Here is a 115,343-nt window from a genome sequence, read left to right on the forward strand (position 1 = left end):
CGCCACGGCAGCAGGAGAAAAGTCGTCCATGCTCTCGAAAGTGATATCCACGCTCAAATTGCCTTCTCCGGTCAAAGTATTGGCGACTTGGAACGCGACGCGCGGCTTCATCGATTTCAAACGGTCGTTGAAATTATCGACGTCGATTTCCAGCAATTTACGGTCGGCCACCGGCGCCAGCGGCTCGGACGGTTTACCGGACAGGTCCGACATCACGCCCATCACGAACGGCAACTGCACTTTCTTCTCCGAGCCGTACAATTCGACATCGTATTCAATCTGTACCCGGGGCGCCCGGTTTCTCTGTATAAATTTCTGACTACTCTCAGCCATGTTTTTCTCCAGTTGAAATAGTTAATAACAGTAAAACTTTAGTTCAGATCGGGACCTTTGATTAAATCTATTTGCGACAGTGCATCCGGCATCAGGTTGTTGACTATGCTCAGGAAATCCGCGGTAGCAAGGTATTTGGCGCGTTGCAACAAAATCGGTACCGGGCTGGACGGTTCGTTTTCGGCATAATATTTACAGAGCAAATCCAAAGTTCTAACGACATCGGCTCGGGTCTCAATCGCCCCCGCCGCCTGTTTTACCTTGGCCGGCGCTTTGGCTCCGGCTTCGTCTTCGGCATCTGCGCCGGCGTCTTCCCCGGCTACTTCGGCTTCGCCAACCAGCCGGCTACCGGCCAGTTGGTCGAATTGGTAACTGATTTCTTTCAACAAGGAGCGGAGCGCGGACAAATTCGCCCCTTGCCCAACCCCGACTTTTTCGCTGACGAAATTCTCGAGCTGAGCCACACTGGCACTGCTCTCGCCTATTGCCCGGAATGTTGCCGCCAGTTCTTCGCCGTCCACATCCAAAAACGCAGCCTTGATGGCGTTGATATCCGGTTTGGCGACGCCTTCCGGCGGCTCCAACTTATCGGTTGCATATTGGATGTCGCGCAAACAGAACCGGCCTACGGCTTTGGATTCGACCAGCGGCGTCAAACTCAACGGCCGAATGATCCAGTCGAAATTTACCAACTCTTCGATAATGTTGATCCGCAAGGTCGGATCGAGGCCGTCGTCGGGATCGAGTTGCGGGTGTATGCTATCCCAATACCGATTCACCGACTCCTGCAACAAACCCAGCCCGTCGCGGAAACCGGCCAAACCTTCCAGCGGAATTAAAGCCCTGATCAAATACAAAATAACTTGCAAATCCCTGGATCTTTCCAACAGTGCTATGGTTTGCTTTTGGATATCGCGCCAGTTGGGCGGCATCGCCTTTTCGCCGGTAAATTGGTTTTCCGGCGTACCTTGAATGTCCGTGTCCAACGCGATGCGGGCGGCGTCATACTCCAAATTGTCTCCGCACGGGTTATCCGGGCTTATTTCGTTTAACAAGCCTGATAAATCTGCCATGTTTTATTCTCCGATCTATAAAGTCCCGCCAGCAGCGGCGGCAAGCTAGCAAATTGCCATGCCAGCGACGCGCGGTCGCGATAGGTTTGCAGCTCGATGGCAAATCGCAGCCTCTTCGCTGCTTCAACTTGCGTTTACCAATACCCCACCAAGGTTACAAATTTGTGTCGCCGAACCGAATCTCGCCGCTGGTTCCGCCCAGTATGGGCGCTTCCAGTGTAGCCGCTTTTGCGCCGCGTGCCGAAAATTGGAATGAGTCGCCGCACTGCGCTCGGCCCCGCCTAACATCAGGCCCTTCGGCTAACTATGCTAAGCATTACACAAGATATGTGCCAGCCGTCGCGGCCTAACGCCTGCGGAAGATCAAACCATTGATAGATATGAAAATATTTGAACAGAGTCACGAAGCGGTACTATTCAGCCGTTCGCGTCAAACCGGAATGTCGGCACGATATGTCGTCACCGATACGGGATTTAGTAAGCCTTTTGCCGCGCTATCCCGGCAAAAGGCACGAATGCAAACGACGAGGAGTCCCGGCAACGAGCGCCCGGAAAATCGAAAGCCGATTGCGGAGCAACGGGATCAGGCCGGCTCGCGGCGGTCAGCCGAATTGGGTAACGACGACAGTAATGTTGTCTCGGCCGCTACGCGCCAACGCCTGATTCACCAGGCTATCCGTCGCTTCCCGGCAATCGCCGACAGCCATCAAACCGGCAATTTCAGCCTCGCTCAGCTCCTTGTCCAGACCGTCGCTGCACAGCAAAAAGCGGTCGCCCGCCTCGGCCCGAAAGCGGACCACATCCAACACCAAATCTTGCTGGCCGCCAACGGCCCGGGTAATAACGTTGGCCCCGACCTGCTGTTCGGCCACTTCCCGGGTCATAAACCCGGAATCCATCAATTCGTCTATCAGCGTGTGGTCGCGCGTCAGTTGCCGAAATTGAGCTCCGCGCAGTTGGTAAAGCCGGCTATCGCCGGCCCAAATCGCCGCACATTCTGCCGCTCGGGCCAGCAGCACGACCACCGTGCTACCGATAATCCCGCCCTGCTGCAAACCCGAGGCGAAGCGGCGCAAATCGTCGTTAATTTTTTGCAGCCGCGCCAGCACCACTTCGATTTGCCCATCCAGGCTCTCGGCCGGCGCCATCGCCGATAAGCTATCCACAACCAGGCGGCTGGCCAGGTCGCCGGACTGGTGTCCGCCCATACCGTCTGCAACCACCCACAACCCTTGCGCCGGACAATCCAGCATCGCATCCTCGTTATGTTTGCGCTTGTTTCCGACCACACTAACGCCGTAAGAATGCCAATTCAGCGCAGACGAAGCCGACTCGGCGACTATTTCAGCCCCGTTTACCGCGGCTGGGCCGGACTGGCGGCATTCCAAGATTTGTTTGTAGTTCTGCAACTGCCAGGAGCGCGCGGTTTGCGGTGCGCCCTGTAAAAAATCGGCATAAGTATCGATGGGCGGTAAGCCCTCGCAACATAACAGGGTTGCCGGCCCCGATTGCGTTCCTGCCGATGACCATATGCTGTAACACGTTAAAAATCGGGCCATCAATGCTTGGCTCAAGTACGGATACGCCAGATTGCTCTGCGCTAAATCCCGCATCTCGAACCCTGACGCAAATTTATTGGGCTGCTGCCGAAAATCCGCAACTGGCTCGGCTTGAAAATAATTGGCCGGGCCGTAACGGTTCCAGGAAATCCCGGATACCGCTGCATCGAAGCCCTCCAAATCGAAAGACTCTCTCAGCACCGATAACGCGACCTCTTCGAGTTGCGAGAACCACGCGTTCTCCGGCAAAAACAAACCCATTAACGCTTCGCTAGGCACCGGCTGGGCCAAGGTCAACGGGTAATAGCGCCCCACCCGATCGACACTCGGCATCATCACCCCGGCCCAGGCCGTGTTACCGCATATTCCGGGTCCGAGAGCAAAACGCCAGAGCGGACTGACCAAAAACGAGGATAGCCATTGGTCTCCTAGCGCGTCCTGGCTGGCGCGTAACGAAGATTGCAGCCATTGGTCCCAGGGTTCGATGAATTGGCGGGGCAAACGCCGGCTGACGAAATCGCCTAAGCTAGGGACCTTGCCGAAAAAACCAACGGCCGCCGGCTCGACGTTGGTCACAACGCCTCCGGACAACGAAAGCTTTGGTATTCGCTAATGCCGAACGGATTGTTTACGCTGGCGGCGTGCAATTCGAAACGGGCGCTGAAACCTTCCACTTGCACCGTCAGATTGAAGCGGTCCGGCAAGCCGGTCGGCTCGATGTTGAATTCGTCGAACATACGAAACAACGCCCAGGCGCCATCTTTGGCACGGCTGACTTGCTTGCCGTCCAAGGTCTCGAATACCACGCGCACCCCGGCGCTGTTATTGCTTCCCGGCCATTGAAATTTGGTCAACTGTTCCGGCCCGTGGCGATAGACCAATTCTTGGCCTTCGACATTGAGCCGAAAGGTCCCGACCCTGTCGTCCAGCGCCAAGGGTTTCAATTCGAACTGCACCTGAGGTACGGCGCCCCCACCCGGAAAAAACGCATCGCGGATTTTGGCGGCGATCTGGAATTGGCGGATGCTGGCCGGCGCCAAGCCCAACGCATTGTCGGATTTAAGCTCTTGCCACTGTACCGCGGCAATATCGACGAACGGTTTTAAATTGGCATTGAAGAACTGGTCGACGATACCGTTCGCGGCGAATACCTTGGCAAAATCGGCCAGCAACACGTCTTGCTGGGTGTTTTTCGCAAACGGGTACCGGCCGGCCAATGCCGCTTTGCATGGTATGGCCACCGCGGTTTTCAACATTTCGTTAAGCTGGTTTTTTGCTCCACTCTTGATTTGTTGACCGCCGGTAGCGGTCAAAGCATTTAAAGAAGCCGCAATAGGTCCCGGCAAACGGGCAAATTCCATTTTCGCCGCCTGCAGCGGATCGATGCCGCCGCCCGCGGCTTTGGCCGCTTCGGTGGATAACGCCTGGCCGCCGGCGTTGCTGGCGGAACCGATTTGCATCAAGTAGTCGTGCAAATTCTTAATACTGGCCAGCGCCGAAGCGATTGGCGCCGGCCGATCCGCCGCTCCGCGCACTTGCGCGTTAAACGGCTCGAAATACGCCTCCAAGGCTTTTACCGGATCGATGCCTTGTTCGCTTTGTTTAGCGACCGCCAGCAATTTTTGGGTGGCCGCTTCCGGCACGGCGATGCCGCCGGCCGCTTTGCTAAGGCTGTCCGCCAATTCGGCCGAGAGTTTGCTCAACGAAGTATTTTTTTCCACTAACTCGAGCAACAGTTTCAGCGGCGAATCCGGTCTGGACAATAGATCCAAGGTATCGACCAGTTGGCTGGTGCCTGCCTGCGGCCGGAATTTAAAGGCGGACAATACGCCGTCCCAGGTTTTTTGGTAGTCGGCCAAGTACAACCGCTTGAAATCGCCGTATAAGCGGTCGATTTCGGTCAACGTGTTGCCGTTTTCTGTGCCCAATACCCAATTCTGCTCGCTGGCTTCCTTGACGTAAGACATACCCTTCTTCAAAAACAGCTCGGTATAGCCATAGGCGGTGAACACGCCAGGCACTAAGATCGAGTCCAGTTCTTTGCCGTTGGCCGCGACGAAAACCCTGCCGCCATTGGGCGCCAGTTGAGCGGCAACGATCAGGTCGCGGCTATGGTCGAACAACGCTTCGCTTTTAAAGCGGCTGTAAACTTGGTTGACCAATGGTATCTGGCTGAGCTTGTTACGAACCGCGCCGACAAAGTTGTTATCGATCGCGACCGGGTCGAGCGGCAAAGCCAGCAAATTGTCCAAATGGGTTTGCAGTTTCGCCTGTGTCTCCGGGTCGGTCGCGAACATTTGTTCCCAATCCAGTTTGACCCAGGGCTGAGCCACCTTAGCGTCCATCCGCTGCGGTTCGCCGAACATCAGATAGACGCGCAGCAATTGGTACAGTACGTCCAGATTGGCGCCTTCTTCACTCTGCATGCGCTGTTGCAAGCGCTGCACGATTTGTACGGCAAAGCCTTCCCGTAACAAGCGCTGGTAAGCCATGTCCACGCCGGAACCGATCTTATCGCCCTGATCCAAACCAAAGCCTGTGGTCCAGCCGGCTTGCCGGTAAACGTCCGCCGCAGCTTGTAACGCGTTCAGCTTCGGCAGCAATGCCAAAAATCCGGTGCGTGCATCCCGAGCCACGATATTGCTGGCACGGTAAGCTTCTATCTGTTTATCGACCTCGGCTATCGCCATTTTGTTGGCGGTAAAACTGACCGACCAGACCAACGCGGCAATCGCGACAAACACAAAGGTTGCGCCATAAGCGGCGAGCGTCATCAGCCGGTATCGCCGCTCGATCCGCGGGTCGGTGCCGACCAGGTCCGCTTCCGGAAACACCACCTGTTTCAATAATTTGGTCAGAAAATAACTTTTGCCGCGGCCGCTCAACAGCGGTACCGCTTGGCGGTCCAGTCTGAAACTAGCCGCCAGGGCCGACATGATGCGGTCGATCGGAGTACCTTCCTGCGTACCGCTGCTGAAGTACACGCCGCGTAATAAAAACGGCTCTTCATAACGATTGGTCGAAAACGTGGCTTGCAAGAAATCGCTAGCCACTGTTTTGAACAGCCGCATTTGCTGCGGGAAGTCGAATATGGCAGCGCGCCGCTGAACATCGCGCTCTTCCTGCATCCGTTTCAAGCGCCGTTGTGCCAGACGTTCGACCAGTTCGTCGTAACCGCGGTCGAATTGTTGGATGTGTTGGGCCGGATTATCGCTGGCGGAATCGGTACGCAGAAAGGTTTCACCCCAAACTTGGCTGCGCTCGTCTTCGGTCAAGTTTGCGAAAAAGTCATTAAATCCGGCAATCAAATCGGTTTTGGTAAACAGCACGTAAACCGGCAACTGCACGCCCAAGCGGTCGTTCAGCTCCATGATTCGACGCCTGACCGCGGCCGCGTGCTGCCGCAACTCTTCTTCCGTTTGTTGCATCAAGTCGCTGACGCTGACCGCAACGAATACGCCATTTAAAGGCCGGCGCGGCCGGTATTTCTTCAGTAATTGCAAAAAACCTTGCCAAGCCGAGGCATCGACTTCCTTGTGGCTGTCCTGCGTGGTATAGCGGCCGGCGGTATCCAGCAACACCGCTTCGTCTGAAAACCACCAATCGCAGTCGCGGGTACCGCTGACACCCTTGACGGAGTGTTTACCCAAGCGCTCCGCCAACGGGAAATGCAATCCGGAGTTGATCAATGCCGTGGTTTTTCCTGAGCCCGGCGCGCCGATAATCGCGTACCACGGCATTTCATAGAGAAACTGCGAGCCGCGTTGTTGCTTACGTCCGCTGGTTTTCAACAAAGCCAACGCTTCGTCGAAGCCGCGGCTCAACACATCCAACTCGGCTTCCGCTGCCGCTTCGGTGCCGCTGACGTTATCGGCGGGTTCTTTTCCCGTCAAATCGGCCATCAAATTTTGGTCGCGCTGCCGCGAGAAACGGTAGGCCAATATTCGATAAATCAGCCATACCGTTACCAATAAGCCGATCGATATGCCTCTGGCCAATTCCGCTTCCAGTGGCGCAACCCCGGCAATTGCAACCAATGGCCCGATAAACCAGATCAACAGCGCCAGAAACAGCACTCCGATCAGTTCCAACACCCATTTACGTTTGAAAAAATTGATTATCGGTTCCACGCGCAATACTCACTTAATCAGGATGTCGACACGGCGGTTTAACGCTCGATGTTCCGGGCTGTCGTTAGGCTCCAACGGCTCGCCGTCTGCCCGGCCTTCGGCGCGGACGCTTCCTCGCAATTGGGCGGAAGCGGTCAGAATTGCCAAAACATTTTTCGCGCGGGCGGTCGACAAATGCCAGTTGGACGGAAAGCGGGCAGACACAATAGGCCTATCGTCGGTATGGCCGGTAACCAAAATCGAGTCTTGCTGGTTCTCGAGTTCTTTGGCGATCTTTTTCAACATCGGGATGAATTCGGGTTTCACTTGGTCGCTACCCGAGGGGAACGAATTACGAACCCGGATAATGCTGTCGTCTACCACTTCCACCATATTCTTGGCTATTTCGTCGCGCAATAAAGGAATGAAGCGTTGTGCGCGATTAGGGCTTGGCTGGGGAATAACCGGCGAAACCGGAGTGGCAGTTTCAACCGCTGCCAACAAAATTGGCTCTTTGCTCAGCTTGAGCAACTCCTTGTAGGTAGGGTCGGAAGCGGTATTGATAAAAAATGCGAAGCCCAAATAACACAGCAGGGCCAAACCTCCGGCAATGGTCGCAAATACCCATAGCGGTACTCGAGATATTAGAGGATGGACTGCGGTTTTCTGACCTTGCCAACGCGGCGACAACTCCGCCGGATAGTCGCCACGGACGCGTTGGATTAATTGGTAAAGTTCAAGCCTTTGCTTTTCCAGCTCGTTCATGCCATTCGCCATGATCCGAAATTTGCCTTCGAAACCGAAGCTCAATAGTGCATAGCCGAGTTCAATCAGAGCTAGATTCTGAGCGGGTTGCTTTACCAATTGGTCGAGAATTTGAAAAAACCGTTCGCCGCCCCATGCTTCCTTGTGAAAAACGATCAATAAGCTCTGATGCCCCCAGTTGCTTTGCGATCCCCAAGGCGTGTTCTGAATGATCTCGTCGAGAAAAGTACACAAGCCGTAACTGGCGATGCGAACGTGTTCTTGCTGTAGGCCCGCGGCTAGCGCCCGATTCTCGAACTCGCTGATCTCTTTAGCCAGTTTTTGTTTTAATTCGTCCACCGCCGCATAAGCGACCGTCACCCTTAATCTGGCGGCCAAAGAAAGCAAGCCGGCGGCCAAATCCAACAACGAAGCGGACGTGGACGGCGCCAAAGCACTTATCGGCGGAATATTTTGGTAGCTGGCGGGCGGTGGCGTTGTCGGCTTTTGCCCGGCTCTGCTGATCGTGGCCGAGTCGGGTGAGCGCCCGCCCGGAGAAGGCCGTAACACGGTTTTATCGTCGTCACCGAATGGACCATTTTGTGTCATCGCCGCCTACCCTTTTTTTATTGCCCAAAACTCCAGTTCCAAACCGGGAAAATTGCCACCGATATGGAACGCAAAACCGCCTGATTCAGCCATTTTCTTCCAATAAGGGCTCTGCTTATCGAGTTCGAAATACGAACAGCCCGCGTGGTATGGCAATTGCCTGGGCGCGACCGGCAAAGGGTGTATCGCAATTCCGGGCAAAGCCGCCGTGACTAATTGCGTTATCTCTTCAACCGGGCCGATTTTAACTTGGGGCGGGAAGTGCATGCGCAACATTTCCGAAGACACTTGCGCACTGGCGGCGAGTATATAGATCGCATTCTCCAACAGTTTTACGTCGGGACGCCCGGAGTAATAAACCGATTGGCTATGCTTGGTAAGCGGTATTTGAATTGCATTTTGTTCCAATACCATACTTAACAAACGCCGTAACTCGTCGATTAACGGGATAAAACAACGACGCAAATCATCGTGCTGGTAGGGTGGAATATTGGCCGGACGCTTGTTCTGTCGGTAAAAAGTTGAGAGGTCGCCCATTATCTGAAGACATAAAGAAAACAGGCTTTCAGGATGCAATGAACTATCGGCCGCCAGATGTTCGAGCAGGGGTTCGTAGCGATTGATGGTTTGCAGCAACAAAAAATCGGCAACTTCGGCGACAGCGGCGCCATGCGACGCTCCTGCAACGCGTGCCGCCAGTGCTTCGCCCCGGGTGTGCAGCAAGCCTTGCAATTCACGGACAAACCCCGCCAGGATGCGGCTAGCTGTGGATTGCAATGATGCGGGAATGTACTTTTCGTCCAGTACGACTGTTTTATCCGCTCGAACTTCGACGATATTGGCGACACCGAGGCACAAATAGCCGGAACGCTCCTGCGAAGCCAGAAGTAAACGAGGCCGCATACTCGCAATTTGCACCGGATACCGGCCATCATATCCGGCATTATTGTCTCTGACTTCCCGATGGTTTATTCGATAACGAGCGAGTCCGTCTGGATTGTGTTCGCTATCGACCTCAATGCCATCCGGCCGCACCAGCGGCAACGCTAAGTAAACTATTTCATTACTGGTTCCCGGTGGGACATCCAAGGGCAACGGCAATTCGTCTTCATGCGGCATATAAAACGGCGTACCGTCTTGGAAAATCCCTCTGGCTTCATTCAGACAAATTTTGCCTATTGCCAATTGGCTAATGTCGATTGCAAGGGTAGATAGCCCCCAGTCGTGAGACCGAATTCCGCGGCAGCGCCCGTCAACCAGCGTCTGCAGATAGCGGTCATGCTGTTGAAAGTGCTGCGGCCGCAGAAACATGCCTTCAGTCCAAACAATCCTATTATTTATAGACATACTCTGTTGATCTCTGATTTGTTGGCTTGCATTCGAACCTTGGGCTCTTTAGCTCTCAGCGTCGGCTGAATAAATGCATTTGTTTCTCGTACGCGTCGGCAAATTCGTCCCCAAAAAACTCTTCTACGGCTAACGTCTTTAGTTCCGGATATTTTTCACAATAAAGCTCCCAACATCTCGCTTTCTTCTGAAATAACAATCCTTCTCCCAATGTTTTTTCGAAGGCTTCCGGTTCAAATCTCCGCAATATCTCCGCCAATGACGCTTGAATACCCGCTGTGACAGCCATCTGATGGTACTTGATATCCCTGAAGGCTTCACTCACTGCGGCATCCGGGGCGATGAATGCTGGATTGTTTGGCGCCAACATAAGTTTAAGCACACTTTCCACATCGGGATTGAATTTTAGCGGGTTATTTTCCGTTGACCGGATTGTTGTCACCGAAACGCGGAATTCGCTTTTCATCTCCGCACGTACGCGCAAGACATCCATCAAACCCTCAATTAGATTTCGGAATAATTTCCCTGCGGCGATCATCGCGGCGGTTTGCTGGGATTCTGGCAGAAAATCCGAATCGCTAATTCCAGCACCTCGCAAAAAACAACTAAACAACTCAGCGCTATCGGCCGTTGATTCAGGTTGGGGCCTCGGAGCTACTGGGCTCGAGCTTTCGCTTAACTCCGCGAGCGGCGTAAGGTTCTGTGGCTGAGCATTGAATTGCGGATCCGTGCCGGCATTTATGTCTTGAACTGGTTGATCCGAATAAGACGTATCGTCCACTTCGAATGGGGCTGGCGTCGTGGCACCTGGATTATCCCCTCTAACTAACGGGTCAATTATCGACGCTGCCGATAACGAATCCAACCCTTTTAAAAATTCAGCGATGTCTTTTTCCTGGGATTCAATTACGTGTACGTTCGCCGATGCGACATCTGGTGGCGAAAAACTATCTTGGAATGGTTGGCTAGGCGCTAATTCTTGGAACGGGAACGGCTTTTCTACCTGTTGTTCGAATACTGAAGGGCTTGACGAGTAAGCAAACGGCGAATCAGGCTCGGTGGCAAACGACTGCGAAAAAGGCCCACGATCGATTGCCGCCAGATCTAATGCTGGAATATCTCCAGAATCAATTTCAACCTCTACCAGAACCTCGTATTCCCCTATACGCAATATCTCCTTGTCTTGCAGCGTAATTTGCTGGCCTGTTACGTTAATATCGGCATTGACCAGATATGTGCCATTTTTGCTAGTATCTTTTAACTGATATTGACCATTTTGGTACAAAACCTCTGCATGATGGCCTGAAACAAAATTTTCCGGGTCGATCAGTACTAGCGTATTCCCATTTTTCCTTCCTATTGAACCTCCGCACTGATTGAACGTAGCGGATAAATTAGTACTTGAAGGAGCACCCTTATATGAGATAACTCTTAGTCTTAGAGGCACGGCGTCTTTCCTATATCAGTAGAACTATTAATATAGTATGTTATTGCAAGCAAACCCAAAATAACAAAATCACAAGTTATTAGCTTCCTCATACCGAACCAGAACAATCAAGCCCGCAACTTCATCAAACCCAAAGCCAGCCCAACTCTTCGCCTACAAATCTGTAGTTATTCGGAATTCGTAGAGGCGTATTTATTCGCAACTTTGCATTTTACCAGTAGCATTTCCTCTCCGGGACGAATTAAGTTCCCATAATCTGATCTGGCGATGCCTTATAGCGGCGTACTCGACATTAGCCTAATAACTTAAATTGCTATTTTTGTTTGTTTTGAGCTTCTTCGGTAGAAGATACCAAATTTGACATACAATCGACTACACTCTCAACGTAGTTAGAATGCGCATCTGCAAGCGTCTTTGCATCTCCAAAGTCTTGTCGTAATTCCTCTAAGGTTTTTTTCGGATCACCCGACTTATTGAGCTTCAACATTTTTGTATAGTTTTTATAAGCCTGCCTGCGCTGAGGGTCTATTAAAAACAAACCTGGCATATTTGATGACGACGTGTCCACGACGCATTTAGTCATTTCTTCCGGAGCTATTTTATAGTCTTTAATATCCTTTTCCGTTTTCATCTGCTCCAAAATCTCATTCTGATACTCGTCCTTTTCTGCACACCCCATTAATAACAATAGTGAACAAACCAATATAACTTTCTTCATTTCGCCACTCTTAAATTCGAAATATTAATTCTGATTAAAATTATTTCTAATCCGTATTTTTTATCAGAAGTTTACACCAAAAAAAACCCCCGCTATTTTTCAATAGCGGGGGTTTGTCGTTAACCTCTAAGCTTTTGGTTGCTTAGAGTACTTTCAAGTTTTAGATGAAAGTCGGGATCAGCGGAGCGTCAACAGTTACCAATTGACGGTTGCCGTTTGCATCCCAGAAGAACAACAAGCCAGCGAAACGGCTGTCTGGGTCATAGATCAAGTCAGCCAGACGGTAAACTTCCCAAGCAGCATCAGAAGCGGTAACTTCGATAGTGCGGGTTTCACCTGGAGCCAGCGGGCTGTTATCGCTAACAGTCAGACCTTCTTCAGCCAACAAGTCGTCAGGATAGTTGGTGTCATCTTCGTGAACAGCAGGATCCAAGAAGCGAACGCCAGCTGTGTTGAATTCACCCAAACGGACAGCAGAATCGCCGTTGTTTGTTACTGTCAAGGTCATTTGCATTGCACGACCTGGTACACGGTATGTAGCGTCATCAACTTTAACTGAAACAGTAGCTTCAGGCATTTGATAAGTTTTCATACCACGCAACAAACCAGCTTGCAGCGGAGTAGTAACAGGGTATTTTTCGTTAGTAGACGCCATAGAAGCCGCTACGATAACCATGGTACCAACGCCGAACAACATACCGACTTTTTTGTCACCAGCTGAGATCAAAGAGTCTGCTTTACCTGTGCTAACAGCGATGTGACGTGGAACGAAAATCGGACGTTTGACCCAAAAGATCAACCAAGCAAACGCGATTGCGAACCATACAGCGTGCCAGAAGTAAACGTTATCCAGAGCGTAGTTTTCCAAGTTGATGGTTTGACCAGTCAAAGTGGTAACAGGGTTTACGAACTCGCTCATAGAACCAGTTACAGTTACCCATTTACCAGGACCGATGATTGGACCACCGCCTTGTACGTTCATCATAGAGTGAACGTGCCAGTCGCCAGGACGACGAGCTTTCAACAGTACTTTAAACTCGTAAACTTCGCCCAGTTCCAAAGAAACAGAACGTGGAACCAGTTGACCGCCGATCCAAGAACCAGCACGAATGAATACTGGACCAGGGATACCAACGTTCAAAAATGAAACTTCTGGTTTATCAACAGTTTCTGGCCAACCTGCGAATACCAGGAATTTACCGGAAATTGTCATAGTATCGTTGACAGCTACTTCTTCTTTTGACCAGTTCAAGTCAAACCAGTGAATAGTACGCATACGCATGAACGCAGCCTGTGACTTTTCACCATGAGCAGATGCTGCTGGAGCGTAGAACATCGCTGTTGCCATTGCAACCAACAGTGCGACAAAGGACAGTTTTGCAACTTTGTCTTTTATTATTTTCATATTTCCTCCTCTATTACTAGAGAATCTTGTAATTAAGACCTGCTGGCACTTTTAAGGTGCGCCAGCTTTCATTTTCAATCAAAACTTCAGATTAGGATGCGTCGTCGGCGATGAATCCGGTTTGAGCGAACCATCTGCCAAAGAAGTGCCACAAGAAGTAGATGATGATAGAAACGAATCCAGAGAAGAACGCTGATACAGGAGCAACGTCTTTACCGAAAGTTCTTAATGTACCTTTCTCAACCATACGGATGTACTCAGGTGTACCGGTACGAACATAGTGGTAACCTTGCAAGTCAGCCAGGGTCATCATCATGCCGTTGTACTCTACAGGAACGTGAAGAGGAGCAATTACCGGCCAGTTGCCTGGGTAGAACAACAAACCGTAAGCCAAACCACCCAAAACAGCAGTCAAGGTCATGCTGTTACCCAACATCAGGATCACATCAAGAACGATAGCGCCTGGCAGAAGGTTAGATGGGAAGCAAATGTTTACTGGGAAGTAAGTCCAACCCCAGAAGTTCATGTAACGGTTGATCCACTCACCAATCATCAGAGCAACAACAGAAATGGTTGCGCCGATTGGCAAACGGTATCTCCACCACAAGCAAGCTTGAACAGCCGCAGGGAAAGTAATAGAAACGATAGGAGCTACGGTTACCCACAGACGTCTATCTTTCCAGTCGGTCCAGAAGTCCCAGTCACCACCAGTCAACATATAGTGAATGTGATAACCGCCCAGAACCGCTGTGAACAGTGTAAAAAGAATCATCCAGTCAAACGTACGGGAAACTTGTACCGCTTCCGCACGAGAACGTACAGCTGATTGAGATGCGCTCATTAGCTTACCTCCTAAAGAATTAAAATTATATTTTTTGTTACTTTCCCTTTATCTTGCCCCGCCTAGACGGGGCAAGAAAGGAGATAGTATTTTACTTTTAGACTTAAGCGATTAAGCCAGGTCTTTTTTCAGCAATTTGGCAATTGCCATAACTTCGGTATTCAACACACCCAGAATACCCAGAGCAGCCCAACCAAAGAATACGAAACCGTAGTGCAATGGAGCAACGAACAACTCTTCCATAAACCAGAATGTGTGACCCCATTCGTTCAAACCAACGTTTGGCAGAATCATGAACGGACCAATAACAACAACCAAATACATCAAATGCAGACCTTCTTGATAGGTAGGCAGTCTGGTTTTAGCGTACATGAAAGAAGCTGTGCCAGTGATGATGTAAATTGGGTATGACAGGTAAAATTCGATGATGTGACTTGGAGTAAAGTCAGTATCACGAACGATGGTTTGATGCCAAGTACCGTCTTGCTCTGTGAAGTAAGAAGCACCCCAGTAGATTGCCCAACCGTAGCAAACCAACCATGTCCAGTGTGTGAAATGACGACGCAGTTCTTCACGTGGAGTGATTGACATTACTTTGCGATCACGAGTTTTCCAGATGTAACCGTTGATACCTGCGAACAGGACAACTTCGGCTACGATCTCGATGTACAGCATGTTCATCCAGTATGTTTCAAACTCTGGAGCAAATGAGTCCAGACCAGCTGACCAGCCGTAGACGCCTTCGTACCAACGAATGAAAGAATAGAAAACCAAGTACAGAGCAACGCCCGCCCATAGGTTTCTTTGATTTAAAAGCGGTGCTTCCGCAGCATCAGCCTTAACTGATTCAGTTGTAGCAGCCATTTCTACCTCCTAAAAGATTATCTAAATCCCCGATCGTATCGGGAGTTCTTTGTTTTTCCTTATTACCAGACTTCTTACGAAGACACCCGCGTCCCTTAAGGTGCGAGGCAGTCTACCACCTAACAAATTGTTGTCAAGCCAAATTCAACTTTTTCCATTCCGTTCTCATCACCCGAACTTCGTATGATCGGATAATGGATAGATTCATTTGCATTAGCCGCTAGAACTCAAGCTTTTCGTCTCCTCAAGCCAAATTAACACATGTACCGAGCAGTTTTTTGCTTAGTCGGGAAGGAAGAGTAGTTTCTCGGGTCGTAGGTCGATTTGATTTCGCAGACTGGCGAGCGCAAATAGACGCGTTGTAGCTGACGCGGCCGTAGTGAACTGACCGCCGTGGCTGCAACAGGCGCTTGAGCATGAAGAAGTTGGAGGAGATTCTTCGCGCCTGCTTTGAATCTGCAAGCTCGGCAGGAGACGCTTAAGGCCGGCACGAGATAGCAGCCGCTGCTAAAGGCCGCTATTGCGATGATTCGCTCCTCCGTGCTGGTAAGTGAAGTGTTTGGTGATGTTGGCGTGGTTTGCCGGCGGGAGGCGTGTGGTTGGGGCGTTATGAAGGAGGCAAAGCGAGGGGCAAAAAAAAAGCCCGTGCTTAGCCGGGCTTGATATTTAAGAGCTTGGCGATGACCTACTTTCACATGGCAACCTGCCACACTATCATCGGCGCTAAGCGGTTTCACTTCCGAGTTCGGGATGGGATCGGGTGGTTCACGCTTGCTATGTTCACCAAGCAAACTGGTTTGGTTGGATTAAGCCAACCGTCATGCACAGGGATTAATCTAGTCTCTGCTAGACATTTCAAGTAGTTTGACACGTTGTGCCTTGTACTTTTCACCTGCTTTCATGGAAATCTGTATGAATTTGTATCGTTCTCAGGTTTGGCTCAGCGATTGTCATGTGACAACCCAAACGCATTGGGTGTTATATGGTCAAGCCTCACGGGCAATTAGTACACGTTAGCTACGCCCATTACTGGACTTCCACACCGTGCCTATCAACGTCGTCGTCTCCAACGGCCCTTCAGGGGACTTATAGTCCCAGTGAGATCTCATCTTGGGAGGGGCTTCCCGCTTAGATGCTTTCAGCGGTTATCCTGTCCGAACGTGGCTACCCGGCAATGCCATTGGCATGACAACCGGAACACCAGAGGTTCGTCCACTTCGGTCCTCTCGTACTAGAAGCAGCTTCCCTCAAATCTCAAACGCCCACGGCAGATAGGGACCGAACTGTCTCACGACGTTCTGAACCCAGCTCGCGTACCACTTTAAATGGCGAACAGCCATACCCTTGGGACCTGCTTCAGCCCCAGGATGTGATGAGCCGACATCGAGGTGCCAAACACCGCCGTCGATATGAACTCTTGGGCGGTATCAGCCTGTTATCCCCGGCGTACCTTTTATCCGTTGAGCGATGGCCCTTCCATACAGAACCACCGGATCACTAAGACCTACTTTCGTACCTGCTCGACTTGTCCGTCTCGCAGTCAAGCACCCTTATGCCTTTGCACTCATTGCCTGATTTCCGACCAGGCTGAGGGTACCTTCGTGCTCCTCCGTTACTCTTTGGGAGGAGACCGCCCCAGTCAAACTACCCACCAGACACTGTCCCTAATCCAGATAATGGATCGAGGTTAGAACTCCAAACATACCAGGGTGGTATTTCAAGGATGGCTCCACAAGAACTGGCGTTCCTGCTTCACAGCCTCCCACCTATCCTACACAAGTAGGTTCAAAGTCCAGTGTCAAGCTATAGTAAAGGTGCACGGGGTCTTTCCGTCTAGCCGCGGGTACACTGCATCTTCACAGCGATTTCAATTTCACTGAGTCCCAGGTGGAGACAGTGTGGCCATCGTTACGCCATTCGTGCAGGTCGGAACTTACCCGACAAGGAATTTCGCTACCTTAGGACCGTTATAGTTACGGCCGCCGTTTACTGGGGCTTCGATCAAGAGCTTCTCCGAAGATAACCCCATCAATTAACCTTCCAGCACCGGGCAGGCGTCACACCCTATACGTCCACTTTCGTGTTTGCAGAGTGCTATGTTTTTGCTAAACAGTCGCAGCCACCGATTTTTTGCAACCCCCTTCCGCTTCAGCCGCGAGGGCTTACACGTACCAAGGGCATACCTTCTCCCGAAGTTACGGTATCATTTTGCCTAGTTCCTTCACCTGGGTTCTCTCAAGCGCCTTAGAATTTTCATCCCACCCACCTGTGTCGGTTTAGGGTACGGCCACTATTAACCTGAAGCTTAGAGGTTTTTCTTGGAAGCAGGGCATCTATCACTTCGCGTTTCTTTCGAGACACTCGTCATCACATCTCAGCATAAAGCACCCCGGATTTGCCTAAGATGCCTGCCTACTTGCTTAAACGGCCACTTCCAACCGACCGCTGATATAGCCTTCTCCGTCACCCCATCGCAGTTAATACTGGTACAGGAATATTAACCTGTTTTCCATCGACTACGCTTTTCAGCCTCGCCTTAGGTGCCGACTAACCCTGCGTCGATTAACGTTGCGCAGGAAACCTTGGGTTTACGGCGAGGGGGTTTTTCACCCCCTTTATCGTTACTTATGTCAGCATTCGCACTTCCGATACCTCCAGCCGACTTCTCAATCGACCTTCGCAGGCGTACGGAACGCTCCTCTACCACTCACGCAAAGCGTGAATCCGTAGCTTCGGTACTATGCTTAGCCCCGGTGAATCTTCCGCGCAGACCGACTCGACCAGTGAGCTATTACGCTTTCTTTAAAGGGTGGCTGCTTCTAAGCCAACCTCCTGGCTGTCTGTGCCTTTCCACATCGTTTCCCACTGAGCATAGATTTGGGGACCTTAGCTGACGGTCTGGGCTGTTTCCCTTTTCACGACGGACCTTATCACCCGCCGTGTGTCTCCCGTGCTGACACTTGCTGGTATTCGGAGTTTGCATCGGGTTGGTAAGTCGGGATGACCCCCTAGCCGAAACAGTGCTCTACCCCCAGCAGTGATACACGAGGCGCTACCTAAATAGCTTTCGAGGAGAACCAGCTATCTCCGAGCTTGATTAGCCTTTCACTCCGATCCACAACTCATCCCCTACCTTTTCAACGGGAGTGGGTTCGGTCCTCCAGTCAGTATTACCTGACCTTCAACCTGGTCATGGATAGATCGCCCGGTTTCGGGTCTACACCTTGCGACTAAACGCCCTATTAAGACTCGGTTTCCCTACGCCTCCCCTATTCGGTTAAGCTTGCCACAAAATGTAAGTCGCTGACCCATTATACAAAAGGTACGCAGTCACCCCACGAAGGGGCTCCTACTGCTTGTACGCATACGGTTTCAGGTTCTATTTCACTCCGCTCTCCGCGGTTCTTTTCGCCTTTCCCTCACGGTACTGGTTCACTATCGGTCAGTAAGGAGTATTTAGCCTTGGAGGATGGTCCCCCCATATTCAGTCAACGTTTCACGTGCGCCGACCTACTCGATTTCATGCTGAAGACGTTTTCGTGTACGGGGCTATCACCCTGTATCGCCGGACTTTCCAGACCGTTCCACTAACGTCATCAACACTTAAGGGCTAGTCCCCGTTCGCTCGCCACTACTAAGGGAATCTCGGTTGATTTCTTTTCCTCCGGGTACTTAGATGTTTCAGTTCTCCGGGTTCGCTTCAGTGAGCTATGTATTCACTCAAAGATGACGAGGTTATCCTCGCCGGGTTTCCCCATTCAGACATCTCCGGATCACAGGCTGTTTGCCGCCTCCCCGAAGCTTTTCGCAGGCTACCACGTCTTTCATCGCCTCTTACTGCCTAGGCATCCACCGTATGCGCTTATTCACTTGACCATATAACCCGAATACGTCTGCTTTTACTCAGCTTTCGATTTTCATCTTAGGCTTTGTTAGGCTTACTATTTAAGTTATTTGTCAGCTGACATGTTCGCTGATGTTGCTTGAGAACGATTCGCGGTTTACTTTCGGCGCTTATCTTTCGATAATTGCCTTTCATAAACTGCAACTCGTTTCAGTTTTGATCGTTTCCGATCAAGACTTGGTTACAGATTTCCATATTGTTAAAGAGCGTATTGATCCGAGGACCAATTCTATAAAGTCTGTTGTCAAACGTTATAGAGCTGATCGCCTTCACGGCTACGGCAGACGCGGGCGCTTGGTTTGCTTATGGCTAGTGGTGGAGCCAGGGAGGATCGAACTCCCGACCTCCTGCGTGCAAGGCAGGCGCTCTCCCAGCTGAGCTATGGCCCCGAAACAGTCAAAAGACTAAAGCCGAAACCGTCAAGATCAACACAGGAGCAATCCGACGGCTGTCTTTTGCTTGTTCAGTTGCCTTGCTGCTTTCGTCTTGCTTTTCGCGTTGGTGGGTCTGGGAGGATTTGAACCTCCGACCTCACCCTTATCAGGGGTGCGCTCTAACCAACTGAGCTACAGACCCAGGTGCGTCTTTCAATCGAAATAATTTGTTGTGGATACGTGTAACGGCGTTCTGTCTTTGTAAGGAGGTGATCCAGCCCCAGGTTCCCCTAGGGCTACCTTGTTACGACTTCACCCCAGTCATGAATCACAAAGTGGTAAGCGCCCTCCCGAAGGTTAAACTACCTACTTCTTTTGCAACCCACTCCCATGGTGTGACGGGCGGTGTGTACAAGGCCCGGGAACGTATTCACCGCGGCATTCTGATCCGCGATTACTAGCGATTCCGACTTCATGCAGTCGAGTTGCAGACTGCAATCCGGACTGGGACCGGCTTTGTGGGATTTGCTTGACCTCACGGTTTCGCTGCCCTCTGTACCGGCCATTGTAGCACGTGTGTAGCCCTACCCATAAGGGCCATGATGACTTGACGTCGTCCCCACCTTCCTCCGGTTTATCACCGGCAGTCTCCCTAGAGTTCCCGACATTACTCGCTGGCAACTAAGGATAAGGGTTGCGCTCGTTACGGGACTTAACCCAACATTTCACAACACGAGCTGACGACAGCCATGCAGCACCTGTCTCTCGGTTCCCGAAGGCACCAAGTCATCTCTGACAAGTTCCGAGGATGTCAAGGGTAGGTAAGGTTCTTCGCGTTGCATCGAATTAAACCACATGCTCCACCGCTTGTGCGGGCCCCCGTCAATTCATTTGAGTTTTAGCCTTGCGGCCGTACTCCCCAGGCGGTCAACTTAATACGTTAGCTCCACTACTAAGTTCTTAAAGAACCCAACAGTTAGTTGACATCGTTTACGGCGTGGACTACCAGGGTATCTAATCCTGTTTGCTACCCACGCTTTCGTACCTCAGCGTCAGTTTGAGTCCAGGGAGCCGCCTTCGCCACTGGTGTTCCTTCAGATCTCTACGCATTTCACCGCTACACCTGAAATTCCACTCCCCTCTACTCAACTCTAGTTGCCCAGTATCAAATGCAGTTCCCAGGTTAAGCCCGGGGCTTTCACATCTGACTTAAACAACCGCCTACGCACGCTTTACGCCCAGTAATTCCGATTAACGCTTGCACCCTCCGTATTACCGCGGCTGCTGGCACGGAGTTAGCCGGTGCTTCTTGTATGGGTAATGTCAGTCTACCGGGTATTAACCGATAGGTGTTCCTTCCCATTGAAAGTGCTTTACAACCCTCAGGCCTTCTTCACACACGCGGTATTGCTGGATCAGGCTTTCGCCCATTGTCCAATATTCCCCACTGCTGCCTCCCGTAGGAGTCTGGGCCGTGTCTCAGTCCCAGTGTGGCTGATCATCCTCTCAGACCAGCTACGGATCGTCGCCTTGGTAGGCCTTTACCCCACCAACTAGCTAATCCGACATAGGCTCATCTATTAGCGCAAGGCCCGAAGGTCCCCTGCTTTCATCCGTAGATCGTATGCGGTATTAGCGTGAGTTTCCCCACGTTGTCCCCCACTAATAGGCAGATTCCTATGCATTACTCACCCGTCCGCCACTCATCAAAGGTGCAAGCACCTTATCAGCGTTCGACTTGCATGTGTTAAGCATACCGCCAGCGTTCAATCTGAGCCATGATCAAACTCTTCAGTTTAATTTTGGTTTGCCGCTAAGAAAGATTAGCGACCAATCTTGACTCGATTACAGAACGTAATTTATAAGCTTAAATTGACGTGGTCTGTATCGATAGTTTCTAACAGAAACGTATCGCTACACATACCCACACAAATTATTTCGATTCAGTTTGTTAAAGAGCCAGAGCATTTCGCCCTGTTGAGCCGACATATTCTACAGCAATCAGAAATCATGTCAACCACTTTTTTTCAACCGACTTTCAACTCTCAAAATCCAACACAAGAACCGAAGCCAATCAAAACAAGCAGGCAACTTGCCGCTACCAAAAGCAACCAGCAAACCACCCGCCTTCACCACTCAAAGGATTTAAACTTCAAATCCCTAAACAGCTCAGCAGTGAACAGCCGCTCATTGTATTCACTTCAAACCACACTGTCAACTACTAATCGTCACTCGCGCGACTTTTCTTCACTTTCTCGGGCTTTCCGAGACCGAGGGTGAGCTTTATCGTACACACTGGCCAAGTGCTGAAAATCCAAATGCGTGTAAATTTGCGTTGTAGCAACGCTGCTATGCCCCAGTAATTCCTGCACGGCTCGAATATCCTGGCTAGATTCCAACAAATGACTAGCAAAAGAATGTCTTAACATGTGCGGATGGACATGCTCATCGAAACCGAGCTTCCCAACCCACCGATTCAACCGCAACTGAACAGTTCGTCGAGACAACCTTTTCCCCGCAGACGATATAAACAGCGCCGGAGTGGAAAAATCCGGTCGCACTTTCAGCCAAGTCTTGATCGCGATAGCAGCTTTAGACCCCAATGGCACCTGCCTTTGTTTACCGCCCTTGCCGAAACGCACCCTCAGAAAACCCTCTGCGAAATCAAGATCGACGTCATCCAGCATTACCAACTCGCTCAATCTGAGCCCGGACGAGTAAAATAGCTCGAACATAGCAACGTCTCTGATTTCAAGCACGGAACTGGCTTCAGCATCCAATATCCCAGCCATCTGGTCAACATCCAACACCTTCGGTAATCGTTTAGGTGCCTTGGGCGCTTTGATGTGCAAAGCTGGATTGACAACAACCCGATTACTTTTCAACAAAAATCGGTAAAAACTGCGCAACGCCGCCAGATCGCGGCGAATGGTTTTACTACTGATTCGGTCCTTATGCCTCATGGCTATATACTGGCGAACATCGCTAGCCTGCACGTCAGTCCACTGCAAAATATCCTTCGCCTTGCAGTAATCGGCAAACCGCCTCAAATCTGATTGGTAGTTGATCGCCGTATGCTCTGCAACCCTTTTTTCTTCGCGCAAATAGCGCAGAAATAAATTGACTGCTTCTTCTTCAGCGACATACACAACGCTAATCCAATTGCTGCAACAACGAAATCAATCGTGTCCCGATAATCTCGCTCATCTGCGTCAGAAACACGCTCCCCATGCTGTAATGAAACCGGCCCTCGTCTCGACTACCGATGGCCAATATGCCTTCCAGCTGAGTAAACACCATCGGAATAATCGCGCATGACTTGACTTCCATAGCTGCATCGCCGAACAAGAAAGTCGCTTGCACCAAAGTCGGCCGCCCGCATTTCGGCTGATTGGTCGCCAATTCGTTTGCAAAATGCTTCAGATTCGGCTCGTCCGCTGTGACGAACAAATTACTGATTGGCGAGCACCCGCTGTCCCTAACGATTTTGATACCGACAAAATCGGTCAAAAAGCATTCCGACAACACCTCACTCAAATTAGCCACCGCATCCTCCAGAGAATTCGCTTCCAACATCGCCAGCGTCAGTTCGTGCATCCGATTAAACGAAGCATCGTTTTCCCTGGCAATATCGATCAACGCATTCAATTGGTTCTCTTGCTCTTGATGCTTGGCTCGGAAAATCTCCAGTTGCTTGGATATCAACGAAATTGCGTTGCCGCTGGGGTGCGGAATATGCATTTGTTCCAGCAAATCCAGATGCTGATGAAAAAAATCCGGATGAAGGCGTAAATAGTCGACCACCGCTGCATCCGTGATCTCTGTTTGCTGCTCTTCGATCATATGCTTATTCGCCCTTCAAATACCTTAACCGCCGGCCCGGTCATCAACACCGGACACCCTCTGCCCTGCCAGGCGATCTGTAACTCGCCGCCCGGCAAACATACATTAACCTGGCTATCCAACAATCCCTGCTCGATACCCGCGACCGCCGCCGCACAGGCACCGCTGCCGCAGGCCAGAGTTTCCTCCGCCCCCCTTTCGTAGACCCGCAATTTAACGCGCGAACGATCGATGACTTGCATAAAACCGATATTCGCTCGCTGCGGAAAAACCTCATGGCACTCCAAACGCTTTCCCAAACTCGCCACCGGCGCTTGCTCGACGTCGTCGACAATCAACACCGCGTGCGGATTACCCATGGAAACCGCCGCAAACGCAATCGATTCGCCATCGATTTCCACGTGGTAAACCGGCAACTGCGTTGGCGCATTTAGCGGAATTTGAGCAGGGTCGTGCCGGGGCAACCCCATATTAACCGTCACCAAACCGTCCCGACCAATGCCGAGCACCAACTGACCCGCATCGGTATCGACGACTATTTCATCCTTATCGCACAAGCCTTTATCCCACACGAAGCGGGCAAAACACCTGGCACCGTTGCCGCATTGCGACACTTCTCCGCCATCAGCATTAAAAATGCGATATTTAAAATCGGCATTTGCGCTAACCGGTTTCTCCACCAACAACAATTGGTCGCAACCGACGCCGAAATGGCGATCGGCCAAAAAGCGAACTTGCTCGGCGTTCAAATCAATCTGCTGCGAAACGGCATCGATAACGATGAAATCGTTACCCAAGCCATGCATTTTGGTAAAAAGAATCTCCATAACTTTCTCTATGGCAACAACCGTTCCCCGGCCCACAGTTGTTGAACGGTCTCCCGCTCCCGGACCAGATGGCAACTGTTGCCGTCCACGATCACCTCAGCAGCCCGCGGCCTGGAATTGTAATTCGAGCTCATCGAGAACCCATAGGCGCCGGCAGAGCGCACTGCCAATAAGTCGCCTGGAGCCAGTTTCAATAAGCGGCCTTTACCCAAAAAGTCGCCGGTTTCGCAAACTGGACCGACAATGTCCCACTCCAACTCCTGTCCTGAATCTGCCAACTCGGCCGGCACGATATCCTGCCAAGCACTATACAGTGCCGGCCTGAGCAGGTCATTCATCGCCGCATCGACTATCGCAAAATTTTTATTGGCAGTTGGCTTTAGATACTCCACTTTGGTCAGCAAAATACCGGCGTTGCCGACAATCGCCCTGCCGGGCTCCAACAAAATCTCGAAATCACGACCACCCAGGCGCTGTAGCAACGCTGCGACGTACTCCGCCGGCGAAGGCGGAAATTCGTCGCGATATCTAATTCCCAAGCCGCCGCCCAAATCCAAATGCTGCAGCTTGATCCCTTCCGCCGCCAGCAAATCCACCACAGCCAGCACCCGATCCAGCGCATCCAAAAACGGATTTAGCCCGGTCAACTGCGAACCGATGTGGCAATCGATGCCAACCACTTTAATATTCGGCATAGCGGCAGCGCGCCGATACTCGTGAATAGCGCTATCGATGTCGATACCGAATTTATTCTCTTTCAAACCGGTAGAGATGTAAGGATGGGTTTTGGCGTCGACATCGGGATTAACTCGAAATGATACCGGTGCCAATACGCCCACTTGTCCGGCCAATTCGTTGATACGATCGAGCTCGCCGCTGACTTCGACGTTAAAGCAGCGAATGCCGGCTTTCAGCGCCGCCAGAATTTCATCCGCTCGCTTACCTACGCCGGAAAATACGATATCCCCAGGACGCCCCCCTGCGGCCAATACCCGCTGCATCTCGCCGAGCGAGACGATATCGAACCCGGAACCCAAGCGGGCTAACAGATTGAGCAGCGCAATATTCGAATTGGCCTTCACGGCGTAACAAATCAAATGCGGATGCGCACCGAAAGCCCGGTCGAAGGCCTGCCAATGCTGCTCCAATGCAGCGCGGGAATAGACATAACAGGGCGTGCCGTAATCGGCGGCAATAGAGGAAGCCGCAACGTCTTCGGCAAACAAGGCCTGTTGCCGGTAGCTAAAAAAATCCATGTTTATTTTTCTTGTTTGGGAACGTAAATCGGTGGCGGACTATCCGGCATATATAAAGGTCCAGTTTGGCCGCAGGCCTGCAATAGCAGACACCATAGAATCACAGTAAGCAGTCGTTCGGTTGGCATGAGTAAAGAATACAGGTTACGTTGGTCGGCGGAATATACCATAGCCCGCAAACCGAAAGAACGCGGCACCGCCCGGCAAGCGGCGAGATCACGAAAAAAGGGGCTAACGCCCCTTTTGCCCGACCGCGCCTTGACCAGGAAGGCAACTATTTGGCGCTCAAAGATTCCTTGACAATTTTAGGCGTTATGAACACCAACAATTCTTTCTTGTTGTCGGTTTTTATGCTCTTTTTGAACATCCAGCCAATGACCGGCAAATCGGATACCCAGGGCACGGTGTTATACGAATCCTGCACCGTGGACTCGTAGATCCCGCCCAGGACCACGGTCTCGCCGTCCTCGACCTGCACCTTGGTTTTCAACTGCCGGGTATCGATCGGTACGGTGGCATTGCCGCCTGTCGCCAGCGGCGTACCCGGCGAATCCTTTTTGATATCTAGTTGCATAATCACACTGCCGCTCGGCGTAATTTGCGGAGTGACGTTCAGTTCCAACACTGCGTCGACCAACTGCGTGACCGGGCCGGTTGCCTGGCTTTGGGTTTGATAAGGAATCTGCACACCCTGTTTGATCGAAGCCTGCACCCGGTCACTGGTCATGACGCGCGGGTTGGATACCAATTCACCCTTGCCGTCGTCTTGCAAAGCATTGATTTCCAGATTCAATAAGTAGTCTGCGCCCCTCGCCAGAGTCAACGCCAACGCCCCCCCGCTGGAAGCGGCCAATGCCGATCCCAGATCCGCCAAAATTTGCGAGTTTTCACTCGTATCGACACCGGCGCCGGTCATACCGTATTGCGTCCCGCCGTTGACGTCGGTCTTATGGGCGACGCCAAATTTGGTTCCCAAATTCTGGGCAAAAGAGGTATCGGCAATCACAATGCGCGACTCGATCAACACCTGCCGAACCGGAACGTCCAGCAATTTGATCATCTTGCGCACATCCTCCATCGCTTTCGCAGTGTCTTTAACGATCAAGGTATTGGTCCGCGCATCGACTATCGCGGTACCGCGCGGCGACAACAACCGCATACTCGCCGCCCCGCCCAATGCACCGGCTTGGCCGCCGACGCCCAAGCCGGAGGGGCTGGAAGCAGCTCCACCGCCGCATCCGCCAGCACCGCCGGCACCGCCGCTAGAACCGCCTGCTCCCGACTGTCCGCCTTGGGAATTGTTGCCAATACCCATTAGTACGCCGCAGATTTCTGAAGCTTTGGCGTAATTTATCTGGATATTTTCGGTTTTTAACGGCTCCAGCTCTTCGAAAATTTTCTTCGAGTCCAGTTCTTCCTGCTCGATTTTCATAATCTCGGCCACCGGCGCCACCATTACCACGTTACCGTTTTGCCGTTTCGCTAATCCTTTGGCTTTTAGTATCAATTCTAAAGCCTGGTCCCAAGGCACATCGTTCAAGCGCAACGTGACGTTACCGGCCACCGAATCGGCGGCGATAATGTTCAACTCGGTAAAATCGGCGAGAATCTGCAACACCGAGCGAACCTCGATATCTTGAAAATTCAAAGACAGCTTGTTGCCGACATAGGGAAACTTTTCCTTTTGTTGAGCTTCCTTTTCCGCCGGAGTCAGCGGCCGAAACTCGACCGTTAACAAGTTATCCGCTTGATAAGACGAATAATCGTAATTGCCGTTGCTCGGCGTTATGGTGATGTTGACGCTATCGCCCTTCGGCACCGCCTCGATTCTTTGCACGGGCGTGGCGAAGTCCGACACGTCGAAGTTCTTGACCAAGGATTCCGGCAAACGGGTATTCAGAAAATTCAATACCACTTTGCCGCCGCTCTGCTTAGTATCCACCACGGTATTGGCGGCCGACAAGCCCAGCAATAGGCGCCCTTCGCCGTTCGGCCCGCGCCTGAAATCGATACTCTTAATATTTTGCTCAGGCAAAAACTTGCTGATGGCGGAATTCTTAACCGCAGACGGTGCTTGTTGGACTGTGCTATTGACGGCGGAAACCGTACCGGCCGATTTTAAAATCACGTAATACTTGTCGCCTTCTACCCGGGTTTCGTAGGGAACCTTCTCGACCAAGTTGATAATGACCCGGGTGCGGCCCGACGCCTCCACCACGTATACGGTACCGGCAGCACCTTGATTGATCGGAAAACTTTTTTTCGCCAGATTACTTTTGACTCCGGCAAAATCCAACGCAATTCTGGACGGATTATCGGTTTGAAAAATTTTCGGTTCAACCAAGCCGCCGCTGGTTTCCAACTGGATTTGGACTTGGTTACCGGCCAAAGAAGAAAACTCCAGATTATTGATTGCCGCATCTTCGGCACGCACCGATAACCCTGCCAACCACAACACCAGAAACAAAAGGCATTGTTGGCTCGCCAACCGTCCCAATCCAATCCGTACGTTACTATTTAGTTCAATGCTCATTATTTATAACCCTTTGTCATCGGCCATCGCCAACGCGGACTGTTGTTCGCGCCAGGTGCCCGGTTTGTCCGGAACGATTTCCATCAGCTCTATCCTGTCGTCGAGAATGCGCAAAATTTTGCCGTAGTTTTGCCCCATGTGGTTCCCTACTTGCACCCGGTGTATGGTCCCGTCATTCGCCCTGACCAACCCCCAAAGCCCGCTCTCGTTGCGCAGAGTACCCACCATGCGCAAGGTATCCAGCGGATAAGCCTCCAGCTCTTCCTTTCGCCGTTCGATGTCGGGATGAATGCCGCTGACCCCGGATACGTCGACGTTACTGTCTTCGTTGGCTCTCTCGCTCGGTCGAAACGGGTCGCGCAAACCGTCCGGCTTGAAAATAAACGACTCTACCACTTTGATTTCCGGCAAAGGCTCGATCGGCGCCTTGGGACGCGCCTTGACTTCCTGAGTATACTTATTCAGATCGCTGACATCGTCGCCGCCGCAGCCACCCAACAGCAACAGCGCCAAACACGCCGGAGCGATTCTGCATTCAACGCCCATCACTGACCTCTCCGTTTTTTCGCTGCCGCAGCACCGGCTTGCGCGGACTCGCCCTCGTTATAGGTTTTGATCGTCGCCGACATGCTCATCCCGTCTTTGCCGTCTTTACCCAACGGCGTAATTTGCACGTCGTGTACCGTAACAATACGAGGCAAGGAAGCCAAGCCGCTGACAAACAAACCCAGTTCCTCGTATTTACCGAGTACCTGGATGCTGATCGGCAATTCGGAATAAAACTCGCGATTGATCTCGCCGCCGGGCTGGAACAATTTAAACTCCAAGCCGCTAGCCAGACCGGTCTGAGAAATATCCACCAACAAACTGGCAACCTCGGCTTTGGTCGGCATCTGTTTCAACATATCGCCCAACGAGGCCTCGATCTGCTCCAACTGGTCGCGGTAGTCCTGCAAATTGATCGCTTTCTTCTGCTTAACTTCGAACGCACTCTTCAAACTGGCCTCTTGTTTTTCCAAAGCATCCAGTTCATCCAGTTGCGGAATCGTTACAAAATACACGCCGGCAGCACCGGTCAACAGTGCAAATATGACGATGACGATAATTTTCAGCGGCGTCGGCCAGCTACCGGCGGCGTTTATGTCCCAATTGACTTCCGACAAATTCATTTAGCCGCCCCTCCCTGAGCCTTATCGGCTTTCTTGCCCTGTTTAGCCGTCAAGGTAAAGTCATTCATCGTGCCGCTTTTTTTACCTTCGCCGCGAATCACTGTAAGCACCGAACTGTTCAACCATTGCGAACTGTCTATCGCCCGCATATAAGCCGACACGCGGGCGTTGGATTCGGCCTTGCCGTCTAACGTCAACAGCGAACCCGCTTGGACAAACTTGGTCAGATAGACCCCTTCGGGCGTAGTTTTGGCCAACTCTTCGAACAGATGCACAATTTCCGGTCGGCTTTCCTGCAACTTTTGAATGACTTCGATCTTGGTCAACAGCTTATTTTTCTTGTCTTCGATTTCTTTGATTTCCTGAATACGCTTGTCCAGAACGGCAATTTCGTTTTGCAGCATCGTGTTGCGTAAGGTTTGGTATTCCTTCAAGCCCTCTATGTATAAATAGACCGCTACCAAAACGCAGGCCGTCGCGAATATCCCGGCACCGATACCGGCAACGAATTCCTGTTGCCGCCGTTTCCTGAGCTCCTCTCGCCAAGGCAGTAAGTTAATTCTGGCCATTAGTCGAAACTCCTTAACGCCAAGCCGCAAGCGATCATCATCGCCGGCGTATCGTTACTGAGACTTTGCGGCTTAACCCGATTGGACAGCGCCATATTGATAAACGGATTGGCGATATAAGACGGTATGCCCAAATCGCGTTCGACCAATTTGTCCAAACCCGCGATAGATGCGCAGCCGCCGGCGAGAATTAACGCATCCACGCCGCGGTTGGCACTGGACGAAACGAAAAACTGCAATGACCGGGCAATTTGCTGCAACATGGCTTTTTTAAACGGCTCCAACACATCGGCCGCATAGTTGTCGGGCAAGCCGCCATGTTTCTTGGCTAATCCCGCCTCTTCATAGGAAAGTCCGTAGCGGCGCTGGATTTCCTCGGTTAATTGTTTGCCGCCGAACCCCTGCTCGCGAGTGTAAACCGTCTTTCCGGCATGCAATATATTCAATGAGGTCATCGTGGCGCCGATATCGGCAATCGCCACGGTCATGTCGCCGGTCCCCTCCGGCAGCTGGTCCACCAGCAACGAAAATGCGTTTTCCATGGCGAATGCCTCGACGTCGACCACAACAGTCTTCAGTCCGGCATAGGCCAACGCGGCAACGCGGTCTTCGATATTTTCCCGCCGGGAAGCGGCGAGCAATACGTCGACCATGTCCGGATTGCTTTTGGTAACGCCTTGGACTTCGAAATCCAAATTCACCTCGTCCAGCGAATACGGAATATATTGGTCCGCTTCGACCATAATCTGTTCTTCCATCTCGGCATCGGACAACGACGCCGGCATCGATATGATCTTCGTCATCACCGAAGAGCCGGCGACGGCGACGCTGGCGTGCTTGGCTTTAGTGCCGGACTGTTTGACTGCGGCCTTGATCGCTCCGCCAATTTGCTCGACATTAGTGATATTCTTGTCGACGATGGCATCCTGGGGTAGCGGCACGACGGCGTAACTCTCGACTTTGTATCGCGCCCCGGCTCTACTTAGCTCCAACAACTTTACCGCCGCAGTACTGATGTCCACACCCAACACGGCCGACGGATTCCTGCTGAACCAGCTCATGAACAAACCCTTTTTGAATCATAAAAGACTAAACTTAGCTCGCACAGCACAACCTCGGCTCGCAGAAGCTCTACGGGCCAAGTATAGATGGTTTTTTTATTTTCATCCTGTTAGATGAACCACTTTATAAGTAACTTTAGCTTATCGGACACATGTGCAGGAATTTCCTGAACCGATATCTGGAAATTCCCTAGCGCATTTTTACTGCTGTGCCGATTAAAAAAGCTCCGAAATCAGGCTCTTTGCTAAAGTCGCTGATCAAGTGGCTAGTCTTTTTCGTTTTTGCGTTTTTTGCCACGTTCGCCGTGGCGAGTTATTTTTTCTTTGTCGAGCTCGACAAAGAACTGCCGGACATCGAGCAGTTGCAAAACGTGCAATACCAGATGCCTTTCAGCATCTACAGCCAGGACAACTTGTTGATAGGCCAATTCGGCGAAAAACGCCGAATCCCGCTAACCATCGGCAAAGTACCGCCGCAACAAATCAAGGCTTTTATCGCCGCGGAAGACGACCGGTTTTTCACCCACATCGGCATCGACCCGACCGGTTTGGCTCGGGCAGCCACCCAACTTGTAATGACCGGCAAAAAACGCCAAGGCGGCAGCACCATTACCATGCAAGTTGCGCGTAATTTTTTGCTGAGTAACGAGAAAACCTATTTGCGCAAACTCAAGGAAATCCTGCTGGCCTTGAAAATCGAACGCCGCTATTCCAAGGACCAGATACTGGAACTTTATCTGAACAAGATCTATATGGGCCAACGCGCATACGGTCTGGCCGCGGCCGCTCAAACTTACTACGGCAAGGACCTTGCCGAATTGAGCCTTGCCCAACAAGCCATGATCGCCGGCCTGCCCAAGGCCCCATCCATATACAATCCGATCACCAATCCCGAACGCGCGCTGCAACGACGCAATTACGTGTTACGGCGCATGCTGGAATTAAAACACATCGACGAAAACAGTTACCGCTCGGCGCTCGGCACGGCCGACGACGCTGCTTTGCAACCGGTTAACGTCGAATTTCAAGCGCCTTACGTCGCCGAAATGGCCAGGCAGGAAATCATGGCGCAATTCGGCGACTCGGCCTATACCCAGGGCCTGAAAGTGTATACCACCGTACCCAGCGAATTTCAGCGCGCTGCCGACCACGCATTGCAGGAAGCCGTGCACGAATACGACGAACGCCACGGGTACCGCGGCCCATCGTTCAAAAACGCACGCAAGGAGGGCGCCACGTTGACGGATAGCATTATCGGCGACTGCCGCCAGGCGCAAATCGTCGAAATCGCCGAATCCGGCATTACCGCAAAAATTCACAACGGCAACCAGATTCAGGTAGGCCGCCATAATCTCGAATGGGCAATGCGCACCAATTCCCGTCGGCTACCGCTGCAAGCCGGTGACATCATTTGGGTCAGACAACTCGAGGATGGCGAATGGGCGCTGACCCAAGTACCGGAAGTGGAAGGCGCATTTGCAGCATTGAATCCAAACAACGGCGCGATTCTAGCGCTCTCCGGCGGCTTCGATTTCTACCACAGCAAATACAATCGCGCCACGCAGTCCAAACGCCAACCCGGCTCCGGATTCAAACCAATCATTTACACCGCGGCTTTAGAGAAAGGATTTACGCCGGCCAGCATCATAAACGACGCACCGATCGTGATCGAAGACCCTTCGCAGGAAAACGACTGGCGACCGGAAAACTACAACCGCCGTTACCTCGGCCCGACACCGTTGCGGGTTGCGCTACGCGAATCTATAAACCTGGTGTCGATCCGACTATTGCAGGAAATCGGCATTCCCCAAGCCATCGACACCGCAAAACGTTTCGGATTCGACAAAGACCAGCTACCCGGCACCTTATCGCTGGCCCTGGGCAGCGGTTACGCCTCACCGCTAAGAATGGCAACCGCATACGCGGTTTTCGCCAACGGCGGCTTTCTGGTAACGCCCTACCTGATCGAACGCATCGAAGACAATGAAGGCAATGTTCTGTTTCAAGCCCAACCGGCGACAGCCTGTGCCGATTGCAGCGAAGCCCCAAACTTGCAAGGCACCGCGGCACCGCGGGCGATCTCGGCGAAAACCAACTTCCTGATAAACAGCTTACTGCGCGATGTCGTCCAACGCGGTACTGCGACGCAAGCCAAACAATTGGGCCGCAACGATCTGGCCGGAAAAACCGGCACCACCAACGAACAGCGGGATGCTTGGTTCAACGGCTTTACCACCGGCATCGTCGCCTCGGCCTGGATTGGTTACGACAACTCGCTACCGCTTGGCCACGGGGAAACCGGAGGCAAAGTTGCATTACCGATGTGGATTAAATTCATTCGCGCGGTGCAACACCATTTTCCAGAAAAACCGGAATCCGTACCCGACGGCATCGTGCAAGCCTATATCAATCCCCGCGACGGCTTATTACTAGATCCGAACGAAAAAGGCGGGATATGGGAATATTTTACTGCGGAAACCGTACCGACGACGTTGTCGACACCGGCTCAACCGGAAGAAGACTTGGAAGAGGAATTTAACGAGGAAGGATTGTTCTGACAGTGGCCGACACTCAAAGCCGCCAAAAGCTTGGCGGCCGAGCGCAAGCCGGAAACGATATTATTTTCCGAATTTTTTGCGGAATTTATCCACGCGGCCGGAAGTATCGACTACGCGTTGCTTACCGGTATAAAACGGATGGCACGAAGAGCATACTTCGATATGCAAATCGGAACCCAATACGGAACCGGTTTGGAAAGTATTGCCGCAACCGCATGTCACGGTGATTTGTTTATATTGTGGATGAATTTCTGGTTTCATAGCGCTCACATACCCTTTTCGGGACACATACTTGATAGAGAACTGCTTATGATACGATTTAGCTAACGGTTCCGCAAGCCGAAGGCAAGCGCGGCGGTTAATTTCGATTTTATAGGGCGGCAGGCCGGGACCGCATCAACAATATCGCCAAGACAATTGCCGGCACACCGATAACAGCGGAGTACACGAAAAAAGCGGCGTAACCAAACTCGGCGACCAAATCCCCGGAAATACTTCCAATCAACTTAGCCGGCAAAGTCATCAAAGAGCTGAACAGCGCGTACTGAGTTGCAGTGTAAGCGGAATGCGTCAAACTCGACAAATAGGCAATGAACGCAGCTGAGGCTATGCCGCCGCTTAAGTTGTCCGCGCTAATCACTCCGGCCAACAGCACGATATCCGGCTTCGCCAGCGCCAAAGCGGCAAACAGCAAGTTGGTTGCAGCGACGATCACCGCACCGAACAGCAGCGGACGCATAATGCCGAAGCGCGCCACCAGCACGCCACCGACCGAGGTACCGACGATAGTCATCAGAAAACCGAACACCTTGGTGACGTCGGCGATATCCTTTTTGCTGAATCCCAGCTCCAAATAAAACGGATTCGCCATGACCCCCATCGCAATATCGCTCATCTTATAGACCGCGATCAGCAGCAAAATCCGCGCACCGCTCCTGCCGTTGCGTTGGAAAAACTCGACAAACGGACCGACAACGGCGTCCGAGAACCAACGTAACAATCTGGCAGGCAAGGCGCCCGACCCGGACAAACCAAGCGCTACCTCCACACTTCGCTCGATCCGCCCGACCCGCTCATCCTCCAGCCGAATCGGCTCCGGCGCCAACAACGTCGCCACCATACCGATGGACATCGCCAGCGCCATAACCTGATAAGCCACGGCCCAGTTCTGGTATTCCGCGATGTAAAACACTCCAGCCCCGGCAAGCAACAGCGAAAGGCGGTAGCCGAATACGTACGTCGCCGCCATCGCGCCTTGCAGTTCCGGCGCCACAATTTCAATCCGGTAAGCATCGATTGCAACGTCTTGAGTCGCGGAGCAGAACGCCACCCAAACAGCCAACCAAGCCATGCGCGTCAACTCTTGGTGAATATCCAAGCCGCTCATAGCAAACAAGCCCAACGCTATACCGATCTGAGCGCCGAATATCCAGCCGCGCCGTTTACCCAGCCATCGGCATAACAACGGGAACGGCAAGCGATCGACCACCGGCGCCCATAAAACTTTCACCGAATACGCAACGCCGACCAAGCTAAAATAGCCGATTAGGGATAACGACACATCCTCGTCAGCCAACCATGCCGACAAGGTCGATGAAGTCAATGAAAATGGCAGACCGGCTGAAAAGCCTAGAAAGATCATTCCCAGCACGCGCGGCCGGGAATATATAGAGAAAGCGTTGCGCCAACTGCTTACAGCTTTCGCCACACGCTTTCTCTAGTACCTCAAGCGGGTTAATCTAAATCAACCGTTGATCAAATAATGCGTCACGATACTGGCCGCATAACCGGCGGCGATCACCGGAGTCCATTTCAAGTGGCTGAAGAATGTATATTTGTGGTTGGATTGCCCCATCAACGCCACACCCGCAGCCGAACCGACCGAGAACAGGGAGCCGCCAACGCCGGCGGTCAACGTGACCAGCAACCATTGATACAGATCCATATCCAGATTCATGTTCAATACAGCAAACATCACAGGGATGTTATCGACTACCGCAGAAATGATACCGACCAGAATATTGGCTGTGGTTTGCCCCAGACCGTCATACATTGCGGCAGACAGCAATTCCAGATAACCGATGTAGCCCAAGCCACCGACCGCGAAAACCACGCCGAAGAAGAACAACAACGTATCCCACTCGGCTTCTTTTACCCGGTCGAATACATCGAGACGCACTTCACCTGCTGCGGAGAAGCGAACCTTTACGTAATAAATGAATAGCATCAGGATAGACAAACCAGCCATCATGCCCATGAACGGCGGCAAATGCAGGAACTGTTTAAAGCTGACCGCCAAACCGATGGTGATGCCGAACAAGCCGCACACCACCCAACCGCCCGGCTTCAATTCCACTGCAGCTTCGTTGGTAGCCTCGGGCTGACCGCTTGGAATCGCTTGGGACATGAAAAACGCCGGCACGACAAAGTTCACTACCGACGGAATAAACAACTTGAAGAAATCAAAGAATTCCGCGTAACCAGCTTGCCACACCATCAAAGTGGTGATGTCGCCGAACGGACAAAACGCACCGCCGGCATTCGCCGCAATAACCAAATTGACGAAACCGATAGAGACGAATTTTTCGTTATCCGCACCTACCGCCATTACCACGGCGCCAACCAATAAAGCAGAGGTCAGGTTGTCGGCTACCGACGACAGGAAGAAGGTAATGATGCCGGTAATCCAAAACAGCTGTTTATAACCAAACTGTTTTCTGATCAGCCACGAACGCAGAGCCTCGAATACATTGCGCTCGGCCATAGTGTTGATATAGGTCATCGCCACCAGCAAGAACAACATCAACTCGGCATATTCTTTCAAGTCGTGTTCGAAAGCCTTATGCAGCTCTTCCCCGGATACACCAGCCTCCTGCGCCAGGATTGCCACATGCCCCCAAATCACGGCCGCCGCAAAAATAACCGGCTTGGATTTACGCAAATGCGTAAATTCTTCGGCCATCACGAAACCATAAGCCACCAAAAAGATCAGAACGGTGTAAATGCCCCGCTCGGTTCCGGTTAAACCGAGGTTATGAAACTCTTCGGCCATGGCCACTTGCGGCAAAAACAACAGCCCGGCCAAAATCAACAATAAGCGCAACAAGGTATCCCCCTTTATCCTCTATGTTTTAGTCGTTATTAAAAGCAAAAAAACTAACCGGGCATGTTATCACCATACAATATTCTTTGTCATTTAATCCCGGCCGTTATATTATTCAGATACCTAGCAAAATAGTCAGTAAACCACGCATCATCGCTAAATGTATCAATATAACGAGCAAGATCAAACACTTATTGAAGAACGCGTCAATGAGTTTCGCGGCCAAACCCAGCGTTTTTTGAACGGAGACCTGGGAGCCGACCAATTCAGAGCGCTACGCCTAATGAATGGACTGTACCTGCAGACGCACGCGCCAATGCTAAGGGTCGCAGTCCCGTACGGCCTGCTTTCCTCTAAACAATTACGCAAGCTGGCTTCGGTGGCCCGCGATTACGACCGCGGATATTGCCATTTCACTACCCGGCAGAACGTCCAATACAACTGGCCGGCCCTGGAACGGGTCCCGGACCTGCTGGAGGAATTGGCGACAGTACAGATGCACGCCATTCAAACCAGCGGCAACTGCTTAAGAAACACAACATCCGACCACTTGGCCGGCATTTGCAAGGACGAAATCGAAGACCCGCGGCCTTACTGCGAAATTATCAGGCAGTGGACAACGCTGCATCCAGAATTCGCCTTCCTGCCACGTAAGTTCAAGATTGCCGTTAGCGGCGCCACCCATGACCGGGCCGCAGTGCAACTGCACGACATCGGCGTTTATTTGGTGAAAAACGCGGCTGGTGAAACCGGTTTTCAAATTTTGGTCGGCGGCGGCCTGGGCCGTACCCCAATCATTGGCCAAACCATCCGCCCCTATCTGGAAAAGCAGCATTTGCTGTCCTATCTGGAAGCCATCGTGCGGATATACAATCTATTCGGCCGCCGTGACAACAAATACAAAGCCAGGATCAAGATACTGGTCAAAGAAACCGGCCTGGAGAAATTCAAGGCCATGGTCGAGCGGGAGTGGGAACGCATTCGCGACAGCATGCCGCTCAGCGAGCAACGCATCGCCGAAATGAAGGCGCATTTCGCGCCGCCAGCTTACGAGGCCACCGCAAACGACGCCCCCGACTTCGCCAAACAGCTTGCCGATAACGCCGACTTTGCCAAATGGGTTAAATACAACACGGTCGAGCACAAAATCAGCGGTTACCAAGGCGTCTACATCTCTTTGAAAGCGCCCGACTCGCCGCCAGGCGACATTACCGCCGAACAACTTGAAGCCGTCGCCGACCTAGCCGACCGATACAGCTTCGGCGAAATCAGAAGCAGCCACCGCCAAAATCTGGTATTGGCCGACGTCAAACAAACCGACTTGTTTGCGGTTTGGCAAAAGCTCGCCGCAAACAAATTGGCCACGCCGAACATCGGCACGGTCACCGACATCATTTGCTGCCCCGGTTTGGATTTTTGCTCGCTGGCCAACGCCAGCTCCATCAGTGTCGCTAGAGAATTGAACTCCCGATTGGACGACATGGATTACATCCACGACATCGGCGACATCAAAATCAACATGTCCGGCTGCATGAACGGTTGCGCGCACCAAAGCGTCGGCCATATCGGCATCCTTGGCGTCGACAAGCACGGCGAAGAGTGGTACCAGATTACACTGGGCGGATCATCCGAAAACGAAGCCGCCATCGGCGAACGCTTGGGGCCGGCCGTTGCCAAGGACCAAATCACGACGGTAGTGACCGATATACTCGACGTTTACGTTCAGCAACGCTTGGAAGACGAAGCATTCCTACAAACCGTAAAACGTGTCGGCCTGGAGCCGTTTAGGGAAAGAGTTTATGCAAATCATTAAAGACCAACAGCTAATAGAGAATACCTGGTCCTTTATCGAGGACGACACCCCTTTACCTGCAGGCGATATCACGGTCAGCTTGCAACGCTGGCTCAACCAAAAAGAACAATTGCTTCAGCGTAGCGGCAAAACCGGCATTCGCCTGGTACCTGGAGATCAAACCGAATCTCTGTGCGCCGACTTGGACAAAATCGATCTGATCGAACTGGATTTTCCGATCTTCGGTGACGGCCGCCTGTTTTCGGTAGCCCGTTTATTGCGTAGCCGGGACGCTTATCGAGGAGAAATACGGGCCGTAGGACAATACCTTCCCGATCAGGTGTTTTATTTATCCAGAGTCGGCATCAACGCTTTCGACTTGAGCAGTCAGAACGACGCAGACCTGGTTTTGGCCGCCATGAGCCAGTTTTCCGTGCGCTACCAAGCATCGACCAACTAAGCCGGGGTAGAGAGGGCAAGACTACATCTCTCACCCCCTGAAACCAAAAACCCCGGCTTGGCGTCAGCCAACCGGGGTTTTATTTTGCCAGGAGCCCGCCGGAACCAGGCTGAATTCCGGCGGCAAACACTTGGACGAAACGGCTAACGCCGCATGATGCTGATCCCTTTCAATAAATTCAGCGCCTCATGCAAAGGATAGTCTCGCATATCGGCATCGGACACCTCGGCCGCATCGCCATCCTTCTCCGGCGCATCCTTAACGTCATCACCATCCTCTTCTTCGGACTTTTTCTCCGGCTTGGCGTTACCGTTGGTCAGGTGATGAGTCAAATCCGCTTCTTTGACGGTATCCAGCTTAGCCTTATCCATCGCAGCCAACTTCACTCTGGCCAACGTCACATCGGGCTCGATGCCTTCGGCCTGAATAGAACGTCCGGACGGCGTAAAGTAGCGCGCCGTAGTCAGCTTGACCGCCGCACCGTTACTGGTCGGCAAAATGGTTTGCACCGAGCCTTTGCCGAACGACTTTTCGCCCATGATGATGGCGCGTTTGTGGTCTTGCAACGCACCGGCGACGATTTCCGATGCAGAAGCCGAACCGCCATTGATCAGCACCACGATCGGCGCACCGTTGATCACGTCGTCCGGAGTGGCGTTAAAGCGCATTTCCGAATTTTTAATCCGGCCTTCGGTGTAGACGATCAAACCAGACTCGATAAAAGCATCGCTGACATCAACCGCCGCGTTCAACACGCCGCCCGGATTGTTGCGCAAATCCAGCACAATACCCTTTAACGGGCCTTCGTTTTCTTTTTTCAGCTCGTCGATTGCATCCAACAAACTCTGACCGGTGCCGGATTGGAAACTACTGATACGCAGATAACCGTAGTTTTTTTCCAGCAGCCTATTCTTCACGCTCTTAACTTTAATGATATCGCGGGTCAATGCAAACTTCAGCGGCGCCTCTTCCCCCTCGCGAATCACGGTCAACACGATCTCGCTGCCGGGCTCGCCGCGCATGATTTTCACCGCATCGGCCAGCGTCATGCCTTTTACCGGCTTGTCGTCGAGACGAACGATCAAGTCGCCGGCTTTGATACCGGCCCGTTGCGCCGGCGTATCGTCAATCGGCGAAACCACTTTGACGAAGCCGTTTTCCATGCCAACTTCTATACCCAGACCGCCGAATTGGCCGGTAGTGCCTTCTTGCAGCTCTTTGTATTCTTCGCTGGCAAGATAAGCCGAATGCGGATCCAAACCGGACAGCATGCCGCGGATGGCGTCTTCCAAAAGTTTTTTGTCGGAAACGGGTTCGACATAGTCCTGTTTGATACGGCCGAAGATTTCGGTAAACGTGCGCAATTCGTCGAACGGCAATGCCTGTAGCTCATCGCTTTTAGCCGCAGCCGGCGCCGCTTTCTCGGCAAAGACGCTACTGCACAAACTCAGCGCGACACCCAAAATAAATCCGACCAACAAGACCAATATGTTTCTGTTTTTTAACATCTGAATTAAAACTCCAACAACCTGTTTCCTAAAAATGATTAACCTTTGGTCGGTTTACGGCACCATTGCTCCGGGTCGACGGGCCGCCCGTTCTTGCGGATGCCGAAATACAAGGCCGCGTCGGCTCGGCCGCCACTCCGCCCCACCGAGGCCAATACCTCCCCGGCTCTAACATGGTCGCCCACGTTTTTATGCAGACTTTGGTTGAATGCATACAAACTCATATAGCCCTTGCCGTGGTCGACAATAATCATCAACCCGTATCCGCGCAACCAATCGGCATAGACGACCTTACCGCCGGTCACCGCACGAATGTCCGCCCCCTCCCTGGCGCTGATAACGACGCCGTCCCAGGTCGTTTCGTAGCGGCGACTGCCAAACCGGGCCGTCAGGGCACCCTGCACCGGCCAAGGCAATTGGCCGCGCAACTCCGAAAACGGCTGGCTTGCGAGCTCGCTAACCGGTCTAGCTGGCATTTGCTTGGGAAGTTCCCGCTGCTGAACCGAGGTAGATTCGGGTTTTCGCGGTTCGGGCGCAGGCAAAGATTCGTCGGCGGCATTATCATCAGTTTTCTGCAAAGACGCCACCAAGGACTGCAATTTTTTCTCGTCCGCTACAAGGCGTTCCAACTCGCCGGCCTTGGCCGCATAGTCCCGTTCGATCCGAGCCAACACCGTTTCGCGCTGGTTCTTCAGCGCTTGCATGGCATCGGATTCTTGCTGTTTTTTTTCCAACGAGGCCTGGAGGAGCTGGGCTTCGGTATCCTTTTGCGCCTCCAACTGCCGCAACTCTCGAAAAGATTCGGCAACCGCGTTAAGTTTTTCGACCCGCGCCTTGCTGATGTAATCGTAGTAAACCAACATGCGGCTGGACACGGCCGGATCGCGTTGGTTCAGAATCACCTTCAAACCTTCCTTATCGCCGCCCATGGCATAAATTGCCTTGATCAATCCTTCGAGCTCCTGCTGCTGTTCATGCATGTTGCGTTGCGTGGCAGCGCTTTTGCCCCGCAAATCCTGCAGAGACTGCTCCTGCTGCCTGATCTCGGCTTTCAACGAACGCAGACTATTAGCCAGCTCACCGTATTGCAGCTCCAATTTTTGCAACTGGTCCAATGCCCGATTTTTTTCAGCTTGCAAATCGCGGACTTCACTGCCGACGCGGTCGATTTTCGACTGGACATCGGCCAAGGTTTTTTCTCTGGACGGATCGGCCGATAGCGGCAAACTGACTACAAACCCGAAAACAGCCCCAAGCATGTAGCGGCTCAACGCCGCCAACCTGATCGGCGCGAATTCGACAAGCCATAAATCGCCGAGGCGGCACCGGGATTCGTTTTTTTTGCAATTTGCAAACTGGTTAGGAAGCGGCGGCAGGCAGCTTGACCGTTCTAGCATAAGATTAAGAATCTCCAAGCTTTAACAATATGAATCGGGCCACGGTTAGACAGACTTTGGCGGTTTATTGCGCCGGCTCAATTTCCAGGTATTGAACAATAAAGCCTACTCTGTTAGATTTGCTCGCCTCTTTTTGCTGATTAGGTTCGCAGCCTGACCGCTCCAAACTCAAGCAAGGCATTATACCAGCACCGCCAGCCGCCATAATCCGAAAAAAAATGCCGCGGGCCGCTTAGCGGCCACCTTTGCCACGCTCTATCGTAATTAAATGGAAGACCAAGACGATAATATTCAATATGACGACAGCGATATCAGCCGCGCGGCCCGCTGCCTGAAAGCCATGTCCCATCCTTTGCGCCTGAAAATTCTTTGCGTATTGGGCAGCAACTCGATCAGCGTACAAGACATTGTGGAACAGGTCGGAACCAGCCAGAGCAATATCTCGCAACATTTGGCGATATTGCGGGATAAAGGCATTCTCGACTATAAAAAGGAAGCCAACCGAGTTTATTACTTCATCGACGACGAACGCGTCATTCATCTGATTCAAATGATGCGCAGCATATTTTGCGGCGTTTAAACAGCGAAAACCACCAACATGAATGCACCCATAGAACAATATATCGAATTTGCCACCAACCATTATTTGCTGGTATTTGCACTGGTCTGCGTAATTTTCCTGCTCATTCAGGACTTGATTGCCAATTCTTTCAATAAGTACGAAAACATCTCGCCGCTGATCGCCGTCACCAAAATGAATAGCGACGACGTTGTGGTCCTGGACGTCCGGGAACAGCACGAATTCACCAAAAGCCATATCGAGAATGCGCTGAACATCCCGCTCGGCAAAGTCGAAGAACAGCTGCCCGCACTGGAAAAACACAAAAAACACCCACTGATCGTAACCTGCCAAACCGGAGCCCGTTCGACCGCCGCTTGCAAAACCCTGACCAAGGCCGGCTTCGAACAGGTCTACAACATGATTGGCGGCATGCAGTCATGGGAAGATAACAAATTGCCGATCAAGCTCGGCAAAATCAAAGATTAACCAACCAACCCGCAAATCAAGACCATGGCCGAAAATAACGCATCCAGCGAAAAACAATTCATCATTCAAAAGATCTACACCAAAGACATTTCTTTTGAAACCCCAAACTCACCAAAAATATTCACCCAAAAATGGGAACCGGCGCTGGACCTCAACCTCGGTACTAACGTATTACCTATCGAAAACTCAATGTTCGAAGTCTCGCTGACATTGACCGTAACCGTCAAAGTCGGCGAAAGCACCGCCTACCTGGTTGAAGTCAACCAGTCCGGCGTGTTTCTGATCGCCGGCTTTACCGAGCAGGAAATGGGGCCCATGCTGGGTAGCTTTTGCCCGAACATCCTGTTTCCCTACGCTCGCGAAGTGATTTCCGACTTGGTCAGCAAAGGCGGATTCCCGCAATTGATCCTGGCTCCGGTCAATTTCGACGCCCTGTACATGCAACATCTGCAACAGGCACAACAATCTCCGCAAAACAGCGAAACAAAAACCCTGAACTAAGAGCAGGATGCCGCCATCAATCAGCATCCTGGGCGCCGGATCATGGGGAACCGCCTTGGCGATCCAAGCGGCCAGAAATGGCTGCGCCACATCGCTATGGGGACATAATCCGCAACACATCGCAGCGTTGCAGCGAGCCCGCGAAAACTACCGCTACCTGCCCGGCGCCCAATTCCCGGAAAATCTCGAGCTTACCGGCGACATCGGCAAGGCGGTAGCGTTTAGCCCGCTGCTGTTGATTTCGGTTCCGAGTCACGCCTTCCGCGATACTTTGGCAACCATAAAACCCTTGCTAGCGGAAAAACCGATGATCGCCTGGGCGACCAAAGGTTTCGACGGCCGCGATGGCGCCCTGTTAAGCCGGGTCGTTGCCGAAATTCTGGGCGAGGATATCGAGACCGCCGCACTATCCGGGCCGACTTTCGCCGGCGAAGTAGCCGCCGATCTGCCCACAGCAGTGACTGTGGCCTCGGCATCCGATGCCTTTTCCTCCCGCCTCAGTGCGATACTGCACAACCAGCGCTTCCGGGTCTACACCAGCCGCGACATCATCGGCGTCCAGGTCGGCGGCGCCTGCAAAAACGTTTTGGCTATCGCAGCCGGAATCGCCGACGGCCTGGGCTTCGGCGCCAACACGCGCGCGGCGCTGATCACTCGAGGCCTGACCGAAATCATGCGCCTCGGCATTCGCCTTGGTGGCCAAGCCGACACTTTTATGGGCCTGGCCGGCCTAGGCGACTTGATCCTGACCTGCACCGACGACCAATCCCGCAACCGCCGCTTCGGACTGGCGTTGGGACGCGGACTCGGCCAGACCCAGGCGCTAGCGCAAATCAACCAGGAAGTGGAAGGCATCTCCGCCGCCCGCGAAACCTTCGGGCTATCGCAAAAATACGGAGTCGAAATGCCTATCACCGAGCAGGTCTATAACGTGCTCTTCGAGAATCTCCCACCCAAACAAGCCGTACAGAATCTGCTGAACCGGGACCAAAAACCCGAACAAGCCTGATTCACCTCTCCCCGCCAGCAACATTTCCCCGGATAATTTCGCCTATCCAAGCGCAATTTCTTCCGACAACCCGTATTCCCGACAAGCCTCGAAATCCTGCTTTCCGGCAAAATCACCTTATAAAATTGAGTATTAGCACTCATTAATTGCGATTTACATCAAAAATCGGCATTAACGTTTTGATACCAATCGATTTTACCCCATTCCCCACCAGCCGCCCGCACCGAGCCCCCAACACAGCGTAAGTCATTGTAGAAAAAGAAAGAATTTAATTTGACTGCCTCTTGACTAAGCCCATTTTGAAAACTATAGTGGTGCAAAAATGATGTAAAGTGGGCATAAATGGATTTTTTTGGCTTTTTGAGGATTTGATTTGTTTCGAGGCATTAGTTCAATTAGTTTGGATGCGAAAGGGCGCGTTGCGATTCCTACCCGCTATCGGGAGGAGTTACAGGAGTGCTGCGACCGCCAATTGGTTGTGACTGTTGCGGTCGACGACAAATGCGTGGGCGAGCCCGGCTGCCTCTGGCTTTACCCGTTGCCGGAATGGGAAAAACTGGAACAGACCATCAGCAAATTACCCACGCTGAACAAAATGGCCGGAAAGCTGCGCCGTTTTGTCATAGGCAACGCCTCGGAATGCGAAATGGATGGCCAGGGCCGGCTGTTGCTACCGGAAAAATTGCGCGAGTTCGCCGGCTTGGAAAAACACATCGTGCTGGTCGGCCAGCTCAACAAATTCGAGATCTGGAACGAAGACGCCTGGAAGGCGAAAGAACGGGAATGGATGGACGGTAACGACAACGAGGGCCTCGAAGAACTTGGCTCTTTGTCGTTTTGACGGAGATGCCGGCCCACCAGACCGTTTTATACGCCGAAGCGCTTGAGCAACTCGCGATAAAACCGGACGGAACCTATCTGGATTGCACTTTCGGCCGCGGCGGCCATAGCCGCGGTATTTTGACCGGTTTGGACGAATCGGGCCGGTTGCTGGCACTGGATAGAGATGCGGATGCGATTGCCAGCCCGGAAGCGGAGAAATTGCGCCAGGACCCCAGATTCGAACTGCACCACGCCAGCTTTACCGAATTGGCCTCCGTGGTCGGACGCAAAGGATATGCCGGCAAAATCGACGGGATTTTGATGGACTTGGGCGTATCGTCGCCGCAACTGGACATCGCTGAGCGTGGTTTCAGTTTTCTACGCGACGGGCCGTTGGACATGCGAATGGATACCGGACGCGGCATGTCGGCGGCAGATTATCTGGCTCGAGTTGAAGAAAACGAACTGGTGCGGATTTTATTCGAATACGGCGAAGAACGGTTTGCCAAACGCATCGCCCGCGCGATCGTCAGCCAGCGCCAACAGGCTCCGATTACGACCACGCTGGAATTGGCGAGATTGATTGAACACAGCGTACCGTTTCGCGACAAGCACAAACATCCTGCCACGCGCAGTTTCCAGGCGATCAGGATCGAAGTCAACCAGGAGTTGGAACAGATAAAAGCCGGTTTGCAGCAAGCGCTCGACACGTTGGCGCCGGGCGGGCGGCTGGTGGTCATTTCTTTCCACTCGCTGGAAGACCGGATCGTCAAACGGTTTATCCGCGACCAATCCGGCGCGAAGACCGACCCCGGCAAATTGCCGGTCAGAGAACAAGACATAGAACAAGGGCAGCTACGCAAAATCGGCAAGTCGATTCGTGCCCAAGCGCAGGAACTGCGCAATAACCCCAGAGCGCGCAGCGCGGTAATGCGAGTCGCGGAGAAGCGTTGATGGTATTTGCACGAAACATCCTGCTAACGATATTGGTGGCGGCGCTGCTGATTTCCGGCATTGCCGTCATTTACAGCAAGTACCAATCGCGCCTGCTGTTTATCGAGATCCAAAAAAAGGAAAAAGAACTCGACGATTACGAAGTCGAATGGGGACGTTTACAACTGGAATTGACCACGCTGACCGAAGAAAACCGGGTTGAAGTCGAAGCCAGATCGCGGCTAATGCTGACCCTGCCGGCGCAAGACAAAATTATATACATCAAGCCGTAATGCGAATTTTTACCGGTTCAGCCCCAGCGCCGCGCCTTAATACCGATTTTCCGATACGGCGCAAGTTGCTGCTGTCGACGATGATGCTGGCGATGGCGGCCCTGGTAGGACGTGCGGTTTACCTGCAGATACTGGACAAGGATTTTTTGCAGGACAAGGGCGACATGCAACACGTCGGCGTGGTTTCCGTGTCCGCTTACCGCGGCCAAATCAAGGACCGTAACGGCGAGCCGTTGGCTATCAGCACCCCGGTGCAATCGATCTGGGTCAATCCGCGGCAATTGAAGGACAGCGAACAAGACAAACTGACGCCGATGGCCAGAATTCTCGGCTTCCCGGAAAAGGAACTGCGCGCGCTGTTGAAAAAGGAAAAGGACGCCAACAAGCGCTTCGTCTATTTACGCAGGCAGATCAACCCGGATATCGCCGAAAAAGTTAAAGACCTGGAAATTACCGGCGTCTATTTCGAACGCGAGTTCAAGCGCTACTATCCGGCCGGTGCAGTATCCGGCCATTTGCTGGGCTTTACCAACATCGACGATATCGGCCAGGAAGGCATCGAACACGGTTACGAACACATATTACGCGGCCAACCCGGCAAAAAGCGGGTGATCAAGGACGGCAAAGGCCAAATTATCAAGGACGTGGAGAACATCGAAGAAGCGGTGCCGGGCCGCGATCTGATTCTGACGATAGACGAACGTTTGCAATATCTGGCCTATCGGGAATTGCAGAACGCGGTGATCCAGAACAAGGCGCATTCGGCCTCGCTGGTGGTATTGGATGCTAAAAACGGCGACGTATTGGCTAGCGTCAGCCAGCCGGCATTCAACCCGAACAACCGCAAGGAATTGAGCAGCAACCGTTACCGTAACCGGGCCATCGTCGACAGTTTCGAACCCGGCTCGACGGTAAAACCGTTCGTGATCGCGGCGGCGCTGGACGGCGGTTACATCCATCCGAACACGATGATCGAGACCCACGGCGTTTACCACCTGGGTCGCAACGTGGTCAAAGACGTGCACAACTACGGCACGATGGATTTGACCCACGTCTTGCAGAAATCCAGCAATATCGCCGTCACCCAGATCGCGATGACGATGCCGCCGGAATATTTTTGGGGGATATACAACAAGCTGGGCTTCGGTACTTCGGCCGGCGTCGGCTTCCCCGGCGAAGCCAGCGGCTCGTTGCTGGACTACCAAGGCTGGCACGAATTCGACCAAGCGATTTTGTCGTTCGGTTACGGCGTATCCACCTCGATTTTACAACTGGCCAGAGCCTACACGGCGCTGGCCGACGACGGCATCATTCACTCGGTGACCTTATTGAAGCGCGACGAAGACCCGGACGCACAAAGGGTGTTTAAACCGGAAACGGCCCGAAAAGTTAGGGAAATGCTGGAACACGTCATCAGCAAGGAAGGCACCGCTTACCAGGCCAGAGTCGAAGGCTACCGGGTCGCCGGCAAAACCGGCACCGTGAAAAAGGCCACGGCCGGCGGTTACGCCGACGACAAGTATTTATCGGTCTTCGTCGGCATGGCGCCGGCGAGTAACCCGCGTTTCATCATCGCGATCGTGGTCGACGAACCGACCAGCGGCCAATACTACGGCGGCTTGGTCGCGGCGCCGGCCTTCTCCCGGGTTATGGCCGGAGCGTTGAGAGTTTACGGCGTAGAGCCGGACGGCATGGAAAACATGCACTTACTGTTGAGCAAACGATGAAGCTGAGCGAATTGCTGAACGGATATAGCGAAACCGAAACCGATCCCGACATCTCCGGCCTGTCCCTGGATAGCCGCCGGACGGCAGAAGGCGATGCGTTTTTCGCCCTGAGCGGCTCCCGGCAGCATGGCCTGGCCCATGCCGAACAGGCGGTCGAAGGCGGCGCCAAAGCGGTGGTATTCGATCCGCAAGGCAGCGCGCTGCATTTAATGGCACTAACCGGTGTACCGTTTATCGCGGTTACCGGCCTGGCGCAAAAACTCGGCGAAATCGCCGCCCGTTTTTACGGCCGGCCTTCGGAAAAACTCGACGTCATCGGCGTGACCGGCACCAACGGCAAAACCACCTGTAGCCAATTGATCGCGCAGGCGCTGCCGGATTGCGGCGTGATCGGCACGTTGGGCTGGGGCGACGTGGGTAGCTTGCAGGCCACGGCCAACACGACGCCGGACGCGCTGGACATACAACGCATATTGGCCGAATTCGTCAGCCAAGGTAAACGCACCGCGGCAATGGAAGTGTCCTCGCACGGTTTGCAGCAGGGCCGAGTCAATGCCGTGCACTTCAAAGGCGCGGTCTTTACCAATTTGAGCCGGGACCACCTGGATTACCACGGCGATATGCAGAGCTATCTGCAAGCCAAGCTGGAATTGTTCAAAACGCCGGGCTTGCAATTTGCCGTGGTCAATTTGGACGACCAAAGCAGCGTGCAGGTATTGGACAGTATCGGCCAAGGCGTCCAGGTCTGGACCTTCAGCACTGGCGGCCGCACGGTAGCAAACGCGGAATGCGTCACGGCCGAAAATGCGGAATTTAGCGCAGCCGGCATCGAATTCGACGCCGTTTGGCGCGGCCAACGGCATAAAGCCGCCAGCAGCATTGTCGGCCGGTTCAATTTGGAAAACCTACTGGCAGTGTTGTGCGTATTGCTGGCCCAAGGCACGCCGTTCCCGACCGCGGTAGCGCGCTTGGCTAATTTATCGGCAATCGCCGGCCGGATGGAAAAGTTCGGCGGCCACGGCAAACCCACCGTTTTCGTGGACTACGCCCATAGTCCGGATGCGCTGGAAAAAGTACTGAAAGCCATCAAGGGCAAGCAACGGCTGCGGTTGGTGTTCGGCTGCGGCGGCGACCGCGACAAAGGCAAACGCCCGGAAATGGGCCGGATTGCCGAGACCTGGGCGGATCAGGTCATCGTCACCGACGATAATCCGCGAAGCGAAGCTCCGGCCGCCATCGTCGCCGACATTTTGGCCGGCTGCCGCAGCGAAAAAGTAACCGTAATTAACGACAGAGCCACGGCCATCAACACAGCCATACAACAAGCAGCCCCCGACGATTGCGTACTGATCGCCGGCAAGGGCCACGAAGATTACCAAGAAATCGCCGGCGTAAAATGGCCGTTCAGCGATAGCGCGCTGGTGCAACAGACCTTGGCGGAGTGGCGTAAATCATGAAAATGCTGCTCAGCGAAATCGCCCAAGCCGTCAACGGCACTCTGGCCGGCGCAGACCGCAGTGTCGAATCGGTCAGCATCGATACCCGCACGTTGAAACCCGGCGAACTTTACCTGGCCTTGAAGGGCAAGAATTTCGACGGCCACAGCTTTATCGACAAAGCCGAGCAGGCCGGTGCCGGCGCGCTGCTGCTGGCACACGCCTGCGCTTCCGAGTTACCGCAAATCGTCGTCGCCGACACCCATTTGGCGCTGGCCGAGCTGGCCGGCTACTGGCGCCGGCAATTGCCGGTCAAAGTCGCCGGCGTCACCGGCAGCAACGGCAAAACCACGGTCAAAGAAATGATCGCGGCGATTTTTACGACTCAGGGGCCGACCTTATCGACCCAGGGCAACCTGAACAACGATATCGGCGTGCCGCTGACCTTACTGAAACTGGATGCCTCGCACCGTTACGCCGTGATCGAAATGGGCGCCAACCATATCGGCGAAATTGCCTATACCAGCCGCTATGCCCAGGCCGATGTCAGCGTCATTAACAACGTCGGCGCGGCCCATATCGAGGGATTCGGCGACCTGAACGGCGTCGCCAAAACCAAGGGCGAGATCATCGAAAGCCTGGGGCCGGAAAGCGTCGCGGTGTTGAACCGAGACGACGCCTTCTTCGACTTCTGGCTCGCCCTGGCCGGTCCGCGTAAATCGGTTAGTTTCGGCTTCCATCCCGCTGCCGACGTGCGCGCCGAGCAAATCGAAACCGGCCTGGACGCCGACGGCTTCGCCACTCGCTTCCAGTTGCAAACCGGCGGCGAATCCATCGATATTCGGTTAAACCTGGCCGGCGCCCACAACGTCAAAAACGCCCTGGCGGCAGCGGCGGTAGCGCTGCAATTCGGCATTGGCCGCGACGCTATCAAAACCGGCCTGGAAGGCTTGCGGCCGGTCGTCGGCCGGATGCAACCGCTACGCGGCCGCCACAACAACATCGTCGTCGACGACACCTACAACGCGAACCCGAGTTCGCTGCGCGCCGCCTTGGAAGCCATCGCCGCGTGCGGCGAATCGGAGATTTGGCTGGCATTGGGCGCGTTCGGCGAACTGGGCCCGGATAGTCCGGCGATACACCGGGAAATGGGCGAATCGGTCAAAGCCATGGGCGTCAAGCGCCTGTTCGCCACCGGCGAATTGGCTCGGCACAGCGTCGCCGGCTTCGGCGCCGGCGCTCGTTATTACGACACGCAGGAACAATTGATTGCAGACCTGACCGCGGAACTGAGCGGCAGGGAAACTTTATTGGTTAAAGGCTCGCGCGCCCAAAAAATGGAAAACGTGGTGGCGGCGCTGGTCGACAATTTTAGAGCGGCATAATGTTACTTTTACTCGCAGACTTTTTAAGCAATATCGACAGCGGCTTCCGGGTCTTACATTACCTGACCTTCCGTGCCATCTTGGGGGTATTGACTGCATTGGCGATTTCGCTGCTGAGCGGGCCGATGGTGATCGAAAAGTTGACCCGCAGAAAAATCGGCCAAAGCGTACGCGACGACGGTCCGCAAAGCCATTTCTCCAAATCCGGCACGCCGACGATGGGCGGCGCGATGATTCTATTCGCTGTTGCGATTTCCACCCTGCTCTGCGCCGATCTGAGCAATCGTTACATCTGGGTGGTTTTGTTGGTGACGCTGGCGCACGGCGTGATCGGCTTTATCGACGATTACAAAAAAGTGCTGCTCGGCAACAGCGTCGGCCTGTCGGCCAAAGCCAAGTATTTCTGGCAATCGGTGGTCGCGTTGGGTGCCGGCATCTATTTATATAGTACCGCCCAAGTCGCAGCGGAAACCCAGTTCATCGTGCCGTTTTTCAAGAACGTCACGTTGGATATGGGCTGGATGTATATCGTGCTGACCTATTTCGTCATCGTCGGCTCCAGTAACGCGGTCAATCTGACCGACGGCCTGGACGGCCTGGCGATCATGCCCACCGTGATGATTTCCGCAGCGCTGGCGATCTTCGCCTATTTGTCCGGCCACGCCAATTTCGCCCAATACCTGCAAATTCCGCACATCCCGAAATCCGGCGAATTGGTGGTGTTCTGCGCGGCGTTGATCGGTTCCGGTCTCGGCTTCCTTTGGTTCAACGCCTATCCGGCCATGGTGTTCATGGGCGACGTTGGCGCGTTGGCGCTGGGTGCCGCGCTGGGCATCGTCGCGGTACTGGTGCGCCAGGAAATCGTGCTGGTCATCATGGGCGGCATTTTCGTGGTCGAAACGATATCGGTGATCATTCAGGTCGCTTCGTACAAAACCCGCAAAAAACGGGTATTCCTGATGGCGCCGATTCACCACCATTACGAACTAAAAGGCTGGCCGGAGCCGCGCATTATCGTCCGCTTCTGGATCGTTTCGGTTATTTTGGTCCTGATCGGCCTGGCGACATTGAAACTGAGATAGCCATGGATACCGCGCAACTACTCGCCAATCTCGAACACCATTTCCAACTGGATCCGGCCAATGCCCGGCTGCTGATCGTCGGCCTGGGCGCGACCGGTTACTCGGCCGCGCAATTTTTGCAAAAAACCCCGATCAAATTCGCCGTGGTCGACAGCCGCAAGCAGCCGCCATTGATCGACAACCTGCGCGAACAAATGCCGGATGTACCGGTATTTTCCGGCGGCTTCGACCAAGCCGCGCTGGATGTCGCCACCCACTTGCTGGTCAGCCCCGGCGTATCCTTGCACGAAACCGCGATCCATAAAGCCGTGCAGGCCGGAGTCGTCGTGATCAGCGACATCGATTTATTCGCCTGCGCCACCGACAAACCGATCATCGGCATCACCGGTTCGAACGGCAAAAGCACCGTCACGACGATGCTGGGCGAAATGGCCAATGCCGCCGGGGTGAAAACCGCCATCGGCGGCAATCTGGGTACGCCAGCGCTGGACCTGTTGCAACAGGATGCCGATTTATACGTGCTGGAACTGTCTAGTTTCCAATTGGAGCGCACCCGAGCTTTGAACGCCAAAGCCGCAACCGTGTTGAACGTCAGTCCAGACCATCTGGATCGCCACGCCAGCATCGAAAGCTACGCCGCCGAAAAACAGCGCATATTCCGCGGCGGCGGCACCATGGTTTTAAACGCCGACGATGCGCTGGTGATGGCGATGCGCGACGCTAATCGACCGACGTTGACGTTTTCGATCCAAGGTCCCGCCGATTTTTATCTACAACGCGGCGAAACCGTCAATCTGATGCACGGCAACCAAGTCTTGATGCCGGCCGCCCACCTGCGCCTGGAAGGTTCGCACAATTTGGCCAACGCCCTGGCTGCCCTGGCCTTGGGCAGCGCGGTCGGTCTGAGCATGACCGCGATGTGCTCGGCGCTGCGCAATTTCAAAGGCCTGCCGCACCGGATGCAGAAAGTCGCCGAAAGGGCCGGCATCAACTGGATCAACGATTCCAAGGCCACCAACATCGGCGCCTGCGTCGCTGCGTTGCAAGGCTACGACCGTAAAGTGGTGCTGATCGCCGGCGGCGACGCCAAAGGTGCCGACATGGCCGAATTGGCGCCGGCAGTGCGGGAAAAAACCAAAGGTGTCGTTCTGATCGGCAAGGATGCGCAAGTGATTGCCGATGCGCTGCAGGATTGCGTGCCGGTCAGATTCGCCGGCACCATGAAAGAAGCGGTCAAAACCGCCGCAAGCCTGGCCGATGCCGGCGACAGCGTGCTGTTGTCGCCGGCCTGCGCGAGCTTGGACCAATACCGCAGTTACGTCGACCGCGGCAACAAATTCGCCGAAGCGGTGATGGAGCTGCCGTCATGTTGAAGCCGACGCCCGCGCCAAAGCCGCGGCAAACCCGCTTACATACCGATCCGTTGCTGATGCTGTCCTGCTTCAGCCTGCTCGGCATCGGCTTCATGATGGTGACCTCGTCTTCGCTGCACCTGGGCGTGAAGATGGCCGACGACATCTCGCATTATCCGTTCAAACAATTGGCCCACATCGCCTTCGGCTTGGCCTTTGCCGGCTTCGTTTTGAACGTGCCGATGAAAAGTTGGGAAAAGATGGGCCAAACTCTGTTTATCGCCGGCCTGGCCCTGTTGCTGGTCGTGTTGATCCCCGGCGTCGGCGTCAAAGTCAACGGCAGTATCCGCTGGCTGTCGATTCTCGGCTTGCGGATTCAAGTGTCGGAGGTGGTCAAATTTATTTCGGTGATCTATATGGCCGGCTACGTCACCCGCCACGCCGAGCATGTACGGCGTTCCGCCTTCGGCCTGGTCAAGCCGCTGATGCTGTTTTCGGTGGCCTGCGTGTTGTTGTTGCTGGAGCCGGACTTCGGCTCGGCCGTCGTAATTCTGATCATCGCAATGGGCATGATGTTTCTGGGCGGGGCGCGGATTTCGCAATTCATTATCCTGCTGGCACTGGTCGCCGGCCTGGCGGTGATGCTGGTCATCGTCTCGCCCTACCGGCTGGCGCGGGTCACCAGCTTCCTCGATCCGTGGGCCGACGCCAAGGATACCGGCTTCCAGTTGACGCAGGCCTTGATCTCGTTCGGCCGCGGCGAATTCTTCGGCGTCGGCCTGGGTAACGGCCTGCAAAAATTGTTTTATCTACCCGAAGCCCATACCGACTTTTTGTTCTCGGTGCTCGGCGAAGAATTGGGTTTGCTGGGCGTGCTGACCATCATCGCTTTATTTAGCGCGCTGGTGGTGCGCGCTTTTGCCATCGGCGAACAGGCGGAACAGGCCGGCTTGCGCTTTTCCTCGCTCGCGGCCTACGGTTTGGGGATCTGGTTCGGCTTCCAGTCCTTCGTCAACATGGGCGTCAACATGGGCATGCTGCCGACCAAAGGTTTGACGCTGCCGCTGATGAGTTACGGCGGCGGCAGTATGATCGTGATGTGCGGGGCGATGGCGGTGTTGTTTCGGATTCATTACGAAGTGACCGAACACAACAAGAGCAACGTCAAGGGGAAACTGGCATGAGCGGCCGCATCGTGATCATGGCGGGCGGCACCGGCGGCCACGTGTTTCCGGCGCTGGCGGTGGCCCAGGAAATGGCGGCGCGCGGCTGGCAAGTAAGCTGGCTGGGAACACAGACCGGCCTGGAAGCCAAAGTGGTACCGGCGGCCGGCATCGACATCGATTGGTTGGCGGTGGCCGGCCTGCGCGGCAAAGGCTTGTCGGCTAAATTCGGCGGCATTTTCAAATTGATCCAAGCTTGCCGCCAAGCCAGACGGATTTTGCGCCAACGCCGGCCGAACGTGGTTTTGGGCATGGGCGGCTTCGTCGCCGGCCCCGGCGGCCTGATGGCAAAACTGCTGGGCATCCCGCTGGTAATCCACGAACAAAATCGCGTCCCCGGCACCACCAACCGTTGGCTGGCTAAACTGGCGGCAGGCAAAATACTGGAGGCCTTCCCCAACAGTTTCCCGTCCGGCGTCGGCGCCGAATGTACCGGCAATCCGTTACGCCGGACCTTCACCGCCTTGCCGGACAAGCAGGTATGGACGCCGGAATCGGGCCGCAACCTGCGTGTTTTGGTACTGGGCGGCAGCCAAGGCGCCAAAGTATTGAACGAGACCGTGCCCGCGGCATTGGCCGGCTTCGCCAAGCTCGACGTCAAACATCAAACCGGTGCCGCGATGCAAGCCGAGGTAGAAAACGCTTACCAGTCTTTAAATATGAATGCCGAAGTCGCGGCCTTCATCGACGACATGGCGGCGGCCTACCAATGGGCCGATCTAATCGTTTGCCGCGCCGGGGCGATGACGGTCAGCGAGGTCGCGGCAGCCGGTTTGCCGGCGATCTTCGTGCCGTTGTTGCACGCCATCGACGACCACCAGACCGCGAATGCCAAATTTTTAGCCGAGGCCGGCGCCGCTTTGCTGCTGCCGCAACCCGAATTGAACGCGGAAAATCTGCGTAACACCATCCAACAAGCCATGACATCCTTACATTCCATGAGCCGGGCCGCGAAAGCCAAAGCCCGGCTCGCCGCCACCCAAACCGTGGCCGATATTTGTGCCGCAACCGCGGCTTTCCAGCCGGAGGCCGCGCGATGAATCGGCCCAACATTCCTGCCGCCAACCAAGCGCTCGGCGACATCGACAAAATCCACTTCGTCGGTATCGGCGGCACCGGCATGAGCGGCATCGCCGAAGTATTGAGCAACCTGGGCTACAGCGTATCCGGTTCGGACATTAAAGCTTCGGCCGTGACCGACCGCTTACAAGGCCTGGGCGTCAAGGTCTATTTGGAGCACAAAGCCGAAAACGTGGCCGATGTCGATGTCGTCGTCACCTCCACCGCGGTGGACAAAACCAATCCGGAAGTGGTCAGGGCCTATGAAAACCGGATTCCGGTGATTCCGCGCGCGGAAATGCTGGCCGAACTGATGCGCTTCCGCTTCGGTATCGCCGTCGCCGGCACCCACGGCAAAACCACCACCACCAGTTTAACCACAATGATGCTGGCCGAAGGCGGCCTGGACCCGACCTTCGTCATCGGCGGCCGTTTGAACAGCGCCGGCGCCAACGCCAAATTGGGCCTGGGCAAATATTTGGTCGCCGAAGCCGACGAAAGCGACGCCTCGTTTCTGTTCCTGCAACCGATGATGGCGATTGTGACCAACATCGACCAAGACCACATGGAAACCTACGGCGGCAGCTACAGCAAACTGAAGGACACCTTTCTGAAGTTTCTGCACCAATTGCCGTTCTACGGCCTGGCGGTGATGTGCGTCGACGACCCGGGCGTTTGCGACGTGCTGCCGAACATCTCTAAACCGGTGAAAACCTACGGCGTCAGCAGTTATGCCGACGTCCGCGCCGTCGACATCAAACAGGACGGCCTGCGCACCCATTTCACCGTATTGCGCTGGGGCAGCCTGCCGCCGTTGCAAGTCACGCTGAATCTGCCCGGCTGGCACAACATGCTGAACGCCTTGGCCGCCACCACGATTGCCACCGCGCTGGGCGTCGACGATGCCGCCATCGTCAAAAGCCTGGCCGAGTTCAAAGGCGTCGGCCGCCGTTTCCAAATCAACGGCGATGTCGATTTCGCCGGCGGCAAACTGACTCTGGTCGACGATTACGGCCACCATCCGCGCGAACTGGCCGCGACACTGGAAGCCTTGCGCCAAGCCTGGCCGGAGCGGCGCAAAGTCGTGGTATTCCAGCCGCATCGCTACACCCGCACCCGCGATTTGTTCGAAGACTTCGTGGAAGTATTGTCTAGCGTCGACGTATTGATTTTGCTGGACGTCTATTCGGCCGGCGAGAGCCCGATCACCGGCGCCGACGGCAAGGCCTTGAGCCGTTCGATTCGGGTGCGCGGCCAGGTCGATCCGGTGTTCGTACAGAACCGCGAGGATTTGGCGACGATTCTGGCCGGCATCGTCGAAAAAGACGACGTGATCCTGACCATGGGCGCCGGCAACGTCGGCCAGATCGCCGCCGAATTGCCGCAAAAGCTGACTGAGGCGTTGGCGGCGCAACGGGGGCAGCCATGATGGCGTCTGAGGTCTGGAAAGGCACTTTGCTGAACGACGAACCGCTGGCCAAGTACACCAGTTGGCGGGTCGGCGGCCCGGCTCAGCACATGTACATCCCGGAAAACAAAGCCGACCTGGTCGATTTCATTTCCGGACTGCCGGAAGGCGAACCGTTGTATTGGCTGGGTTTGGGCAGCAACCTGTTGGTACGCGACGGCGGCATTAAAGGCACCGTAATCAATACTCGCAACCGCCTGAAAGAAATGCGCTTGGTCGACTCGGAACGGGTTTACGTCGAAGCCGGCGTCCCCTGCGCCCACGTCGCCCGCTTCTGCGCCGACTTGGGCCTGACCGGCGCCGAATTTTTGGCCGGCATCCCCGGCACGATGGGCGGCGCGCTGAAAATGAACGCCGGCGCTTTCGGCGGCGAAACCTGGCGTATCGTCGACCGGGTGGAAATGGTCAACGCTCGCGGCCAAGTCGTCGAGCGCGACCAAGCGGAATTCGAAGTCGCCTACCGTTCGGTCAAGGGGCTGGACGGCGAGTGGTTTTTGTCGGCGCAATTGAAATTGGCCAAGGGCAACAGCGAAGCTAGCCAGCAACACATCAAAGCGTTGCTGGAGAAACGCAACGCGACCCAACCGACCAACAAGCCGACCTGCGGCTCGGTGTTCAAGAACCCGCCGGGCGATTTCGCGGCGCGGCTGATCGAAGCCTGCGGCCTGAAAGGCTTCGCGGTCGGCGGCGCGGTGGTATCGGAAAAGCACGCCAATTTTATCGAGAACCAGGGCAACGCCAGTTCGGCCGACATCGAAGCCCTGATCGAACACATTCAAACCCAGGTACAGAGCAAGTTCGGTATCAGTCTGCAAACCGAAGTTTGCCGGGTAGGTGACAAAGCATGAAACCTTTACGGATAACCAATCCCGCCGAATTCGGCAACGTGGCGGTGATGATGGGCGGCTCGGCTGCGGAGCGGGAAATATCGTTGAACAGCGGCAATGCGGTTTACCAAGCATTAACCGCCCAAGGCATCGCCGCCACCGCGATCGACGTGACCGGCAGTCCAATCGACGCGCTGGCAGGTCGCCAATTCGACCGCGTGTTCAACATCATCCACGGTCGCGGCGGCGAAGACGGCGTGTTGCAGGCAGTATTGGCGACGCTGGGCCTGCCTTACACCGGCTCCGGCGTGCTGGCTTCGGCGCTGGCGATGGATAAGTTGCGCACCAAGCTGTGCTGGCAAGGCGCCGGCCTGCCGACGCCGCGTTGGTTTTTGTTGCATGGCGAACAGGATATCGACACCTGCATCAATGCGCTGGGTTTTCCGGTCATCGTCAAGCCGGCTCAGGAAGGCTCCAGCATCGGCATGAGCAAAGCCCATAACCGCGACGAGTTGGCCGCCGCGTTGAAAACCGCCAGCCAGTACCGCTGCGACGTTTATGCCGAGCAATGGATCCAGGGCCAGGAATTTACGATAGGCATGCTGGACGGCGAAGCGCTGCCGGCGATCCGGCTGGAAACGCCGCATACCTTTTACGACTTCGACGCCAAATACCGCGCCAATACCACGCAATACCATTGCCCGTGCGGTTTGAGCGCCGAGCGCGAGCGCGAATTGCAGGCTTTGGCGCTCAGAGCCTGCCAGACCGTCGGCGTCGAAGGCTGGGGCCGGGTCGATGCCTTTATCGACGATAGCGGCCGCATGCAATTGATCGAAGTCAATACCGTGCCCGGCATGACCGACCATAGTCTGGTGCCAATGGCGGCTAAAGCGGTTGGCGTCAGCTTCGAGGAATTGGTGTGGCGGATATTGGAGACCAGCGTGGCGGGAACGGCGGGTGCGGCTTAGGTTTTTGCTACTGACCCTGATCTTGTTGGGGGGCGGCTGGTGGAGTTGGCAGCAGTTCGGCGAGAACGCCCTGCGCGGCCAGCCGATCCGTTACGTGCGGATCGAAGGCGCGTTCCAATACACCAGTAAGGACAGGTTGAAGCAGGTATTGGCGCCACAGATGAAGCTGGGCTACTACCACGCCGATATGCAGGCCATTCATCAGGCGATCAAGGCTCTGCCCTTGGTGGACAAGGTCGACGTAAAACGGGTGTGGCCGGACGCGGTGCACATCAAGATCACCGAGCAAAAACCGGTAGTGCGTTGGGGCAACTCGGCATTATTGAACAAACAGGGCGATTTGCTGGTTCCGGACTCTATCGAGGAGTTCAAGAACCTGCCGTTGATTACCGGCCCGGCAGGCCAGGAGAAGAAGCTGTTGGAAATCATGAAGGGCGTTTACATCGTGTTGAAGGATAAATCGATGCAATTGGCCGAGTTCCACGTCAACGAACGCCGGGCTTGGCGGATTAAATTGGCCAATGGCATGGAAATGCAATTGGGCCGCAAAGCGCCGCTGGAGAATATGCAGCGCTTTTTGAAAACCATGGATTTATTGGGCGAGGAGCAAATCGCCATGATAGCGAGCGTCGATACCCGTTATCCGAACGGCTTTGCGGTGACCTGGAAACCGGAAGTCACCACTATCGATTGGAAAGCAATCGCTGAAAAGAATAAGAACCTGATTTAAACGCTTACTGAGCACACAACAATGGCCAAAAAGACAGATCGAAATATTTTAGTGGGATTGGACATAGGCACGTCGAAGGTCGCGGCCATCGTCGGCGAATACCGCGGCGGCGACGAAATCGAAGTGATCGGCATCGGCACCGCGCCGTCCAAGGGTTTGAAGAAAGGCATCGTCGTCAATCTGGAATCGACCGTGCATTCGATCCAGCGCGCGGTCGAGGAAGCCGAATTGATGGCCGGTTGCCAGATCAAATCGGTTTTCGCCGGCATCGCCGGCAGCCATATCAAAAGCCTGAATTCGCACGGCATCGTCGCGATCAAGGAGAAGGAAGTCACCCAGCACGACATCGACCGGGTGATCGATTCGGCGCGGGCGGTGGCGATTCCGGCCGATCAGAAAATCCTGCACATCCTGCCACAGGAGTTTGTGATCGACCAGCAGGAAGGCATCAAGGAGCCGATCGGCATGTCCGGCATCCGCCTGGAAGCCAAGGTACATATGGTCACCAGCAGCGTCAGCGCCGAGCAGAACATCGTCAAATGCATCCGCAAATGCGGCTTGGATGTGGACGACATCGTGCTGGAGCAACTGGCTTCCTGCTCGGCGGTATTGACCGACGACGAGAAGGATTTGGGCGTCTGCCTGATAGACATCGGCGGCGGCACTACCGATTTGGCGATTTTTTCCGAAGGTGCGATCAAGCACACGGCGGTGATTCCGATCGCCGGCGATCAAGTCACCAACGACATTGCCGTGGCCTTACGCACGCCGACCAAAAACGCCGAGGACATCAAGCGCCAATATGCCTGCGCCTTGACCCAATTGGCCGACCCGCAACAAACCATCAATGTGCCGAGCATCGGCGACCGCGAGCCGCGCAAGATCTCGGCGCAAAACCTGGCCGAGATCGTCGAACCGCGTTACGAGGAGTTGATGCTGTTGGTGCAAGCAGAATTAAGAAGAAGTGGATATGAAGATCTGATCGCCGCCGGCATGGTAATCACCGGCGGCAGCTCCCAAGTGAAGGGATTGGTCGAATTGGCGGAGGAAATTTTCCACATGCCGGTTCGGATGGGCGTACCGCTGCATGTGTCGGGATTGACCGATGTGGCGGAAAACCCGATTTATTCGACCGCGGTCGGATTGTTGCTGTACGGCAAGGATCACCACGGCCGGGCGTTAGGTATAAACGATGACGGCGCCGATCTGTTATCGAAAATAAAAAGCTGGTTTCAAGGTAATTTTTAAACATTTGTCTGGAGGGCGTGAATATGAAATATGAATTATTGGATAGCAGCGGCAGTGCTGTGATTAAAGTGATCGGCGTCGGCGGCGGCGGCGGCAATGCGGTCAACCACATGGCGGCCGACGGCATCGACGGCGTGCAGTTTATCTGCGCCAACACCGACGCCCAAGCCCTGCGAGAAATGAACGTCGAATCCATCGTCCAACTGGGTGTGGAATTAACCAAAGGCCTGGGCGCCGGCACCCGGCCGGAAATCGGTAGAGCCGCAGCCGAAGAAAACCGCGACCGCATTCGGGAAGTCATCTCCGGCGCCGACATGGTGTTTCTGACCGCCGGCATGGGCGGCGGCACCGGCACCGGCGCAATCTCGGTATTCGCCGAAGTAGCCAAAGAGTTGGGCGTGCTGACTGTTGCCGTAGTATCCAAACCTTTCGACTTCGAAGGCTCCAAGAAAAAAGGCGTGGCCGACGCCGGCTTGCGCGAACTGGAAAAACTGGTCGACTCGTTGATCATCATTCCCAACCAAAAATTGTTACCCACACTGGGCAACAATAAATCGTTGGTGGAAGCGTTCCGCGCCGCTAACGACGTGCTGCGCGACGCGGTACAAGGCATTACCGAGCTAATCACTCACCCTGGTCTGATGAACGTCGACTTTGCCGACGTCCGCACTGTGATGTCTAACATGGGCAGCGCGATCATGGGTACCGGCGTGGCCAGCGGCGAAAACCGGGCACGGTTGGCCGCAGAAAAAGCCATTGCCTGCCCGTTGTTGGACGACAACAACCTGCAAGGCGCGCGCGGCATCCTGGTCAACGTCACCTCTAACGGCGACTTGGGTCTGAACGAGTTCGACGAAATCGGCAGCATCATGCACGCCTTCGCTTCCGAAGACGCCGACATGAAAATCGGTATGGCGGTCAATCCGGCCATGGGCAACGAAATCAAAGTGACCGTGGTTGCAACCGGCATGGGCGACAAAGCCAAGCACGCCGCCCCGATCAGCCTGGTGAAAAAAGTCGCGGCCGGCGAAGTGGATTACGGCCAACTGGAAAAACCGACTGTAATCCGCCAGCAAAAGCAAGAATCGACCAGAGAATCGCGTTTCGGCGCCCAGCCGCGCAACGATGTCGATTTGGACTATTTGGATGTGCCGGCCTTTTTACGCCGCCAAGCGGACTAACCGAGTTAGCCGCTTAACGGTTCAGGCAGCCCACCAAGTTCGGGGGGAGCTATCGCCTAATCTGTGATAGACTCCCCCGCCTTGTTTTACATATTGTCGGCATTTCATGATTAAACAGCGCACTTTAAAGAACACGATCAGAGCCACCGGCGTCGGCCTGCATACCGGCGACAAAGTCTACCTGACTCTGCACCCGTCCGAGCCGGACACCGGCATCCGTTTCCGCCGCGTCGACCTGGAAGCGCCCGTGACAATAACCGCGCGCCCGGAAAATGTCGGCGAGACCAAGCTATCCACGACCCTGGTTCGCGAAGGCGTCAAAGTCTCTACGGTGGAACATTTATTGTCCGCGCTGGCCGGTTTGGGCATCGATAACGCGATAGTGGATGTCAGCGCCGCCGAAGTACCGATCATGGACGGCAGCGCCGGACCTTTCGTGTTTCTGCTGCAATCGGCCGGCGTCGTCGAACAGGATGCTCCCAAGCAATACATCCGGATCAAACGCGAAGTTAAGGTCGAAGACGGCGACAAATGGGCCGCGTTTTTACCGTTCGAAGGCTTTAAAGTGACCTTCACCATCGACTTCGAACATCCGGCATTTTCCGACCATTTGAAAACCGCGGTGATGGATTTTTCGACGACGACATTCGTCAAGGAAGTCGCGAGAGCCCGCACCTTCGGCTTTATGAAAGATATCGAATTTTTGCGGGAAAACAATCTGGCGTTGGGCGGCAGCCTGGATAACGCCATCGTCGTCGACGACGACAAGGTATTGAACGAAGACGGCCTGCGTTACGCCGACGAATTCGTCAAACACAAAATTCTGGATGCGATCGGCGACCTATATCTGCTCGGCCACAGCCTGATCGGCGAATACCAGGGCTTCAAATCCGGCCACGCGCTAAACAACAAATTGTTATTGACGCTGCTGAACGAGACCGACGCCTGGGAAAAAGTCACGTTCGAAAACGCCGAGGACGCGCCGATTTCGTTCCTGAATTCCGCGCAGTCCTCTGCCAGAGCAACCGGCTAGTTCCTCGCATAAAAATAGTTTTGCCGCTTGGCATGGCCCAAACCAGGCGGCACTACCCCGACTGATCGGCTTCAGCCCTCCGCTTTAGCGTGGATCCCAATCTCATCAGAGCCTTTGCTAATGGGTCGTCGGCCCTGCAGCTCTCCGACTTGAGGCAAAGTAAATCAATAGTTTCCCGAGAGGGTAAACGCGGTTTTCGCCCTACTTTCGTCTGCCGATAGTCAGACATCAGAACGCGCACTTGCAATCTCAACAGCGAGAGCTCCCCTCGCTCCCGCAATTCATCCAAAATATCGTTGCTAAAAAACCGAATTTGAGACGCCCAACTGGCTGAATCGGTATAAACCGATAACCTGCGTCCGCTGACCACGCAATGAGTTGCATGTGAAGCAATCTGTGGCGGCAACACATTTTTGATCACCCTTAGCAACTGTTGTTGGCGAGCGATTTGCTCGACGCATGGCTGCAAAGATTGAATCTGAAACTTCGATACGGATTTGAATAACATTTGATTAATCAGCGATACTCAGTGCAGACGTCCCCTTAAACGCTATCGAGGCAATTCGAGCAACAAACTGTTTGACGTGTTCTGAACCACAATCCAACCCTCTCGGGATAACTCGTGTTGCAGAGAGCCGGAGATTGGCAAATCCCCCTCATCGACGCCAGAGCTGCCAGGAAATAGACCCACCCGGACCGGTCGCTTATGGACGTTATTCTGGATTGTTAAAATGATATCCATAAGCGAAGCACCCGGACCAGTCGGCCCTCCCTCTCGCATATTTAACCCTTCGATTTGTCTGGCCCTCACGTCACATTCGATTCGGAACAAATAAGCCCAATTCGAGGCCAAAAACACATCGGGCTTCGCTGAGCAGAGATGGTCCCGCCCAGAACTAAGCGCATTCTGCAAATTGGCATAGAAATGCGGCTTTTTCGAAACGAAATTAGCCTTATCAATTGCATATGCCGCGCGGAATACGCAAAGGCCAAACAGAACCAACGTAAAAAACTTCTGCATCCTGCAAGAAAGATGTTGCATGATGGATAGCATGATTAGGAATAAAAAAGGCGTGTATTGGAATACATGGCGTAAGTTAATCGGCTCCCCCCACTGATATCGGGTACGAGCCAGAATTACAAGACAGGAACCCAACGCAAAATAAACCCCCGAAAAAAATACCGCGTTGCGCTGGGCTTTTCCCATCAGTTGCCAACCGCAACGGTACAGCCAAAAAAACGCGAAAAAAATCGCGAAAAAAATCGTCAACAACCCCGGGATTGACCATGCAGTAAAGCGGGCGCATTCTTTACAGGCCGTTACATCCTTCATTAGCGCTTCAATGTAGGTCCGGATATTTTCGACCAAGCCGATCGTACTCGGCTCCATCTGGTAGGGATTCATTGCGCCGAACACCCAAAAGTTTCTCAGCAGCATAGGTAATACAACCAAACTCACACCACATACCCCAGCTAAGGTGCACCGCACGACTGCATGACGTTCCGGTTGTCTAGAAGATTTCCAGTAATAGCAGGCGTATAAAGCCAGGGCGACCAGCAGGGCCAAATTGGCGTTCCTAACAGAGTAGGCCACACCGGCAAGAATCCCGGCTAAAAACCAACCCGCGGCAGTTTCCAGCCGCAACACGCAACCAACAGCCGCAACCACCAACAATAAGGAAAAAACATCGGTTAGACCGTAAGGCGCGTTGGTCAATAAACCTGGTGCCAACACACTCAAACCCACAATCGCCAGGGCCATCGAGTCGTTACCCACACCACGCCGAAATGCCCAAAACAACATAAACGGTAACAACAAACTCGACAAGTTGCCAATCGCCAGAGATGCGACCTTGGGATCAACGCCAAGCACTGAAATCGCCGCTAATACCAATGGATAACCGACAGGAAACAAGTGATTTTCGATCTGATCCACGTCGCCTGGAATTACGCCATACGGGATGTCAAGCAAATTACCGGCGCTTTTCAGATTCCTCGCCCGCTCTATGTAGCTGGCGCTATCGGGGCTATAAGGAAAAATTGGCGCGTAAAAATACAGGTGCGCCGCGATGAGCAAACTAATCGCCAACAGCACCCAGTAACTGCTTCTCTGATTCTGTGGCAGAACCCATTCTCCCATGCCCCTAAGTTTCCAAATCGAAGCCATCACGAATTAGCGACCAGCCAAACGCCTTCGCAAATCAACAAGACGCCCAACACCCTTAGCCCGGTTACGTTCTCGCCCATCAACATTCCGATCAATACCGTCACTGCAAATCCCAGCCCCACCAACGGGTAAGCTTTACTAACATCCCACGCCGATAGTACTTTCAACCAAACCACGGCACCGATACCGTACAAGCCAAATCCCAAAACCACAAATTTGTTCATCAATACGACCCAGGGTAAACGCCAAGTCATTGGTTCCGCCAATGCCTGCTTGACTTCCGCGCTAGACATTCCCAGCTTCAAAAAAAATTGGGCGGCTACCGACAAGAGTATGCTGCTTACGGCAATCAATAGAATATGCATGGATTAACCCCAATTAAGAAATCTTGCTGCCAACGTGGCTGCTATCATCGCTGCGATCGTCACTCGACTGCCAAAATCGCGCACGGCAAATACTAACGGATCGTCATCCATCTCACCACGCGAAGTTTTTATCCACAACCGAGAAAGCCAATAAGTAATGCCAACTGCTACCAGCCATAGCCCATTCGGTGTCGCATATCTGGCTTGAGTTTCATTGGCGCAGATGAATAGCCCGAATACGACTACTGAGCTGAGAGCCGAGCCAACTCCCAACGGCCACAAGACCACCAAATCGGAAACCTGATAATCCCGACCATTGGCGCGTGAGCAACCCTGCTGCTTGAGAATTAACAACTCAGAGCAACGTTTAACCAATGCCAAGCTGAAAAAAATAAAAACGGAAAAGGCCAGCAACCAGAAGCTCACTAAGACGTCGGCCGCAACTGAACCGGCAAAGATGCGCAAGCTATACAGAAGCGATAACACCAGGACATCAATCAAGACATAAGTCTTCAGGCACCAGGTATAGCAGGTTGTAACGACCAGATACAGTACCAAGATACTCAGAAACGCTAGAGAAACATTAAAAGCCAGCAACAGCCCCAACGCGAGAGATGCTCCCGCAACGACAAAACCTTGATTCAATGGCAGGCCGCCGCTGGCAAAAGGTCGCGATTTTTTGCGCGGATGCCGCCGATCGCTTTCCAGATCCCACATATCGTTTCCCATGTAGGTTGCCGAGGCTGCCAAGGAAAACGCAAAAAAACCGCAGAGAACCATGGCAATCTTTTCATATTCTTGGAATGAAAAAGCTGTCAACAGCGGCACGAACAGCAATAAGTTTTTCAACCATTGGTGGACCCGCATGGCCCTGATCCACAAATAAAACCGGTTACCGGTTTCCGAAAACTCGCGTTCGACGCTGCTGGTCGTTCGGACCACTCTGGCAACCCGCGCCGGAGGATTAACCAAAATCGCAGCTTGAGCTTGTTGCCATATCGGCAAATCCGCACCACTGTCGCCGGCGTAGACGAATTCGGAGCCAACGCTGCTCTGAATTGCCGCAAGTTTGACGCGCCCTTTCAAATTGACCGATTCATCACTCCCAAGAACCAAGTCGAAGAAACCCAAATACGCCGCAACCCGCTCTGCGATGGTTTTATGGGCCGCGGTCGCCAGTATAAGACGCCGGCCGGCGCGCTTCTCTGCCTGCAGATACTCCAAAAGCTCCTCTCGGTAGGGTAAAAGCTGGACATCTAACTCCACCGAGCTGGCAATTCTGGATTTAAAGTGGGCTCGACCTGAAAGCAACCAAAACACCATGAGTATCGAGCACAGCGGCTTCCGCTTGAGAAGCAGAACAATCGATTCGACCAGGGTATCCGTTCGAATCAGTGTTCCATCCAAATCCACTACCAACGGTGCAAGGGCTGAATTAGTCACGTTAGTTTCCTATTCCTGTTAAATGAGAGCAGGCCTGAACATCCCGCCGGATAGCCGGTACATGTTAACATCCTCGCCGAGAGCTCCCTCCGCCCCTCTATTGAATAATGCGGGCCCAGCCTGTCGACGTACCATCCGGAACCAAGGCCGCACAAAATTTCCGATTGAGTCTTCTAACTACCCTGCTACTATCAGTAGTTTACGCCGAGAGGACTTGAAACTTTGCAAAACGACTTGAATACAAGGCCCGAGGCCGATGACTTCAACCTAAAACAAACTCTCCGGAGGCTTTCATGCATGGCTTACGAAAAGCAAACATATGGCTGGCTTTCTATCTCATAGTTGGTGCCAATTCAATACAAGCAGCCGAACTCACCCGCACTCAAGTCGAACAACTGCTCGCCAAAGCCGACAAGCAGCACCCCGCAGACCTGCGCCGTAAAGACCTGACCGACCTGGACCTGTCGAATCTGGATTTTCGTAACGCCGACTTGTGGGGCGCCGATCTGCGCCGCTCCAATTTAAACAACAGCAACCTGCAAGGCCTGACGCTGGACTTGACGGTAATGACCCGGATCAAGCTGAGCGGCGCCAATCTGGCCAATACCAGCATTTTCGGGGTCAGTCTGATGCACGCCGACCTCAGCAACGCCGACATGAGCGGCAGCCGCGTCGTCGCCATTATGGACGGCGCCAATTTGAGCAACGCCAATCTCAGCAATGTGCAATGGGCGGCCGACATGAAAAACCAATCGATGGGTCTGATGCGCGCCAGTTTGAAAGGCGCCAACCTCTCAGGCGCCAATTTGCACAACGCCCAACTTGGGCGTGCCATGTTGAAACACGCCAAACTGGTCAATGCCAACTTACAAAACGCCGACATGTATTCCGCCGAAATGGATGGCGCCGACATGACTAGAGCCGATCTGACTAACGCCAACTTCTCGGAAGCCAAATTGCACGATGCGATTTTCGCCGGCGCAATTTTGCAAGGCGCCCGTTTCGACGGCGCCAAGAACTTGCCGGACTCCGTCAAACCCGCCTCAGCCCAATAACCGAGACCACATAATGCAAATTCCCAAGCAATTGCTGCAACGCAAATCGGTCGAAGCGCTGACCGATGTCCAACACGGCCTGAAACAAACCCTCACCGCCAAGGATTTAACGATACTCGGTATCGGCGCGGTGATCGGCGCCGGCATTTTCGTGTTGACCGGCATCGCCGCCGCCAAATACGCCGGTCCGGCCATCGTCGTCTCCTTCATTTTGGCGGGCATCGCCTGCGGCTTGGCGGCGATGTGTTACAGCGAATTGGCCTCAATGATTCCGGTTTCCGGCAGCGCCTACAGTTACGCCTATGCCACGATGGGCGAACTGATGGCCTGGATCATCGGCTGGGATTTGGTACTGGAATACGCCCTGGCCAGCAGCACCGTGGCAATCGGCTGGGCCGGCTACCTAACCAGTTTTCTCGACGCGCTCGGCCTGCACCTGCCGAGTTACCTGACAACAGCCTATCTCGCCAACCCTGAAGCCGGCTTCGTCAATCTGCCGGCGATGGCGATCATTCTGCTATTGACCGGGTTATTGGTGCTCGGCATCCGCCAGTCGGCGATCTTCAATTTCATCATGGTGCTGATCAAATCCGCCGTGATCGTGGTATTCATCGTCGCCGGCGCCGGCCACGTAGATAGTCCGAACTGGTCCAACTTCGCGCCGTTCGGTTTCGGCGGGGTACTGACCGGAGCCGGCGTGATCTTTTTCGCCTATATCGGTTTCGACGCCGTATCCACCGCCGCTCAGGAAGCCATCAATCCGCAACGCGACGTGCCGATCGGCATCATCGGCTCACTGGCGGTTTGCACCTTACTCTACATCCTGGTCGCCGGCGTGCTGACCGGCATCGTGTCCTACACCGAACTCAACGTCCCGGCGCCGATCGCACTGGCGGTCGACCACGTCGGCATGGGCTGGCTGTCGCCCATCATCAAAATCGCCGCCATCGCCGGCTTGACTTCGGTGATGTTGGTACTGTTGATGGGCCAGAGCCGAATCTTCTTTTCGATGGCCAAAGACCAACTGTTGCCGCCGTTGTTCGCCCAAGTCCACCCCAAATTCCAAACCCCGCATTTGTCGACGATCCTGGTCGGTGTCGCCGTATCGCTGCTGGCCGGCTTCATGCCGATCGAAAAACTCGGCGAACTGGTCAGCATCGGCACCCTGTTTGCGTTCGTGCTGGTGTGCGGCGGCGTCTGGATCCTGCGCAACAGCCATCCGGAAATGGAAAGGCATTTCAAATGCCCGGCAGTACCTTACGTACCGATTGCCGGCATTTTGGTGTGTTTGAGTTTGATGGCGGGCTTGCCTATCGATACTTGGATTCGGTTATTTGTTTGGCTGGTGATTGGGTTTTTGATTTATTTTGGGTATGGGGTGAAGCATAGTCAGTTACGGTCTTCTTGAGGCTTGGATGGCGTCATGCCCGCCGGGATGCGGGCATCCAGAACCATGGATGGTGGGCTTAAATCTGCTATTAATGTGTCGCTAACGCGACGATTGGTTTTAATGTCGGGACTCGGCCCGACAGCCGAGTAACTTTTCTTTGTTTGGCCAAAGAAAAGTCACCAAAAGAAACGCCACCCGGATGCCGCTTGTTCCCTGCGCTCCTCGCTTTTGAACGGGGTTGCCGAAAGGGGCTTCCTGCCCCTTCGGCAACGCGATGCATCCCTGCATCGCCCCTACGGGCTAATCCGTTCAAAAGCTCCGGTGCTCGGCGCGGCATACGGGATAACACACTCCACCGGATGGTTTGTTTTCATGAAGTTTATTTTGGTAGACTGAACAGAGCAAAGCCTTTACTACATTAGTATCGTAATTCAAGAAAGAAATAGGAATAATCATGACAGAGCAGAATGGACATAAAACCTTAAATTTATATCCAATAGATTATCCTTTTGAGACGCTATACAACCGAATAATCGCAGAAAAACCAAAACTATTACTTGACCCCGATTTTCAAAGAAAATTTAAATGGGATAAGGATGGCTGGGAAAGATCATCTAAATTTATTGAATCATGCTTAATGAGAATTCCTTTACCTTCTTGCTATTTTGCTGAGGACGAAGAGGGCAGGCATATAGTAATCGATGGCGTTCAACGATTGACAACAATAGTTCGGTTTTTTGATGATAAATTTGCCTTAGCAGGCTGGTGAAAAACCCACTGATATTTCCCCTTACCCACGGTTGCCGTGATTTTTTCGTGTTGAAATCGGTCATGACATCGAGTTTCAAGCGTTTTGCCCCTGTTTCAAGGGCTTTTTATTCGCCTGAAGCCGTCTGTGGACGGTTTTCAGGCGTACTTCACCCTAGGTGGGCGCACTCCACGCCGGTTTCGGCGTGAACACCAATAGGTTGAGCAAGCGCGTCAGGTTGTAGGCGGCGAAGCAAAACAAGGCTTGGCCAGCGACTTTGGCTAAGCCGATGTGACGGGTTTTGCGCAGGCCGCCGACCGTTTTGACCCAGCCAAAGGCTTCTTCGACGATTTTGCGGCGCTTGAGGCTTTGGGCGTAACCTTTGCCGCGCGCGGTGCGGCCATCGACGGCACTGCCGGTCTTTTTCCGGGCCACATGGGCTTTGATGTCTTGCGCCTTGAGTCCGTTGACGAAAGCCGGTTGGTCATAGCCTTTGTCGGCACCGACGCTACCGCCTTTGGGCACACGGCGTTTGATCATTGTTTGCGCGGCTTCGATTTCGGCGGTGCCGGTGGCTTGGGTGGTTTCGACATCGACAATCAGGCCGTTGCGATTCTCGGACAAGGCATGGGTGATGTAACGCAGTTTGGCCTCGGTGTATTCGCCTTTCTTGTAGAGCCGCGCTTCCGGGTCTGTCGTGCTTTGGTGGGTGGCGTTGCTGCGCTTTTCGCCGCTGAAGTCGACCTCGGGATTGCGGCCGGCGGGTTTGTCCGGGCCGCTGCCGTCTTTCTTAACGAAGCTTTTGTGCGAGGCCCAGGCTTCAATGAGGCTGCCGTCGACACTGAAGTGTTCGTCGGACACCAGGTTTTGCCATTCGGCTATGGCCAGTACCCGCTCAAAAAATTCGCGACTCAGCGCTTCGGACAGCAGCCGTTCGCGGTTGGCGCTGAACACGCTGCGTTCCCAGACAGCATCGTCGATGCCCAGACCGACAAACCAGCGAAACAGCAGGTTGTAGTCCAGCTGTTCCATCAACTGGCGTTCGCTACGAACGGTGTACAGCACTTGCAACAGCAAGGCGCGCAGCAGTTTTTCGGGCGCAATCGACGGGCGGCCAGTGTGCGAGTAACGCTCGGCAAAGACGGCATTCATAGAGGTCAATACGCCATCGACGAGTAGACGTAAACGACGCAACGGATGCTGTTTGGGAATACGTTCTTCCAGGCTAACGTAGCTGAACCAGCTACTTTGAATGGCATCGTGTCCGCGCATTGAAAGGCTCCAAATTTAGGTAGCCTATTTTAACAGTTGGCGGCTCATCTATGCCTTAGCCTACTTGGCTTTTCGAGTTTTTCACCAGCCTGTTAGAAGGACTTACCATGTTCAAGGAACTGGAGGGCAAAAAATATTCAGAACTTGGCGAATATAAAACCGAACTTGAAGCAACAACAATTAGATGCATTGTACTTAGAAGAGAAAACCCGAAACATCTAATAAGAGAAATATTTTCAAGACTTAACCAAGGGGCAGTAAAACTATCCGATCAAGAAATAAGACACGCATTATATAATGGCTCTTTCAACGACTTATTGACAGAATTGGCTAAAAACCCTGTAATAAAAAATTTTGGACTTGGCGAATCAGGTGTCGCACCTAAAGATAATCTTGAAGCAGAAGAACAAGTACTCAGATACTTCGCGCTTAAAGGAGACCTAGAAAACTATCAAGATAAACTAGCAAAGTACCTTGATTCATTTATGAGTCAGAATCAATACTGCTCAAATGAGAATATCTCGGGCTACCGAACTGACTTTGAATCAACTTTAGAAAAATGCGTTTTAATTTTTGGCGAGGACGTATTTAAAGATATCTCGAAGAGAAAAAAGCGCCAGAGCATGGTTTATTACGATCTTTTGATGTACAGCCTTGGGCAAGTTGATCTAGAAACGCTTCGAAACAAAAAAGTAGAAATAAAAGAAAAGTTTTCTGAGTTATGGGAACCTCTAAAAATTGCGCCCGGCGAGTAAAATGAGTCGGAGCTAAAGACCTTTGGAGAGCAGAGATGACGGTGGCACAAGACGACCTTTTCGGTTCCCTGTTTGAACATCGTGATCGTCGGATCGATCGGCTGGGCAATCCGTTGTTGGAATTGGACGCGCAAGTGGATTGGGAAGCGTTCCGTCCGTTGCTGGATCAAGTCCATCACAAAGTCCGCAAATCGTCTGCCGGGCGTAAGCCTTGGGATGGGGTGTTGATGTTCAAAGCGTTGGTCATCGCTAGTCTCTACAATCTGAGCGATGAGCAACTGGAGTTCCAAATCGAAGACCGGCGCAGTTTCCAGCGATTTATTGGGTTGTCGGATGCCAAGCACGCGCCGGATCGCAACAGTTTCTGGCTGTTTCGTGAGTCACTCAAAGAACTGAAACTCACCGAGACGTTATTCAACGAATTCAACCGGCAATTGGATCGCGCCGGCCTGATCGCCCGCAAGGGCCAACTGATTGACGCCAGCTTCGTCAAGGCGCCGGTGCAGCGTAATACGCCGGACGAAAACGCCCGGATTAAAGCCGGCGAAACCGTCGAGGACTGGTCGGCCTCCAAACGCAGTCAGAAGGATACCGATGCGCGCTGGACCAAGAAAGGCGACAAGAGCTATTACGGGTACAAGAATCACGTCAACGTTGATAATGCCCACAAGCTGGTGCGCAAATACACGGTCACCGATGCCAGCGTCCACGACTCCCAAGCCCTGAACGGCTTGCTTGATAGCGGCAACACCAGCCGGGATGTGTGGGCCGACAGTGCCTATCGTTCCGAAGCGGTGGAAGAACTGTTAAAAGTCCAAGGCTACCGCAGCCGGATTCACCGCAAAGGGGTGCGCGGCAAACCGCTGACTGACCGGGAAAAACAAGGCAACAGTACCCGCTCCAAAACCCGTTGCCGGGTCGAGCACGTGTTTGCCTGGATGGCGCAATGGGGCGGTAAGGCGATCCGTTGCATTGGCCTAGCCCGCGCCGAAGTACGTATCGGCTTCATGAATCTGGTGTACAACATGCGACGTTTTTGCGCCATTCGCAGGGTAGCTGCGTCTTGATGCCGCCCATCGGAGCTGAAAAGGCTTCGAGTTGAAGGTAGTCCGCTTGGAAATGCCAGCTTTCGAGCACGTTTTACGCCCCGAATCTGATTAATCGTGGATTTTTAGAGGCTCCCTTATGTAAATTATCGGGCTTCCAAAGAACCTTGTCAGCGGGATTGCAAAACAAGGCATCCATTCTAAAGCGCAGAAAACTGTGGAGCGATTTGTTGTCAGAGGCATTAAATGGATGAGCAACAAATTTACGAAAAATATGTAGATTTGCTTATCTCCTTAATGGATATTATCAATGAGTCTCAAAAGAGACTTCTTTCCGACAACCCAGACCCTCTATTTCAACAACACCTTAATTTTTTTATAAAAGCCTATCTAATAACCATGTGTACTTATTTAGAGGCATTTTTAACAGATATAGCTTTTATTCGAATTGAAAAAATCGCACAAAAACTTCAAAGCATCTCGATCCCTCACAACATTGTGAAATGGAGTTTTTCCAATCTGTCCAAAGACAAAATCGATGGACTGGAAGAGTTTAAAGACCTTAGCATATCAATTAAAAAAGACGATCTTAATGACCATCTCTCTGGAAATATTGATAAAACTATTAATACGTTTAGAAAAATTGGACTGAACTTAACTTCTATACCAGGATTCGCAGACAATAAAGACCAAATAAGTTCAATTGTCAGCAAAAGAAATAAGATAATTCATAAAAATGATGATGCGTCCGACGTTTCAATGGTTGATTTAATTAATCACATCAATACTCTAATCAAGTACATGGATTCTATAAAAACAATAGTTAAAGCAGAAAATTCCAAGTGAACGCAAAACCATAAGGCGCTATTCTTAGGGCGTCAATAGGCGCAGCCGTGTTGCGCTGTAGTTGGCTTTAAATCATTCGGCGCATTACTCTATCGCTAACAGGCTGGTGAAAAACTCGAAAAGCCAAGTAGGCTAAGGCATAGATGAGCCGCCAACTGTTAAAATAGGCTACCTAAATTTGGAGCCTTTCAATGCGCGGACACGATGCCATTCAAAGTAGCTGGTTCAGCTACGTTAGCCTGGAAGAACGTATTCCCAAACAGCATCCGTTGCGTCGTTTACGTCTACTCGTCGATGGCGTATTGACCTCTATGAATGCCGTCTTTGCCGAGCGTTACTCGCACACTGGCCGCCCGTCGATTGCGCCCGAAAAACTGCTGCGCGCCTTGCTGTTGCAAGTGCTGTACACCGTTCGTAGCGAACGCCAGTTGATGGAACAGCTGGACTACAACCTGCTGTTTCGCTGGTTTGTCGGTCTGGGCATCGACGATGCTGTCTGGGAACGCAGCGTGTTCAGCGCCAACCGCGAACGGCTGCTGTCCGAAGCGCTGAGTCGCGAATTTTTTGAGCGGGTACTGGCCATAGCCGAATGGCAAAACCTGGTGTCCGACGAACACTTCAGTGTCGACGGCAGCCTCATTGAAGCCTGGGCCTCGCACAAAAGCTTCGTTAAGAAAGACGGCAGCGGCCCGGACAAACCCGCCGGCCGCAATCCCGAGGTCGACTTCAGCGGCGAAAAGCGCAGCAACGCCACCCACCAAAGCACGACAGACCCGGAAGCGCGGCTCTACAAGAAAGGCGAATACACCGAGGCCAAACTGCGTTACATCACCCATGCCTTGTCCGAGAATCGCAACGGCCTGATTGTCGATGTCGAAACCACCCAAGCCACCGGCACCGCCGAAATCGAAGCCGCGCAAACAATGATCAAACGCCGTGTGCCCAAAGGCGGTAGCGTCGGTGCCGACAAAGGCTATGACCAACCGGCTTTCGTCAACGGACTCAAGGCGCAAGACATCAAAGCCCATGTGGCCCGGAAAAAGACCGGCAGTGCCGTCGATGGCCGCACCGCGCGCGGCAAAGGTTACGCCCAAAGCCTCAAGCGCCGCAAAATCGTCGAAGAAGCCTTTGGCTGGGTCAAAACGGTCGGCGGCCTGCGCAAAACCCGTCACATCGGCTTAGCCAAAGTCGCTGGCCAAGCCTTGTTTTGCTTCGCCGCCTACAACCTGACGCGCTTGCTCAACCTATTGGTGTTCACGCCGAAACCGGCGTGGAGTGCGCCCACCTAGGGTGAAGTACGCCTGAAAACCGTCCACAGACGGCTTCAGGCGAATAAAAAGCCCTTGAAACAGGGGCAAAACGCTTGAAACTCGATGTCATGACCGATTTCAACACGAAAAAATCACGGCAACCGTGGGTAAGGGGAAATATCAGTGGGTTTTTCACCAGCCTGCTAATGCGCCGTACAAAACTTCGTAAACAATAAGCTGCGGATTTGGCGCAGGGTTTCTCCCGTATCCCGCGCCGAGCACCGGAGCTTTCGGCGGGAATAGCCCGTAGGGGTGCGGCAAGGATGCCGCACGTTGACGAAGGGGCAGGAAGCCCCTTTCGTCAACCCCCGGCGAAAGCTTCGGAGCGCAGGGAAAAAGCGGCATCCGGGCCGCCTTTTCTTTGGGTACTTTCTTTTGGCGGAGCAAAAGAAAGTGTCTCGGCTGTCGGGCCGAGACCCGACATTAAATCAAGCCGTCGCGCCAGCGACACACCTCAACTTCGATAGCCCTTCGACAAGCTCAGGGCGAACGGAGTGTAATACCAAACTAATCAACGCCCAATCGCGAAATACTGCAAGCCAAACTGCCTAACCAACCTCGGCTCATACATATTCCGCCCATCGAAAATCACCTTGTCTTTCAACAAACGGCTCAAGTCGTCGAAATCCGGGCTGCGGAACTGCTTCCATTCGGTGACGATGACCAGCGCGTCGGCATTATTCAGGGTTTCGGTTTGTTTAGTGCAATAAACCAGACCGGCTTTGTCGCCGTAGATGCGTTGCGCTTCCTGCAGCGCTTCCGGATCGTAGGCTTGGACCACGGCGCCGGCCTCGGTCAATGCTTCCAGCAACACCCGGCTCGGCGCTTCGCGCATGTCGTCGGTATTGGGTTTGAACGCCAGCCCCCACAGCGCAAAGGTTTTGCCTTTGACGCCAGCCGGATAATGCGCGCAGATTTTCTCGAACAAACGGTGCTTTTGGCGGTCGTTGACGTTTTCGACCGCACTGAGCAACTCGGCGTGGTAGCCGTTGTCGCGGGCGGTACGCTCCAACGCTTTGACGTCTTTCGGAAAGCAGGAGCCGCCGTAGCCGCAGCCGGGATAAATAAAGCTGTAACCGATCCGGCTGTCGGAACCGATGCCGTGGCGCACCTGCTCGATGTCGGCGCCTAAGCGTTCGGCCAGATTGGCCAGCTCGTTCATGAAGCTGATCTTGGTCGCCAGCATCGCGTTGGCGGCGTATTTGGTCAATTCCGCGGAACGGATATCCATCGTGATCACCCGCTCCCGGCTGCGATTGAACGGCGCGTACAAGGCTTTCAGCAATTCGGCGGTACGCGGATTGTCGGTACCGATGATGATCCGGTCCGGTTTCATGAAGTCGTCCAGCGCCGAACCTTCCTTCAAGAATTCCGGATTCGACACCACGTCGAATTCCAGGTTTTGGCCGCGCTGCGCCAGCATGTCAGCCACGGTTCTCTTGACCTTGTCGGCGGTGCCGACCGGTACGGTGGATTTATCGACGACGATTTTGTAATCGGTCATGTGTTCGGCGATGCTTTTCGCCACTGCCAACACGTATTTCAAATCGGCCGAACCGTCCTCGTCCGGTGGAGTGCCGACGGCGATGAATTGGAACAAACCGAAATCGACCGCCTCTTTGACATCGGTGGTGAAACTCAACCGGCCAGCAGCGACATTATCCTTGACCATTTCGTCCAAACCCGGCTCGTAGATCGGGATAACGCCTTGCTTCAGCTGATCGATCTTGCGCTGATCGACGTCCATGCACAGTACTTGATTCCCCACTTCGGCCAAGCAGGCTCCCGTGACCAAACCGACGTATCCACTGCCAAATACCGTAATTTTCATTGTTACACCTTGTAAGCTGATTGAAAGTTCATTGCCGTTTTAACCGGTACAGCGCCGAGATATCCTCGTCGCCGTAACCTTGTACCATTAGTTTGGCATAATCCGCCAGAGTCGCTGCCGTTAACGGACACGCCACCCCAACCTGCGCCGCCATCCGTTCGGCGATGAGCAAATCCTTATGGTGCAGCGCCAATTTGAAGCCCGGCGCAAATTGGTTTTTCGTCATGGTTTTACCGCGATGCTGCAGAAACCAATTGCCGGCCGCGCCGCCGGCTATCACGTCTACCACCTTATCCAGCGGCAATTGCTGGGCGGCGGCGAATGCCAACGCTTCGGTCACGGCTTGATTGATACCGGCGCACATGATTTGGTTGACGGCCTTGCAGGCTTGACCGGCGCCGACACCGCCCATGTGCTCTATCCGCGACGTCATCGCCGCCAATATCGGCCGCACCCGCTCCAATACGGTGGTATCGCCGCCGACCATCATCGCCAACGTGCCGTTTCTGGCGCCTTCGACGCCGCCGGAGACCGGCGCGTCCAGGAACTCCGCTTGTTTTTCGGCAAGCTTTTCCGCTGCAGCTCTGGCCGTCTCGCCGCTGACCGTCGACATATCGACGACAACGGAACCCGGCTCGATGCCGCTGCAGATCGCATCGACCACATCCAGTAAATCTTGATCGGCCGACACGCAGACCAATATCACATCTACGCCAACGGCAAGCTGGGCGACGCTGCGACAAGCCTCGACGCCCAACTCCGCAGCCAAAGCATCCGCTTTTTCTGCGCTGCGGTTATACACTGCGGACAAATGGCCGGCTTTGGCCAGATTGCGCGCCATGCCCTGCCCCATTGCCCCCAAACCGATAAAACCCGCCTTCATAATGTATTCCCGCCCCGTTTACCGATGCCGCCGCTATTTTTCCAAATAGGTATAAGCGTTCAACCCAACTGCCAACTCCTGTTCGAAGCTGATTTTCTGTTCCGCGGTCAACGCCGCCCCGTCCAGTTTACGCCGGTAGGCCGTTTTCAGCGCCTCGGTGTCGATATGCACATAATCCAGCAATTCGCTGACGTCTTCGCCTTCCATGAAATCGCCGAAGCGGTAGCCGCTGCCGTCCAGCTCGATATTGACCGAATGGGTATCGCCGAACAAATTGTGCATGTCGCCCAGAATTTCCTGATAGGCGCCGACCATGAAAAAGCCGATCAGATAGTCTTCATCGTCGCCGATCGCATGCAACGGCAGCGTATTGCTGATATTGTGCCGGTCCACGTACTGGTCGATCCGGCCGTCGGAATCGCAGGTCAAATCCTGTAATACCGCACGCCGGACCGGTTGCTCGTGCAAGCGGTGGATCGGCATGATCGGAAAGATCTGGTCGATTCCCCAAATATCGGGCATCGATTGAAACAGCGAAAAATTGCAAAACACCTTGTCGGCCAGCTTTTCGTCGAGCTCCTGCAAAATTTCCCGATGATGATGGTTGTCCAGATTCAACTGCGCCTGAATTTGCTGGCACAAGCCGACGTAGCGTTGTTCCGCAACTGCGAGTTCCGCCAAATTGATATCGCCTTGCACGAAACTGGCGCGGGCCTCGGCCATGTCGAACTGGGCATTATGGTAAGCCTCGCTGACATTGCGGAAATGCTTGGTCGCCAATCCTGCGCCCTGCAAACGCTCGACTTCGGTGACGTTGGTGATCAATACCGCGTGGTGGGCAGTAATGGCCCGGCCCGACTCGGTGATGATGTTCGGTTGCGGCAGGCCGTGCTGCCGGCTGACCTCGGCAAAGGCGCGAACGATATTATCGGCGTACTCGGACATGCTGTAGTTGATCGAACATTCCCGCCGCGAGCCGCTGCCGTCGTAATCCACGCCCAAACCGCCGCCGGCGTCCACCGTATTAATCTCTGCGCCGAGCCGGCGCAACTGCAGGTAAAACTGGCCGGCTTCCTTCAAGGCCAATTTAATGTCGTGTATGTTGGCGATCTGCGAGCCCATATGAAAATGCATTAGCTGCAGACAATCCAACATCTGCACCTGCCGCAGGCGTTCGACCAACTGCAGCACTTCGCTGGCGTGCAGGCCGAACTTGGATTTCTCGCCACCACTGTTTTGCCACTTGCCGGCACTGATCGTCGCCAACCGCACCCGCAGGCCTATCAACGGCCTGACTCCCAATTTGGCGGCTTCTTCCAGAATCAATTCCAGCTCGGACGGTTTTTCGATGACAATGAACACCGATAAGCCCATCAACTGACCCATCAGCGCCATCCGGATGTAAAACCGGTCTTTGTAGCCGTTGCAGACGATAGTACCGTTGGTCTTGGCTAAGCCCAGAATCGCCAGCAATTCCGGTTTGCTGCCGGCTTCGAGGCCGATATTGTCGGCGGAGACGATAGCCTCGACCACGTTGCCCTGCTGGTTGACCTTGATCGGATAAACCGGCGTGTACTCGCCGCCGTAGCTATGCGCCGCTCTAGCCTGGTCGAAAGCCTGTTGCAGCCGGCGGATGCGATCCGGCAGGATATCGGTGAAGCGCACCAGCACCGGCAGTTTCAGCCCTTTTCCGCGCAGAGTTTCGGCCACTTCGAACAGATCGATTTCCGCGGCGTTATCGCTGCGCGGTTTGACGCAAACATGACCAAGTTGGTTAATCGAAAAATAACCGTCGCCCCATTGTTGGATCGCATAGAGCTGTTTTGCCTGTTCAATCGACCATGCTTGTGTCGGCACTCGGATTCCCCGTACTGTCATAAAGATGCCGGAATTCTAAAGTATAATGCCGCGACTTTTATGACTTTTTGAGGACAACTCATGCTCGACGCCACCTGGTTCAGCGAAGCGCAGGAGCCGTCAGGCTCCGCCTTCTCATTAAAAATCAAACGCAAATTGCACGAAGAGCAATCGGAGTTTCAGTTTCTGGAAATCTACGAGACCGAACAGTTCGGCAATTTGATGGTGATAGACGGCTGCACCATGGTTTCGACCCGGGACAATTTCTTCTACCACGAGATGATGAGCCACCCGGTATTGTTTACTCACCCCAATCCGAAGAACGTGTTGATTATCGGCGGCGGCGACTGCGGCACGCTGCGCGAGGTACTGAAGCACCCCGGCGTGGAAAAGGCGGTGCAGATCGACATCGACGAACGCGTCACCCGCCTGTCCGAAATCTACTTTCCGGAATTGTGCGAGTCCAACAACGATCCGCGTGCCGAGCTGAAATTCATCGACGGTATCAAATGGGTCAAAGATGCGGCACCGAACAGCGTGGACATCATCATCATCGACAGTACCGATCCAGTCGGGCCGGCAGCAGGCTTGTTCTGCGCCGATTTTTACAAGGACTGCTTCAGAGCCCTAACCGAAAACGGTATCGTCGTCCAGCAAAGCGAATCGGCTTTGCTGCATATGCATATTCTGCAAGAGATGCGCGGCGAGATGCGGGCCGGCGGTTTTAACCATTACCAAACCGTGTTCTTCCCGCAGTGCATCTACCCATCCGGCTGGTGGAGCGCGACGATGGCCGGCAAGAACGCGTTCGCCGCGTTCCGGGAGCAGGATGCTATCAACAAAGGCTTCGACACCGTCTATTACAACCACGAGATCCATAAAGCCAGCCTGGCGATGCCGGAGTTTTTCAAAAAGGCATTCGCATAAATTCCCCCAAGTTGCCGCAGCAGCGAACTGCGGCAACAAGCGTTTTAAGCTCCGAAACGCCGGCAACTTGCGAGCCAGCGGCCTATCTGCGACACTGGCAAGCGTATCAGCAGATAACGAATTATTAACCATGCAAAACCGCTGTTGGCCGGCCTCTGAAATCCTCTATCACCGATTGGACCAGGCATGGGGTTTTACAGTACCGAACCAGCCGGCCCCTCCGGCTAGCCTTGCGGTGCCGCTGCCGGAACGTACGTTGCCAGCTTGCAGAATCGCGCAATGACCACGCCTCCCGATTCCACCCTAAACGCATTTTCGAACACGCTGACCGGCAACGCCACCCAATCCGGCCGCGACAGTGCGGATTTGCAACCTTATCTGGTGGTGCTGTCCGGCCGGGATCAGGGCAAGCAATTTCCGCTGGCGGCCAATCGGCATATTCTGGGTCGAGAACTCAGCGCAGACATTCCGATTGCCGACCCGAAAATCTCCCGCCGCCATTGCCTGCTTGCGATAAACGGTAGACAGGCTCATCTGGAAGACCTCAATTCCACGAACGGCACTTTCGTCAACGATAGGCGCATTTCCCGGCATCCTTTGCAATTGCTGGACCGGATCCGCATCGGCGACACTTACCTGAAAGTCGATTACAAACTGCCCAGCGAAGCGGTCTCGGAACAGGCGCTGTACGAGGCCGCCAATATCGACTCGATGACCAAGGTTTTGAACCGCAACGCCTTTATTTCCAGAGCGCAGCAGGAATTTTCCTATTGCAAACGCAACCGGAGCCGTTTGACCGTGATGATGTGCGACGCCGACCACTTCAAACTGACCAACGACAACTACGGCCATCTGGCCGGCGACCAGGTACTGCGCGATTTAGCCAAAATCCTGCAGGCCGAAATGCGCCACGAAGACTTGCTGGCGCGTTACGGCGGCGAAGAGTTCATCATGCTGCTGCGGGAAATTTCGGCCGAAGCCGCCGTTGCACTGGCGGAGCGCATCCGCTTGACCGTACTGAAGCACACCTTCCGTTACCAAAATTTAACCATTCCGTCGACGCTGTCGATCGGCCTGTGTACCCGCCGGGTCGATGCGCCGATGACGCTGGACGACATCGTCCGCACTGCCGACGACGCCTTGTACCGGGCCAAGAAAAACGGCCGCAACCGGGTGGAAATAGGCAACTGACCCAAAACCGCATCGGCTAAACCAAGCGCTTTCAAGCAACCGCCTTACTCCCACCAGCCGTTTCAGGCGGCGCAAAACGGCCGCCCATCGCTTGGCTCCGCCATCGATGTTAGGGTTTGCAAATGCCTGCAACATGGGTTAGTGTCTGACTTCCAGTGTTTTTGGCATTTTACTGCTATGCTTAGTGTGCTAAGCGGAATCATCATTGCAACACCATGGGAGATACTAAAATGAAAAATAACAAATTCCTTTCCACCTGCCTCCTGACCGGCATGCTGCTGGCGCCGGCGGCCAATGCCGACGGGCACCAAAGCTACTTGTCCGGCTTCACCGACAAAGTCAGCCAAGGCTTTTTTAACATGGCCGGCGGCGTCCTCGAGTTGCCCAGAAACATTGTCAACATCAGCAGCGAGCAAAACATCCTGCTGGGCATGAGTTGGGGCTTGCTGCGCGGCGTGGCCCATACGGTTGACCGCACGTTGATCGGCGCGGTGGAATTTATCAGCGCCCCTATCCCTAGCGACGAGTTTATCTCTCCGGCTTACCCTTGGGAGCGGTTTAGCGAGGATACCCGCTATTTCGGTCTGCATTTGCCGGGCTATTGGACCCATTACGGTCCGCTGGACGACGGCGAATAAGCTAAGCGCTAAGAGTTTAAGGAGATTACAACCATGAAAAAACAATATACATATCTGCCTGCCGCGGCCATCGCGTTAACGCTCAGCGCTTGCAGCACGCCCAAGCAAGATACTTCCGCTCTGAAAGCCGAAATCGACGCGGCCATGGCCGGCCATTACGGCCAATCCATGTTGCATGAGGAATTAGCGGAAGAAAATCTGGAAACCGCCAACGAGATCCTGGAACACTGGGAAAAAGACTATTACTGGAACATAGACGAGAAGCAAGCCGCGCTGGAAGCCGCTCAGGCAGCCGCCCAGCATCGTTTGCAATCGGAAAAGGAAATGTGTGCGTGGCTGACAGAGGTGCATTCACAAAACCACCACCATGTCGAAACCATTCATGAAACGGTGGCCTATTTCAAATCGGGTAGCCATGTGCCGTTTAAAACCAAGGAAGACACCATCAGCCATATCGGCCACTTTTTACACGACCATCCCGATGCCACGGCGACTGTCACCGCTTCCACCGACACAGTGGGCAAACCGGCCGCTAACCAAGCATTATCGGAAAAACGGGCTAAAACCGTCAGCGAGCTGCTGATCAATAATGGCGCCAGAGCGTCGCAATTGATCGTCAAAGCTATCGGCGAAGCGGGTGGACCGGATAACACGGCGGATCAAAAACACCGCGTTGCCGTGGTTATTTCCGCACATCCCGATTATATCGACTGCCCGAAATTGAAATAACCCGCGAATCCTGCCCCGTCGGTTCCAATCCGGCGGGGCGGGCCGCACTTACAGCTCTTCTGCCTGCTTTTTCTGCCGTTCGGCACTTTTGAACACTTCGCTTTCCGCTTGCTTGGCCCGATCCAACGGCTCAACCACCGCCTCGTAAACCGGCTTATTTTTTTGCGCCGCCTCCGCCGCAGTTGCATTCGGTTGCGAACCGCCGCAAGCCGCCAGAAAAACGCTCAAGCACGATACCGGCAACACAAGCCTCATGGCTTATTGCTCCCGATCCTGGCGCGGCCGGCTCGTGACTTGCCGTATCGCCTGTTCGATGGCACCGTTCACCGCGGCAACCATTTCCAAATACTGCGCCTCGCTGACATTAATCCCTTTATCGATAGTATTGCGCACATAACACGGCGGCAATCGGTTCAAGGCCAGACAGGCGACATCTTCTTGAAATGCCTGGCTGAAAGGCTGGTCAGCCTGTTCGCCGAGTTTCCACAATTGGTCCATGACCAGCCGTTCGTAATAGTTATTGATGTTCAACATAAAGGTCTCTCTGTCGGATAATCGGTAGCCGGTTAAGCATAGCCGAGAATCCGCCGCCGCTAGCGGCGGACGGAACGCCGTTTGTTGCGGAACCGGGTTATGAAAACGGCGCCCCGGCCTGCAGCAGCGTTACACTAGCGACGTTTGCCGTTTGCGGCCAAGGCCCAACAGGCCGGCCAGAGCGGTTCCCAATAGCCAGACGCTAGCCGGCAGCGGCACCGCGGTCAATTGAAAATTGACGATGGGATTAACCAGAGTGGTCGTTACCGAGCCGGAACCGCTACTCAACACGACACTGCCTCCTCCCGGCAATTCGGTCTGGCCGCTGGCAGTATCTGCGGCCGACGCGGCGACCGCGGCGGAGAAATTCAAGACGTCGCCGTTATTGACGATGACCCCTACCGATAGCACGCCCTGCTTACTGTCCGATGTTAACGGCGATTGCCAGTAATTGCCCAGATTGACCGACTGCGCGGCGTGGGACTGGTGGCTTTGCGAACCGTTGGCGGAGACGTTGCTTAAATCGAAGCTGACGCTGGCATTGGCACCGGAGCAGTAGTAATAGTCGTAGCAATTGATACCGTTGATCTCCGCGCTGAGCGAATAATTTGCCGTCAGCATCAAAAAGCCGCTACCGGATATCGTGAAATTGGCGCTACGCTGCGCCGAGGCCGAACCGCTGCCCTGGCCGCTGCCGCCCACACCGGCGCCGAACACGCTACCCGAAGTGGACGTATCGCTGCTCCAACGCAACCAGTCGCTGGTGTTGGTGTTGGAATTGCCGCCCAGTCCGCTTAACGTGTAGGTCGGAGCGACGTCGCCCAAGCCGACGGTCTTGATCGTTAACGAGCTCCAATCGATCAACGCCGTCGCTTGCGTCGGCGAACTCCAGGCCGCCCCGGCATTCACTGCCAACGCCAGACCGCCGATAATCGCCAGAGAAGTTTTTGTTGTGGTTTTCATAAATTACTGATCCTGTTCCATGTAAGTATTTTGAAAGCAAGCGACCCGCGATCCTCTCGCCAGTTCAGTTGCCATGACGACGACCCGAGTTTTAAAAAGCCTTAAGCATCCAGGCCACTCAGACCGCGCGCAATTATCATGGACGCATCGGACAGATACTAGCCCGCATGCTAAGTTGCCTTAATTCGATGGTGCGCTGGCGGAATTTCGGGATCAACCGCAACCGCCGCACCAGCCGGCTTTCGCTTCACTCGGCGCGCAGGGCATCCAACGGCTTCAGGCGGGCGGCTTTAACCGCCGGCGCCACGCCGGCCGCGGCGCCGATCGCCAACGACACGGCAAACGCCAAACCGATATAATTCCAGGCCAACTGCACCGGTAAAGCCGGCAGCAGCACGGCCACCAGTTTCACGACGCCGACGCCCAACCCAACCCCGCCGGAACCGCCGGCCAGACTGAGCAATACCGCTTCCGCAAGAAACAAACGGAACACGGTGCCGCGCTCGGCGCCGATCGCGCGCAACAAACCGATTTCCGCCACCCGCTCCGAGACGGCAATAGTCATGATCGTCAAAATCCCGACCGAGCCGACCAGCAGCGAGATCCCGCCCAACGCCGCCACCGCCAACGTCAGCACGCTCAATACCGAGTCCATCTTCTCCAGCATCTGGTTCTGAGTGACGATGGTAAAATCCTCCGCGCCATGCCGGGCCAACAAGCGGTGCTTGACGGCCTGCTCGACCCGTTCCGCGCTGGCGTCTCCCCGGTACAACACGTCGATTTCCATCAGGCCTTGGCGGTCGAACATCTCCATCGCCCTGGCGCTGGGAATAAACACCGTGTCGTCCAGATCGAAACCCAGCATCTGGCCCTTGCTATGCATTACGCCGACCACGCGAAACCGGTCGCTGCCGATACGGATACGCTGCCCTAACGGACTGGCTTCGCCGAACAATTCCTGCCGCACTTTACTGCCGAGTACCGCGAACGGCCTGGCATTATCGGCACCTTCCTCAGGCAGAAAGCGGCCGCTGTCGACTCCGATCCGCCACACTTGCGGCAATGCCGGCCCGACGCCGAACACATTGCTGCGCCGCTGCTTGCCGCCGGCTTCGATTCTGGCATTGCCTTGCACCAAAGGCATCGCCGCCAACACGGATTCGACCGACTGCAGACTTTCGGCATCGGCCGCCGTCAACGGCCTGACCGTACTGATGGTCGCGCCCGACAAGCCGAAGGTGGTGGTCTTACCGGGATAGACCGCCAACAAATGGGTACCGAACTGGGTGAACTCGCCCAAGACAAAGCCGTGGACGCCGCGGCCGATCGAGGTCAAGATCACAACCGCGGCAATGCCGATGATCAGCCCCAACGCAGTCAACAACGAGCGTTGTTTATGGCTAGTAATACTGCCCAGCGCCAGCTTGAATAAGTCTTGCCAAACCATCGCTCAACGCCTGCTCAAAGCCGCGACCGGCTCCAGCGCCGCGGCTCGCCGCGCCGGCATCACGCCGAACACCAATCCCGTCGCCAATGCCACCGCTAACGCCGCCAACATCGCCCAAGCCGGCAATGCGACCGGGAAATTCGGAAACCACCACTGCAGCGCCTCGATGCCGATCCGCCCCAGCAGACTGCCGCACAACGCACCGGCCAGCGACAACAGGGCGGCTTCGCACAGGAACCAGCGCAGCAATTGGCCGCGCGTGGCCCCCAATGCCTTCAGCAAGCCGATTTCGGCGGTACGCTGGCTGACGCTGACCAACATCACGTTCATGACCAACACGCCGGCCACGGCCAAACTGACCGCGGCAATGCCGGCCACGGTCAAGGTCAATGCAGTCAGGATTTTGTCGAAGGTATTGACCACGCTGTCCTGGGTGATGATGGTCACGTCGTCTTCCCCTTCGTGGCGTAATTTGATGATCGCCCGCACTTCGTCGACCGCTTTATGCATCGCCGCCTCGGAATGCGCTTCGATCAATATCCGAAACAACGAATGGCTATCGAACAAGGCCTGCGCCGAGGCCACCGGCACGATCACCAACTCGTCGAAACCGGTGCCTATCGACTGGCCCTCCTTGGCCAAAACGCCGACGACCCGAAAGCGGCGGTCGTTAATGCGTAGCCACTCGCCGACGGCCTTACGCCGAGCAAATAATTCGTCGGCAATTTTTTTACCGATCACGCACACCGGCAGCTCCTTATCCGCTTCGGCTTCCGGCAAAAACACGCCTTGTGCCATCGTCAAATGCCGCACCCGCAGCAACGAATGGGTCGACCCCATAATATTGGTTTCCCGCTCCAGCCCGGCCACCGACACCGGCGCCGAACCGATACTGACCGGAGCGATTGCCGCGACCTGGCGGCTGCGGAATAAGGCCGCGGCGTCGTCCAGCGTTAAATCGCGCGGCGTTTCGCCGAATAGCGGCGGATGGCCGCCGGTGGTTTCGTTCCGGCCAGGCAAAACGATGACCAGATGCGTACCCAGCGACTCGAATTCATGCACCACATAGCGCCGGGCGCTATCGCCCAACGCCGTCAAGACGTTGACCGAGGCCACGCCGATGCTCATCGCCAGGATAATCAGCGCGGCCCGCAACGGTTGGGTGCGGATGGCCTTGACGGCCTGGATCAGTAAATCTCGGTGCAGCATGGCCCTTGCCGATACGGTGTTGGCAACAGTTTACCCCAAGCCGGCGCCGGCGCCTGTTGCCGGCCGCACGCACATTCGCATCAAGACGATTTAGCGCTTGTCCTAGCCGCGAGGCTGAACGCCGCCCGCTTTGGCCGGAATCGCGCATAGTTCAGGCCTATTCTCGCCGTAAACCCGCGGTTATAACCTGGAAAACCTGCCGCCACGACATCGCCGGCAATGTTTAAAAACCGCGCGAAATTAATTACCCGAAAACCGGCCAAACTACCAGTCCGGATAATATTTTATGGTATAAACAATTGCCGATATAACTCGCCATAAAATCACCTTAAAATACGCCAAATAACACAGTTTAATAAAGACCGCTATATGCCGCACCCCGCCATAATAACTGCCGGACATTATAAAATCGATCAACACGATTTGCCGTTGCAACAATTGCCGGACCAATCCATACAATCGCTACCCGACTTACTAGGCAGCGGCCATACGGCGGTGTACCAGCTCGACGCCGATCTGAGTTACATCGAGACCCGCTACACGCCAAACCGCGACTTGGCGATCTCGACCCACATCGACCGCCAGGAACCGCGCCTGGTCGTCACGCTGGGCATGCAAGGCGGCTCGCGCTTCGTCGAGCAAGGCGGCGAGGCTATCGTTTTCAACCAAGGCTATACCTCGATCACGGCCTTCAATTGCAGTAACGGCGAATGCCAATACCGCGCCGATACCGAACTGGTGCAGTTACGTTTTTCGCTGACGAAAACCCGACTTGAGCAATATATCGGCGAATCCGCCGCGGCGCGTTTATTTAATAATGGCGACGTCAAATTACTAAGTTATAAACCCATTTCAAACTCGGCATTAATTGCCGCCAGACAATTAGCCGCATGCAATATTGCGCCACCTTTGAAACGCATGTTTATACACGGCCAGGCCATGTCGATATTAGCCGCAGAAATGCACCACCTCTGGCAAAATACTCCGGACAGCCAATACCGCTTTACCGAAAAAGATCGGGCCTTGGCCTACGCGGCGCGCGCCATTTTAATTAACGAATTCCGCACGCCGCCGTCGGCCGCGCAATTAGCCAAACGCATCGGCAGCAACCAATTCAAATTAAAACAATTATTCCACCATTATTTCGACAACACGCCGTACGGCATTGTGCTGGATACTAAAATGCATACGGCTTACCGTTTGCTGGAAACCGGCGCTGGCCATATCGATGCCGTTGCCGAATTAGTCGGATATAATCACGCCAGTAATTTCAGCGCTGCCTTCAGCAAATATTTTGGAATCCCACCTCGCCAAATCGCCAAACCCGCCGGTGCGCCGCCCAAGGGAACCAATCCCGTGTAAAGCCAACGGACCGGCGTGAAAGATAATTTTCCGCCGCCAAACTCCAGAACTTTAATTCGCCGCGGCCTGCTGGATATGGTGCTGGCCTGCCTGTTGTTTTCGTTGATGAATGCCAGCGTTTATGCGGTCCGTTGGTTCGATGCGGCCTTAGCGGCCGGTGTGATCAGCTTTTTCCGGATTCTGGCCAATTTACTGATCCTGCTGTTACCGGCCTTGCTTCGCGGCCGGGCCAAGGCGCTGTTCGGCGATGGCCGGCCCTCGCTATGGTTGCGCGGCCTGTTCGGCGCGTCGGCATTAATGCTGTCGTTCGCCGCTATAGTCCGCATCGGCCCCGGCGAAAGCGCGTTTTTAACGGCCAGCAGCGGCATATTCGTCGCATTGTTGGGGCAACCGATTTTGGGACAGCGCAACTCGCTGCGCGCCTGGCTGGCGATTATCGGCGCGTTTAGCGGCGTATCTTTGTTGTTCGATATTGACGACAGCCACAATCTGCTGGGCCAATCGATGGCGCTGCTCTCCGGCCTGTTATCGGCACTGGCGTATTTGATGGTGGCCCGGGCCGGCCGCAGCAACCCGCCGCAAACGGTGATTTTTTATTTCTGCCTGGTCGCATTGCCGTTGCACGCGCTTTATTTCGCGGTTTTCGGCGCAGAACTGCCGCAGGCTTACCCGGTCTGGGGCTTGCTATTGCTGGTCGGCATTTTCGGCAGCGGCGCCCAGCATTTCATGACCCGCGCCTACCAACGGGCACCGGCCGCGCTGGTCAGTTCGATCGGCTATCTGGCGCCGGTTTTGAGCCTGGTCTGGGCGGTAGTCCTGTTCGGCCAGATTCCGGCCCAAAGCGCTTTGCTTGGCGCGGCGCTGATCGCCGTGTTTGGCGTTTTGTTGCCGTTTTTGCGCTAAAGCCCCTAATCGGCCAAGCGGCCGTCGACGATTTTAAGCTGGCGTCCGGCTCGCTCGCCGATTTGCCGGTCGTGGGTAATCACCATCAGCGTCACGCCCTGCCGGTTCAGGTCTTCCAATAGATTAACGATATCCCGGCCGGCCTTGCTGTCCAGATTGCCGGTCGGTTCGTCGGCCAACAGAATCGGCGGCCGCATGACCATGGCTCGGGCGATGGCAATACGCTGCAATTGGCCGCCGGACAACTGGTTAGGCCGGTGCTCGGCACGGTCGCTCAGGTTGACCTCGGCCAGGGCCTGCTGCACCCGTTCCCGGCGTTGCTTGGGATCGATTCCGGCCAGAACCATCGGCATTTCCACGTTCTCGGCCGCGGTCAGCCGCGGAATCAAATGAAAAAACTGGAACACGAAACCGATGTTATCGCGGCGGGTACGCGCCAATTCGTTGTCGGTTTGGCGGGTGACATCGCGGCCGTTCAGCCAATATTGGCCGGCGGAAGGCTGATCCAGCAAGGCGATGATGTTCAGCAACGTCGATTTGCCTGAGCCGGACGGCCCCATTACCGAGACATATTCGCCGGCGGCGACGGCCAGATCGATGCCGTTCAAGGCATGCACGGTCTGCTCGCCGACCTGGAAACGGCGTTCGATGCCGCTGAGCCGGATCATGGCTTGGCGCGCACCGTCGCGCCGGCGGCCACGCCTTCCTTACCCAGCGACAACACCACCCGGTCGCCGGCCTGCAATCCGCTCAATACTTCGGTGTAATTCCAGTTGGTCAGCCCCGCTTCGAAGCTGCGTTCGCGCAACACGTTATCGGCACCGACCAGCAACACCCGATTACCTTCCAGGATAGCTTCGGCCGGCAGCCGCAGCGCCTGGTCTTTACTGGCCAGCAGCACTTCGATATCGGCACTGTAACCGGGCAGCAATTCGGCCAGATCTTTCGGCTCGCGTAACGTCACTTCCACTTCCACGGTCCGCGCCTGCTTCTCCTTTTCCAGCACATAGGGCGCGACCCGAGTCACGACGCCGGAACAGCGTTTGTCCGGAAACGCGTCCAGCGAGACGCAGGCCGGCATGCCGGTTCTAATCCGGGCCACATCGACTTCGTCGATCGGCGCCGACACGGTCAGGCAACTGAGATCCAGCAAATCGATCGGCGGCAGCGTCGGAATGCCGGGCGGCGACGGCGTAACGAATTCGCCCAGTTCGGCGTTGACTTCGGCCACGGTGCCGTCGAACGGAGCCCTGACCAAGGTGCGCTGCACGGCGGCTTCGGCGACGGCCAACTGGGCCTCGGCCACGCCGATAGTGCGTAACGCGGCCCGGCAGGCCGCACGCTGCGACTTACCGCCGGTTAGCGACTTGTCCACCTGTTCTTCCGACACCACGTTATTGCGCTGTTGCAATTTGCTCATCCGCGCCGCCTCGCGCTCGGCACCGCCGGCCAATTGGCAGGCTTGTTCGGCGTTGGCCCGGCTGGTTTGAATTTGCGCTTTTTGCAACGCGACCTGCGCCTTCAAATCCTGGTTCCATACTTCCAGCAACACTTGGCCCTGGCCGACCTTGTCGCCTTCCTTGACGTGCAATGCGGCGACTTGGCCGCCGGTAGCCGGCGCCAGATAGGCCCGGCGGCAGGCTTTGACGGTACCGACCCGGGTATTGGAGACGCTGGCCCGCACTTCGCCTGCGGCCAAGGTATAGGTGTCGACTTCCAGCGGTGGCGGGCGGCGGGCATAGATAAAGGCAATGCCGGCCAGCAACAATGCAGCGGCAATTAGCAGTTTTTTTCCAGTCATACGAGGCGTGGTCCAATGGGCTTTGCCGGCTAGCCTACCGTGTCGCGGCAGGATTTTCAAAATGGCGCCGGCAGGGCCACTTTCAGTTGGCTGCCGGATTCCGGGCTCTCAAGCTGAACGAGATCCGGGTTTCCTGGCCGGCCAAGTCCAGAAAGCGGTTGAATTCGGCGAATTTGGCGACCGGCACTTCCGCCCGCGGCATTTGCAGATCGGTATAAGCGGTGACGCTGTCGCCGTCCTGGCGGTAATACCGGTGCAGGGAACCCCATTGCGACAGGTAATCGGCTTTCGGGCCGACATTGCCGACGCTTTTCCCGGCTGGTAGCCGATAGCGGATTTCGCTACGGTAATGGATGCCCTTGAACGAGTACGGATAGTATTGGTTACGGGACCTGACGTCCTTCGCCAGCGAATTCAACCAGGGTTCGTAATCGCGGTAGATTTTCAGTAAAGCCGGATCGAACACGTTACGGTATTCGGCGGTCGACGCTAGCGTTATACCGGCGTCAGGCGTATCCAGCCCTTGGGCGCTGAACGCCGGCTTTACTTTATCCCCCATCACCGAACGGTAATCGTCTTGTAGCCAGCGCTCGCGTTCTTCCTGCGACTTGACCGCCAACGCCCGCCGCACTTCCGCCGCCCAATGGGTATCGTAAGTCCGAGCCAGGCTTTCCTGCACGCTGCCGTCTGGATGCAGACGGTTATCGGCCGTGGTTTGCGCCACCCAGGTGAAGGTTTCGCTGGCCAGATTATGCGGCGCTTTGGCATCGCGCCCGACCGCCAAAGCCACCGCGCCCTGCAACGCGTAAGGCAAACGGCCGCCGCCGGTGTCGGGATCGGTCAAATCCACGCAGATTTCGCCGGCCTGCACCGACTTCACGCAGGCCAGCATATGGTTGAAGTAAACCCCGCTCGGCAACAACAGTTTGGCCAGCGACATCCGCCCGGTCGAAGCCAGCACCGGATACGCGTCCAGTCCGGCGTTGCGGGCCAGATCGACGAACAGCATGGTCTTGTCCTTGCAATCGCCGAACCGGCGCTGCAACGTCGCCGCGGTCGGCCTGGGAATAACGTTGCCCTTGCCCCGCTCCAGCCCGACGTAACGGATCTCGCGCGCCACGAAGCCACTCAAGCGGCTGACGATATCCTTAACATCGCGGGCATCGCCGCGCAAACGCAACGCCAAGTCCGCGATGCTGCCGTCCCGGCTCAAGGCCGGCTCTGCAAGTTTGTCCATACTCGCTGCGACCGCCGTCCAACTGGTCGGCTCGGCCAGCACCAATACCGGCAACAGGTCGAAAGCGGACGGCATCTGGCTGTCGACCGGAAGAGGCGCGGCGGCGGCCGTGGTCGCGCAAACCAATTCCTGCTTGCCTTGCCGGCAATCCAGCTTCGGGTAGTCGGTTTGCCAAGCCGGCTGCGGCACCGCAACATCCCAGCGGACTTCGGCGCGAAAACGTTCCAACGGGTAAAAATTGGCGGGAAACAAGGTGCGCGCCCACGGCATCGGCAATTTATTGCGGTCCGACACGATCTTATAGCGCAACACCGCGATACTACCCGGCCGCAGTTGGGCAAACGGCACCGTCACGTACACGGTGTCGGTGAATATGTTGTAGACATTCTGGTTGTTGAGTTGCAGCGTATTCGGGTCGATGTCGGCGATAGCGCCGTCCGGCTGCACCACGTAGGCGGCTTCGATTTCGGCGCGCTGGTGGTTGGCGTCCAACCAGAAGCCGTTGTTGCCGTCGCTCTCTACGCCTTTCGCCGTCAAATACAACTGGGCGACGCTAACGGTTTCCTCTATCTGGCGGTCGCGGCCGAGATACAGCTGGTGAGTTTCGTCGACGGCCACGCTGCCGTAACCGAGCTGTTTCAGTTCCGCAATCCGCGCCGCCGCCGGCGCCAGCGCCGCGTAGTCACTATGCTCGACCCGCGGCACCCAGCGCACCAGATCCGGCGCATAGCCGGCCAATTTCAAATCGCGCCCGGCCGCCGCATAGGCCGCGCCATGCCACCAGCACAGGGCGGCCAACACTAAAATCCTCATGATTCGTTCCCGCCGGCAGCCAAACGAAAACTTTCGACCAATTGCGCCGCACTGGCGTTCGCCAGGTTACCGGCGTGGCTGACCACTTCGAATACCCGTTCCGGCGTCAATACGGTCGCAACCAGCAGCGGCGAATCCCGCGACGTCAGCGGCCCCTTGTAACTGTAGCGCGCCAACGACATCGGAATATTGTCGCTGCCGTCCGCGAAGCGCCGGGTCTCCTGCATCTCGTAATCGTTCCAATTGGCGGCGACCAAAGCCTGACGCTGGTCGACGAAGCCGTCCAGGCTTTGCTGCTGGCTGGGACTGATGCGCACCACCACCCATTCGCCGCTGGTGCGATTGACCAGTTCGATATCGGTATCTGGGTACAAGGTGCCGCGCTCGACCACGCGCCACTGGCTGTCGGGTATCGTCAAAAAATAATCGGCGCCGGGGCCGGCAACCTGCTGCTGCGCCGCCAACGCCGGGGCGGCGAAGTAAGCGAACTCGGTTTTGCTGCCCAGCAAACCCAAGACGATCAAAGGAGCGCCGGCCAAAAACACGCTGCGCTGACGCCAGGTATAACGATCGGGCGGCGCCCGCCACTGCGCAGGCTGCGCAGTGCGCAACCGATTCATCCAGGCGTTCAACACCAGCCAGGGTATGGACGCCAGCAGGCAACTGAGCAGGAACAAAAATTGCGGTATCGCGAAATTGGCCAACGTCGCCGCAACCAACATCAACGCCAAGGCCGCCGGCGATAACTTGAGCGCCATGCCGCCCGCTTGCGCCAAGCGCCCGGCTTGCCGGGCAACCCGGTAAAACACGTTGAAATTGTAAAGCGGAATCAACATCTGCCAGGCGCAGCGCCGCGGATTCAAGTGCGAGCCGGCCAATACCGCTATATCGCTGGCAATCCGGTACATTAAAAACGGTGCATACAACGTCGCGCTGAACAGCATCAACCACAGCAAGCGCCAATTACTATGCGGCGGGTAGAGCAAAAGCGGGGCGTTTGCGGCCGGGCCGGCCGGCTCGGGACTGATCGCGGCCGCCGGTTCGAATTCGGCAAAACCGTGAACGGCCCGCCACCAGCGCCGGTGGCGTTGGTGGCCGCGCCAAAACAGCGGCAAAGCCGCCAACGTCGCCACTGCGGCGACTACTCCAGCTCCCAACATCGTATTGGGATTGGCGGTACGGTAACCCTCGTACAGCACCGACAACATCAACACGGCCAAAGCCAACAGCACGTTGCCGGCGACAAACCAGGCTCCGCCCCGGTAACGTTTTAGCGCTGCGTAGCCGCTGTACCATGCGATCAGGCCGAACCCGGCCGGCGCCAGGTAAGCCAGTGCGTCGCCTGCCGCCGGCGATTGCCCGGCCCCTACGGCGGACCAAACCGTTACTGCCAGATAAAGCAAACTTTGCGCGTACAAACCAAAGCGGCCCTTTTTGCGATGATGTTCTTCCATGTCCGTTCCGAATGAATAAAGCCTGCCGGCTACTGCCGATTCGAGCGCGATTCCGTAGGACCAGCCTCGCGCCACTCAGCACAAACTCTAAAATGAAACCGGACATTTGACAAACCGATTTATCGGCGAGCCGGCGCCAGTCCGAAATTTCGCACTTTGCTTGGTCACGGCGGTCGTAATCGACAGCATTGAAAGGTTTGTGAAAGCTTTTCGGGATAGACTGGATACCAATCCATAAATTTACTGGGAGAATACGCCGCCACATCCGGCTACGGTTGTTCGGCAAGCCTGTAAGGACTTAACCGCAGCGTCCCGTACGCCCCCAATCCAGTTCGGGCAATCGCGGCTTGTTCATCCCGGCCAATACCATCAGGAGTGCGCTATGTCCCACCAACCATTTAGCAATTTGCCGCAGGCCGACTGGCACGCAATCTCGGCGGACGAGGCGCTGGAACGGCTCGACTCGGACCGCCGCCACGGCCTGACGAGCGAAGCAGCGCAACAGCGCCTGAAGCGGTTCGGCCGCAACCGCTTGCCCAGCCGGCGCGTCCGACCGGCATGGCTGCGCTTCCTGATGCAATTTCACAACGCCTTGATATACATCATGCTGGCGGCCGCGGCGACCACGGCATTCCTCGGCGACCTGGTCGATACCGGCGTGCTGCTGGCCGCGGTTCTGGTCAACGCCATCATCGGTTTCATTCAGGAAGGCAGAGCCGAACAAGCGATGGACGCGATACGGCATATGTTGTCGCTGCGCACCAGCGTGATCCGAAACGGCGTGCGTATCGAAATCGAAGCGGAGGCGCTGGTACCCGGCGACTTGGTCCTGCTGGCTTCCGGCGACAAGGTGCCGGCCGACCTGCGTTTGATCGCCTGCAAGGGGCTGCGCGTCAACGAAGCCATCCTGACCGGAGAATCGGCAGCGGTGGAGAAAACGCTGGCGCCGGTAGCCGCCGACGCATTGCTGGCCGACCGGCTCTGCCTGCTCTATTCCGGAACGCTGGTGGCGTCCGGCCAGGCGACCGGCCTCGTGGTCGCCACCGGCGTCAATACCGAACTGGGCCGCATCAGTACGATGCTGGAAAACGTACAGGCGGTGACCACGCCCTTACTGCGCCAGATCGCCGGCTTCGGCCACTGGTTGGCGCTGGTCATCGTAATCATGTCCGCGGCGACATTCCTGATCGGCGTGCTCTGGCACGGCCATTCGCCGCAAGAAATGTTCATGATGGCGGTGGCGCTGGCCGCTTCGGCAATCCCGGAAGGCCTACCGGCGATTATGACCATCACGCTGGCGCTCGGTATGAAACGCATGGCCAGACACAACGCCATTATCCGCCACTTGCCGGCCGTGGAAACGCTGGGGTCGGTGACCGTTATCTGCTCGGATAAAACCGGTACGTTGACCCGCAACGAAATGACGGTACAGCGCCTGGTCACGGCGAACCGGATTTTCGACATCGGCGGCGGCGGCTATTCTCCGGAGGGCGGCGTCTTTTTCAACGGCGAACTGGCCAGCGCCGAGCAATACCCCGAATTGCAGCAGATCGCCCGCGCCGCGGTATTGTGCAACGACGCCGAACTGCGTAAAAACGCCGACGGCATTTGGCAGATCGAAGGCGACCCGACCGAGGGCGCGTTACTGGCCTTCGCCGCCAAAGCCGGCGCCGACCTTGACTGGACCCGCCGTAACCATCCGCGCGCCGACGTGATTCCGTTCGAATCCGAACACAGGCTGATGGCCACGCTGAACCGCAACCACGAGGGCCAAGCGGCCATCTACGCCAAAGGCGCACCCGAGCGGATTTTGGCGATGTGCGGCCAACAATTCGGCACCGATGCTGCGGCAGTCAATGTCGAATACTGGCAACAAGCCGCCGGCGAAGCGGCGGCACTCGGCCTGCGCTTGCTGGCCATTGCCGCCAAACCCGCCGCATCCGGCCAGTACGACCTCAGCTTCGCCGACCTGGAAGGCGGTTTCGAATTGCTCGGTGTGGTCGGCATTATCGATCCGCCCCGCGACGAGGCGATTTCGGCCGTGGCGGCCTGCCAACGCGCCGGCATCAAGATCAAAATGATTACCGGCGACCACGCGGATACCGCCCGCGCCATCGGCGCGCAACTGGGCATCGGCCGCAATCTGTCGGCCTTGACCGGCGCCGATATCGAATCGATGGACGATCCGCAATTGCGCGAGGTGGTCAACGACGCCGACATATTCGCCCGCGCCAGCCCCGAGCACAAACTGCGTCTGGTGCAGGCCTTGCAGGCCGGCGGAGAAGTGGTGGCGATGACCGGCGACGGCGTCAACGACGCACCGGCCTTGAAACGGGCCGACGTCGGCGTGGCGATGGGTTTGAAAGGCACCGAAGTCGCCAAGGAGGCGGCCGACATGGTCCTGGCCGACGACAATTTCGCCACCATCGCCAACGCAGTACGCGAAGGCCGCGGCATTTACGACAATATCCGTAAATTCGTGCTATTCATGCTGCCGACTAACGGCGGCGAAGCGCTGGTCGTGATCGCGGCCATTCTGTTCCAATTGACCTTGCCGCTGACGCCGGCGCAAGTGCTTTGGATCAATATGGCCACATCGAGCACGCTGGGTTTGGCCTTGGCCTTCGAGCACCCGGAACGCGACGCGATGCGCCGGCCGCCGCGCAGCCCCGAAGAGTCCTTGTTGTCCTGGTTCTTCGCCTGGCGGGTGTTGATGGTTTCCGTGCTGATCATGGCCGGCTCGCTCGGTTTGTTTTTATGGGAAATCGAACGCGGCTCCAGCCTGGAAACGGCACGGACCATGGCAGTCAGCTCGGTCGTGGCCGCGGAAATGTTCTACCTGGTCAACAGCCGTTATATTTACAAATCCGCACTATCGCTGGAAGGGCTGTTCGGCAACCGCTACGTGCTGGTCGCGATATTCGCCTGCGCCTTGCTGCAACTGACCTATACCCACGCCGGGCCGCTACAGGCGCTGTTCGGTTCCACCGACCTGTCCTTAGAAGAATGGAGCAAAGTGTTACTGGCCGGCGCCGGCGTGTTCGCCGTAGCCGAGTTCGAAAAAGCCGTGCTGCGCGGCGCGAAACGGTTAAAGCGCCACAGAGCGGCCACGCGCGCCGAATCGCAACAGCCGCCGCAGCAACGGCCGATTTCCGTGCCGCGTTCGCTGTTGGCCGCAGTCGACTTTTCCGACGACGCCGGCAATGCGGCGCACCAGGCCGCCCTGCTGGCCGCCACCCATAACGGCGTGCTGAAATTGTTGCATGTGGTGGACGAGACCTCCTTGAATGCGGTGGCCGAATTGATCCGTTCGCACGATGCCGCCGAAGCCAAACTCGTCGCGGATGCCCAACATAGGCTGGACGAGGTCAGAACCGAAATCGCGCGGGAAACGCAAGTGGCCGCGGTGTCGCGGGTCAAAATCGGCCGGGTATTCGACGAAATCCTGTCTGCCGCCGAACGCGCCGATTTGCTGGTGCTGGGTGCGCGCGGCGCCAATCCGATCCGCGACATGTTATTGGGGTCGACGACCGATCGGCTGCTGCAGGTTTATCAAGGCTCGGTGTTGGTCGTGAAACGCCCGGCGCAGGCGGCGTACCGCAGAGTGCTGGTACCGGTGGATTTCTCGCCGCACTCCGTGGCGGCACTGAAAACCGCAATGCTTATCGCACCCGACGCCGAAATTTGGCTAATTCACGCCTTTACGATACCGTTCGCCGGCGAACGCCATATCGTCGACCAACTCGATGCGGAAATGCAGCGTTATTGCGAAGAGGCCAGACAACATGCCTACAGCAAGATCGGCAATCTGATGCAGCAGACCGCGAGCGGGCAGGATTGCTTTGTCCGCCTGGTCGAACCCGGCAGCCCGGCCGCGGTAATTTTGGCCAAGGAAGCGGAGTTTCAAGCGGACTTGATCGTGATGGGCAAACAGGGCCAATCCATCGTCAAGGAAATGCTGATCGGCAGCGTAACCCGGCACGTTCTGGCCGATTCGAAATGCGACGTTCTGATTGTGCGCTGACCGCCGCGGCCGGCCTCGGGCCGGCCGCGTTGAAGGGGTAAGCTAAAGGAAAGCTAATTTTTCGAGGACGGCGAAGACGCTTTTGCCAGCCACTCGGAGAATTTGCCGAAAATGTAATGGCTGCCGCGCAGAGAAAGATGGTCGTCGTCGTAAAAGTAGGACACGCCGTCTTCCAAGCCGGCTCCGCATGACGACTCGTCGCACAAGTATTCGTAGGCCGGGAATATCTTGATCCGGTTTTCGGTAGCGGCATTGATCGAGCCGACCGCATGGCGGTAGTTGGTATTTCTCTGGTCGAAAGATTTGCGCGGGACGATGCAATCCGGACGCTCTTTGTCGGTTATTTTTATCGGCCGGTCTTCGACGCAACTCCTGGCTTCCACGCCTATTTCAGGAACGTCCTCGACAAAAATGACCTGCTTGCCGAATTTTAGAATCTCGTTAATCGAGGCCACATAACCGGAAATAAATCGGTTGTAGTTTTCCGGCAGCAAGTCGTTCGGGTCCTTGATGATGCGGTAGGTATTTTTCTTCTCGACGTCGCCATAGCCGGAGCCATCGACATACATCGCCCCGCGGGTGGCAAACACCACTTGCTGGATCGACGGAAAGTCTCTGAGCACCTTTAACACGATCGGCATCACGACTCTACAGCGCGAGGCCTTATCCGAGAATTCTTCGTACGGATTGATCGCAACCAAATCGACAAAGGGCAAACAGCCGTTTACCGCCACCAACGCCAAATCGTTGGCCCCTTTCGATATCGAATCGTAAACGAATTGCGCGGCGTGGCTGTCGCCGACCACCAAGGTTTTCGGGGTCGCCGTGGTAAAACGACAAATCAGAGACTCGTAACTGGCGCCCAATTCGGCTTTGCAAATGTCGTCGACCCAATCGTCCGGCGTGTTGAACAACACCGTGCCTTTTACGTCTGCGAACAGCTTGGTTTTACTCGGTGCATCGGCTTGGCGAAATTCGAAACCGTCTTTCAAGTAAGAGAAGTAACCGATGTTGCCGATGATTAACATCATGCCCATCAGCACGGCGGTTTTGGATTTATTACCCTTGCCGAAACGTATCGGCTGCTCGACCAGCCGGTACGTCAGCCAAGCCAATAAGACGGACAACGCCACCGCGACCAACCGGATATTGACGCTAGGCACTTCCGTTTCCAGAACCCGGGCAAAGGACAGCAAAGGCCAATGCCACAGATAAAGCGGAAAACTGATCACGCCGACCCAAACCGCCAGCCGGTTGGACAAAACAGTCCGGTTAAACCAGGCTTGCGGCCCGGCCGAGATAATCAAAACCGCACCCAGCATCGGAATCACGGCCCATTTGCCGGGAAAGTAGAAATTGCGGTTGATGATGGAGAATCCGTAAACCAGCAGAAACAAACCGATAAACGATAGCGCGTTGGCCAGCGTCCTGCCGTCGGCTTCGTGCGTTTCGCGGTACACCACGCTCGCCAACCAGGCATCGAGTTTGGCCCGGAAAGGTGCGTAGGCGCCTTTGCGGTAGAGGGCGAGCCAAGCCAACATGCTGCCGCACAGCAGTTCCCAGAACCGGGTCTGCGGCGAATAGAACGTGGCGACGCTATCCAAGCGTATTCCCCTCATGTTCAGGTAAAAAGACACCAGCGCGACCAACACGGTGACGGTCAAAATATTGAAGTTCCGCCGCCAAGCCAGCCAAATCAAGAAAGGCCAAACGATATAAAACTGTTCCTCTATCCCCAAGCTCCATAAATGCAGCAACGGCTTGGTTTCCGCCGAATAATCGAAATAACCGTCTTCGCCCCACAATATAAAGTTGGAGACGAAGCCGGCGCCGGCGGCGATATGCTTGCCCAGCTCTTTGTATTCGTCGGCAAATAGCGCAAACCAACCGAACGCATAGCTCGCGGCCAATACCAAAATCAGCGACGGAAAGATGCGTTTGACCCGGCGGGCGTAGAATTCGCCGAAACTGAAAGTTCCTTTTTCCAGGTTTTGAAAAATGATGCTGGAAATCAGGTAGCCGGAAATGACGAAGAAAATGTCGACACCGATAAATCCGCCTTTCAAACCGTTGGGAAAGGCGTGAAAAACGACGACGGAAAGCACCGCGACGGCACGCAAGCCGTCGATGTCGGGGCGGTATTTGATGTGGAGCAGGTGGGGATTGGCAGAAGTCATGAAGTCTCGTCTCGCTAAGCCAGGCTCGGATTCGTCCTAAGCCTGCTGGCACGAGGAGGCTCTGGGCGGCGTGGTTCCTGGAAATTGTTGGTCGTTCCAACTGTAAGTTTCCGGTCAGCCCCTTTATCCGGCGGCCAGGCTTTGAGGATAGGCAGCGCCTGTTCCTCGATACCTCTTGCCGCCAAACCACTCCCGCGGAGAACAGTTATCGGATTGCTACAGTCCCGGTTCGGAAACGGCATCGCCGGAACGGCGAAAAGGCGACATTTCCAATTCGGTCGCGCGATCTTAGCACCGTTTTCCTGATAAACAATGTGAAATTTGCATGATTAATTGCACTGAATCACGTTCTGAAATAAGCCAAACAGATTTCGAATCGATATTTATTAAGCAAATCAATCGGTAACGTAAAATGGCCAAATTCGCGGCCGAAAAGATTTTTTTTCACCGATTCGGCTGTCCGATCGCAAAACCTGAGCAGCCGAATCGGAAGCCGGTTACAGCGCCAAATTGCGTTCCAAATTCGCTTGCAATGCCGCCAAAAAAGCCTCGGTGGATAAATATTGCGATTCGTCGACCGCATCGCCGTGGATGCATACCGCCAGATCCTTGGTCATCAGCCCGGCTTCGACAGTATCGACGCAGACTTGCTCCAGCGTTTGGCAAAAATCGATCAACTCCGAATTGCCGTCCAACTTGCCGCGGAACGCCAGACCGCGGGTCCAGGCGAAAATCGACGCAATCGGATTGGTCGAGGTCTGCTTGCCTTGCTGGTGCATCCGGTAATGGCGAGTGACGGTGCCATGCGCGGCTTCGGCTTCCATGGCCCTACCGTCCGGCGTCACCAGCGTCGACGTCATCAGCCCCAACGAACCGAAACCTTGAGCGACGGTATCCGATTGCACGTCGCCGTCGTAATTCTTGCAGGCCCAAACGAAGGCGCCGCTCCATTTCAAGGCCGACGCCACCATGTCGTCTATCAATTTATGTTCGTAAACGATGCCTTTGGCAGCGAACCGGTCTTTATATTCCGCTTGGTAAATGTCCTCGAAAATATCCTTGAAGCGGCCGTCGTATTTTTTCAGGATGGTGTTTTTGGTGGACAGGTACAGCGGCCAGCCCCGGTCCAACGCGACGTTGAAGCAACTGCGGGCGAAACCGGCAATGGATTCGTCGGTGTTGTACATTGCCAGCGCCACACCGTCGCCTGCGAAATGGTACACCTCATGGCTTTGCTCCGGCCCGCCGTCGTCCGGTTTGAAGGTAATGGTTAATTTGCCTTTGCCCTTGGTAACGAAGTCGGTGGCGCGGTATTGGTCGCCGAAGGCATGGCGGCCAATACAAATCGGCTGGGTCCAGTTCGGCACCAAGCGCGGCACGTTTTTGCAGATGATCGGTTCGCGAAACACGGTACCGTCCAGGATGTTACGGATCGTACCGTTCGGCGATTTGTACATCTTCTTCAACCCGAACTCTTTGACTCTGGCTTCGTCCGGCGTAATCGTCGCGCATTTGATGCCGACGCCGTGTTTTTTAATCGCGAGAGCAGCGTCTATCGTCACTTGATCGTCGGTGGCATCGCGCTGTTCGATGCCCAAATCGTAATATTCGATCGGCAATTCCAGGTAAGGCAGGATCAATTTGTCCTTGATGAAACGCCAGATAATCCTGGTCATCTCGTCGCCGTCGATTTCCACTACCGGATTGTCCACCACTATCTTTTTCATACCTTGCTCCTGACGGATTGCTATTCGTGCCTGCAGTATAGCGCCGCCGGCCGGAATCGGCGCCGACTGGCTCCATAGTTAACCATCGAAGTCAATTGCCAATTGGTCTATACTGGCCCGACCGAGTCGGCTGACTATTGTGCAAGGCTTTGTAATATTGGGCTTTTTGCAAGTTAATTAGTTAACAGGCGAGCTCGGCCCGTTCCAATAATAATAAAAATCTTTCCCGAGGAGGTATCAATGGCCGGTCCGAATTTAGATTACGAAGCCATCGTCATAGGCAGCGGCTTCGGCGGCTCCATCAACTTTTGCCGCCTGGCCCAGAAATGGGGCAATAAAGTCTTGCTGCTGGAACGCGGCCGGCGCTATCCGATGGCGTCATTCGCCCGTTCGCCGAAACAGATTGCCGACAGCTTTTGGAGCATCGACGGCAACGCGGTAAAGCGGCCCAAGCACATTCAGGATAAGAAGTTGCGCGGCCTGTTCGATATCCGCAACTACAAAAAAATGGACGCCGTGATTTCGGCCGGCCTGGGCGGCGGCTCGCTGATTTATGCCAACGTGTTTCTGGAGCCTCCGGCGCACGTCTTCGAACAAGGCTGGCCGGCGGCCATAGACAAAGCCGCATTGCAACCTTACTACCAAATCGCCAAGCAAGTGCTCGGCGCCCGGCCGGTCCCGCCATGGCAAACCGACCCGCGCCGTAAAATCGTCCGCACCGAATTGTTTCAGGAGTTCGCCGCCCACGATAACCGCACCAGTAAGCTGGCCGACATTTGCGTATTTTTCGGCAACGATTACAGCTACAACGGCCGGGAGCAACCACTGGCCATCGGCCTTCAGGAGAAAAACCGCTATGGCGCCACCCAAACCTCCTGTACCTACTGCGGCGAGTGCGACATCGGCTGCAACACCCATTCCAAAAACACGCTGGACCTGAACTACCTGTATGCGGGCGAACACAGCCACGGCGGCCAAATCCGCACCGACTGCCAAGCCGAAAAAATCGTCCCGCTCGGCGCCGCCGGCAACGACGATCCGCAAGCCGGCGGCGAATACGGCTACCGGGTCGAATTCCGCGACCTGGAATCCGACACTGTGCACAGCTTCACCGCACGGCGCGTGGTCGTGTCGGCCGGTACCTTCGGCAGCAACGAACTGCTGCTGCGCTGCCGCGACGTATTCGGCACCTTGCCCAAATTAAGCGCACAACTGGGCCGTTGGTTTTCCGGCAACGGCGATTTTCTGTCGTTCGCCATCGAAGGCAAAAAAGAAGCCGATCCGAACTACGGCCCGGTCATTACCCAATACACCGATTACCACCTGTTCGACCGCTTCCAGCGCAACCGCGCCTTCATATTGGAAGACGCGTCGTATCCGGCGACATTGGCCTGGTATATCGAAGGCGCCTTCCCGACCAGCCTGCTGCGCAAACTGGTCCGAGCGGTTAAGGCCTTGATCGCCTGGTTGAAGAAATATCTGGCCAGCGGCGTCTGGAACGGTTCGCTGGGTTTTTCGCTGCACGAAATATTGAAAGACGACTTGTCTTCGAAAAGTGGGGTATTGCTCTGCATGGGCCTGGACAACGGCGACGGCAGCTTGACGTTGAACGCGGAAGGCCGCATCGACCTGGACTGGCCGCAAGACACTAGCATGCCGCTTTACCAAGCCATTTTAGAGGCCGGCAAACGCTTCAACGCCTTCATCAAAGGCAAACTGTTTCTGCCGCTTCCGACGTGGGAACTGCCGGTCAAGCATAACGTTACGGTTCATCCGCTCGGCGGCTGCATTTTGGCCGACTCGGCGGAAAAAGGCGTGGTTTCCGCCGATCCGCAAAGCCGCGGCCAAGCCTTCGGTTACCAGGGCCTGTACATAGCAGACGGCTCCATCCTACCGAGCGCAGTCGGCGCCAACCCGATCGCCACGATTTCCGCTACCGCCGAATGGATTGCCGAAGGCATCACCGGCATCGCACCCGACGCCAGCCTGGGCGTATAGCCCCATAGCCAGAGGACACAGACATGACCGATACCACAGCAAAAACTTCGTTCGAATTCACCGAAGAGATGAAAGGCTATCTCAGCCCGGGCCAAACCGCATTTCAGGACGGTTACGACCAAGGTAAAACCGACGGCCATTACTTTATGTTTCATTTAACGATCCAGAGCGACGACCTCGATACGTTTTTGAACAACGACCGCCATCAGGCTGCCGCGATCGGCTGGGTCGAAGGCGACCTGGTCGGCGGCCGGCGCACTGTCGACCAAGGCGTGTTCAACCTGTTCGTCGACAGCGCCGACGCCAACCGCAAACAAATGCTGTACCGGCTGTTCTTTACCGACAGCAACGGCCAGAAACTGACGCTGAGCGGCGCCAAGCAAATCCAGAACAACGTCGGCCCCGATTTATGGGCCGACACCACGACCTTGTTCACCAATTTGTTCAAAGGCCACGTCGAAGCCGACCAGGAAACCAAAGCCAAAGTTTACGCCACCGGCATTCTGCACATCGAGATCATGGACTTCGCCAAACAACTGACCACGATCCGCGCCAGCGGCGACAGCGTGGCCGACCGGCTGCACGCAGTGGAACGCTTCGGCGGCTTTTTCCTCGGTGCGTTATGGGAAACCTACAAACCGGCGCTGACGCCGAAAATGGGCGCCTTCGTCCGCGAAATTCCGCTGTATACGCTGGAAGGCGTCAAGGACGCCGAAGTTTCGACCCATCCCTTTACGACCGCCGACCGGCTCGGCTTGAGCCTGCTACGTTTCCAACGGGCGCCGAGCAAAGATGTGGTTGTGCTGATTCCGGGCCTGACCGCCGCCAGCGACATGTTCATCATGCCGGAACATTACAACCTGGCCAGCTACCTGCTGGATCAAGGCTTTACCGACGTCTGGACCCTGGACGGCCGGATCAGCAACCGCTATTCGTACAATCTGCAACGCCACCGTTACAACGTCGACGATCTGGCGTTGTACGACATGCCGGCGGCGATCTCGACCGTGCGCCAAGCGGTAGGGCCGGATGCGCGGATACACGTGATCAGCCATTGCTTCGGTGCGCTGGCGTTCAGCATGAGCCTGTTCGGCAAGGCCGTAACCGGCATCCGCAGCCTGATCGCCAACGGCGTATCGTTGACGCCGTGCGTACCGCCGCCGGCCAAAATCAAACTGTATCTGGGACCGTTGGCCGCCGATTACATTTTGGGCGTGGACTATTTGAATCCGCATTGGCGGCGCGATCCCGGCTTCGGCGCCGGCAAATTGCTGGCGATGGCAATCTCCGCCTTCCACCACGAATGCGATTCGCCGGAATGCCACATGCTCAGCTTTATGTGGGGCTGGGGCTTTCCGGTGCTGTACAAACACGAAAATCTGCACGACGTCACTCACCGCCGCTGCGGCGACTTATTCGGCGGCAGCGCCGTCAATTACTACCGCCACGTGTTGAAGATGGTCAATGCCGGCAACACTGCCGTCAAATATTTGCCCAACGAACCGCGCTACCGCAGCCTGCCCGACAACTATCTGGCCGACGCCGCCGATATTCAGACCCCTTGCCTGCTGGTTGCCGGCCAGGACAACGCCTTGTTCCGCGACTCCAACATCGTTTGCCACCAGCGCCTGGAAAAAATCGCGCCCGGCCGCCACGAACTGGCCGTGATTCCGGATTACGGCCATGCCGACGTCATCATGGGCAAAAACGCCGCACAAGACGTGTTCCCGCGCTTTGTAGAATTTTTGAATAAACACCGGAATTGAGGAAAACGACGATGGCAATCACTGAAGAAGACCTGCAATTGACGCTGGCTACGCTACAACCGGCGACGGTCGGTTCCGGCGACATGCTGAATCGACTCTGCGTCGTGATCAGCGACGTGCATTTCACCGACGGCACGGTCGGCACCCAAAGCGCCGAAGAAACGGTCTGGGCCGATTTTTTCGCGGACTTGGCCAACACTTGCGATAAGCAACATATCGACCAATTGACGTTGGTATTGGACGGCGACGTGGTAGATATGATCCGCACCTCGGCTTGGGCCGAAGCCGAGGTTTACCCGTGGCAACGCAACGATCCCAAATTTAAGGAGAAATTCAAGCAATGCCTGCACAAGATCATGGACGGGATTCTGCTCCTGCACGACCGGCCACCGGAAAAAAAAGGCCAATCGGGCGGATTTTTCTACCACCTGAAAGATCTTCCCAAGCAATTGCTCGAGACCAAGACCGATACTGCGGCTACGAAGGTGGAAGTTCTGGTATTGCTCGGCAACCACGACAAGGAAATATTCGCCGATCCGGAGGTTCTGCGGCGGTTTTACGAGGACGGCCTGGGCCAGCCGCTTTCCAGTCTGAAACCCGAATATCGGGCCTGGATCGGCAACATGTATTTCGGCGACGCCGACCGTTTCAAGGCAGCCGACAGCGTGCCGTGGCTGCCGTTTTACTGGGGCGACGCCGACCTGCGGCTGTTCCTCACCCATGGACAATGGCGCGACCGCGCCAATTGCCTGGCCATCGCCGCCGCCGACGGTCTGCCGGGCTGGAACACCAAAGCCGGCTGGGCGGTAAAAACTTGGCAAAAGCTTAATTACCGGCCGTTCACGGAAGCTTGTTTCGGCGACACGGTGGCGGCCGGCGTGCTATCCACCTTCATCTGGCGCAGCAAAACCAAGTTGGCTGAAGCCTTTAACGCAACCGATACAACTGCGCCGGATCTGACCCGCATCAACCGGATCTTGGACGAATTGGATCTTTACCGGCCCAGCTCGGCTGCGGTAAGCCGGATATTGCAAGAAACCGGCCGTTCCTCGACCGACACCAGGATTCGCGACATCATCGAAAATCAACTGTTCCGGGCATTGAAAGACTGGCTGAATTGGGACTATACCTTGGCCAGCGCACCAAGTTCGCAACGCCTGGGGTTGACGCTAGCCAGATACTGGTTGAAATTCACCGAATCCTTCCTGATGTACCGCATTCAACTGCAGTTCGTACGCGGGGTACTGAAAGTGCTGGACTGGCTGGAACAGATTCGGCCGAGCTCGGTGTACAGCGAGGACGGCGCCAGTTTGAAAAACCTGCTGGCCTTCCCGACCTTTCAAGAAGCATTATTGAAACAGGGCTTCCAAATCCACGGCGAGGGACACACCCATATCCCGCTGCAAGCCGAGGCCGACATCGACAGCCCGACGCGCAAAAACTTCACCTACGTCAATTTCGGCGCCTGGCGCGACCAAATCGTCGATAAGGAAAACGGCGGCTACCGCCGGCGCGGCATCGGCCGTGCCTTGTACGTACTAAACCTGCAGAAACAGTCTGAATACCGCTATTTCGTCCGCGACAACCTGAATTGGAGCGATCGGATGGATAAACTCGACTGATTTAAGCCCGAGTATCCGCTACAGGCCGGCCGCAGTTCGAGGTAGACGGCCGGCCTGTGTTAAAATCGGGCCGATGCACGAATTAGAAACCTTCAAGCTGATCGAGCGGATCAGCGCGCTGTTGCGTTCCGAAGAACGCCGAAAATACGCAACCATTGGCTTACAACCGGTTCACGGCCAGGTCCTGGAATACTTGGCCCGCTGCAATCGCTACAGCAACACGCACGCGGCGGTTGCCGAATATCTGGGCCTGACCAAGGGCACCGTGTCGCAAAGCATCCAAGTTCTGGAACGCAAACAGTATCTGGAAAAATCGGTCGACACGCTGGACGGCCGCATCTTCCATTTAACCCTGACCGCCGCCGGCAAACGCTTGATCGACGAATTGAAACCGTTGGACATCTTCAAGCAAGCCGAATCGCGCATCAGCCGCCAGGAAGTGGACAGCGTAGGCGAGGCTTTGCAAAATGCGCTAGGCTTATTGCAAAAGGTCAACCAATCCAAAAGTTTCGGTTTATGCCGTTCCTGCCATTATTTCCAAGTGGAACGGCACCATTACCAGTGCGGCTTGACCGAACAACCGTTGGACCGCGATGATACCGACAAGATTTGCCGAGACCACTTACCGACACCCAACCCCTTCATAGACCGAGAGTAATTACCATGTTCGATCCCAAAGCTATTGATAACTTAGCCGAGCGTATCGCCGGCGCAATTCCGCCCGGCCTGACCCATCTGAAGGACGACGTCGAAAAGAACGTCCATGCCTTGCTGCAAAGCGGCTTGGCCAAACTGGATCTGGTCAGCCGCGAAGAGTTCGAAGTGCAAAAAGCCGTGTTGGCCAAAACCCGCGCCCGCCTGGAAGAATTGGAAACACGCGTCGCCGCACTGGAACAGCGCCTGTTGCAAGAATAAGCGATGTCGCTGGCCGTGGTTTACAGCCGGGGCCGGTCCGGCATCGATGCGCCGTTGGTAACGGTGGAGGTGCATGTCAGCAACGGTTTGCCGGCGCTGAATATGGTCGGCCTGCCGGAAACCGCGGTAAAGGAAAGCAAGGATAGGGTGCGCGGCGCCATCGTCAATTCGCATTTCGAATTTCCGATCCAGCGCATCACGGTCAATCTGGCGCCGGCCGACTTGCCCAAGGAAGGCGGCCGTTTCGATCTGGCGATTGCGTTGGGAATTTTGGCCGCTTCCGGCCAAATCCCGAAAAATGCGCTGGCCGACTACGAATGCATCGGCGAGCTGTCGCTGGGCGGCGAACTGCGGCCGATACCCGGCGCCTTGCCGGTGGCGATCCATTGCCGCAACGCCCATAGGCAACTGATTCTGCCAGTTGGCTGCGTCGCCGAGGCGGCTTTAATCAAAGATGCCGGCCTGCTGCCGGCCGGGCATTTGCTGGAAGTTTGCGCGCATTTGTCCGGACACAAGCCGATCGAACCGCCCATCCCGAACCCAAATAGTGCGACCGCGGCCTTCAACGTCGACTTCGCCGACGTTCACGGCCAGTACCACGTCAAGCGGGCATTGGAAATTGCCGCCAGCGGCCAACATAATCTATTGATGCTGGGGCCGCCCGGCACCGGCAAATCCATGCTAGCGGCGCGGCTGCCGACCATTTTGCCGGAACTGAGCGAACAACAGGCCCAGGAAACCGCCGCCATCGCCTCGATCAGCGACCACGGTTTGGATATCCAACGCTGGCGGCAACCGCCGTTTCGCGCACCGCACCACACCGCTTCGGCTGCAGCCTTGGTCGGCGGCGGCAGCAATCCCAAACCGGGCGAAATCTCGCTATCGCATAACGGCGCGCTGTTTTTGGACGAACTGCCCGAATTCGACCGGAAGGTGCTGGAAGTTCTGCGCGAACCGCTGGAAACCGGCCATATCACGATCTCCCGCGCCAACCGCCAAGCCGATTTCCCGGCCCGATTCCAACTGATCGCGGCGATGAATCCCTGCCCGTGCGGCTATCTGGGCGACGCTTCCGGCCGCTGCCGCTGCACCTCGGAGCAAGTCGCCCGCTACCGGGCGCGCGTCTCCGGGCCGTTGTTGGATCGGATCGATATGCATCTGGAAGTACCGAGAGTGTCGTTGGAAATGTTGCGCAAAGGCGCGGTGGCAGGCGAGGAACGCAGCGAAACCATCCGCCGCCGAGTAGTCGCGGCCCGGCAGATCGCCGCCGCCCGCAGCGGCAAACCGAATGCGGCGCTGACCGCCGCCGAAGTCAAAACCATATGCAAACTGACGGACACCGGCCATCAATTGCTGGAACAGGCCATGGAGAAATTCGGCCTGTCGCACCGCGCCTACCACCGCATCCTGAAACTGGCGCGCACCATCGCCGACATGGCCGACGCGCCGGCCATCGAAATTCCCCACCTCAGCGAAGCAATCGGTTACCGCAAGCTCGACCGCAACCGCTAGCGCCTCAATCCTTCAGCAACTGGTCGCGAATCGGCAACTGGCGAATACGCTGGCCGGTAGCGGCAAATATCGCATTGCACAAAGCCGGCGCTATCGGCGGCACACCGGGCTCGCCGACGCCGCCGAGCGGCGCGTCGTATTCCGCCGACGGCAACAAATGCACCCGAATTTCGCGCGGCGCATCGTCGATCCGGGTCAATTGGTAGCTGTGGAAATTGTCCTGCACCACCGCGCCGTCCTTGAAGCTGATCTCGCCCAGCGTCGCCAAGCTGACGCCCATGATGCAAGCGCCCTCCAATTGCGAGCGGATGCGCTCGGGATTGACTTGCGGCCCGCAATCGACGGCGATGTCGACCCGTGGAATGCTCAGTTTACCGCCGGCATCGACAGCAACGTCGACCACCACGGCAACATAGGTGACGAAGCTGTAGTGCGCCGCCAAGCCCAGTCCGCGCCCGGCCTGGGCTTGGCGGCCCCAGTCGGCCTCGCGGGTGGCGGTTTCGATCACCCGGCGTAAGCGGCCGGTATCCAGCGGATACAAAACCGGCGATTCACCCTGGTTCCACACGTCTTTAAGTTCGCGCGGATCGATTTTCCGAGCCGGGCCGATCAACTCCAACAAAAAATCGCGGTGGTCGCGTCCGGCCGCAGCGGCCAGTTCGGCGACAAACGATTGAATCGCAAAAGCGCGCGGAATATTGGAAACCGAACGAAACCAGCCGATCCGGGTATGGGCGGCGGCCGGCGGATTTTCGATCCGCAAGTTCGCAATCGCGAACGGATTATTTATCACGCCCATCCCCAATTCCACCGGCATCTGCTGCTTACTGTCGGGGCCGAAGGTGGACGAGATCGACGGCGCCGCGGTACGGTGCAACCAGGCCACAGCTCTACCGGCGGCATCCAGGCCGGCTTCCAGCCGCTCCAACGACACGGTATGAAAATAAGAATGGCGCAAGTCGTCTTCGCGGGTCCAGGTCATCTTCACCGGCTTGCCGCGCATCGCTTTAGAGAGCAGCGCCGCTTCGATCACGTAGTCCGGTTTGGACTTGCGGCCGAACCCGCCGCCGAGCAGCGTGACGTGCACCGTGACCTTCTCCACCGGCAATTTCAACCATTTGGCGACGCGCTCGCGGGTCAGTTGCGGCGCCTGGGTGCAGGTCCAGACTTCGCAGGTGCCGTTGGCGATACGCACCGTCGCGGCCGGCGGCTCCATCGGCGCCTGAGCCAGATGCGGCGCGTAATATTCGGCTTCCAGGCGTTTGGCGGGGCTTTGCAAAGCGGCATCGACATCGCCTTCGTTTCGTACCACTTTGCCCGGCGCCCGCGCCGCGGCTTCCAATTCGGCCTTGTACGCCACCGAATCGTAAGCGGCGTGCGGACCGTGGTCCCATTCGATCTTCAAGGCCTTGCGTCCCTGAATCGCCGCCCAAGTGTTGCGGGCGATCACCGCAATCCCGCCCAGCGGATTAAAGTCGGCCGGCAGCGGGCTGCTCGGTAATTCGACGACTTTAACCACGCCCGGCACTTGCAATGCCGCGCTGGCGTCGTAACTAGCCACCTTGCCGCCCAACACCGGCGGCCGCGCCGCAACGGCGTAAAGCATATCTTTCAAGCGGACGTCGATCCCGTATTGCGCCGTGCCGGCTACGATGTCGCGACCGTCGTACAGGCCTTGCTTGCCCTTGCCGACGTAACGAAACTCCTCTGCGCTTTTCAAACGCAGGCTATCGCGCGCCGGCACCGGCAATTTCGCGGCGGCTTTGGCCAATACGCCGTAATCCAGTTTGCGGCCGCTGGGTATATGCAACACGGCATGCCATTCGGCCCGCACTTCGCTGACAGCCACCCGCCAATGCCGAGCCGCGGCGGTCTCCAGCATCAGTCGGGCGGCGGCGCCAACCCGGCGCATCGGCTGAAAAAAGTGGCGGGTGCTGCGCGAGCCGTCGGTATCCTGGTTGCCGTAACGCACCTCGTCGCCGGGCGCTTGCACGACCTTGACCCGCTCCCAATCGGCTTCCATCTCGTCGGCGACCACCATCGGCAGGCTGGTGCGGATGCCCTGGCCCATTTCGGAGCGGTGACAAACGATGGTCACGGTACCGTCGGCGGCGATCGCGACGAAGACCAATGGGTTGTCGACCCAGCCGTGCGGCATCGCATCGGCACCGAATTTCTCCGGTTGAGACGGAGCCGCGGCGTCGTCGGCGCGCAGCACATTCGGCAAACCGGCGGCCAGCACAAAACCGGTCAACGCCAGATCCTTCAAAAATTCGCGGCGGCTGATGTTGGCAATTTCCAGGTCGTTGGCGCCGGCCTGACCGAGGCCGGGGTTTTCGCTATGTTGCGCCGTCCGCTTCATGATTTCGCCTCCGCTTGACCGGCCGCCTGTTTGATCGCGGCCCGAATGCGCGGATAGGTGCCGCAGCGGCAAATGTTGCCGCTCATGGCTTTATCGATGTCGGCATCGTCCGGTTGCGGCTTTTGTTTCAACAACGCCGTTGCGGCCATGATCTGGCCGGACTGGCAGTAGCCGCATTGCGGCACGCACAGTTCCAGCCAAGTTTCCTGAACTTTCTTGCCGGTAGCGTCCTGGGCTATGGCTTCGATGGTGACGATGGATTTTCCTTCCGCTGCCGAAATCGGCGTTACGCAGGCGCGGGCGGGCTGGCCGTCCAAATGTACAGTGCAGGCCCCGCACATGGCGATGCCGCAGCCGAACTTGGTACCGGTCAAGCCCAATTCGTCGCGTAACAACCACAGTAACGGCGTGTCGGCGGGCAATTGGGTTTTCCGGCGTTTGCCGTTGATGTTGAGTATGGTCATCTGGCACTCCCCTGGTTTATTGGATTCGGTAACTATGGCGGCTGCGCCGGAATTGGCCGTGGATGTTACACGCCGGTTGGCAGCCGGTAAAGACGGCCTCAGGCCGCCGCCGACGGCCGGCTCAGCGGCAAACCGCTACCGCCGCGGCGCACGGCGACCATTTCGCTGATAATCGACAGCGCGATTTCTTCGGGCAGTTTTGCGGCCAAATCCAAACCGGCCGGTGCCCTGACCGTCCCCAATTTAGCTTCGGAAAAACCCTCGGCCGCCAGTCGGTCCAACACTAATTTTGCCCTTTTGCGGCTGGAAATCAGGGCGACGTAACATGCTTCGGAATGCAAAGCTTGGCTCAGCGCATCGTAATCGCCTTTATGGTGGGTAGCGATCACAACGAAATCGCCGGGGCCTGGCTGAAGTTGCTGGTAGCGGACATCGTCGGTAATCAGCTTGGCGGCGGCCGGGAAGCGGGAGCCGGCCGCTTGCGGGTCGTCGACGATCACATCGAAACCAAGCCGGTAGCCGAACTCGCACAGACTCTCGACGATACGGCCATGCCCCATCAGCCATAACCGGGGCTTAGGCAGCACCGGCTCCACGTAGACCCGCATCGCGCCGCCGCAAGGCATGCCGGCGCCGAACACTTCGTCGTTCAAATCGATGTCTATCACGCAAGGTTCTCCCGTTTCCAAGCAGTCCAGCCCGGCACGGGCCACCATGGACTGAGCGCAGCCGCCACCGACCCAACCAGCCAATACCTTGCCATTTTGATCCAACAACGCTTTCGCCGCCGGCTTTGCCGACGACGAGCCCAAAATTTCGGTAACGGTGGCCAACACGTAAGGCTGGCGTTGTTCGCGCAACGAAAGTTGCAAATCGAGTATGTCGGGAATCACGCAGTTTTTAAGTTTGGATTAGATCGTCTGGAGTATCGATATCGCGCAGAATACCGGGATCGGCGACTTCGACCAATTGCAATTTCGGCCGGTAGCGCTCGATCACGCTTTTCGCACCGTTATCGCCGTGCAAATCGAGCAAATCGGCAGCCAAGTGCCCGGCAAACCCGACCGGATGGCCGCGCCGGCCTTGCCGGCAGGGTGCGGCGATGGCGGCGCCGTTTCGCAATGCAGCCGCCACCAAATCTATGGTTTGCGGCGCAATCCAAGGCATATCCGCCAACGCCACCAACCAAGCCTCGGCGTCGGCGCTGGCCGCAATCGCGCATGCCAAACTGGCGCCCATCCCGTTATCGGCGTCTTCGCAGACGATTACCCGGGCTCCGGCCGCCTCCAGCATCGCGGCCACACCGTCGGCTCCGGGGCGTACGACCGCCACCAACCTGTCCACCGCTTGGGCCAAATTGCGGCAAGCTTGTTCGGCAACAGCAGAACCGTTCGGGAGTCTATAACTGAGCTTATCGCCGCCAAAACGCCGGCTCGCTCCCGCCGCCAGTAGTATTCCGGTAATTTGCGCCATCTGCCGCTTAAGGTCGAGTCGAATCACATGCCATTCGCGGCACCTTAGCATTGGCTTGGCCGGCAGGCAATATTCCGGCTGGGTCCGCCCTGTGCCGATGGTTTACTGCCTCCGCAAATTTTGCCGGGCAAAAAAAAGGCGTATCGCCGAAACGATACGCCCTGCTTTCCGATGCCGGCTAATGCTTACAGTTTGTCAGCATTTTTGCTCAGGTATTCCGCCACACCCGCTGGGTTGGCATTCATACCGGCGTCGCCTTTGTTCCAACCGGCCGGGCAGACTTCGCCGTGCTCTTCGTGGAATTGCAGCGCATCGACCATACGCAACATCTCGTCGAAGTTGCGGCCCAGCGGCAAATCGTTGACGACTTGGTGGCGCACGACGCCGGATTTGTCGATC

94 protein-coding genes, 2 tRNA genes and 3 rRNA genes (2 of these 99 cut by a window edge) are annotated in these 115,343 nt (G+C 55.3%); 44 read left to right on the forward strand and 55 right to left on the reverse strand.

Features of this window, described 5'->3' with window-relative positions; genetic code table 11:
* From tssB to VXJ35_RS20820, 26 genes are all read right to left on the reverse strand, one after another.
* Positions 1–333: the 5' portion of a type VI secretion system contractile sheath small subunit gene (gene tssB, locus VXJ35_RS20695; protein WP_064023008.1), read on the reverse strand. Its footprint begins 198 nt before the window's first position; 333 of the gene's 531 nt are visible here — the first part of the coding sequence; it begins with the start codon at positions 331–333; its stop codon lies beyond the left edge, outside the window.
* 38 nt (positions 334–371) lie between these two features.
* Complete coding sequence (gene tssA, locus VXJ35_RS20700) at positions 372–1,406, reverse strand: type VI secretion system protein TssA (RefSeq protein ID WP_064023009.1); 1,035 nt, start codon at positions 1,404–1,406, stop codon at positions 372–374.
* A 602-nt stretch (positions 1,407–2,008) separates the two neighbouring features.
* Positions 2,009–3,541 carry a type VI secretion system-associated protein TagF gene (gene tagF / locus VXJ35_RS20705; RefSeq protein ID WP_157198252.1) on the reverse strand — a complete coding sequence of 511 codons (1,533 nt, stop codon included), beginning with the start codon at positions 3,539–3,541 and terminating at the stop codon, positions 2,009–2,011.
* Positions 3,538–7,095 carry a type VI secretion system membrane subunit TssM gene (gene tssM, locus VXJ35_RS20710; protein WP_064023627.1) on the reverse strand — a complete coding sequence of 1,186 codons (3,558 nt, stop codon included), beginning with the start codon at positions 7,093–7,095 and terminating at the stop codon, positions 3,538–3,540. Before tssM ends, tagF begins: the two co-directional genes overlap by 4 nt.
* Before the next feature lie 9 nt (positions 7,096–7,104).
* Positions 7,105–8,271, reverse strand: a complete 1,167-nt coding sequence (icmH, locus tag VXJ35_RS20715; RefSeq protein WP_231914798.1) for a type IVB secretion system protein IcmH/DotU — start codon at positions 8,269–8,271, stop codon at positions 7,105–7,107.
* Between the two features lie 162 nt (positions 8,272–8,433).
* Positions 8,434–9,774 (reverse strand): type VI secretion system baseplate subunit TssK, encoded by a 1,341-nt coding sequence (gene tssK / locus VXJ35_RS20720; protein WP_082881025.1) that lies wholly within the window; start codon positions 9,772–9,774, stop codon positions 8,434–8,436.
* Between the two features lie 55 nt (positions 9,775–9,829).
* On the reverse strand, positions 9,830–11,221 hold the full coding sequence (gene tagH, locus VXJ35_RS20725; protein ID WP_064023012.1) for a type VI secretion system-associated FHA domain protein TagH: 1,392 nt from the start codon (positions 11,219–11,221) through the stop codon (positions 9,830–9,832).
* A 313-nt stretch (positions 11,222–11,534) separates the two neighbouring features.
* Positions 11,535–11,939, reverse strand: coding sequence for a hypothetical protein (locus VXJ35_RS20730; protein ID WP_064023013.1), 405 nt, complete (start codon positions 11,937–11,939; stop codon positions 11,535–11,537).
* Positions 11,940–12,099: 160 nt separating this feature from the next.
* Positions 12,100–13,344, reverse strand: a complete 1,245-nt coding sequence (gene amoB, locus VXJ35_RS20735) for a bacterial ammonia monooxygenase, subunit AmoB (protein ID WP_064023014.1) — start codon at positions 13,342–13,344, stop codon at positions 12,100–12,102.
* 91 nt (positions 13,345–13,435) lie between these two features.
* Complete coding sequence (gene amoA / locus VXJ35_RS20740) at positions 13,436–14,185, reverse strand: bacterial ammonia monooxygenase, subunit AmoA (RefSeq protein ID WP_064023015.1); 750 nt, start codon at positions 14,183–14,185, stop codon at positions 13,436–13,438.
* Positions 14,186–14,296: 111 nt separating this feature from the next.
* Positions 14,297–15,049, reverse strand: a complete 753-nt coding sequence (gene amoC / locus VXJ35_RS20745) for a bacterial ammonia monooxygenase, subunit AmoC (RefSeq protein ID WP_064023016.1) — start codon at positions 15,047–15,049, stop codon at positions 14,297–14,299.
* 672 nt (positions 15,050–15,721) lie between these two features.
* A 5S ribosomal RNA gene (gene rrf, locus VXJ35_RS20750) occupies positions 15,722–15,837 on the reverse strand.
* Between the two features lie 194 nt (positions 15,838–16,031).
* A 23S ribosomal RNA gene (locus tag VXJ35_RS20755) occupies positions 16,032–18,925 on the reverse strand.
* Between the two features lie 341 nt (positions 18,926–19,266).
* A tRNA-Ala gene (locus tag VXJ35_RS20760) sits at positions 19,267–19,342 on the reverse strand.
* Positions 19,343–19,452: 110 nt separating this feature from the next.
* Positions 19,453–19,529, reverse strand: a tRNA-Ile gene (locus VXJ35_RS20765).
* Positions 19,530–19,589: 60 nt separating this feature from the next.
* A 16S ribosomal RNA gene (locus tag VXJ35_RS20770) occupies positions 19,590–21,125 on the reverse strand.
* Together the 16S, 23S and 5S rRNA genes with 2 tRNA genes alongside form the textbook arrangement of a ribosomal RNA operon.
* A 430-nt stretch (positions 21,126–21,555) precedes the next feature.
* Positions 21,556–22,476: a tyrosine recombinase XerC gene (gene xerC, locus VXJ35_RS20775; protein ID WP_064023017.1), complete on the reverse strand. Its 921-nt coding sequence runs from the start codon at positions 22,474–22,476 to the stop codon at positions 21,556–21,558.
* A gap of 4 nt (positions 22,477–22,480) precedes the next feature.
* Positions 22,481–23,170, reverse strand: a complete 690-nt coding sequence (locus VXJ35_RS20780) for a DUF484 family protein (protein WP_064023018.1) — start codon at positions 23,168–23,170, stop codon at positions 22,481–22,483.
* Positions 23,167–23,997 carry a diaminopimelate epimerase gene (gene dapF / locus VXJ35_RS20785; protein ID WP_054758948.1) on the reverse strand — a complete coding sequence of 277 codons (831 nt, stop codon included), beginning with the start codon at positions 23,995–23,997 and terminating at the stop codon, positions 23,167–23,169. The genes VXJ35_RS20780 and dapF overlap by 4 nt, the downstream gene beginning before the upstream one ends.
* A gap of 8 nt (positions 23,998–24,005) precedes the next feature.
* A complete protein-coding gene (gene lysA, locus VXJ35_RS20790) occupies positions 24,006–25,253 on the reverse strand; it encodes a diaminopimelate decarboxylase (RefSeq protein WP_064023019.1) in 1,248 nt (415 codons plus the stop codon).
* Between the two features lie 2 nt (positions 25,254–25,255).
* Positions 25,256–25,423 carry an LPS translocon maturation chaperone LptM gene (lptM, locus tag VXJ35_RS20795; protein ID WP_197495914.1) on the reverse strand — a complete coding sequence of 56 codons (168 nt, stop codon included), beginning with the start codon at positions 25,421–25,423 and terminating at the stop codon, positions 25,256–25,258.
* A 104-nt stretch (positions 25,424–25,527) separates the two neighbouring features.
* Positions 25,528–27,786 carry a type IV pilus secretin family protein gene (pilQ, locus tag VXJ35_RS20800; RefSeq protein ID WP_064023020.1) on the reverse strand — a complete coding sequence of 753 codons (2,259 nt, stop codon included), beginning with the start codon at positions 27,784–27,786 and terminating at the stop codon, positions 25,528–25,530.
* Positions 27,787–27,789: 3 nt separating this feature from the next.
* Complete coding sequence (locus VXJ35_RS20805) at positions 27,790–28,332, reverse strand: pilus assembly protein PilP (RefSeq protein ID WP_064023021.1); 543 nt, start codon at positions 28,330–28,332, stop codon at positions 27,790–27,792.
* On the reverse strand, positions 28,332–28,955 hold the full coding sequence (locus VXJ35_RS20810) for a type 4a pilus biogenesis protein PilO (RefSeq protein WP_064023022.1): 624 nt from the start codon (positions 28,953–28,955) through the stop codon (positions 28,332–28,334). The genes VXJ35_RS20805 and VXJ35_RS20810 overlap by 1 nt, the downstream gene beginning before the upstream one ends.
* Positions 28,952–29,524 (reverse strand): PilN domain-containing protein, encoded by a 573-nt coding sequence (locus VXJ35_RS20815; protein WP_064023023.1) that lies wholly within the window; start codon positions 29,522–29,524, stop codon positions 28,952–28,954. The genes VXJ35_RS20810 and VXJ35_RS20815 overlap by 4 nt, the downstream gene beginning before the upstream one ends.
* Positions 29,524–30,585: a pilus assembly protein PilM gene (locus tag VXJ35_RS20820; protein WP_064023024.1), complete on the reverse strand. Its 1,062-nt coding sequence runs from the start codon at positions 30,583–30,585 to the stop codon at positions 29,524–29,526. Before VXJ35_RS20820 ends, VXJ35_RS20815 begins: the two co-directional genes overlap by 1 nt.
* Positions 30,586–30,890: 305 nt before the next feature.
* Here VXJ35_RS20820 and VXJ35_RS20825 point away from each other — a divergent pair, with 305 nt between their 5' ends.
* Complete coding sequence (locus tag VXJ35_RS20825; protein ID WP_408953919.1) at positions 30,891–33,143, forward strand: penicillin-binding protein 1A; 2,253 nt, start codon at positions 30,891–30,893, stop codon at positions 33,141–33,143.
* 60 nt (positions 33,144–33,203) lie between these two features.
* Here VXJ35_RS20825 and rpmE read toward each other — a convergent pair whose 3' ends face one another.
* The 3 genes from rpmE to nhaD all read right to left on the reverse strand — a co-directional run bounded on the left by rpmE (position 33,204) and on the right by nhaD (position 36,249).
* A complete protein-coding gene (gene rpmE / locus VXJ35_RS20830; protein WP_054758943.1) occupies positions 33,204–33,404 on the reverse strand; it encodes a 50S ribosomal protein L31 in 201 nt (66 codons plus the stop codon).
* Between the two features lie 109 nt (positions 33,405–33,513).
* Positions 33,514–34,785 (reverse strand): AmpG family muropeptide MFS transporter, encoded by a 1,272-nt coding sequence (locus VXJ35_RS20835; RefSeq protein ID WP_082881027.1) that lies wholly within the window; start codon positions 34,783–34,785, stop codon positions 33,514–33,516.
* A 102-nt stretch (positions 34,786–34,887) separates the two neighbouring features.
* Positions 34,888–36,249 (reverse strand): sodium:proton antiporter NhaD, encoded by a 1,362-nt coding sequence (nhaD, locus tag VXJ35_RS20840; protein ID WP_064023027.1) that lies wholly within the window; start codon positions 36,247–36,249, stop codon positions 34,888–34,890.
* 157 nt (positions 36,250–36,406) lie between these two features.
* On the opposite strand from nhaD, the gene VXJ35_RS20845 reads away from it, so the two are divergent.
* Both VXJ35_RS20845 and VXJ35_RS20850 read left to right on the forward strand, forming a co-directional pair.
* Positions 36,407–38,059, forward strand: a complete 1,653-nt coding sequence (locus tag VXJ35_RS20845) for a nitrite/sulfite reductase (protein WP_064023028.1) — start codon at positions 36,407–36,409, stop codon at positions 38,057–38,059.
* Entirely contained in the window at positions 38,046–38,498 is a 453-nt protein-coding gene (locus VXJ35_RS20850) for a DUF934 domain-containing protein (protein WP_064023029.1), read from the forward strand. The genes VXJ35_RS20845 and VXJ35_RS20850 overlap by 14 nt, the downstream gene beginning before the upstream one ends.
* A gap of 143 nt (positions 38,499–38,641) precedes the next feature.
* On the opposite strand, the gene VXJ35_RS20855 is transcribed toward VXJ35_RS20850, so the two are convergent.
* Both VXJ35_RS20855 and VXJ35_RS20860 read right to left on the reverse strand, forming a co-directional pair.
* Positions 38,642–40,006, reverse strand: coding sequence for a S41 family peptidase (locus tag VXJ35_RS20855; RefSeq protein ID WP_064023030.1), 1,365 nt, complete (start codon positions 40,004–40,006; stop codon positions 38,642–38,644).
* 38 nt (positions 40,007–40,044) lie between these two features.
* The gene (locus VXJ35_RS20860) at positions 40,045–41,265 is read right to left on the reverse strand and encodes a murein hydrolase activator EnvC (protein ID WP_064023628.1); all 1,221 of its coding nucleotides are present in this window, start codon (positions 41,263–41,265) and stop codon (positions 40,045–40,047) included.
* A 406-nt stretch (positions 41,266–41,671) separates the two neighbouring features.
* Between VXJ35_RS20860 and VXJ35_RS20865 the strand changes: the two genes are divergently transcribed.
* From VXJ35_RS20865 to lpxC, 21 genes are all read left to right on the forward strand, one after another.
* Entirely contained in the window at positions 41,672–41,983 is a 312-nt protein-coding gene (locus VXJ35_RS20865; protein ID WP_054758937.1) for a metalloregulator ArsR/SmtB family transcription factor, read from the forward strand.
* An 18-nt stretch (positions 41,984–42,001) separates the two neighbouring features.
* Positions 42,002–42,451, forward strand: coding sequence for a rhodanese-like domain-containing protein (locus VXJ35_RS20870; protein WP_408953920.1), 450 nt, complete (start codon positions 42,002–42,004; stop codon positions 42,449–42,451).
* Between the two features lie 24 nt (positions 42,452–42,475).
* The gene (gene secB, locus VXJ35_RS20875; RefSeq protein ID WP_064023031.1) at positions 42,476–42,952 is read left to right on the forward strand and encodes a protein-export chaperone SecB; all 477 of its coding nucleotides are present in this window, start codon (positions 42,476–42,478) and stop codon (positions 42,950–42,952) included.
* A 7-nt stretch (positions 42,953–42,959) separates the two neighbouring features.
* Complete coding sequence (locus VXJ35_RS20880) at positions 42,960–43,961, forward strand: NAD(P)H-dependent glycerol-3-phosphate dehydrogenase (protein ID WP_064023032.1); 1,002 nt, start codon at positions 42,960–42,962, stop codon at positions 43,959–43,961.
* A 373-nt stretch (positions 43,962–44,334) separates the two neighbouring features.
* Positions 44,335–44,802, forward strand: coding sequence for a division/cell wall cluster transcriptional repressor MraZ (mraZ, locus tag VXJ35_RS20885; protein ID WP_054758932.1), 468 nt, complete (start codon positions 44,335–44,337; stop codon positions 44,800–44,802).
* A gap of 5 nt (positions 44,803–44,807) precedes the next feature.
* Positions 44,808–45,737, forward strand: coding sequence for a 16S rRNA (cytosine(1402)-N(4))-methyltransferase RsmH (rsmH, locus tag VXJ35_RS20890; RefSeq protein ID WP_197495916.1), 930 nt, complete (start codon positions 44,808–44,810; stop codon positions 45,735–45,737).
* On the forward strand, positions 45,737–46,009 hold the full coding sequence (gene ftsL / locus VXJ35_RS20895) for a cell division protein FtsL (RefSeq protein WP_064023034.1): 273 nt from the start codon (positions 45,737–45,739) through the stop codon (positions 46,007–46,009). Before rsmH ends, ftsL begins: the two co-directional genes overlap by 1 nt.
* Positions 46,009–47,736 carry a penicillin-binding protein 2 gene (locus VXJ35_RS20900; RefSeq protein ID WP_064023035.1) on the forward strand — a complete coding sequence of 576 codons (1,728 nt, stop codon included), beginning with the start codon at positions 46,009–46,011 and terminating at the stop codon, positions 47,734–47,736. The genes ftsL and VXJ35_RS20900 overlap by 1 nt, the downstream gene beginning before the upstream one ends.
* Complete coding sequence (locus VXJ35_RS20905; protein ID WP_064023036.1) at positions 47,733–49,193, forward strand: UDP-N-acetylmuramoyl-L-alanyl-D-glutamate--2,6-diaminopimelate ligase; 1,461 nt, start codon at positions 47,733–47,735, stop codon at positions 49,191–49,193. The genes VXJ35_RS20900 and VXJ35_RS20905 overlap by 4 nt, the downstream gene beginning before the upstream one ends.
* The gene (gene murF / locus VXJ35_RS20910) at positions 49,190–50,557 is read left to right on the forward strand and encodes a UDP-N-acetylmuramoyl-tripeptide--D-alanyl-D-alanine ligase (protein WP_082881028.1); all 1,368 of its coding nucleotides are present in this window, start codon (positions 49,190–49,192) and stop codon (positions 50,555–50,557) included. The genes VXJ35_RS20905 and murF overlap by 4 nt, the downstream gene beginning before the upstream one ends.
* Complete coding sequence (mraY, locus tag VXJ35_RS20915) at positions 50,557–51,639, forward strand: phospho-N-acetylmuramoyl-pentapeptide-transferase (RefSeq protein ID WP_064023038.1); 1,083 nt, start codon at positions 50,557–50,559, stop codon at positions 51,637–51,639. The genes murF and mraY overlap by 1 nt, the downstream gene beginning before the upstream one ends.
* Positions 51,640–51,641: 2 nt before the next feature.
* Positions 51,642–53,012: a UDP-N-acetylmuramoyl-L-alanine--D-glutamate ligase gene (gene murD, locus VXJ35_RS20920; RefSeq protein WP_064023039.1), complete on the forward strand. Its 1,371-nt coding sequence runs from the start codon at positions 51,642–51,644 to the stop codon at positions 53,010–53,012.
* The gene (gene ftsW, locus VXJ35_RS20925) at positions 53,006–54,175 is read left to right on the forward strand and encodes a putative lipid II flippase FtsW (protein ID WP_064023040.1); all 1,170 of its coding nucleotides are present in this window, start codon (positions 53,006–53,008) and stop codon (positions 54,173–54,175) included. Before murD ends, ftsW begins: the two co-directional genes overlap by 7 nt.
* Complete coding sequence (murG, locus tag VXJ35_RS20930) at positions 54,172–55,254, forward strand: undecaprenyldiphospho-muramoylpentapeptide beta-N-acetylglucosaminyltransferase (RefSeq protein WP_064023041.1); 1,083 nt, start codon at positions 54,172–54,174, stop codon at positions 55,252–55,254. Before ftsW ends, murG begins: the two co-directional genes overlap by 4 nt.
* Complete coding sequence (gene murC, locus VXJ35_RS20935; RefSeq protein WP_064023042.1) at positions 55,251–56,702, forward strand: UDP-N-acetylmuramate--L-alanine ligase; 1,452 nt, start codon at positions 55,251–55,253, stop codon at positions 56,700–56,702. Before murG ends, murC begins: the two co-directional genes overlap by 4 nt.
* Positions 56,699–57,589: a UDP-N-acetylmuramate dehydrogenase gene (gene murB, locus VXJ35_RS20940; protein WP_064023043.1), complete on the forward strand. Its 891-nt coding sequence runs from the start codon at positions 56,699–56,701 to the stop codon at positions 57,587–57,589. Before murC ends, murB begins: the two co-directional genes overlap by 4 nt.
* Complete coding sequence (locus tag VXJ35_RS20945) at positions 57,586–58,536, forward strand: D-alanine--D-alanine ligase (RefSeq protein WP_064023044.1); 951 nt, start codon at positions 57,586–57,588, stop codon at positions 58,534–58,536. Before murB ends, VXJ35_RS20945 begins: the two co-directional genes overlap by 4 nt.
* Positions 58,526–59,266, forward strand: coding sequence for a cell division protein FtsQ/DivIB (locus VXJ35_RS20950; protein WP_064023045.1), 741 nt, complete (start codon positions 58,526–58,528; stop codon positions 59,264–59,266). The genes VXJ35_RS20945 and VXJ35_RS20950 overlap by 11 nt, the downstream gene beginning before the upstream one ends.
* 21 nt (positions 59,267–59,287) lie before the next feature.
* Entirely contained in the window at positions 59,288–60,514 is a 1,227-nt protein-coding gene (gene ftsA, locus VXJ35_RS20955) for a cell division protein FtsA (RefSeq protein ID WP_054758926.1), read from the forward strand.
* A 23-nt stretch (positions 60,515–60,537) separates the two neighbouring features.
* Complete coding sequence (ftsZ, locus tag VXJ35_RS20960) at positions 60,538–61,695, forward strand: cell division protein FtsZ (RefSeq protein WP_064023046.1); 1,158 nt, start codon at positions 60,538–60,540, stop codon at positions 61,693–61,695.
* Between the two features lie 106 nt (positions 61,696–61,801).
* Complete coding sequence (gene lpxC / locus VXJ35_RS20965) at positions 61,802–62,728, forward strand: UDP-3-O-acyl-N-acetylglucosamine deacetylase (protein WP_064023047.1); 927 nt, start codon at positions 61,802–61,804, stop codon at positions 62,726–62,728.
* A 52-nt stretch (positions 62,729–62,780) separates the two neighbouring features.
* Here the strand turns inward: lpxC and VXJ35_RS20970 are convergent, their stop codons facing one another.
* From VXJ35_RS20970 to VXJ35_RS20985, 4 genes are all read right to left on the reverse strand, one after another.
* Complete coding sequence (locus VXJ35_RS20970; RefSeq protein WP_064023048.1) at positions 62,781–63,236, reverse strand: DUF721 domain-containing protein; 456 nt, start codon at positions 63,234–63,236, stop codon at positions 62,781–62,783.
* A gap of 42 nt (positions 63,237–63,278) precedes the next feature.
* A complete protein-coding gene (locus VXJ35_RS20975; protein WP_157198254.1) occupies positions 63,279–64,868 on the reverse strand; it encodes a hypothetical protein in 1,590 nt (529 codons plus the stop codon).
* Positions 64,869–64,894: 26 nt separating this feature from the next.
* Entirely contained in the window at positions 64,895–65,149 is a 255-nt protein-coding gene (locus tag VXJ35_RS20980; RefSeq protein WP_197495918.1) for a hypothetical protein, read from the reverse strand.
* Between the two features lie 114 nt (positions 65,150–65,263).
* Positions 65,264–66,703: a UbiA family prenyltransferase gene (locus tag VXJ35_RS20985; protein WP_064023051.1), complete on the reverse strand. Its 1,440-nt coding sequence runs from the start codon at positions 66,701–66,703 to the stop codon at positions 65,264–65,266.
* A 293-nt stretch (positions 66,704–66,996) separates the two neighbouring features.
* On the opposite strand from VXJ35_RS20985, the gene VXJ35_RS20990 reads away from it, so the two are divergent.
* The 3 genes from VXJ35_RS20990 to VXJ35_RS21000 all read left to right on the forward strand — a co-directional run bounded on the left by VXJ35_RS20990 (position 66,997) and on the right by VXJ35_RS21000 (position 69,917).
* The gene (locus tag VXJ35_RS20990) at positions 66,997–67,758 is read left to right on the forward strand and encodes a pentapeptide repeat-containing protein (protein ID WP_064023052.1); all 762 of its coding nucleotides are present in this window, start codon (positions 66,997–66,999) and stop codon (positions 67,756–67,758) included.
* Between the two features lie 13 nt (positions 67,759–67,771).
* Positions 67,772–69,166, forward strand: coding sequence for an amino acid permease (locus tag VXJ35_RS20995; protein ID WP_082881029.1), 1,395 nt, complete (start codon positions 67,772–67,774; stop codon positions 69,164–69,166).
* Between the two features lie 436 nt (positions 69,167–69,602).
* Positions 69,603–69,917, forward strand: coding sequence for a DUF262 domain-containing protein (locus tag VXJ35_RS21000; protein ID WP_082881030.1), 315 nt, complete (start codon positions 69,603–69,605; stop codon positions 69,915–69,917).
* Positions 69,918–70,070: 153 nt separating this feature from the next.
* On the opposite strand, the gene VXJ35_RS21005 is transcribed toward VXJ35_RS21000, so the two are convergent.
* Entirely contained in the window at positions 70,071–71,168 is a 1,098-nt protein-coding gene (locus tag VXJ35_RS21005) for an IS5 family transposase (RefSeq protein WP_064019980.1), read from the reverse strand.
* Positions 71,169–71,275: 107 nt separating this feature from the next.
* On the opposite strand from VXJ35_RS21005, the gene VXJ35_RS21010 reads away from it, so the two are divergent.
* The 4 genes from VXJ35_RS21010 (at position 71,276) to VXJ35_RS21025 (ending at position 75,104) form a co-directional block, all read left to right on the forward strand.
* Positions 71,276–71,923 carry a hypothetical protein gene (locus VXJ35_RS21010; RefSeq protein WP_064023053.1) on the forward strand — a complete coding sequence of 216 codons (648 nt, stop codon included), beginning with the start codon at positions 71,276–71,278 and terminating at the stop codon, positions 71,921–71,923.
* 35 nt (positions 71,924–71,958) lie between these two features.
* The gene (locus tag VXJ35_RS21015) at positions 71,959–72,990 is read left to right on the forward strand and encodes an IS5 family transposase (RefSeq protein ID WP_064020809.1); all 1,032 of its coding nucleotides are present in this window, start codon (positions 71,959–71,961) and stop codon (positions 72,988–72,990) included.
* A 225-nt stretch (positions 72,991–73,215) separates the two neighbouring features.
* Positions 73,216–73,815 carry a HEPN domain-containing protein gene (locus VXJ35_RS21020; RefSeq protein ID WP_064023054.1) on the forward strand — a complete coding sequence of 200 codons (600 nt, stop codon included), beginning with the start codon at positions 73,216–73,218 and terminating at the stop codon, positions 73,813–73,815.
* Positions 73,816–74,006: 191 nt separating this feature from the next.
* A complete protein-coding gene (locus VXJ35_RS21025; protein WP_064019980.1) occupies positions 74,007–75,104 on the forward strand; it encodes an IS5 family transposase in 1,098 nt (365 codons plus the stop codon).
* Between the two features lie 532 nt (positions 75,105–75,636).
* Here VXJ35_RS21025 and VXJ35_RS21030 read toward each other — a convergent pair.
* The 3 genes from VXJ35_RS21030 to speA are packed head-to-tail and all read right to left on the reverse strand — an operon-like array spanning position 75,637 to position 79,717.
* On the reverse strand, positions 75,637–76,956 hold the full coding sequence (locus VXJ35_RS21030; protein WP_064023055.1) for a UDP-glucose/GDP-mannose dehydrogenase family protein: 1,320 nt from the start codon (positions 76,954–76,956) through the stop codon (positions 75,637–75,639).
* A gap of 28 nt (positions 76,957–76,984) precedes the next feature.
* Complete coding sequence (locus tag VXJ35_RS21035) at positions 76,985–77,839, reverse strand: NAD(P)-dependent oxidoreductase (RefSeq protein WP_064023056.1); 855 nt, start codon at positions 77,837–77,839, stop codon at positions 76,985–76,987.
* Between the two features lie 33 nt (positions 77,840–77,872).
* A complete protein-coding gene (gene speA, locus VXJ35_RS21040; protein WP_064023057.1) occupies positions 77,873–79,717 on the reverse strand; it encodes a biosynthetic arginine decarboxylase in 1,845 nt (614 codons plus the stop codon).
* 60 nt (positions 79,718–79,777) lie between these two features.
* Here speA and speE point away from each other — a divergent pair, with 60 nt between their 5' ends.
* The 4 genes from speE (at position 79,778) to VXJ35_RS21060 (ending at position 83,181) form a co-directional block, all read left to right on the forward strand.
* Positions 79,778–80,623 carry a polyamine aminopropyltransferase gene (gene speE / locus VXJ35_RS21045; RefSeq protein WP_054758911.1) on the forward strand — a complete coding sequence of 282 codons (846 nt, stop codon included), beginning with the start codon at positions 79,778–79,780 and terminating at the stop codon, positions 80,621–80,623.
* A gap of 279 nt (positions 80,624–80,902) precedes the next feature.
* On the forward strand, positions 80,903–81,814 hold the full coding sequence (locus tag VXJ35_RS21050; RefSeq protein ID WP_064023058.1) for a GGDEF domain-containing protein: 912 nt from the start codon (positions 80,903–80,905) through the stop codon (positions 81,812–81,814).
* 230 nt (positions 81,815–82,044) lie between these two features.
* Positions 82,045–82,452, forward strand: a complete 408-nt coding sequence (locus VXJ35_RS21055; protein WP_064023059.1) for an exosortase system-associated protein, TIGR04073 family — start codon at positions 82,045–82,047, stop codon at positions 82,450–82,452.
* Positions 82,453–82,485: 33 nt separating this feature from the next.
* Positions 82,486–83,181 carry an OmpA family protein gene (locus tag VXJ35_RS21060; RefSeq protein WP_064023060.1) on the forward strand — a complete coding sequence of 232 codons (696 nt, stop codon included), beginning with the start codon at positions 82,486–82,488 and terminating at the stop codon, positions 83,179–83,181.
* Between the two features lie 48 nt (positions 83,182–83,229).
* Here the strand turns inward: VXJ35_RS21060 and VXJ35_RS21065 are convergent, their stop codons facing one another.
* From VXJ35_RS21065 to VXJ35_RS21085, 5 genes are all read right to left on the reverse strand, one after another.
* Positions 83,230–83,436: a hypothetical protein gene (locus VXJ35_RS21065; protein WP_064023061.1), complete on the reverse strand. Its 207-nt coding sequence runs from the start codon at positions 83,434–83,436 to the stop codon at positions 83,230–83,232.
* Between the two features lie 3 nt (positions 83,437–83,439).
* Entirely contained in the window at positions 83,440–83,715 is a 276-nt protein-coding gene (locus VXJ35_RS21070) for a late competence development ComFB family protein (protein ID WP_064023062.1), read from the reverse strand.
* 129 nt (positions 83,716–83,844) lie between these two features.
* Positions 83,845–84,678: a VPLPA-CTERM sorting domain-containing protein gene (locus VXJ35_RS21075; RefSeq protein WP_064023063.1), complete on the reverse strand. Its 834-nt coding sequence runs from the start codon at positions 84,676–84,678 to the stop codon at positions 83,845–83,847.
* Positions 84,679–84,925: 247 nt separating this feature from the next.
* Positions 84,926–86,125 (reverse strand): ABC transporter permease, encoded by a 1,200-nt coding sequence (locus VXJ35_RS21080; RefSeq protein WP_064023064.1) that lies wholly within the window; start codon positions 86,123–86,125, stop codon positions 84,926–84,928.
* 3 nt (positions 86,126–86,128) lie between these two features.
* Positions 86,129–87,334, reverse strand: coding sequence for an ABC transporter permease (locus tag VXJ35_RS21085; protein ID WP_064023065.1), 1,206 nt, complete (start codon positions 87,332–87,334; stop codon positions 86,129–86,131).
* 369 nt (positions 87,335–87,703) lie between these two features.
* Here VXJ35_RS21085 and VXJ35_RS21090 point away from each other — a divergent pair, with 369 nt between their 5' ends.
* Entirely contained in the window at positions 87,704–88,696 is a 993-nt protein-coding gene (locus VXJ35_RS21090) for a helix-turn-helix transcriptional regulator (protein WP_064023066.1), read from the forward strand.
* Positions 88,697–88,711: 15 nt separating this feature from the next.
* On the forward strand, positions 88,712–89,599 hold the full coding sequence (locus tag VXJ35_RS21095; RefSeq protein ID WP_231914802.1) for a DMT family transporter: 888 nt from the start codon (positions 88,712–88,714) through the stop codon (positions 89,597–89,599).
* A 5-nt stretch (positions 89,600–89,604) separates the two neighbouring features.
* Here VXJ35_RS21095 and VXJ35_RS21100 read toward each other — a convergent pair whose 3' ends face one another.
* From VXJ35_RS21100 to VXJ35_RS21115, 4 genes are all read right to left on the reverse strand, one after another.
* Entirely contained in the window at positions 89,605–90,267 is a 663-nt protein-coding gene (locus tag VXJ35_RS21100) for an ABC transporter ATP-binding protein (RefSeq protein WP_064023067.1), read from the reverse strand.
* On the reverse strand, positions 90,264–91,400 hold the full coding sequence (locus VXJ35_RS21105; RefSeq protein ID WP_064023068.1) for an efflux RND transporter periplasmic adaptor subunit: 1,137 nt from the start codon (positions 91,398–91,400) through the stop codon (positions 90,264–90,266). The genes VXJ35_RS21100 and VXJ35_RS21105 overlap by 4 nt, the downstream gene beginning before the upstream one ends.
* A gap of 82 nt (positions 91,401–91,482) precedes the next feature.
* Positions 91,483–93,450, reverse strand: a complete 1,968-nt coding sequence (locus VXJ35_RS21110; protein WP_064023069.1) for a DUF3857 and transglutaminase domain-containing protein — start codon at positions 93,448–93,450, stop codon at positions 91,483–91,485.
* Entirely contained in the window at positions 93,447–94,904 is a 1,458-nt protein-coding gene (locus VXJ35_RS21115) for a hypothetical protein (RefSeq protein WP_064023070.1), read from the reverse strand. Before VXJ35_RS21115 ends, VXJ35_RS21110 begins: the two co-directional genes overlap by 4 nt.
* Positions 94,905–95,286: 382 nt before the next feature.
* Here VXJ35_RS21115 and VXJ35_RS21120 point away from each other — a divergent pair, with 382 nt between their 5' ends.
* A complete protein-coding gene (locus VXJ35_RS21120) occupies positions 95,287–98,928 on the forward strand; it encodes an HAD-IC family P-type ATPase (RefSeq protein WP_082881031.1) in 3,642 nt (1,213 codons plus the stop codon).
* A 53-nt stretch (positions 98,929–98,981) separates the two neighbouring features.
* Here VXJ35_RS21120 and VXJ35_RS21125 read toward each other — a convergent pair whose 3' ends face one another.
* Together VXJ35_RS21125 and VXJ35_RS21130 are read right to left on the reverse strand one after the other, a co-directional pair.
* On the reverse strand, positions 98,982–101,105 hold the full coding sequence (locus tag VXJ35_RS21125; protein ID WP_064023071.1) for an acyltransferase family protein: 2,124 nt from the start codon (positions 101,103–101,105) through the stop codon (positions 98,982–98,984).
* A 497-nt stretch (positions 101,106–101,602) separates the two neighbouring features.
* Entirely contained in the window at positions 101,603–102,832 is a 1,230-nt protein-coding gene (locus tag VXJ35_RS21130; RefSeq protein ID WP_064023072.1) for an NADP-dependent isocitrate dehydrogenase, read from the reverse strand.
* 240 nt (positions 102,833–103,072) lie between these two features.
* Here VXJ35_RS21130 and VXJ35_RS21135 point away from each other — a divergent pair, with 240 nt between their 5' ends.
* From VXJ35_RS21135 to VXJ35_RS21160, 6 genes are all read left to right on the forward strand, one after another.
* Positions 103,073–104,830 (forward strand): GMC family oxidoreductase N-terminal domain-containing protein, encoded by a 1,758-nt coding sequence (locus VXJ35_RS21135; RefSeq protein ID WP_064023073.1) that lies wholly within the window; start codon positions 103,073–103,075, stop codon positions 104,828–104,830.
* Between the two features lie 23 nt (positions 104,831–104,853).
* On the forward strand, positions 104,854–106,596 hold the full coding sequence (locus VXJ35_RS21140; RefSeq protein WP_064023074.1) for an alpha/beta fold hydrolase: 1,743 nt from the start codon (positions 104,854–104,856) through the stop codon (positions 106,594–106,596).
* An 11-nt stretch (positions 106,597–106,607) separates the two neighbouring features.
* Positions 106,608–108,218 (forward strand): hypothetical protein, encoded by a 1,611-nt coding sequence (locus VXJ35_RS21145; protein WP_064023075.1) that lies wholly within the window; start codon positions 106,608–106,610, stop codon positions 108,216–108,218.
* A 73-nt stretch (positions 108,219–108,291) separates the two neighbouring features.
* Positions 108,292–108,876 carry a MarR family winged helix-turn-helix transcriptional regulator gene (locus VXJ35_RS21150; RefSeq protein WP_064023076.1) on the forward strand — a complete coding sequence of 195 codons (585 nt, stop codon included), beginning with the start codon at positions 108,292–108,294 and terminating at the stop codon, positions 108,874–108,876.
* A gap of 5 nt (positions 108,877–108,881) precedes the next feature.
* Positions 108,882–109,133, forward strand: a complete 252-nt coding sequence (gene ubiK / locus VXJ35_RS21155) for a ubiquinone biosynthesis accessory factor UbiK (protein WP_054758874.1) — start codon at positions 108,882–108,884, stop codon at positions 109,131–109,133.
* Positions 109,134–109,136: 3 nt separating this feature from the next.
* Positions 109,137–110,645, forward strand: coding sequence for a YifB family Mg chelatase-like AAA ATPase (locus tag VXJ35_RS21160; RefSeq protein WP_064023077.1), 1,509 nt, complete (start codon positions 109,137–109,139; stop codon positions 110,643–110,645).
* A 4-nt stretch (positions 110,646–110,649) separates the two neighbouring features.
* Here VXJ35_RS21160 and VXJ35_RS21165 read toward each other — a convergent pair whose 3' ends face one another.
* The 5 genes from VXJ35_RS21165 to VXJ35_RS21185 all read right to left on the reverse strand — a co-directional run.
* Entirely contained in the window at positions 110,650–113,007 is a 2,358-nt protein-coding gene (locus tag VXJ35_RS21165; RefSeq protein ID WP_064023078.1) for a xanthine dehydrogenase family protein molybdopterin-binding subunit, read from the reverse strand.
* Positions 113,004–113,471, reverse strand: a complete 468-nt coding sequence (locus VXJ35_RS21170) for a (2Fe-2S)-binding protein (RefSeq protein ID WP_064023079.1) — start codon at positions 113,469–113,471, stop codon at positions 113,004–113,006. The genes VXJ35_RS21165 and VXJ35_RS21170 overlap by 4 nt, the downstream gene beginning before the upstream one ends.
* A gap of 98 nt (positions 113,472–113,569) precedes the next feature.
* The gene (locus VXJ35_RS21175; protein WP_064023080.1) at positions 113,570–114,364 is read right to left on the reverse strand and encodes an XdhC family protein; all 795 of its coding nucleotides are present in this window, start codon (positions 114,362–114,364) and stop codon (positions 113,570–113,572) included.
* 7 nt (positions 114,365–114,371) lie between these two features.
* Complete coding sequence (locus VXJ35_RS21180) at positions 114,372–114,995, reverse strand: nucleotidyltransferase family protein (RefSeq protein ID WP_331711082.1); 624 nt, start codon at positions 114,993–114,995, stop codon at positions 114,372–114,374.
* Between the two features lie 134 nt (positions 114,996–115,129).
* Positions 115,130–115,343, reverse strand: partial view of a peroxiredoxin gene (locus tag VXJ35_RS21185; RefSeq protein WP_054763204.1) — the end only. It continues 389 nt past the right edge of the window; only the last 214 of its 603 coding nucleotides appear in the window; the start codon falls outside the window, past its right edge; the stop codon is at positions 115,130–115,132.

This window comes from Methylomonas sp. DH-1, from assembly GCF_046097555.1.
Taxonomy (GTDB): Bacteria; Pseudomonadota; Gammaproteobacteria; order Methylococcales; family Methylomonadaceae; genus Methylomonas; species Methylomonas koyamae.

Coding starts and splice junctions, on each gene's coding strand:
- tssA (WP_064023009.1), bottom strand. CDS start 1,406: ATGGCAGATTTATCAGGCTTGTTAAACGAAATAAGCCCGGATAACCCG.
- tssK (WP_082881025.1), bottom strand. CDS start 9,774: ATGTCTATAAATAATAGGATTGTTTGGACTGAAGGCATGTTTCTGCGG.
- VXJ35_RS20730 (WP_064023013.1), bottom strand. CDS start 11,939: ATGAAGAAAGTTATATTGGTTTGTTCACTATTGTTATTAATGGGGTGT.
- amoB (WP_064023014.1), bottom strand. CDS start 13,344: ATGAAAATAATAAAAGACAAAGTTGCAAAACTGTCCTTTGTCGCACTG.
- amoA (WP_064023015.1), bottom strand. CDS start 14,185: ATGAGCGCATCTCAATCAGCTGTACGTTCTCGTGCGGAAGCGGTACAA.
- amoC (WP_064023016.1), bottom strand. CDS start 15,049: ATGGCTGCTACAACTGAATCAGTTAAGGCTGATGCTGCGGAAGCACCG.
- VXJ35_RS20780 (WP_064023018.1), bottom strand. CDS start 23,170: ATGATCGAAGAGCAGCAAACAGAGATCACGGATGCAGCGGTGGTCGAC.
- dapF (WP_054758948.1), bottom strand. CDS start 23,997: ATGGAGATTCTTTTTACCAAAATGCATGGCTTGGGTAACGATTTCATC.
- lysA (WP_064023019.1), bottom strand. CDS start 25,253: ATGGATTTTTTTAGCTACCGGCAACAGGCCTTGTTTGCCGAAGACGTT.
- lptM (WP_197495914.1), bottom strand. CDS start 25,423: ATGGTATATTCCGCCGACCAACGTAACCTGTATTCTTTACTCATGCCA.
- pilQ (WP_064023020.1), bottom strand. CDS start 27,786: ATGAGCATTGAACTAAATAGTAACGTACGGATTGGATTGGGACGGTTG.
- VXJ35_RS20805 (WP_064023021.1), bottom strand. CDS start 28,332: ATGGGCGTTGAATGCAGAATCGCTCCGGCGTGTTTGGCGCTGTTGCTG.
- VXJ35_RS20810 (WP_064023022.1), bottom strand. CDS start 28,955: ATGAATTTGTCGGAAGTCAATTGGGACATAAACGCCGCCGGTAGCTGG.
- VXJ35_RS20815 (WP_064023023.1), bottom strand. CDS start 29,524: ATGGCCAGAATTAACTTACTGCCTTGGCGAGAGGAGCTCAGGAAACGG.
- VXJ35_RS20820 (WP_064023024.1), bottom strand. CDS start 30,585: ATGAGCTGGTTCAGCAGGAATCCGTCGGCCGTGTTGGGTGTGGACATC.
- rpmE (WP_054758943.1), bottom strand. CDS start 33,404: ATGAAACCAGAAATTCATCCACAATATAAACAAATCACCGTGACATGC.
- VXJ35_RS20835 (WP_082881027.1), bottom strand. CDS start 34,785: ATGATCTTTCTAGGCTTTTCAGCCGGTCTGCCATTTTCATTGACTTCA.
- VXJ35_RS20845 (WP_064023028.1), top strand. CDS start 36,407: ATGTATCAATATAACGAGCAAGATCAAACACTTATTGAAGAACGCGTC.
- VXJ35_RS20850 (WP_064023029.1), top strand. CDS start 38,046: ATGCAAATCATTAAAGACCAACAGCTAATAGAGAATACCTGGTCCTTT.
- VXJ35_RS20855 (WP_064023030.1), bottom strand. CDS start 40,006: ATGTTAAAAAACAGAAACATATTGGTCTTGTTGGTCGGATTTATTTTG.
- VXJ35_RS20860 (WP_064023628.1), bottom strand. CDS start 41,265: ATGCTTGGGGCTGTTTTCGGGTTTGTAGTCAGTTTGCCGCTATCGGCC.
- VXJ35_RS20865 (WP_054758937.1), top strand. CDS start 41,672: ATGGAAGACCAAGACGATAATATTCAATATGACGACAGCGATATCAGC.
- VXJ35_RS20870 (WP_408953920.1), top strand. CDS start 42,002: ATGAATGCACCCATAGAACAATATATCGAATTTGCCACCAACCATTAT.
- secB (WP_064023031.1), top strand. CDS start 42,476: ATGGCCGAAAATAACGCATCCAGCGAAAAACAATTCATCATTCAAAAG.
- VXJ35_RS20880 (WP_064023032.1), top strand. CDS start 42,960: ATGCCGCCATCAATCAGCATCCTGGGCGCCGGATCATGGGGAACCGCC.
- rsmH (WP_197495916.1), top strand. CDS start 44,808: ATGCCGGCCCACCAGACCGTTTTATACGCCGAAGCGCTTGAGCAACTC.
- ftsL (WP_064023034.1), top strand. CDS start 45,737: ATGGTATTTGCACGAAACATCCTGCTAACGATATTGGTGGCGGCGCTG.
- VXJ35_RS20900 (WP_064023035.1), top strand. CDS start 46,009: ATGCGAATTTTTACCGGTTCAGCCCCAGCGCCGCGCCTTAATACCGAT.
- VXJ35_RS20905 (WP_064023036.1), top strand. CDS start 47,733: ATGAAGCTGAGCGAATTGCTGAACGGATATAGCGAAACCGAAACCGAT.
- murF (WP_082881028.1), top strand. CDS start 49,190: ATGAAAATGCTGCTCAGCGAAATCGCCCAAGCCGTCAACGGCACTCTG.
- mraY (WP_064023038.1), top strand. CDS start 50,557: ATGTTACTTTTACTCGCAGACTTTTTAAGCAATATCGACAGCGGCTTC.
- murD (WP_064023039.1), top strand. CDS start 51,642: ATGGATACCGCGCAACTACTCGCCAATCTCGAACACCATTTCCAACTG.
- ftsW (WP_064023040.1), top strand. CDS start 53,006: ATGTTGAAGCCGACGCCCGCGCCAAAGCCGCGGCAAACCCGCTTACAT.
- murG (WP_064023041.1), top strand. CDS start 54,172: ATGAGCGGCCGCATCGTGATCATGGCGGGCGGCACCGGCGGCCACGTG.
- murC (WP_064023042.1), top strand. CDS start 55,251: ATGAATCGGCCCAACATTCCTGCCGCCAACCAAGCGCTCGGCGACATC.
- murB (WP_064023043.1), top strand. CDS start 56,699: ATGATGGCGTCTGAGGTCTGGAAAGGCACTTTGCTGAACGACGAACCG.
- VXJ35_RS20945 (WP_064023044.1), top strand. CDS start 57,586: ATGAAACCTTTACGGATAACCAATCCCGCCGAATTCGGCAACGTGGCG.
- ftsA (WP_054758926.1), top strand. CDS start 59,288: ATGGCCAAAAAGACAGATCGAAATATTTTAGTGGGATTGGACATAGGC.
- ftsZ (WP_064023046.1), top strand. CDS start 60,538: ATGAAATATGAATTATTGGATAGCAGCGGCAGTGCTGTGATTAAAGTG.
- lpxC (WP_064023047.1), top strand. CDS start 61,802: ATGATTAAACAGCGCACTTTAAAGAACACGATCAGAGCCACCGGCGTC.
- VXJ35_RS20970 (WP_064023048.1), bottom strand. CDS start 63,236: ATGTTATTCAAATCCGTATCGAAGTTTCAGATTCAATCTTTGCAGCCA.
- VXJ35_RS20975 (WP_157198254.1), bottom strand. CDS start 64,868: ATGGGAGAATGGGTTCTGCCACAGAATCAGAGAAGCAGTTACTGGGTG.
- VXJ35_RS20980 (WP_197495918.1), bottom strand. CDS start 65,149: ATGACTTGGCGTTTACCCTGGGTCGTATTGATGAACAAATTTGTGGTT.
- VXJ35_RS20990 (WP_064023052.1), top strand. CDS start 66,997: ATGCATGGCTTACGAAAAGCAAACATATGGCTGGCTTTCTATCTCATA.
- VXJ35_RS20995 (WP_082881029.1), top strand. CDS start 67,772: ATGCAAATTCCCAAGCAATTGCTGCAACGCAAATCGGTCGAAGCGCTG.
- VXJ35_RS21000 (WP_082881030.1), top strand. CDS start 69,603: ATGACAGAGCAGAATGGACATAAAACCTTAAATTTATATCCAATAGAT.
- VXJ35_RS21005 (WP_064019980.1), bottom strand. CDS start 71,168: ATGCGCGGACACGATGCCATTCAAAGTAGCTGGTTCAGCTACGTTAGC.
- VXJ35_RS21010 (WP_064023053.1), top strand. CDS start 71,276: ATGTTCAAGGAACTGGAGGGCAAAAAATATTCAGAACTTGGCGAATAT.
- VXJ35_RS21015 (WP_064020809.1), top strand. CDS start 71,959: ATGACGGTGGCACAAGACGACCTTTTCGGTTCCCTGTTTGAACATCGT.
- VXJ35_RS21020 (WP_064023054.1), top strand. CDS start 73,216: ATGGATGAGCAACAAATTTACGAAAAATATGTAGATTTGCTTATCTCC.
- VXJ35_RS21025 (WP_064019980.1), top strand. CDS start 74,007: ATGCGCGGACACGATGCCATTCAAAGTAGCTGGTTCAGCTACGTTAGC.
- VXJ35_RS21030 (WP_064023055.1), bottom strand. CDS start 76,956: ATGAAAATTACGGTATTTGGCAGTGGATACGTCGGTTTGGTCACGGGA.
- VXJ35_RS21035 (WP_064023056.1), bottom strand. CDS start 77,839: ATGAAGGCGGGTTTTATCGGTTTGGGGGCAATGGGGCAGGGCATGGCG.
- speA (WP_064023057.1), bottom strand. CDS start 79,717: ATGACAGTACGGGGAATCCGAGTGCCGACACAAGCATGGTCGATTGAA.
- speE (WP_054758911.1), top strand. CDS start 79,778: ATGCTCGACGCCACCTGGTTCAGCGAAGCGCAGGAGCCGTCAGGCTCC.
- VXJ35_RS21050 (WP_064023058.1), top strand. CDS start 80,903: ATGACCACGCCTCCCGATTCCACCCTAAACGCATTTTCGAACACGCTG.
- VXJ35_RS21055 (WP_064023059.1), top strand. CDS start 82,045: ATGAAAAATAACAAATTCCTTTCCACCTGCCTCCTGACCGGCATGCTG.
- VXJ35_RS21060 (WP_064023060.1), top strand. CDS start 82,486: ATGAAAAAACAATATACATATCTGCCTGCCGCGGCCATCGCGTTAACG.
- VXJ35_RS21065 (WP_064023061.1), bottom strand. CDS start 83,436: ATGAGGCTTGTGTTGCCGGTATCGTGCTTGAGCGTTTTTCTGGCGGCT.
- VXJ35_RS21070 (WP_064023062.1), bottom strand. CDS start 83,715: ATGTTGAACATCAATAACTATTACGAACGGCTGGTCATGGACCAATTG.
- VXJ35_RS21075 (WP_064023063.1), bottom strand. CDS start 84,678: ATGAAAACCACAACAAAAACTTCTCTGGCGATTATCGGCGGTCTGGCG.
- VXJ35_RS21080 (WP_064023064.1), bottom strand. CDS start 86,125: ATGGTTTGGCAAGACTTATTCAAGCTGGCGCTGGGCAGTATTACTAGC.
- VXJ35_RS21085 (WP_064023065.1), bottom strand. CDS start 87,334: ATGCTGCACCGAGATTTACTGATCCAGGCCGTCAAGGCCATCCGCACC.
- VXJ35_RS21090 (WP_064023066.1), top strand. CDS start 87,704: ATGCCGCACCCCGCCATAATAACTGCCGGACATTATAAAATCGATCAA.
- VXJ35_RS21100 (WP_064023067.1), bottom strand. CDS start 90,267: ATGATCCGGCTCAGCGGCATCGAACGCCGTTTCCAGGTCGGCGAGCAG.
- VXJ35_RS21105 (WP_064023068.1), bottom strand. CDS start 91,400: ATGACTGGAAAAAAACTGCTAATTGCCGCTGCATTGTTGCTGGCCGGC.
- VXJ35_RS21110 (WP_064023069.1), bottom strand. CDS start 93,450: ATGAGGATTTTAGTGTTGGCCGCCCTGTGCTGGTGGCATGGCGCGGCC.
- VXJ35_RS21115 (WP_064023070.1), bottom strand. CDS start 94,904: ATGGAAGAACATCATCGCAAAAAGGGCCGCTTTGGTTTGTACGCGCAA.
- VXJ35_RS21120 (WP_082881031.1), top strand. CDS start 95,287: ATGTCCCACCAACCATTTAGCAATTTGCCGCAGGCCGACTGGCACGCA.
- VXJ35_RS21125 (WP_064023071.1), bottom strand. CDS start 101,105: ATGACTTCTGCCAATCCCCACCTGCTCCACATCAAATACCGCCCCGAC.
- VXJ35_RS21130 (WP_064023072.1), bottom strand. CDS start 102,832: ATGAAAAAGATAGTGGTGGACAATCCGGTAGTGGAAATCGACGGCGAC.
- VXJ35_RS21135 (WP_064023073.1), top strand. CDS start 103,073: ATGGCCGGTCCGAATTTAGATTACGAAGCCATCGTCATAGGCAGCGGC.
- VXJ35_RS21140 (WP_064023074.1), top strand. CDS start 104,854: ATGACCGATACCACAGCAAAAACTTCGTTCGAATTCACCGAAGAGATG.
- VXJ35_RS21145 (WP_064023075.1), top strand. CDS start 106,608: ATGGCAATCACTGAAGAAGACCTGCAATTGACGCTGGCTACGCTACAA.
- VXJ35_RS21150 (WP_064023076.1), top strand. CDS start 108,292: ATGCACGAATTAGAAACCTTCAAGCTGATCGAGCGGATCAGCGCGCTG.
- ubiK (WP_054758874.1), top strand. CDS start 108,882: ATGTTCGATCCCAAAGCTATTGATAACTTAGCCGAGCGTATCGCCGGC.
- VXJ35_RS21160 (WP_064023077.1), top strand. CDS start 109,137: ATGTCGCTGGCCGTGGTTTACAGCCGGGGCCGGTCCGGCATCGATGCG.
- VXJ35_RS21165 (WP_064023078.1), bottom strand. CDS start 113,007: ATGAAGCGGACGGCGCAACATAGCGAAAACCCCGGCCTCGGTCAGGCC.
- VXJ35_RS21170 (WP_064023079.1), bottom strand. CDS start 113,471: ATGACCATACTCAACATCAACGGCAAACGCCGGAAAACCCAATTGCCC.
- VXJ35_RS21180 (WP_331711082.1), bottom strand. CDS start 114,995: ATGCTAAGGTGCCGCGAATGGCATGTGATTCGACTCGACCTTAAGCGG.